The sequence below is a fragment of the Candidatus Pelagibacter sp. PS_11 genome, from assembly GCF_059417975.1.
In genome coordinates this window covers 1030823-1144510 of sequence record NZ_CM182075.1, presented here as the reverse complement: position 1 = coordinate 1144510, position 113688 = coordinate 1030823, and the positions used below count along the sequence as shown (strand labels likewise).

The window sequence follows — 113688 nt, the reverse complement described above, 5'->3', positions numbered from 1 at the left end:
CTGTAGTAGATGATTTTAATAATATTTATGAAGCAAAAAGAGGAATTAAAATAATGTTAAATGATCAAGATGATCAAGAAGAATATTTTATTAATGGAATAGAAAATAGAATTGAACAAATTATTGCAAATTTATTAGATAATTCAATTTCATTTAGTGATGATAACAAAAAAATCTTAGTTGAAATTTACAAAGGAGATAAAGATAAAATTATTTTTAAAGTTATTGATGAAGGTAAAGGATTTAAGGAAACAGATACAAAAAAAATATTTAATAGATTTTATAGTAATAGACCGGACACCTTTGGTGAGCATTCTGGTTTAGGCTTAAATATAGTAAAAAACCTTGTTGAACTCCATAGTGCTACCATTAATGCCTCAAACAATGTAACGCAAGAAGGTGCAAATGTTGAGATTGTCTTCCCTAAAGTTTAATCATAAGTTGATTAATTAAATTTTTATTATATAAAACTGAGCAATGGATGATTTTAAAGTAAAAGATATATCGTTAGCAGACTTTGGAAGAAAAGAAATTTCGATAGCTGAAAGTGAAATGCCTGGTCTAATGGCATTAAGAGAAGAATACTCAGGAAAAGCACCCTTAAAAGGAGCAAGAATATTGGGATGTCTTCATATGACAATTCAAACAGCAGTTTTAATTGAAACTTTAGTAGAGCTTGGAGCAGAAGTTAGATGGTCTTCTTGTAATATTTTTTCAACACAAGATCATGCTGCTGCAGCAATAGCTAAAGCAGGAATACCAGTTTTTGCTTGGAAAGGTGAAACTGAAGAGGAAGCTGTATGGTGCATCAGACAAACAATAGAAGGTAAAAAAGACTGGAAAGCAAATATGCTATTAGATGATGGTGGTGATTTAACTGCAATGATGCACAGCGATTACAAAGATTTGTTAAAGGAAGTAAAAGGTGTTTCAGAAGAAACAACAACTGGAATTAAAGCATTAAACAAAATGGAAAAAGATGGAACATTAATGATTCCAGCAATTAATGTTAATGACTCAGTTACAAAATCCAAATTTGATAACCTATATGGTTGTAGAGAAAGTTTAGTAGATGGAATTAGAAGAGCCACAGATGTAATGATGTCTGGTAAAGTTGCAATTGTAGCAGGCTTTGGGGATGTTGGAAAAGGTAGTGCTGCATCTTTAAGACAAAGTGGTGCTCGAGTGATGGTTACAGAAGCGGATCCAATTTGTGCACTCCAAGCAGCAATGGAAGGTTATGAAGTAGTTTTAATGGATGAAGCTATAAGTAAGGCAGATATTGTTGTTACTGCTACAGGTAATATAGATATTGTTACTGCAGATCATATGAGAAATATGAAAGATAGAGCAATCCTTTGTAATATTGGACACTTCGATAATGAGATTCAAGTAGAAGCCTTAAAAAATTATAAATGGACAGAAGTAAAACCAGAAGTTGATGAAATAGAATTAGTTGATGGAAAGAGAATTATTCTTTTAGCCAAAGGTAGATTGGTAAATTTAGGTTGTGCAACAGGGCATCCAAGTTTTGTAATGAGTGCATCATTTACAAATCAAGTAATGGCACAAATTGAACTTTGGCATAATCATAAAAATTATGAAAATAAAGTTTATGTATTACCAAAATCATTAGATGAAAAAGTGGCAATGCTTCACTTAAAAAAAGTAGGTGCTAAACTTACAAAACTATCAAAAGACCAAGCTGATTATATAAGTGTTGAAACAGAAGGACCATTCAAACCAGATGCTTATCGCTACTAATAGCGAAAAAATAGATATCTCCCTAGAAGATAAAACATCTGAGCTAGCTAAAAGTTTTTCAAGAGCATTACAAAAAGGAGATGTAGCTTATTTTCATGGAGAAATAGGTGTTGGCAAAACCACATTTATAAGACACCTTATTAATAATCTTCAACAATTAAATAAAATCAATTTAACCGAAGTTACTAGTCCTACCTTTAATTTGGTAAATGAATATGATGTTGGAAATTTTATAATACAGCATTATGATTTGTACAGGTTGACTGACTATAGTGAAATAAAAAACATTGGTTTATTTGAAAATAGAGAAGAAGTTGTGACATTAATTGAATGGCCTGAGAAAATAAAAGAAACTATTGACTCCAAAATTGATTTACATTTTGAATACAATGATGATTTGAATAAAAGATATTTAACAATTAAGGGAGTTAAAAATAAATAATAGATGTTACAAACTAATGATAAATTAAAAAAAATTAAAGGTGATGCATCATTTAGATCTTTTTATAGAAAGTCATCATCAAAAAAAAAATCAATCGTAGTTTTTGCCTCTAAGGAAAAAGAGAAAAATTTGCTAATATATGATGCAATAAATAGTCTTCTAATTAAAAATAAAGTTTTAGCACCTAAACTTTATAGCGAAAATTATAAAAAAAATTATATAGAAATTGAAGATTTTGGAGACGACTCAGTTTTTAGTTTATTAAAAAAAAATAAAAACCAAAAAGAAACTCTCTATAAAAAATCTATTGATTTACTTGGAGTGATTCAAAAAATTAAACAAAATCGATCTAAAAACTTTAAAGGTAAAACTTATAAAATTCCTATTTATGATAATGTTAAATTATTCAATGAGGCAAATTTATTTTGTGAATGGTATGCAAAAAAATTTGTAAAACAAAATAAACTACCCAAGTTTAAAATTGATATAAAAAAACAAATTAGGTTTTTACTAACGCACCTTCAATCAAAAGAAAAAGTTTTTGTTCATAGAGATTTTCATGTATCGAATTTAATGAAGTTCAAAAATAAAATAGGAGTTATCGACTCGCAAGATGCTTTAATTGGAAATAGGGCTTATGATTTAGCTTCCCTAATTGATGATGTTAGATTTAGGACAGATGAAATATTTAAAAATAAAATTTATCGTTATTATTTAAAACTAAATAAAAAAAGAGTTAACAAGGCTACTTTATTAAGTGATTTTGAAATATTGTCCATTTTAAGAAATATGAAAATCATTGGAATATTCACTAGATTGGCCATGAGAGATAAGAAAAAGCAATATTTGAAATTAATACCCTATGCTTGGAAGTTAATTGAATTAAGAATCTCCAACAATAAAAAATTTTCTGAGCTCAAAAGCTTATTAGAGCTTAATTTTTCCAAAAAAATAAGAAATCAGAAATGAAGATTAAAACTGCATTAATTTTATGTGCTGGATATGGTAAACGCTTAAACCCAATAACACTGACAACCCCGAAACCTCTACTAAAGATAAACGAAATAACTTTATTAGAAAATTGTATTAATTTAATACATTCTTTGGGAATTGATAAAATTTTAATTAACACATTTTACCTAAGTGAAAAAATTGAACAATTTCTTAAAGATAAGAAATTTAATTTAGAAATTAAAATAATAAATGATGGCTCAAATATTTTAGATACAGGAGGTGGAATTTTAAATTTAATAAATTCATCTAATGAAACAGATTTTATGATATTTAATCCAGACACTGTATGGAATGAGAATTATAAAAAATATATTAAAGATATGGAAAAATTTTATTTTTTAAATAAAGTTAAAAATATACTTTTATTAGCTAATGAAAAATTGAGTTTTGACAAAAATTTGAAGGGTGATTTCAATCTTAAAAAGAATATTATAAAAAAAGATGAACTTAATCACTTAATTTATACAGGATGCCAAATCTTAAATAAGAGTTTATTTGATTCTTATGAGGTAGGTAATTTTTCCATTTCAAATATTTGGAATAAATTAATTGATAAAGACGATTTATATGGTTTTGAGAGTTTTGAAGACTTTAGACATTTAACAGATCTGAATATTTACAAAAAATTATTAAAAAACTAACAAGTCCTTAGCTCTATCTTGATCTAGGTAAGAGCATTCTTTAATATTTTGCTTTGAATCTAAATTTATCAAAAGTGGATTGCCTGTTGGTATTTCGAGTAATGTTATCCTTTGATTGTCTAATTTAAATAAAAATTTGCATAACGCTCTTATAGAATTCCCGTGAGCTGAAATTAAAATATTTTTATCATTTTTTAGTTTCATTTGAATTTCATCAATATAAAATTTCATTACTCTATCGTAGGTATCTTTAAGGGACTCGGTATCAGGAATATTTTCTTTTGGAATGCTTTTATAAACTCCTATATTTAACGGGTGATATGGATTGTTTCTACTTAATGGATCTGGTTTAATATCCCAAGATCTTCTAAAAGCATGTATTTTATCTTCACCAAGCTTTTCTTTCATTTCATCTTTATTTAGCCCCGTTAAAGCTCCATAATGTCTTTCATTTAATTGCCAGGCTTTAACTGGTTCTCTTTTATCTCTTAATGTGTCCTGAATAAATTTTAGTGTGTTGATAGCCCTTAACTGAAATGATGAATAAAAATAATCAATATCAATTTTAGTTTCCTTAATATACTCTCCAGCCTTGCAGGCTTCTAATTTACCTTGCCCTGTAAGGTCTACATCTACCCAGCCTGTAAATCTTTTCTCAAGATTCCATTCACTTTGACCATGTCTTACTAAAATTAAACGAGCCATTTGATATATTCTGATAACTGATAAAAGAAATAAAATAAATAAGATTATTATGAATAAGTTAAAAAACTTTTTTAGAATTGGGTTTTATTCTTCAAATATCATATTGATAATATTTTATTTATACCCAGGCAGTATTCTTGGATGGTTTTTGTATAATGATCGTTATACACAACCTCAAATTACCAGAGATTTTATAATTTCATCAAACCATTTTTATGCTTTTGTTTTACTTACAAGCTTAGGAGTACTTTCTTTTCATAATACTAAAAAGATTAATTTTTTAAGTGTTTATTTATTTCTATTATCAATTTTTTTAGAACTATTTCATATTATTATTCCAAATCGGGGATTTGAGATGAGTGATTTATTTGGAAATATTGTGGGTGTAATATTAGTAATACTTATCTATAAGATTATAATTAGGAATGTCAAAACTTAGAAATCATTTTTCAATACTATTAATTATTTTTATTACTGGCTGTTCCTCAATACCTCAAAATACTTCAAATAGTTGTTCAATTTTTAATGAAAGATACCTTTGGTATAAACATGCCAAAAAAACTGAACAAAAATGGGGAACCCCAATTTATATTCAGTTAGCTATAATTAAGATGGAGTCAGACTTTGATTGGCTAGCAAAACCGCCAAGGCAAAAATTATTTAAGATTATACCATTTAAGAGGCCCTCTAGTTCATTTGGATATTCACAAGCGGTAAAAGGAACTTGGGAGCAGTATAAAAATGAAACTGGAAATAAATTAGCAACAAGAACAAGATTTAAAGATAGTGTAGATTTTATTGGTTGGTATACTGATAAAACTGAGTCTCTTTTAAAAATTTCTAAGAAAGATGCCTTTAGACAGTATCTTGCGTATCATGAAGGGTGGGGTGGTTATAAAGATTATAAGAATAATCAGAAAGTTATAGGCTTAGCTAAAAAAGTAGAAAAACAATCTAATAAATATAAATCTCAATTACAAGATTGTCAGAAAAGATTAAATAAAAATAAATATATTATTTTTTAACGAAGTTGTTTTTTTAGCTCAATATCAACAGCATCAATTCGTTTCGTATTCTTTGCTAATACCAAATACATGGTTGGCGTTACATATAATGTAAAGAATGTTGATATAATCATTCCTCCCAGAATAGTTGCACCCACAGCTAATCTTGAAGCTTCACCTGCGCCTGGTCCAATATTTCCTATGACCAAAGGCATCATTGCTATCATTGTGCTTATTGACGTCATCATTATGGGTCTAAATCTTAATTGACAAGCTTCCTTAACAGATGTTTCTATATTTTTTCCAGCTGTTCTTAACTGATTGGCATAATCAACAATTAGAATACTATTTTTAGTTGATATTCCAATTAGTATGACAAGTGCTATTTGTGAGAAGATATTAATAGAACTGTTCAAGAATAATATAAAGACCAAGCCTCCAAACAAAGCAAGTGGAACAGTTAACATAATAATAAATGGATGAATAAATGAATTAAAGGTTGCAGCCATTACTAGGTATGCAGTTAGAAATGCTAATCCAAAAATAATAAATAGTTCATTACTAGTTTCTTTTATTTCTTCTGATTTACCTTTCCATGCAATTTGATTAGAGGAGCCAATTTCTTCCATTGTTTCTTCTAAATATGCAATTGCTTCTGTAAGTGTATAAGACTCTGATATATTTGCTGATATTGTTACAGCTCTCTGCCTGTTATATCTTGCTAATTTTTTTGCAGATCCAATTTCACTGAACTCTACTAAATTTGATAAAGAGATAAGTTTACCAGAGCTTTCAGATCTAACAAATATTTTAGAAAGACCTTCTTGCGATCGTCTATCTGCCAAGTATTGTTGAAGTATAATTGGGTATTCTTTACCAAGTCTATTAAATTTTGTTACAGTTTTTCCACCATAAAGAGTTTCTAAGGTTTTGCCAATTGAGTCTGTAGACACACTTAAATCTTTAGCCTTATTTTTGTTAATTACTAATTTAACTTCTGGTTTATCTCTAGAATAGTCAGATTCTATTCTAGATAAATTTTTATTTTGTCTTAATTTATTGATAACTTTAGACTGTATTTCCTCTAACTCCTCATAAGTACTGCCCAATATAACCATTTGAACTGGTTTATTGTAACTAGAAACTCTGATAGATTGAGGTGATATTGGAAAAGCTACTGTTTCAGGAACAGTCACAATTTTTCCAATTGCTTCCCTCATTATTGTTTGTGAACTTTTATCTCGTTCAGCCCATTCATCTAATAATGCAATTATTATAAAGCTATTAAAAGAATTTTTATTGCTACCAAAGCCTGGCACTCTCATTATAAATCTTTTGTATGGACTATCCTCAGCTTGAAGAAGAGGAATTAACCTTTTTTCAACATCTTCTGCTCTTTTTTCAGTATATTCAAAAGAGCTTCCTTCATCTGTAAATCCTAGAACAAGATAAACCCCTCTATCTTCTAAGGGTAATAATTCTTTTTTTGTAATATTAAACAAAACACCAGAAATAATAATAGTGAAGACTATAAATGAAATTATGATTTTTTTCTTATTAAGCCAATACCCCAATGTTTCTTCATAAAATTTTAAGAATGATTTAAAAAACTTATCAAATTTAGTGACTATAAAATTTTGTTTTGGCTCTTTCTTTAAAAACTTACTTGCTAACATAGGTGATAGTGTAAGAGCAACAAAAGAAGACACCACAACAGAAACAGATAATGCTATGGCTGTTTCTCTAAATAATGTTCCTGCAATTCCATCAATAAAAATTAAAGGAATAAAAACTGCAACTAGAATTAAAGTTGTTGCAATGATTGCAAAGCTAATTTGTTTTGATCCTTTATAAGCTGCAACTAATGGGCTCTCTCCATTTTCAATTCTTCTATAAATTGCATCTGTCATTATGACCGAGTCGTCAGTAATTATTCCAATTGCTAAAATAAAACTTAATAAGACAAATATGTTTATTGATAAACCAAACAAATAAAGACCCAAAAACGATGCTATTAAGCTTACAGGTAGTGCAACTGCTGGTACAATTACAGCTTTTATATTACCTAAGAATAAATAAATAATTATAACCACAAGAATAAAAGCGATGATTAAAGTTTTGTATACTTCATCGATAGCAGTGCCCACATATGTTGCCCTGTTAAAAGCTACTTCTATATTTAAATCATCTGGTAATGTTTTTTTAACCTCATCTATTTTTTTATTTATTTCTTTAGAAAGCTCTACAGTTGAAGCGCCACTTTTTGCGTAAATACCAATTCCAACTGTCTTTAAATTCAAGGCATCTTTACTTTGGGCCTTAAAAAGATTTTTTTCTGAAACTGGACCAAACTCAATATTGGCAATATCCGAAAGTCTTACGACATTATTTATGTTTTTTTTAATAGGTAATGTCTTTAATTTTTCTATATCGTTATATGACTTATCTAAATTTAGTATCAAATCTATGTTGGTAGCTTCTAATGTTCCTGCTGGCAGACTTACATTTTCTTTTCTTAAAGCTCCCTCAACTTCTTGAATAGTTAAATTGTTTGCAGCAAGTTTAATAGGATCAATCCAAACTCTTACACTTAGATCTCTTAAACCACCGGTTCTAATAGTTCCTACGTTCTTAACACTTGAGAACTGATCTACTAAATATCTCTCGACATAATCTCCAAGCTCTAAATCACTCCAGGTTGCAGAAGATACAGCCAGCCACATAGTGGTTGAAAATCCTGCTGATTGTTTGAGAATTTGAGGTGCTGCTGCTTCACTTGGCAATCTATCGACAACTCTTGCAACTCTTTCTCTTATATCATTAGCAGCATTATCTAGGTCTATATCAGGATTAAATTCAACATTAATTGAACTGCTCCCATTTTCTGATGTTGAGTTAATATTTTTTATTCCTTCTACTCCACCTATTACATCTTCTATTACTTGTGTTACTTCCTGATCAATTATAGGAGCTGATGCAGATTTGTAGTCTACTTTAACTTGAACTACAGGTGGTTGTAAGCCCTCAGGCAGTTCTCTTACTGGCAATTGTGAAAAAACAAATATTCCAAAAACAATTAATATAAGAGACATTACCCAAGCAACAACTGGTCTTCTTATACTTACGTCAGTTATAAACATTATTTTTTAATTGGTTTAATTTTGCCTCTTGGTCTAACTTTTTTTAAACCCTCAGCTACAATATTATCTCCATTAGCTAAACCTGAAACTACTTCAATAAAACCAGAGTCTCTTATTCCAATAACAATTTCAGCTTTATTAGTCACATTATCTTCTGCAACTTTATAAACATAAGTTTTGTTACCTTCCATGATTAAACTTGTATCTGGAATACTCATGGAATTTCTCTCATTATATTTAACAATAATCTCCAAAAGAGAACCTGGTAAAATTTCAAAATTATCATTTTCTAATTTTATTCTTATAGCTAATGATCTTGTATCCACATCAATCCTGCCAGCTGTTGAGTCAACAACACCTGAATAAATTTTTTCACTATTACCTGAAAATTTAACATCAACATTTAAATTTTCTCTAATAAAACTTGCGTAAAGCTCAGGAATATCTACATCTACATAAATAGTCGAAGTATCTTCTAGTTGTATTAAAAGTGAACTTTCAGAAACTTTAATATCATTTGAAAAATCCCTTTTAGTCACCACTCCATCAAAAGATGCTATTAAATTTCTAGTTTTTAATTTTGTTATTAAATCACCTTTTTTCAATTTTCTATTGAATTCTATTGGGTTAACTATTTCATATTTTTCAATTTTGTATGATTTAGTTCTAAAAGGAATTGCTGTTCCATAAGTTGAAACTTTTTGAGAGAAATTTTTTGCTACAACTTCAGTTACTATTATTCCTGGAGGAGGTCTTTTGCTAAATTTTTTTTTAAAATGATTTCCTATCATTGTTCTTCCAACAATTACTATTATAATAATTAAAAAGAAGGCAAGAATTGCAGTTCCGATTTTTGTAGATCTTTTCATATTTTAATTTTTTCCATATTCACTCCATGATCCGTCGTAAATAGTAGGCATATATTTATTATCTATTAAGGAATAAGCAAGAGCCAAAACTGAAGCGGTAACACCAGAACCACATGTAAATACAATGTTTTTGCCCATCTCATATCCTGTTGATTTAAACTTTTCATGAATCTTTTCTTTACTAATAAATGTATGATCTTGATTTATAAGTTCAGAGAAGGGTAGACAAAAAGATTTTTTGATAGAGCCACTTCGCAATCCTTTTCTTGGCTCAGGAACTTTACCCTCAAATCTTTCTAAACTTCTTGCATCAATAATATTAAAATTGTTTTCTAAAATATTTTTGTTAATTTGGTTTATATCTTTTACTAACTCTTTTTTTTCATTTGCAATATAGTTAGAGGGAATAATCTTAATTACATCACTAGTGGTTGCTTTATCTTCCTTAATCCATTTTTTTAATCCACCATCTAATACATGGACTAATTCTGGATTGTGACCAAAATAGATAAAATTATACCAACATCTACACGAACTAATTACATCTGAATTATCATAGATAATTATTTGATCATCATTTTCAATTCCCATGCTTGACACTATATTTTCCCATGACTTAGCATCTGTTAACATATGAGGTAGATCGATATCTTTTTTAGAATTTTCATCTAAATCAAAAAAAATTGCATTTTTAATATGATTGTTTTTATATTCATCAAAACCATTACGTTCTGTCTGAGGCATGTGCCATGAGCAATCAATAATTTTTACTTTATCTAAATTTTCTTCTAACCAATTTGTTTCAACTAAAGACATATTATCTTTTTTCCAAATATCTCTGATGGTATTCTTCTGCTGGACAATAATTTTTTAATAAAGAAGATTTTGTTACAACATTTCCTGATAATTTTAAATTTACTCTTTTTATAACACTCTCAGCAATTTCTTTTTGTCTGTCACTTAGGTAAAATATTTCACTTCTATATTGCGTCCCAAAATCAGGTCCTTGTGAATTTAAGGTTGTAGGGTCATGAATTTCAAAGAAGAAATCTAAAATTTTTTCATAAGAGATAATTTTAGGATCAAAATCTAACTTAACAACTTCTGCATGATTTGTATTACCAGTACATACCTCTTTGTAAGTGACTGTTTTGCTGTCACCTCCACAATAGCCAACTTCAGTTTTAATAACTCCCTCAAGTTTACTAAATTTAATTTCTGGTCCCCAAAAACATCCCAATCCTAATACTGCTATTTCCATTGATTATACTTTAATTTGATTTACAAATTATTGCTATGCTAACTAAAAATCAATTAGGTTTTTTGTACATGTTTTTATCTGTTTGCACCTTTTCTGTTATGGATTTGCTGGTAAAATGGTCAAGCGACTACCCAACTGGGGAAGTTTTATTTTTTAGGGGCTTTTTTGGTTTGTTGCCCACATATTTTTTAATTCCAAAAGGTAAATTAAAAACTTTTTATACAACTGAAAGATCAAAAGAACATTTATTTAGATGCCTTATGGGTTTAATGGCATTGATAGCAATAGTTATTGCGTTAAGAGAGCTTCCTTTGGCAGTCGTTGTTAGCCTTTCATATGCGGCACCATTATTTATCACCGTATTATCAATTTTTTTATTAAGTGAAAAAGTGGGTATTTTTAGATGGCTAGCTGTCTTAATTGGATTTATAGGTGTTATTATAATTGCTGAGCCTGGCTTTAAGGGTATGAATTATCTTTATTTCCTTCCTCTAATATTTTGTATTGGAATGGCTTTTGTAACCATTACGATTAGAAAGTTATCCACAACAGAACCTATTTGGCTTATCTCAATTTTTTTTACAATTACTATTTCAATCGCTGGCTTGGCCACAATTCCAATGGGATGGAAAATGCCAAATTTTCAAGACTTTATTCTTTTAGCTTTAATTGGAGTAACAGGAGGTTCTGCAAATTTATTTTTAACTCAATCATATAAACTTTCTGAAGTATCTTTGGTGGCACCTTTAAAATACTTAGCTTTGGTATTTGCTATATTTTTTGGTTATTTTATTTGGAATGAGATACCAACTCTAAAAACACTAATTGGTGCATCACTTGTAGTTCTCGCCTCTCTTATAATTTTTAGAAGAGAAATTTATCATAAACAAAAAATACCATCAACAACTAGACATGAATAAAAAACCAAAATATTGGAATACTGCAAAAAAATATTTATCCAATAAAGATAAAGTAATGTCTTTATTAATTAGCAGGTACAAATCTCCTTCAGAGGCTGTGCTTACTTCTAGAAAAGATATATTTTTTTCATTATGTAAGAGTATCATTGGACAACAAATCAGTGTTGCTGCAGCTAACTCAGTTTTTTTGAAATTTAAAAAGAAATGTAAAAATAAGATTAATGCAAAAACAGTCTCTAAACTTTCTTCTGTTCAACTTAAAAGTTGTGGATTAAGTGGACAAAAGGTTAGGGGAATAAAAAGTTTAGCTAAACAAATATTAAATAAATCATTTAACCCTAGATTAATTCCTAAGATGTCAGATGAAGAAGCTATTATTTATTTATCTCAGTTAAGACAAATTGGAAGATGGTCAGCTGAAATGATTTTATTATTTACTTATAATCGGTCAAACATTTGGCCTATACAAGATATTGGTCTTTTAAGAGGAATTTCAAAAAATTATAAAAAAAAATATCTACCACCTGAATCTTATGTAAAATTATTAAACAAAAGATTTAGTCCATACTGTTCAGTTGCAACTTGGTATCTTTGGAGAAGTATAGATCCAGAACCTATTCAGTACTAAAACCTTCTACTATTTGTAGATTTCGCTCAGTAGTATCTCTAGCTATAGCCCAACCATCTTGATACTCTTTAGAATCGTGACATTTCATAGCTTGTTCATGATTTGGAAATTCCCAAATTACAGTTCTTGGGTAAGTTTCACCCTCTAAAGTTTCAAATTTTCCACCTCTCACAAGAGGCTTTCCTCCATAACTTTTTATTATTCCAGTAACTTTTGCCCCATAGTTTTTTAAATTTTCTTGGCTATCTATTCTTTTGTATAAAGCGATCCAGTAGGCTTTCATTAGTCTATCCAATCTAAAAATTTATTTTTATTTGTCACAATATATTCTGGTAGCCCGTTTAAATCAAAATTTTTAAGAATACTTCCATTACCAATTTTATTAACAGTTTTATCAACCTTTAAATCGTAGATGGCTTGTTTATTCCTTATAATTTTATCTATCTGCGTAACTGAAAGAGGGTTTAGATCAAACTCTCTATGATGCAAATAAGATCGTAATTTAAATTCTATTTCTTTTGGTGTTTTGATATTTGAAAAATGCCAACCACCATCATTTATAACTTTTATACTAGTATATTTGGTTTTTGAAAAAAAGGTATCTATTCTAAAAAAGGAATACTTTCTGTCTTTTATATTTCTTAGCCATTGAGGGTTAACTAAATTTTTTTTCTTACATGCTTTTGTTCCTGTCCAAATTAAATTAGGTAACCACAAATTAAATTTGTAGTAAAACATGTCTTGTTTAAACAAAATTATTTTTTCATTTATATTTTTAAAATTTAATTCTGAAAGCTTGGGTATTTCATCAACATCAGAAACCATTATTATATCCTCATCATTTGCTTTCTTAAGCCCTCTAGTTATAAGATTTCTTTGTCCATTTTCTCTATAAGCCGCATTAAAAATTGCTTTTCTAGATTTTTCGCCTTCACTATCTTCAGTATTTATCTCATCTGTTTGTGGATAAGTTTCTTCATCAACTATATAAATTATTTTATCCTTAAATTTTTCAAATTTTTTATGATTAAATTTTAGTTCTCTAGGGTCACCTTTATGAGTGTAAATACTTTCAACAATTACAAAATAATCAACAAATTCATTTAAAGTGTTAAGCCTTACGTCTAGAACTACTTCTTCGTCAAAGTACATAAAGCAATCATAAATTTTCATATTTTTTATTCTTTTTTATTTATATTTATATGATAAAAAATTTTATGGCAGATAAATTAATTATCACTTTTGATCAGTATACAAAAATTGTAGAAAAACTAGCAATAGAAATTTACAATAATTACAAACCAACAGTGCTAGTAGGTATTATGAGGGGAGCAGCTCCCATATTAGACATTCTTTCCAGAATTTTAAAATTACCTATAGCTTATATAGTGATCCAAAGTTATTCAGGAAAAGGAATGGAAGATAAACAGGGTCAATTAATGTTTGCAAGAGAAATTAGTTCTTTAGCTGAGAATAAAGATTTTAATAAAGTTTTATTAGTAGATGATTTATCTGACACAGGATTAACTTTAAACAAAAGTATTGAGTGGTTAAAGAATTATGAACCAACTAAAGATTATATAAATGAAGTTAAAACAGCCTGTTTATGGAAAAAAAAATCTTCCACATTTGAGCCAGATTTTTGTCCAGTTAAACTAGATTCAGACCCATGGATTGTTCAGCCTACTGAACATTATGAAGAGATGTCTATGGAAGAAATAATTAAGAAAAATAAATAGGGCTGGAGTAATTCCAGCCCTAAAAATTATATTTTAAGCAACCGCAAAACTAACGACACTCAAGATTGCAATAATCCATATCGCTGGTGAAGTTGAAGAAAACTTACCAGTAAATAATCTGATTAATGCGTATGATACAAATGCTAAAGCAATACCATTGCTAATACTATATGTTAACGGCATAGCAATCATTGCAAGAATAGCAGGAGCTGCTTCACCAATATCATCCCATTCAATATCAGTTATGTTTCTAACAAAAAGAACAGAAACGAATACTAAAGCTGCACCATCAATTTGCTTAGGTAAACTTGTTGCTAAAGGAGCAAAGAATATACAAGCCAAAAATAGAAGACCAATTACTAAAGAGGTCATTCCTGTTTTCCCACCAGCTTTTACACCAGCACCAGATTCAACATAACTTGTTACAGTTGTTGTTCCCATCATTGCACCTGCTACAGTTCCAACACTGTCAGCCATCATTGCTTTTTCAATGTCTTTAACTTTACCATTTTTATCAACCTTACCAGCAACGTTTGCTACTGAAGTTAATGTTCCTGCAGTATCAAAGAAATCAACAAATAATAAAGTAAACACTACAGTTGTCATACCAGCTGTTAATGCTGCTGATAAATCAAAATCAAATAGATAAGTCATTGGAGGTGGTGAGCTTGCAATTCCATTAAATTTAGCAAGTCCAGTAGCCCATGCAATAATACTGAATAGTAAAATACCAATAATGATATTTCCCTTAATTTTCATTTTTTCAAGAACAACCATCAAAATAAATGCTGCACAACCCAATAGAACAAGGGGATCACTCAAGTCACCTAATTGAACTAATGTTACTGGGTTATCAACAACAACTTCCATGATCTGAAGTCCAATTATTGCTAAGAATAATCCTATGCCAGCGCCAATTCCTAATTTTAAACTTCTTGGAATTGAATTAATTAACCAGGCTCTGATAGGTGTTAATGAAATAATTAAGAATAGAACCCCAGCAACTAGTACAGCTCCTAAAGCTTCTTGAGGCGTATAGCCCATTCCAGCACAAACACCAAATGCAACGAATGCATTAATTCCCATACCTGGCGCCAAACCTATCGGCCATGTTTTTCCATAAAATGCCATTATGAAACAAGCAAGCGCTGTTGCAACAATTGTTGCCGTGTATACCGCTCCAAATTCAAAGAACCCTTTTTCTGGTCCAGCAAATTCACCTGATAGTATAAATGGATTTAAAAACATAATATAAGCCATTGTCAAAAATGTTGTTACACCAGCTATTACTTCTGTTTTAAAATCAGTCTTGTGTTTTTTATAGTCGAAATATTTTTCTAACATTGATCCTCCTAAGATTAAGATGGACTAATATTAGATTAATTAAGAAAATACTCTTAAAAATCCAAGTTTATCAACATATTTCAACTTATAAGTTTATATTTATGCCATATTATGAGTGTTATCATTGAACCATGCATAAATTAAAATTTATTTTAATAAGCTTATTTCTTTTAACTTTTGTTGCCGGCTGTCAAACAATCAAAAATAAAACAGACGCAATTGTTGAAAAAGAAAATGCTAAGTTAAGTGAATACATTGGAAAAACTTCAAGCAATTTGCAAATGGAATTAGGTAAGCCAGATGAAGATTTTAAAAATGATAAAGGTAACTTAGAGCTTGTTTACAACACCAAAAAATATGGAATACTTTGTGAAAGAAGATTTGAAGTAGATTCTAATTCTATAGTGATTGGTTTTGTTTCAAACGGTTGTTTCTAAAAAACTTAATACTTGTGGGGAATGTACCCCACAAGCAAGGTTTTTACTTATTTTATTTCAATAAGTTTTTTCTTTTTATATTCAGGTACAATTCTTTCACAGGCAATTGTTAAAAGACCATCTTTTAATTCAGCACCATTAACTTTCACATCCTCAGCGATTGTAAATGATCTTGCAAATTGTCTTTGTGAGATACCTTTATGAATAATTTCACCATCATCAGATTTGTCCTCAGATTTATCAACTTGTTTTGTTCTTACAGTTAATAAATTGTCTTCAAACTCCACCTCTACATCATTTTTATTAAAACCAGCTAAAGCAACTTCAATAGCGTAGTTGTCTTTTCCAGTTTTTCTAATGTTGTACGGTGGATAATTGGACTGCATGGTTAACCCTCCATTTCCCAGCATATTTTCAAATTGGTCAAACATATCGTCAAATCCAATTGAAAAAGGTCTTAGAGTGTTAAATATAGATAGATCCCTACTTGTCATAGTTTCCTCCTTTGTTAGCAAGGTTAATTTAGTAAGCCCCATTAGGCGACTTACATATGATATTTAGGAATTATGCTTAAAATTTCAAGATAGGACGACTAAATTTTTTTAGAAATTTTTAATGCAAATGCATAATCTAGTGCAATTTCTTCTATAGCCCCATCTCTACCTGATTTACCACCATGACCTGCGTTCATTTCAGTTTTTAAAAGTAATAAATTATTATCAGTTTTATATTCTCTTAGTTTGGCGGTAAATTTTGCTGGTTCATCAAACAATACTCTGTTGTCGCTTAAACTTGTTGTGATCAACATATGAGGATAATCCATTTTCTTAATATTATTATAGGGAGCATAAGAATAAATATAATCAAAGTGATCTTTTTTATCTTTTGCATTTCCAAACTCATCGAATTCTCCAACTGTTAAAGGTAAAGAGTGATCTAGATTAGTTGTCAAAGAGTCTACAAATGGTACTGCCATTATAATTCCTAGAAATAATTCAGGGGCTTGATTAACTACAGCACCCATAAGAAGACCACCTGCAGAACCACCCATACCTATTATTTGATTTTTTGAAGTATATTTATTTTCAATTAAGTATTTTGCAGAAGCAATATAATCTTCAAAAGTATTTTTTTTATTAAGCAGCTTTCCTTCTTTCCACCACTTCATGCCTCTTTCCATGCCCCCTCTAATATGGGCCGTAACCCAGATGATATCTCTATTAATCAAACTTAATCTAGTAGCAGAAAAACTAGGGCTCATAGAGCTTCCGTAAGAGCCATAACCATAAAGCAGCAATTGAGCACTTCCATCCATTTTAGTATTTTTGTGTCTAGTAATTGTAAGAGGGACCAGTCTTCCATCGTGTGATTTACAATCTACTCTTTCTACAATGTAGTCATCAGGATTATGACCAGATGGGATCTCTTGTTCTTTAACTAATTTTTTTTCTTTTGTGCTTAAGTTATAAGAATAAACTCTAGACTGTGTCTTAGGTGAAGAATAACTTATATATATCTCATCTGTATTCTTATCTCTTTGCATTAAAGAGGCACCAGGAACATATACAGTTTCATCAGAAAAAATTAATTCTTCTTCTATTCCAGTTGTAATATTTTTTACAAATAATTTATCTAAAGCATCTGAAGTTTCAGATCTAATGATCCAATTTTTTAAAAATGTTAAACCTCCAATTAGAACCTCATCTTTTGCAGCAATAAAGGTTTTCCAGTCTGGTTTTTCTAAACTATTACTAATGTCTACTTTAAAATCTTCAGCATTTTCATTAGTATGATTGTAAAATTTACTATCCCAAGAATTAACAGAATAAAGAATTCCTCTTTGTCTTTTTTTTATTAATTTAGGTTTGGGATCTTTTTCATTAACATCAAAGTAATATTGTTCAGATGTATTATGGTCTGAAGAGCTGATAAAGAAATATTTATCATCTGCACTTAAACCAATTCCAACCGTAAAAGCTTCACTTTTTTCTTCAAAAATTAATTGATCCTCACTACCTTTAGTTCCTAATTTGTGTCTATAAATTTTTCTTGGTCTATGATTTTCATCGAGTTTTGAATAAAAAACATACTGATCATCTAAACTGAAAGTTATACTACCTGATGTTTCCTCAATCTTTTCAGTAACTAATTTTTTTGTACTTATATCTCTAATATATATTGTGTAATATTCAGAACCCTTTGTATCTAAAGAATATCCCAAATATTTGTCATTAAAACTAACCTCCAAATCACCAACACCAAAGTATTCTACTTTTAGTTTTTCTTTTTCTTCATCCCCATTCCAAATTTCTTCAATATTATTAGTTCCAATTTTTTTCCTTAATTTTATAGAATAATTTCCTTTGGTAGTTGTTTTTGACCAATACTCATAATCAAAATCTTTAAAAGGTAAAGACTCATCATCTAATTTTATTCTTCCTTTGATTTCATCAAATAATTTTTTTTGAATGGTCTTGGTATCTGATAAGTGAAAATCAGTATAAGAGTTTTCTTCTTCAAGATATTTTCTAACTTCAGGGTTTAATTTTTTGCTATCTTTTAAAACTTCCAGGATGTCATCTTGATGTATCCAACTATAATCATCTTCCCAACTAATATTATGACACGTTTTTATTTCTGATTTTTTTTTAAGATGTGGTATTTTCATGGATAGAAATTAAATATATGAATATTATTATTTATACACTAGTTTTTTTGGGAATTGCTTACTTTTTACTTAAATTAGTAGCCAACACTTCATCAAAAAAAATATCAAAACATTTAAGAAAATTAATTTTCTTAGGTTTAATAATGTTAGCAGTATTATTTGTAGTTGCTGGCAAGTTTTTATTAAGCATTCCTCTAACATTACTGAGCTTAGCTTTAGTTAAGTTAAAAGGGTTTTCAATATTTCAATTAATTGGCTTATTCAGACTTATACAAACACTTAGAAACTCTGGAAGATTTTCATTTAACCAAAATCAAAATGTTAAAAATTCTTCTAAAATATCTATTGAGGAAGCCTACAAAATTTTAAATTTAGATATAAAAAAAAATATTAGTAAAGATGATGTTAAAAATGCATACATAAAAATTCAGAAAAAGATACATCCAGATATTTCACCAGAGACCACAAGGTTATCGACGATTGTAAATGAAGCTAAAGAGATTGTATTAAAAGATATTTCTTAGTTAAGAATTTTTTTTAATTGATCAAAAATTTTGTCTGGATTAATTTTCTCTTTACCTAATGTATTATGTGTTACTGTATTTTCTCCATCAGGGATAATAGGATACATTCTTGAGGAATAATTCCCATATATTAATGGTGTGTCTGCCATTAAAACAATTGTTTTAATGGCAAGTCCTGACGATAGATGACTAAAACTAGAGTCATTACAAATAGAAATATCACAATTTTTAATTATTGGTAAAGTTTCTCTTATATTTAAGTCATCCAAAGGAATACATTTGTCTTTAAATTCTGTATTGAGTATTTCTTTTAAAATTTCTTGTTCTTCTTTATTTTTACCAGTAGCTAAAAAAAACCTACACTTATAAGTATTAGAGATTAAACGAATTAGTTTTATAAATATTTTAGCTGGAATTCTTTTAGTTGGTCCTGATCCACCTATGCCAAGTAAAATATTTTTTTGATCATTATTGATTTTAAATTTTAATTTTGCATCCTGAACAGATTGATCATTGATAATAATTTTTGGATCATCTTTTACAATTAAATTTAAGTTTTTATTTATAAATTCTTTTGCAGCATCTATTATATGCTGGTTTTTTTTTACAAGTAAGGGATATTGATAAATATTTTTAATGCCAGCAAATTTTGCAACTAAATAAAATCTAAGTGATGAATTAAAAATAAAAATTTTATCAAAGTCATGTTCTCTAAGTTCTTTTGCCAAGTTTATAAATCCACCAAAACCCTGGTGTCTAGCACCCTTGAGATTGTTACCTTGTTCAAGAATGATTATTTTTTCAATATTTTTATTATCTCTTAAGAATTGTTCAGTTTTTGAACTTTGTTTAACTAGAATACTTACAGGTGTATTAAATTTTTTTGAAATAGCATCTATAAAAGGTAAATAGATTACCATATCTCCAATTCCCATTTTATTTTGTACTACTAAAATTTTCATTTAATACTTTATCATCTTTACTAAAATTTTTATTTATATAAGTTTAGCATATGAGTAAAATTAGAGGTATTTACGCGGCTGGAATGTCAGTTTTTAATGATGATTTAAGTCTAAATATAGCAAAGACTATAGATCATGCAGAAAGAATAATAGATCAAGGTTGTCATGGTGTTGCTATTTTTGGAAGCACTGGGCAAGCACAACTTATATCTATAAGTGAAAAAATTAGCCTCTTAAATGAATTATCGAATAGCAAATATAGAGAAAAATACTTAATTGGAACTGGGCTAAATTCTTTAAATGAAACTATAAATTTAATGAAAGTAGCTAACTCTTTAAACTTTAGCGATTTTTTAATAATGCCACCAGCTTATTATAAGTATGGTGATAGTGAGGTAATAGAATTTTACTCAAAAGTAGTTGAAGCTGTGCCAGACAGTAAGATTATATTATATAATTTTGAAAAGTTATGTGGCTACAAGTTTAGCGTTGAGTGTGTTGAGGAGCTTGTTAAGAAATTTCCAAAACAAATAGTTGGTGTCAAAGATAGCTCCTATAACCTATATGAAAATTTAAGGATTGATAATTTTTCTGTTATGCCGGGATCAGAATTGAAACTCCTAAAGGGTCTTGAGCTTGGATGTGATGGAATTATTACGGCAACTTGCAATGTAACTGCTAATTTATCTAGAAAAGTTTACGATGATTTTAACGAAAAAAAACAACAAACTGTAAATGACATACTATGCAAGGTTAGGGGTACTTTTGACCAATACAATTTAATATCAGGATTACATTCTTTTATGTCAGATCAAGACGATTGTTACAAAAATGTTATACCACCGGTTAGTCTTTTAAACGAAAAAGATAAAAAACAACTTGTGGAAGATCTCGGTAAGCTTAATTTTACATTAGGATCACTTAAGGCAGCTTAAATATAGCTAGCAAATTTTTTAACAACATTTTGAAACAAGAGACTATATTTATCAGTAATTAATTGATAAATCTAATTTTCTTAAAGTATGAAAAAAATAAAAAAAAATTCAGCTAAAAAAAAACCTTTAGTAAAAAAGAAGGTCAAAAAAATTACAAATAAAAATCATAAAAAAGATTTAAAAGTAAAAAAAAATATTTATAAAAAAAAAAATAAGTAAAAATATAAAAACAAAAAAGAAAAAACAAAAAGTTAACACTAGAAAAAAAGTAACCTTAATATCAAGAGTAGTTACACTTCAGAATTCTTTAAAACCAGAATTTAACTTTAAAATTAATTTTAATTTAGAAAAATACATTCAAGCTTTTTTTGATAGTATCGCCAATAGAATATCTGAATATAAAACCTTAAAAGCTGAAGAAAAAAGAAGAAGACAACTTGAGGAAATTGAAAAAAAAGAACAAGAAAAATTAAAAATCCAAAAACAAAAAGTAAAAGAAGAAGAGGAGCAAACTAAACTTAAAGAAAAAGCATTAAAAGAAGAAATTAAACTTGAAAAGGAAAGAGCAAGAGACATAAAATTATTTTTACGTAAGGAGCAAGCATTACTTAGAATTGAACATGCTGAAAGGCAAAAACAATTTTTAAAACAATTACAATTAGAAAAACAGATAGAAAAATTTAGAATAAGGGAGATTAAAGAATTAGAAAAACTTGAAAAGATTTCATTAAAAGAAAAAAGAGATGATTATGCTGGTCTTCAAGCAAGAATAGAGAAACTAAAAGATAAATATAGAATCATAAGAGACCAAAAAATTAGAGAGAGAGTAGAAGCTTTAGGAGTAAAAATCCAAGGTGATGAGGATAGAGATACTTTACTTCAAAAAGAGAAAGATTATAAAGTTGCAAGACAGAAAATTGAACTTTCTCTTGAAAGCTTTTACAGAAGTGCCAGTAGTTTAGTTTTTCAACTAAATAAACGGCACATCACTAGACACATGTCTATTTTTAGATGCATTGATCAAAGATTTGAAACTGGTGAAATCTTTATCAAATGGGATGAAGCACCCGATGAAGAGTGGCTGCTATTAATTTATATAAAAAATAATTCTCCTGATGAAGGGATAGTCATTGAAGATAAATCAGATCCTGAAAAAAATTTATCTCATGAATTCAAATCAAATGAAATATTTAAAGCATCAGATTTAATGGTTGACTCGTTAACTCAGTTAATTTCAAGAAAAAGAGCTAAAAAAGATTGAATTAGATACTATCTTCTTTAATCAATCTTTCAATTTCAGGTATTAGTTCACGACTTTTAAATGATGGATAGAATTCTAATGCGCTTTCAATACTCTTAATTGCTTTTTCATATTCTTGAAGTTTTATGAAAATTCTTGCTTGTCCTGATAAAGCCCCAAAGTGTCTAGGCTCTATATCTAAAACTTTATCAATATCATTTAATGAATTTTTAAACTGACTCATTAAAAAATATACTGTTGCTCTTTTATTCCAGGCTTCAGACCATTTAGGGTCATTCTCCAAGATATTACTAAAAACTTTTAATGCATAATTATAATCACCGTATTGCATCAGCTCTGTTCCAAACTCTAACTTTTCAGTTAATTTAAAATCATTAGGATGTTCGTTCCAGACAGACCAAATTTTTTGCTCCAATAGAGCAGCACTTTTTGAATTATCAATAATTTGAAGTTGGTCAAAAAGATTATTTAAAATAACTTTCTGCGATGACTGAGCAGAAGAAACAAAACTAAATATAAATACGAATAGTATGAAAACTTTCATAATTAAAATATATTTTATTCAGTGCCTCATCTCAACATTAAAAACTTATTTCAAAAGTTGTTTCTTATTTTTTAAAAATAAAAAGAAAGCAATAATCTCATAAAAAAATGAAAATAAAGTAAAAATTATTGGAGTTTTAAAGAAACTATAAAGAAACTTATATTTAGGAATTTTTTTCCATACTAATAAAAAAGCTTCTGCCCCCCCAATTACTTTCTCCCCATCTTTAATATGAAGTCTACGCAAAAGGTTTTTAGCATTTCTTTGAGTTTCTATTTCTGCTGATTTATTATTTGTAATATCCACCCATTCTATGTCTTTAATATTTTGTTTTTTATACAAATTTATCTCAGCGCGGCAAATTTTACATGAATTATTAAAATAAACTTTCACAATCTATTTTTTATCTTTCCAGGCTGTCATTCCGCCAGTCATATTTTTCACATTTTTTATTCCCATTTCCTGCATAGTTTTAGTTGCAAGTGTGCTTTGACCTCCAAGACCACAAAAAACTATATATTCTTTGTCAGGATTTTTCTTAAACATTTCATTTTCTAAAGGACTACCATCAGCTAAATAAAACTCTAATAAGCCTCTTTCTAAATTTACAGCATTACCAATAGTCTCTGACTCAAAACTATTTTTATCTCTTACGTCTATAAATTGAACATTTGGGTCATTTAGTTTTTCTTTGGCTTCATCAACCGAAATATTTTTTATCTCGTTAGAAACGTTCATTAATTCATCAAATTTTTTCATTATATTGTCCTTTTTTTAAATTTATTCCTAAAATTATATAGAATCCGACAGATTGTATATGTGCGAAATACGACAATTGAAAAAATAATTATAACTATTACTTGTTATGTATGAATGATTTTTTTACTAAAACAGACTTATCAAGAAAAGATGCTGAGAGCATTATATCAGAAACATTAAATAGTTGTGATGATGGTGAGCTTTACTTAGAAAACTCTAAAAGTGAATCTATTGTACTTGATGATGATAAAATAAAGAGTTCTAGTTATAGTTCTGATCTAGGATATGGCTTAAGGGCGGTTACTGGTGAAGTAGTAGCTTATTCTCATTCAAATGAAATTTCAAAAAAATCATTAAAACAATCAGCTAGCAATCTAAGCTCAACATTGAAATCTCAAAAAGGTATTTACAATCATGAAATTCCACAAACTAATGAAAAATTTTATAAAGATGTGAATCCGATAGAGGAAAAATCACTACAATCTAAATTGGATCTTTTAAGAGAAGTTAATAACTATACGAGAGCTAAAGGTGGAATGGTAAAACAAGTCACTGCTAGTTTTGCAGGTGAGCATAAATCTATAGAAATTATAAGATCTGGAGGTGAAGTGTTAACAGATGTTAGGCCTTTAATTCGTTTTAATGTTTCAGTCATGCTTGAGAAAGATGGAAAAAAAGAAACAGGAGTTTATGGAATTGGTGGAAGACAATCTTATGATGAATATCTTAAAGATGATAATTGGAAAAAAGTATGTGATGAAGCATTTAGAATTGCTTCAGTAAATCTTGAAAGTAAACCTGCACCAGCAGGAGAAATGAAAGTTGTTTTAGGATCGGGCTGGCCAGCAATACTAATTCATGAAGCTATAGGGCATGGTCTTGAAGGTGACTTTAACAGAAAAAAAACATCTGCTTTTCATAATTTAATGGGTCAAAGAGTTGCTAGTGAGGGTGTTACTATTGTTGATGATGGAACTCTTCATAATAGAAGAGGAAGTTTAACAATAGATGATGAAGGGACACCTACTGAAAAAACTGTTTTAATAGAAAATGGTATATTAAAAAATTTTATGCAAGATCGACTAAATGCTAGATTGATGAACACAAGATCAACAGGTAGTGGAAGACGAGAAAGCTACAAGCATGTTGTTCTACCAAGAATGAGAAATACCATGATGTTAAATGGAAAATATTCTCAAGAAGAGATGATTAAATCGGTTGATAAAGGAATATTTGCAGTAAGTTTTGGTGGTGGGCAAGTAGATATTACTTCAGGAAAATTTGTATTTAACTGTACAGAAGCTTATGAAATTATTAATGGTAAAATTGGATCACCTATTAAAGGTGCAACGTTAATTGGTGATGGACCTTCAATTTTAAAAGAGGTTTCATTGGTTGGCAACAACATGATGCTTGATCCAGGTATTGGAACTTGTGGAAAAGCAGGGCAAGGTGTTCCAGTAGGTGTGGCACAACCATCGATCTTAATTGATAAAATGACTGTTGGTGGAACTCAATTATAAATCATATGGTTAAAGATCAAGATTATTTAAAAAAGACAGCTTCTTTTTGTATAGATTTAGCAAAAAAACTTGGAGCAACAGATTCGACTGCTGCTGTGATGCACTCCATCTCAGAAACAGTAAATTTTAGAAATAAAAAATTAGACGAATCTGATCGGTCAGATAGCCTAGGCGTTAGTCTTACAACTTATATTGGCAAAAAAAAATCAAGTATTTCTTCTTCAAATCTTACTGAAGAAAATATCAAGACATTGGTTGAAAGATGTATTGAGACAACAAAAATTACTCCAGAGGATGAATATAATTCATTACCAGATAAAGACTTATTGGCTAATAAAATTAATGATCTAAATTTATATGATGATGACCATATAGAGAATGATGAAAAAATTGAATATTTAAAAGAAGTAGAAGAGGCTGCATTTCAAAAAAAAGAAATTATTAATACAGAAACTGGTTTTTCTGAGTCAAAATCAAATTTTATATTAGCTAGCAGTGATGGTTTTTTAAATGGTTATAAATCTTCTTCTTTTTCAGCATCATGTGTTGCTGTAGCAAAAGATTCTAGTAATAAAATGGAAAGAGATTATGAATTTACCAGCACTTGTCATCTAAATGATATGTTAAGACCCAGTCAAATTGGTGAAATGGCAGCAAAAAAAACACTACAAAAATTAGATCCAAGAAAAATAGAAAGTGAAAAAATTAGTATTGTCTTTGATAGAAGAATTTCAAAAGGAATATTGAGTACTTTTGCAAATGCAATATCTGCTTCCTCAATTGCAAGAGGCACATCTTTTTTAAAAGATAAAATTAATGAAGAAATATTTACCTCTTCAATAAATATTTTTGATAAACCCAATATAGTTAAAGGATTAGGGTCAAGGTATTTTGATTCTGAAGGAGTGAAAACTGAAGAATTAAAGTTGGTAGATCAAGGTGTTTTAAAACATTACTTAGTAGATACCTATAATGGAAAAAAGCTAAACCTTAAGTCAAATGGTAGAAGTGGTGGAACAAGTAATTTATATTTTGAAAAAGGTTCCATTTCTTACAAGGACTTATTAAAATTAAATCAAAGAACTTTATATATTACAGAAACAATCGGTCATGGAAGTAATTTAGTTACGGGAGATTATTCAGTTGGTGCCACAGGGTTTATGGTTGAAAATGGAGTGTTTAAATATCCAGTAAGTGAAATAACTATTGCTGGAAATTTTAAAGATATATTCAAAAACATTACTTTGGCTGATGATCTTGAGTTTAAATATTCTACCAATGCTCCAACGATGTTAATAGAAGGCATGGTAGTTGCGGGTAAATGAAGGATTTCTGTATTATTGGCTCAGGTATTTCTGGTGCAACAATTGCAAATTCTCTCAGTAAAAAATATTCATTAGATGTTTATGACAAAGCGAGAGGAGTTGGAGGAAGATCATCTAATAAAAAGCTTAATAAGAATGAAAGCTTTGATCATGGTGTTCAATATATTTCACCAAAAAGTATTCAATTTAAAAAATTTATAAAAAGTTTAATTTCTAAAAAAATTGTTAAAAAATGGCCAGGAAAACATTTATTTTTAAATACTGATAAGAAAGAAGACAAAAAACATATTAAAATAATTGGAAAAAAAGGTAACAACGCAATCAGCAAATATCTATTAAAAGATATCAACTGCAATTTTAATAGTGAAGTAATTAAAATTTTTAATAAAAATAAAGTTTGGGAAATATATTTTTCTGATGGGTCAAAAAAATTATATAAATCATTGATATTAACCTGTCCATTTCCTCAATTAAAAAAACTTTCAAAAAAATATATTAAACATTCATTTATTAATCAAAAAATAAAAATGGATGCAAATATAACAGTCATGATGGCAACAAAAAAAAGTAAACTTAATGTTAGTAGTTATTTTTTTAATGATAAAATTTTAGGTTGGGCTGGAAATGAAAATAGTAAAATGCGATTTAAAAGTAAAAATGATCTTTGGACTTTGCAGAGCACTTACTCATGGGCAAATAAAAAAATTGATAAAAATCGAGAAAATAAAAAATTGAACACAAAAATTATGATTGAGCAGTTTTTTAAACTTACAGGTATCAAAAAAACCAAAGTTTTATTTTCATTAAATCATGGCTGGAAATATTCATCTAACTCAAAACCTTTGAGAATTAAAAGTTATTGGAATTCTTCCTTAAACCTAGGAGTTTGTGCGGATTGGTTTGTTGGACCTAGACTAGAGTCGGGATGGATAAGCGCTAAAGATCTTTTTAATAAAATAAATAAATAACTTTATTCAAACTTTTTAACCTTATATTCCCAATTTCCTAATCTAGAATAAGTAACCTTTAAAATTAATGAATTTTTTTTATCAAACCATATATCAAAATTAAGTCTTTTATCTTTTGGTAAAGACATGTCTTTTGAGGTTAATTTAAAATGATCCACGTCATAGGTTTTACCGTAGAGTTCGATTTTTTCTTTAGCAACAAAGGTTACTACTTGTTCTTTGATGCTACCTGATATTGGACTAATTTGACTATCAGTTTGTAAAATTTTATGGCTCCACCAGTTTCCAACTACGTTATTTATTGATGCTATACCACTATAGGAAGAGCCCTGAATATCAAATTTATTTGTTTGTTTATTAAATTCTAAATTTACATATTTTTTTTTATCATTTTGAAGTGTTTTGGAATTAAAAGAAATTAATTGATCTTTAATATACTTTTCTTCTCCATACCCTTCAATTTCAAAAATTGTTGCACCAAATAATTTCACTGTAAATTTAATTTGATTTGTAACTGTTGTCTTATCTCCATCCTTTTTAAAAAAATAATAATTATAACCAATAACTTCACCATCTTTTAAAATCTCCATTTCAATTTTATTAAATTTATTATAATGCGCCATATGAGCATTAGAGCTGAGTGAATATGCCAAGAAAAATATTAATATTAAAAATTTTTTCATAAAGGAGTAACAATAATAGACTTTAGTTTTAAAAGAAGTAATTTATTGAAAATATGTTCTTGAAAATTAAAAATATTCCTAAGGTATATTGGAGTTCTGAAAAACCATTAAATCTTAAACCAAAAATTTCAACTTTCTTTTTTTTGTGTCTTGGATTAGTTTTATTTGGTCTAGGTGAGGGATTATTAATAGTCTCTTTTGCGGGGGCTTCTCCTTGGTCTATCCTTGCACAAGGTATTGCATTGAATGTTGATCTTTCAATTGGAATAATAACAGTATTAATTAGTATTGGAGTTTTGTTTCTTTGGTTGCCACTTAAACAAAAACCTGGAATTGGAACAATTTTAAATGCAATAATTATTGGTTTAATGATCGATGTCTGCATAAAATTTATACCAACCCCTGAAAATTATTTAAATCAATTAATTTTAGCAACAATTGCTGTACTTACGGTTGGTCTTGGTGGGGGGATTTATCTTGTTGCAAACTTAGGTGCAGGACCAAGAGATGGACTAATGGTTGGTTTACAAAAAAAAACTAACTTACCCATTGCAACTGTAAGAGCTTTTCTTGAAATAACAGTGATGTCTATTGGGTGGTATTTAGGTGGAACAGTTGGAGTTGGAACTTTATTATTTGCTTTTGGAATAGGACCTTCGGTTGCTTTAGGATTATATCTTGTTGGAAAAACTTTTAATTAAAGAGGTGTTCCAGATTTCTCATTCTTTTTTCTGTCATTAGGATTTAGAATGGCTTTTCTTAATCTAAGAGATTTTGGAGTAATCTCCAAGGCTTCATCAGTATTTAGCATACTTAATTGTTCAGCAATTGACATTTGTCTTACTGGTGTAAGTACAACATTTTCATCAGTTCCTTGAGTTCTCATATTCGTTAACTGCTTACCTTTCATGACATTAATAATCATATCACCTGGTTTTGGGGCTAATCCGACAATCATTCCTTCATAAACAGGATCATTATGAGTTACAAACATTTCACCTCTTGCCTGCAAGTTAAATATTGCAAATGCAACAGCTTTTCCGTTTGCCATTGAAATTAAAGCACCATTTTTTCTGCCATCCATTTCACCTTCAAATTTTCCATAACCATGAAAGATTCTATTAATTACACCAGTACCCTTTGTTAAAGTTAAAAATCTACTTGTGTAACCCATCAAGCCTCTTGTTGGTGCATGAAAGATTAATCTTTTTTTATCTTTTCCTGTATCTTTAAGATCAAGTAATTTACCTTTTCTTCTATTCATTGAGTCAATAATCTTTGATGAAAACTCTTCATCTACATCAACAGTAATCTCTTCAATTGGTTCTAGTCTGTTACCATTATCATCTTTTTGGTATAAAACTTTTGGAGGACTTACAGTCATTTCAAAACCTTCACGTCTCATTTGTGTTAGTAGAATTTCAAGCATTAGCTCGCCACGACCACTAATTACAAAAGCGTCTACGTTTGCATTTTGAGAAAAAGAAATTCCAACATTATTTTGTGCTTCAGTAACCAGTCTATCTCTGATTTGAGTACTTGTTAATTTTTTACCTTCTGTCCCAGCTAAAGGTGAACTATTCACACTTATAGTAATAGACATTGTTGGAGGATCTATTGGAGTTGCTGGAAGTGGATCGTTTACTTCAAGATCACAAATTGTATCTGCTACATTAGCTTTTTCTAAACCTGCAATTACAACAATATCTCCTGCTTCACCAACTTCAATAGGTACTTTTTTTGTTCCCTCGTATCTAAAAATTTTAGTTAATCTACCTTCATCAACTTTCTCACCTTTAAGATTTATTGCTTTAATAGGCTGGTTAGCTTTTGCTGTTCCTTGAGATATTTTTCCAACTAAACTTCTACCTAAGAAACTATCTGCGTATAATAAAGTAGATAGCATTGCGAAAGGTTTAGTTTTATCAAGGTCTGCTGGCTTAACATGTTCTATGATTAAATCTAATAATGGGTGTAGATTTTCTCTTGGTCCATCTACCTCTTTATCTGCCCATCCAGATCTTCCACTTGCGTACATAACTGGAAAGTCTAACTGTTCTTCGTTTGCATCTAAACTTACAAATAAGTCAAATGTTTCATCTAAAACTTCATTAGCTCTTTGATCGGCTTTATCTAGTTTGTTGATTACAACAATGGGCTTTAAACCTTGCTTAAGAGCTTTTGCTAACACGAATTTTGTTTGTGGCATTACACCTTCAGCAGAATCAATTAATAATAAAGCACCATCAGCCATACTTAAAACACGTTCTACTTCAGCTGCAAAATCTCTGTGACCTGGTGTATCGATAATATTAACTCTAGTACCTTGCCAATCAATAGAAGCAGGTTTAGCTAGAATAGTAATTCCTCTTTCTTTTTCCAACTCCCCAGAGTCCATCAATCTTTCATCTACAACTTCATTTTCTCTAAATGAACCACTTTGTTTCATTAGATTATCAATCATAGTTGTTTTACCATGGTCAACGTGAGCGATAATTGTGATGTTTCGAATATTGTTACTCATAATTTGACGCTCTTATACATTAATTGAGTCATTTGAAAACTTAAAAAAAATCAATATTTACTCACTTAAATTAATTTTTCTAAAAATTCACTTCTTGTGATTGTTATAAAAACGTATAGATATCCCTATATAAATTAGACGTATTAAAGGATTAAGAGCATATCTCCTTAAATTTTAAAAAATCTAAATACCTAAATGGAAAACTTTAAATTACTAAAAATAGAAGATTCGTTAAAGAATTCATTGGAAAAAATGAAGTTTACGAAACCAACTCCAATTCAGGCAATGGCAATTCCTGTTGCTTTAGAGGGAAAAGATATTTTAGGAACAGCTCAAACAGGAACTGGAAAAACATTGGCATTCAGCATTCCTCTAATAAATAAATTAATATTAGATAAAAATGCATTTGCATTAGTTATGTGTCCAACTAGAGAGCTTGCAACTCAAGTAATGGCTGCAATTAAAAGCATTATTAGTGATAAAATTAACATTAAAACTGCCTTACTTATTGGTGGAGAGGCAATGCAAAAACAACTTAGACAACTTGGTAATAGATCAAGAATAATAGTTGGAACTCCTGGAAGAATTAATGACCACTTAAAAAGAAAAAGTTTAAATCTATCAGCCACTAAATACCTAGTACTAGATGAAACTGACAGAATGTTAGATATGGGTTTTACCCCTCAAATAGAATTAATTTTAAAATTTGTTCCAAAAGATCATCAAACTTTATTATTTTCTGCAACACTACCTCAGAATATTGTTAGAATTTCTGAGAGATATCTAAATAAGCCTCAAAGAATTTCAACAGGGTCAACATCAGTACCTATTGCAAAAATTAAACAAGAAACTCTTCAAGTTTTTAAAGAGAATAAATACGATCAACTAGTAGACCAATTTATAGCAAGAAAAGGATCAATATTAGTTTTTGTTAAAACTAAAAGAGGTGCTGATAAAATGGTTAAGCGTCTTAAAGAAGAGGGTCATTCAGCGGATGCTATTCATGGAGATCTTCGTCAAAGTAAAAGAGATCGTGTAATTACCTCATTTAGAAAAGGCCTTAAGAGAATATTAATTGCAACAGATGTTGCTGCAAGAGGTTTAGATATTCCTTTAATTCAACATGTAATTAATTTTGATCTTCCACAAGTACCAGAAGATTATGTTCATAGAATTGGAAGAACTGCTAGAGCAGGAACAGAAGGTTCTGCTTTAACTTTTCTTACCCCAGATGATAGATCGATGTGGAATGAAATTAGTAAATTAATTGATCCAAATTTTAAACCTGCACCTCGTGGCGCAAGAGGAGACTCAAGAGGAGGAAAAAGAGGAAAAGCTCCTTACAATAAAAAAAGAAAATTCAGAGATGAAAAAAAATCATTTGGCAAAGGAAGACCTGACCGATCATCAAGAGATGGAGAGAAAAAAAGTTTCGGTTACAAAGGAAAATCTAGTTTTGGAGATAAATCAAAACCCTCTAGTTACGGAAGATCTAGTTCATCATCAAGAGATGGAGAGAAAAAAAGTTTCGGTTACAAAGGAAAATCTAGTTTTACAAAAAAAGATAACTCGAAACCAACAGGATTTACAAATAATCCAAAATACTTTGGAAAAAAAACATCTGAAAGTTCATCTACTAGTGGAGAGAAAAAAAGCTCTAGTTTTGATGGAAAGAAGAAGTTTAAAAGTAGAAGTGATAGACCTAAAAGCTTTACCTTCAAAAAACATAGTCAAAAAAGAGCTAAAGTCTAGGATTTTTTAGATTTCTCTTTTTTCTTTTTTCTTTTTTCTTTCAGGCTTAATTTTGGTTTTTTAGCAGTACTTGAATCTTTAAATGATTTTCCACTGTATCTTTTTGACATATCTTAATCTTATAACAGCTTAATAAAAAAAAAGGCCACCTTAAAAAGATGGCCTTTGAATTTCTTTTTGAAAAGAGTGGGATTACATGCCCATTCCACCCATACCACCCATGCCGCCCATTCCACCAGGCATTCCACCAGGCATTCCACCAGCACCAGAATCTTTATCATCTGGTTTATCAGCAATCATGGCTTCAGTAGTTACAAGTAATCCAGCAATCGAAGCTGCATCTTGTAAAGCTGTTCTTACAACTTTAACAGGATCGATGATACCTTTTGCAAACATATCAACGTATTCTTCGTTCTGAGCATCGTAACCCATATTCTTTTTATTTTGTTCAAGTAGTTTTCCAACTACAACTGAACCATCAACTCCAGCATTTAAAGTTATTTGTCTAATAGGAGCCTGTAAAGCTTTAGCAACTAATGCAACACCAGCTTTTTGATCGTCTCCTTTAACTTTAAGTGTGTCAAGACTTTGTGAAGCGTATAAAAGAGCACAACCACCACCAACTACTATTCCTTCTTCAGCAGCAGCTCTAGTTGCATTAAGAGCATCTTCAACTCTATCTTTTCTTTCTTTAACCTCTACTTCAGTTGCACCACCAACTTTGATTACAGCAACTCCACCAGCAAGTTTTGCCAGTCTTTCTTGAAGTTTTTCTCTGTCATAATCAGAAGTTGTTTCACCTACTTGTTGTTTGATTTGAGCACATCTAGCTTCAATTTCAGATTTCTTGCCATTGCCGCTAATGATTGTGCTGTTATCTTTATCAACTTTAACTCTCTTACAAGATCCAAGATCAGTAAGTTTAACGTTTTCAAGCTTAACACCAATATCTTCTGAGATAACCTGACCGCCTGTTAAAATTGCAATATCATCAAGCATTGATTTTCTTCTATCACCAAAACCTGGAGCTTTAACTGCAACAACTTTTAAACCACCTCTAAGTTTATTTACAACAAGAGTTGCAAGAGCTTCGCCCTCAACATCTTCAGAAATAATCATTAGTGGTCTACCAGCTTGCACAACAGCTTCTAAAAGTGGAACCATTGGTTGTAAGTTAGTTAATTTCTTTTCATGCAATAAGATGAAAGGGTTTTCTAACTCTGTAGTCATTTTATCAGCGTTAGTAATAAAGTATGGTGATAAATAACCTCTATCAAACTGCATACCTTCAACAACGTCTAACTCAGTTTCTACTCCCTTAGCTTCTTCAACAGTGATAACACCTTCATTGCCAACTTTTTGCATAGCTTTTGCAATCATGTTACCAATTTCTTTATCACCATTAGCTGAAATAGTTCCAACCTGAGCAATTTCATCAGTATCTTTTACTTTTTTTGCTGAAGCAATTAAACTTGCTTTAACATGATCTACTGCTGAATCTATTCCTCTTTTAACATCCATAGGGTTCATGCCAGCTGTTACATATTTTACACCTTCTTTAACAATTGCTTGTGCTAAAATAGTTGCTGTAGTTGTTCCATCACCAGCTTCCTCATTTGTTTTGCTAGCAACTTCCTTAACCATTTGAGCACCCATGTTTTCAAATTTATCTTCAAGATCAATTTCTTTTGCAACAGAAACACCATCTTTAGTAATTCTTGGTGCACCATAAGATTTGTCGATAACAACATTTCTACCTTTTGGTCCAAGAGTAACTTTTACTGTGTTAGCAAGGATATCAACACCTCTTATCATTGCTGCTCTTGCTTCAGAGTCGAATTTTACAACTTTTGCCATTTTATTTTCTCCTTTAAATTAAATTATTTGCCAGAAATACCCATAATGTCAGACTCTTTCATTATGCTGTATTCTTTGCCATCTATTTTGATTTCAGTTCCTGACCATTTGCCAAAAAGAACTTTGTCTCCAACTTTCACATCCATTGGAATTAGTTTTCCATCTTCAGTTTTTGCACCACCACCAACAGCAATAACTTTACCTTCTTGAGGCTTTTCTTGAGCTGTATCGGGGATAATTATTCCTCCAGCAGTTTTTTCACTACTGTCTAAAACTTCTATTAAAACTCTATCGTGTAACGGTTTAAATTTCATAAATTCTCCTTTTATTATGCGACTCATATAGCTATTAGGTTTACTATTTCAAGAGATGTTAAAAAAAATATGTAAGGCAAAAAACCAGAGAAATTGTGTTTTTTATAAGTTATACCTCCCATAATGACTAAGAATTTAGATAAGGATGGATTAAGGTCGATTGTAGAGAATTATGATATTTTTTATATCGATTTATGGGGTGTTGTTCATAATGGGATAACTCTTCATAAAAACGCAATCGAAGCCTTAGAAGAAATCACCAAAGCAAACAAAGACTATGTTCTTTTAACCAATGCGCCAAGACCTAATAAAATAGTAAACAATTTTTTAGAAAAAATGGGGATGAATAAAGAAATTAGAGAAAAAGTTTATTCTTCAGGAGAAGCAGCGCTGAATTATTTAAAAAAAAATTCTCTAGAAGAAAAGTTTTATCATGTGGGACCACCAAGAGATTTTGATTTATTTTTAGATTTTAAAAAAAATAAGACTAATAACATTAAAGAAAGCTCATACTTACTCTGTACAGGATTATTTGAAGAGCAAAGTGAGGATTTAAAATATTACAAAGAGTTATTCAAAGATCATATGGATAAGAAAATGATATGCACTAATCCAGATTTAATTGTTGATAGAGGTGAAAAAAGAGAATTATGTGCAGGGTCTGTAGCTCTTGTTTTTGAAAAAATGGGTGGAGTGGTTACTTATTTTGGAAAACCATTTCCTGAAGTTTATAATCAAGCAATTAATAACGAAGGAAAAAGAGTTTTATCTATCGGTGATAATTTAAATACAGATATTAAGGGAGCCAATCTTTTAAATTTTAATTCATTAATTATATCAAATGGTGTTCATAAAGATGAAATTAAAAAAGAAGGAATCGATGTAATTTCAAAAAAATATGAAGTTGTTGTAAACTTTATTCAAACAGAATTAAAGTGGTAAAATATGAAACTGTATAAAGATTTTAAAATTTCAAATAATCATAAAAAATCAATTATCTTGATTGGAAATTTTGATGGCGTTCATTTAGGTCATCAAAAATTATTTAAATTAGCAAATACTTATAAAAAAAAATTTAATCTAAAAATTGGTGTTTTAACATTTGAGCCAATGCCTAAAATGTTTTTTAATAAAAGTTTTAAAAACTTTAGAATTTCAAATATAAATCAAAAAAAAATAATTTTAGATCATTTAGGGGTTGATTTTATAATTACTAAAAAATTTGATAAAAAATTTTCTGCAATTAAGTCTGATTTTTTTATTAAAGAAATTTTATCAAAAAAATTAGAAGCTCAATACATATTTGTTAGCAATAACTTTAGATTTGGTAATAAAAGAGAGGGAGATGTTAGGCAGTTAATAAAAAATGAAGGAAGATACCATTACAAAATAGTAAAACCACAACCATTAATTTTAAATAAAAAAGTTATCTCCTCAACATATATCCGCTCTCTTCTAGAAAAAGGGCAGTTAAAGAAAACTAATAAGTTATTAAGTCGAAATTGGTCAATTGAAGGAATTGTTCAAAAGGGAAGACAGCAAGGAAAAAAAATTGGTTTTCCAACCTGCAATATTGATATTAAGGATTATGTGATTGCGATGCCTGGAGTGTATGCTGTTAAAGTAAAACAAAAAAACTCCAATAAATCACTAAAAGCGATTGCCAATCTTGGTTATAGACCAACTTTTAATCAAAAAAAAATTTTATTAGAAGTGCATATTTTTAATTTTTCTGGAAATCTTTATAATAAGTATTTATCAGTAGAGTTCACAAAATTTATAAGAAAAGAGAAAAAATTCAAAAACGTTGATCAATTAAAAAAACAAATTCAAAGTGACTTAAAAGTCGCTAAAAAAAGTTAACATGAGCAAAGAAAATATAAATTTACCTAAAACAGCTTTCTCCATGAAAGCAAATTTACAGAACAAAGAACCTGAAATTTTAGAATATTGGAAAAAAATTGACCTTTATAAGGAGTTGAGAAAATCTAATAAGGGAAAAGAGAAGTTCATACTTCACGATGGTCCACCATATGCGAATGGTAATATTCACATGGGCACTGCTTTAAATAAAATTTTAAAAGATATTATTGTTAAATTCCATCAAATGGATGGTAAAGATTCTGTATATGTCCCAGGATGGGATTGTCATGGTTTACCCATTGAGTGGAAAATCGAAGAACAATATAAAAAAAACAAAAAAAATAAAAATGAAGTTCCAATAACAGAATTTAGAAAAGAGTGTAGAGAGTTTGCTGAAAAATGGATTGAAGTTCATAAAACACAATTTAAAAGACTAGGTGTTGTTGGAGATTGGGATAATCATTACGCAACAATGAGCTTTGAAGCAGAAGCCCAAATTGTAAGAGAATTAGGAAAATTTTTAAAAGAAGGAAGTCTTTATAGAGGTTTTAAACCTGTTCTTTGGTCAACTGTAGAAAAAACAGCTTTAGCAGATGCTGAAGTTGAGTATCAAGATCATAAATCAGATACAATTTATACAGCCTTCCCAGTTAAGAAAACAAATATAGAAGAATTAGAAAATACAGATGTTATTATATGGACTACCACTCCATGGACTATACCTGCAAACAAAGCTCTAGCTTATAATGAAGCCTTAGATTATTTAATAATTGAATTAGGTGATGAAGGAGATTTTAAGAATAAAAAAATAGTTGTTGCGGAAGCTCTACTAGAGTCTGTAATCAAAGATTGTGAAATCAAAAGTTACAAAGAAATAAAAAAATTTAAGGGTAAGGATTTTAAAGATACAATTTGTAGTCACCCTTTCTTAGATCTTGGTTATGATTATGATATACCAATGCTTGAAGCAAGATTTGTTACAACAGAACAGGGAACAGGTATTGTTCATTGTGCACCCAGTCATGGTCCTGATGATTTTAATCTTTGTTTAAAGCATGGGATAAAAGCCATAGAGACAGTAGATGGTGATGGTAAATATACTAAAAATCTTCCTTTATTTGAGGGAACTCATATTTTTAAAGCTAATCCAATTGTTATTGAAAAATTAAAAGAACAAAAAAAATTATTATCTAATGGGGAACTAGTTCATTCATATCCACATTCATGGAGATCAAAAGCACCTCTTGTTCATAGAGCAACTCCGCAATGGTTTATTTCTATGGAAAGTCATGGCTTGAGAAAAAAAGCATTAAAAGCTCTTGATGATACTAAATTTTATCCAGACAAAGGCAGAGAAAGAATAAAAGCAATGATTGAAACAAGGCCAGATTGGTGTGTTTCAAGACAAAGAGTTTGGGGAGTTCCACTTCCAATATTTGTTCATAAAACTACTAAAGAAATTTTAGTAGATGATAATGTAAATGAGAATATTGCGAGCATTTATGAAAAAGAAGGTTCTGATTGTTGGTTTTCTGATAGTCCTCAAAGATTTTTAGGAGATAAGTATAAAGCAGAAGATTACGAAAAAATAAGTGATATTGTTGAAGTTTGGTTTGATAGCGGTTGCACTCATGCATTTGTTTTAGAAAAAAGAGAAGATCTTCAATGGCCAGCATCAATGTATTTAGAGGGTTCTGACCAGCATAGAGGATGGTTCCATTCGTCACTTTTAGAATCTTGTGGAACAAGAGGGAGAGCGCCTTATGAGTCGATATTATCACACGGATTTGTTGTGGATGGCAAAGGTTTAAAAATGTCAAAATCTGTTGGAAACGTAATTGCACCTGAGGATATTCTAAAAAAATATGGTGCTGATATTTTAAGAATATGGGTTGCGTCATCCAATTATGAGGAGGATTTAAGAATAGATTATTCAATTTTAGAACAGCATGCGGATTCTTATAGGAAAATTAGGAATACCTTTAGATATTTATTAGGAAATTTAAATGATGATTTTAAAAAGATAGATTTAGAAAAATTAGATTTAAATCAATTACCTGAATTAGAGCAATATATGCTTCATAGAGTATATGAGCTAAATAAAAATTTTAAAAACTATTTTAGATCATATGATTTTCATAATCTTTATAAAGAACTATTGAATTTTTGTACTGTAGATTTATCTGCATTTTATTTTGATATCAGAAAAGATGCTTTATATTGTGATAGCAAAGACTCGGAAAGAAGAAAAAGTTGTATTATAGTTTTAAATATATTGCTTGAGTCTTTAAGCAAATGGTTTGCACCAATTTTATCATTTACAACTGAAGAAATTTTTACGTTGATTAATAAAGATAAAAAAAGCATTCATCTTGAAAAATTTATGGAGTTTCCAAAATCTTTTGAAAACAATCAATTAAATAACAAATGGATTGAATTAAAAAAAATAAGAGATATTTGCAATATTAGTATAGAAGCAAAACGAGCAACTAAAGAGATAGGCTCAAGCTTAGAGGCAAATATATTAATTAATTTAAATGATAAAATGATTGATAGTTTTAAAGATATAGATTTTTCAGAGTTATGTATCACTTCAAGTGCTATAGTTGAAAAAAGTTCATCAAGTGAAATAACAGTAATTACAAATAAAGCTGAAGGTGAAAAATGTACTGTCTGCTGGAAAATAAATAAAAATGGCTGTGAAAGACATCCAAACTAAAAAAATTAAATACCTAAAGTGAATTTAAAAAAAATATCAATCGACATTTTACTTATCTTTTTTATTTTTTTAGTCGATAGGGTTTCTAAAATTTACATTATTAAAATTAGCGAAATAGAAAGTAAAGTTGATATTTATTTGACCGAGTATCTGAATTTTTACGTTATTTGGAATAAAGGGATCGCCTTTGGATTATTTTCTTTTAATGAAAGTTTTATTTATAACTTGATCACTTTAATAATAGCACTGATAAGTATTATATTAGTGATAATGATCTATAATAGTAATGGCTTTAAAAAAATATCCTTAATATTTGTTCTTGGTGGAGCATTAGGAAATCTTTTTGATCGAATATATTATTCTGCAGTACCAGACTTTATTGATTTTCACTTTAAGGATTTTCATTGGTTTGTCTTTAATATCGCAGATATATTTATAACATTAGGTGTTATATGCCTTATTTTTGATGAAATATTTGCTAATAATAAAAAAAATGAAAAATCTATTTAAAAAAATATTTATTACATTAACAATTTTGTTTATGGTCAGCGCCTGTCAAAGTGTCAAAGATGGCTTGACTGGAAAAAAACAATCCAATTCAGACGAATTTTTAGTTAAGAAAAAAAATCCATTATCACTTCCACCAGATTTTGAAAATTTACCAGAACCAACAACTTTAAATAAAGATGATAATCAGGAAGAAAGTGAGATTAGTTTGAAAGAAATTTTAACTAAAGGCTCTAATACTGAGAGCACAGTTACTTTATCTGAGTCACCAGATAGTTCATTAGAAAAAAGTATATTAGAAAAAATTAAAAGCAATTAATGCTTACAAAAAATATTAAATTTAAAAATTTTAAGATTAAAAAAAATAGTAAGAAAATAAAAAAAGACCTAAAAAATATTTTACTTAATAGAAATGCAGTATTAGATTCTCTAAGTACAAATTATAAGAGTAGCTATAATAAAAAAACTATTCTTAAATTTAAAAAATTTAGCAATATAAGAATAATTGGTATGGGTGGCTCGATTCTAGGAACAGAATCTATTTTTTATTTCTTGAAGAGTAGAATAAAAAAAAATTTATTTTTTTTTAATAATCTTCAGTCAAAGATTGATACAGGTTCTAGTAAAAAAAAGTACCTAAATATTATTGTTTCAAAATCAGGAAACACTCTTGAGACAATATCAAATTCAAATATTATTATTAAAAATCAAGATAAAAATATTTTTATTACAGAAAATAAAAATAATTATTTACACTTATTGGCTCAAAAATTAAAAACTGAAATAGTACACCATAATAATTTTATTGGAGGCAGATATTCTGTTCTCTCTGAAGTGGGAATGTTACCTGCTGAACTTATGGGTTTAAATAGTACTAAATTTAAACAATTAAATAACCTGATTAAAAACAAAAAATTTATTGATGCTTTAGTTATAAATGTAAATAATTCTTTATATTTTTTAAAGAAAAAAAAATTTAACTCAATTATTCTTAATTATGACGAAAGTTCAGAAAGTTTATTCAGATGGTATCAGCAATTAATGGCTGAAAGTTTAGGAAAAAAGGGAAATGGAATTTTGCCTACAATATCATTAATGCCAAAAGATAATCACAGTGTGATGCAGCTTTACTTAGATGGCCCAAAAAATAATTTTTTTACTTTTTTTCATGTCAGCAATAAAAAATCAGATAAAATTATTAATAGCAAGATTCTTGATTCACACAGTCATTTAAAAAATAAAAGTCTCAGCGAAATAATTATTTCTCAAAAATTAGCAACGGAAAAAGTTTTTTTAAATAAAAAAATTCCCTTTAGAAGTTTCGAAATAATCAATCGAAATGAAAATGCTTTAGGAGAGTTATTTTGTTTTTTTATCTTAGAAACTATTTTAATTGGAAGAGCGTTAAAAATTAACCCATATGATCAACCTGCTGTAGAGCTCATCAAAAAAGAGACAAAAAAAATATTATTTTAATAAGTATACGAACCAAAAAATACCCTTGATATTCCGTAAGTTTTTTCTTCAATAATCCTAAATACTTTTGGAAATTCATCTTTATCTTTTTTGTGTCTATGAATAATTATTATTCCGTTATCTTTTATTATCTTTGCCTCAAATATATCTTTTATTATTTTACTCAGGTTTTTTTCTTTATAAGGAGGATCCATGAAAATAATATCAAACTTAGTATCAAAGTTTTTAAAATCTAATTGGTTTAAAATGTTTTTATCGATCACCGATGAATTATCTTTGTAACCAAGATTAAAAATATTCTTTTTTAAGATTGGCAAAACAATACTGTAGTTTTCTACAAAAGTTACACTTTTGGAACCTCTAGAAAGGCACTCAAGTCCAAAAGACCCTACTCCAGAAAATAAATCTAAAATATTTGATTTTTCAAGTGCAGTATTAAATTTATTTGAATGAGTAATTATATTGAATATAGATTCTTTTGTTAAATCTTTAAGTGGTCTCGTATTAATATCTATAGGATCAAATATTTTTTTACCTTTTGATTTTCCAGATATTATCCTCATTCATTAATAACCTTGTAACCAATATCTTTTCGGTAAAAGCCACCATTCCAATTAAGTGATTTAATCATATCTATTATCTTTATTCTAGAGGTAGAAAAATTTTCTGATAAAGAGACAAAATTTAAAACTCTCCCACCAATTGCATAGAATTTATCATCAATAAGTTTTGTTCCAGCATGGAAGCAATATTCATTTGTGCCTAATTTTATTTCATCCAAATGTTCAATCAAAATATTTTTTTCAAATTGGTCTGGATATCCATTTGAGCACATTACAATACATAAACTTTTTTTATTATGCCATTCTATCTGAGTGTTATTTAGTTTTTCATTACAACAGGATAAAAATATTTCTAATAAATTAGATTTTAGTTTTGGTAAAATAGTTTGACACTCAGGATCTCCCATACGTACGTTATATTCTATTAAATAGGGCTCACCTTCTACAATCATGAGGCCTGCATATAAAAAACCTTTATAGGTTGTGCCCATTTCTTTTAAACCTAAAATTGTCGGTTCAATAATTTTTGATAAAATTTTTTTATCTAATTCATCATTAATTAATCTTGAGGGAGAGTAGGCACCCATACCTCCAGTATTTTTACCCACATCTCCTTCTGAAACTCTTTTATGATCTTGAGCAGTGTCAAACTTTTTTATTGTTTTACCATCACTAATTATGAAATAACTCATTTCTTCACCATTTAAAAATTCTTCAACTAGCAAGTTATGAGCAATACCAAATTTACCATTAAAAATTTCATCTATTGCAATTTTAGCTTCATCTAGCTTATTACAAATATAAACACCTTTTCCAGAAGCCAATCCATCAGCCTTTATAACAATAGGATATTTAGTTTTATTTATAAATTGCTTAGCTTCAACAATATTTTGAAAAATTCCAAAGTTAGCAGTTGGAATATTATATTTTTTACATAAGTTTTTTGTAAAAATTTTTGAACCTTCTAATTGAGATGCAATTTTGTTAGGACCAAAAACTTGAATATTGTTTGCTTCTAAAAAATCTACAATTCCCTCTACGAGTGGCTTTTCAGGACCAACAATAATTAAATCAATCTTATTTAATTTTATAAAATCTTTTAATTCATTGAAATTTTCTAAGTTTATTGAAATATTTTTGGCAATTTTTGCTGTTCCAGCATTTCCTGGAAAACAATATAATTGCTCTATTTTTTTAATATTACTGAGTTTGTGACAAATAGCATGTTCACGACCACCACTTCCTATTATCCCAACTTTCATGTAATAATGTATAAACTAAAAATGAATAAAAAATTAGCAAAAATAAAATATTTACCAAATAATTTTGAAGTTATTGAGGAGGGTGATCATGTAATTTGTGCGGTATCTGGTAAGAAGATTGATCTAAATACTTTGAATTATTGGAATGTAGATTTGCAAGAACCATATTATTCGTACGTCGAGGCAGCAAAAAAAAGAGAAAGTGTATAACTTTAAAGAATTCTTATTTCCAACGATTATGAGACCAAATCCATTGTTCAGGATTTTTTAAAATCATTTTTTCTAACAAATTGTTTAAGTTTAAAGTTATCGACTCAATTGTTTCATCACCTGAAAAATTTATTGGCTCATGTATAGTAATTTGGAAATTTGTGCCCTGTATTCTTTCAATATAAACGGGGATTATTTTGCATTTAAATTTTTTAACAAATTGTGCAGGAATAGTAGTTGTAAAACACTCATCATTAAAAAATTTAGCCTTAATACCTTGAGAAACTCTTTGATCAATCATGAGTGCTATAGAAGTTTTCTGTTTGAAAAATCCAAGTAATTGTTTAGTACCTGAAATTCCTTTTTTGATTTGATTTTTACAAATGTATTTTTTTCTTACCCTCTCCATTATATAGTTAAGAAATTTATTATTAAGCGGCCTATAAATTGCTGCTAGGTTAATCCCTGATTTTTCAATATGTAGAGCCATTAATTCAAAGTTATTGAAATGTCCTGAAACAAATATAACAGGCTCATTATCTTTTTTAATTTTTTCAAGCACATCTTGACCTTTAACTTTTATATTATTATTAAATTTGGTCCCTCTAAAATTTTTTATAAAAACGTATTCAGCAAGTATTCTTCCATAATTTCCCCACATCTTTTTGGAAATTTTATCTAATTCCTCAGGACTTAAATGTGGAAGTGCTCTAAGAATATTTGATTTAATCAAATTTTTAGATCTAAAAAAGGGCCCAAAACTAGATGCAATTTTATTAGAAATAAATGAAGCAATTTTAAGCCCTAAAATTCTAAATAAAAGAAGAAGTGTTATTATAATTAAAAATTGAAAAAAATATTTTATTAATTTCATATATATTTTTTTAAATGATTTATTAGCCTATCTTCATTCTTGATATCCAGCTCAACTTTTAAATATCTAATATCATTGTTATTGATTGATTTAATCTTAATATAATCTTTTTCAGTAGTTAATATCTTTAAATTAAGTTTTTTTGCCTGATATTTTATTTGGTCAATATCCTTATGAGTATAGTTGTAATGATCGGGAAAAATTATTTCTTTAGTTATTTTAATATTATTATTGATCAATGTTTGTCTAAAACTTTCAGGATTACCTATGCCTGAAAAAACCATATATTCATCGTTAATATTAAATTCTTTGATATTTATAGCTTTATAGTTAGTCTCAAATATTTCAATATTAGCATTATAACTTTTTAATAGTAACTTTAGTTTAGAGTTATCTACCTCATTTCCATTAATAAAAGCCATGTCGTACTTTGAGATACTATTTATTTTTTCTCTTAGAGGTCCAGCAGGAATTAAAAAACCATTTCCAATTAATTTTAAATCATTGAAGCAAACAATTTTTAGATCATAATTGATTGATCTATCTTGTAGACCATCATCAAAAATTGCCACATCTTTATTGTCTAGAATTGCCTTATTAAGTCCATCAATTCTATTTTTTTCACAGTAAAGTTTAGTTTTTTCAGATAGCATTTTTTGCTCATCATAATGGCTTTTGTAAAACTTTTTAATAGTGCAAGCATTAATATCAAATTTATTTAAAATTTGATAAATTTTTATTGTCAATGGAGTTTTTGCTGTGCCACCTACATATATATTTCCTACACAAATTTTTTTAGGCTTATGATTTCTTTTTTTATCTTTTTTTTTATTTAAGAAAAAATTATTTAAAATTAGAGGAAAAGTTAGTGGTAATAAAATATATGACAATAAATTTGGACGTTGATAGTCCCAAAATTTTGGTTTTTTAAATTTCATTTTTCTTTATATGAAAGTTTATCTCATTTAACGTTGAGTTTAAAATTTTAGAACTAAGATTTTTTATTTTTAATTGAAGTTTTTTAGAGTTGCTTTTACTGTTCAGTATGTTGCTAACTTTAAGAGTTAATTGATTGGGTGTGGTAACTTTATGTGATGCTCCATTAGCTTTTAAAAGGTTATAAATTTCTTTAAAATTCCATATATTTGGACCATGTAATATTTGACACCCATACTTTGCTGCTTCCAAAGGATTTTGCCCTCCATGTTTAATAATTGAGCCTCCTAAAAAAACAGTTTTACTAATCTTAAAAAAGGATTGGGTTTGTCCAAAAGTATTTACTAGGTATATATCTGTTTTTTTATCAATCTTTTTTTTAGAGTCATGCAAGTGAATTTTTAAATTCATTTCCTTTATATCTTGGAGAATTTTTTTAACTCTATGAATATGTCTTGGTATTATAATTGTTAATAAGTTTTTATACTTAACTTTAAGTTTTTTATGTGTATTTGCACATATTTTTTCTTCAATTCCATGTGTGCTGGATGCACACCATATTTTTTTTGTTAAAAAAAATTTATTTAAATTACTACTTAATTCATTTGTAGTTTGTTTGCTTTGAGTAAATTTTAAATTACCAAAATATGAAATTTTTTTTGCCCCAAGTAATCTTAAATAATTCTTAGACGCCAAGCTTGATGATATGCATATGTCAAAATTTTGAAATATCGTTTTAGCTGAGGAAGAAAAAAACTTCCATTTCTTAAAAGATTTCTCAGTTATTCTTGCGTTAATTAACATTAATGATATTGATTTTTTTTTTATATTTGTGAGCATATTTGGCCATATCTCGGAATCTATAAAGATTGCAATGGATGGATCCCAATATCTTAAAAATTTATTTGTATTGTAATTTGTATCTATTGGAAAAAATTGATGGACAGTTTTTTTTAATTTTAATTTTGATAAAATTTTAGAAGAACTTAGTGTATTTGAAGTTATTAAAATTTGTTTGATTTCTTTATTTTTTTCTAACTTTTCTATTAATGGAATTACACTTAGTATTTCTCCAACACTTGCACCATGAAACCATATTAATTTTCCCTTTAGCTTCTTTTTAGAAAAAAAACCAAGTTTTTCTTTAAATCTTAGTGGATCCTCTTTTTTTTGCAATAATCTTATTAAAATAATTATAGGTAATAAAAGTAAAATTAAATTTATTAATATTCTATAAAAAAGAAACATTAAACTTTCTTAATTTGTTTTTCATAGAAGTTCTTGTAAACTTTTGAATTAGCTAATAATTGGTCATGCGTTCCTTCACCAACAACTGTGCCAGCATCTATTACATAAATTTTATCTGAGTTTAAAATTGTTGATAATCTATGAGCTATGACAATTGTTGTTCTATCTTTGATTAAAAAATTTATAGCATCTTGAATTTTATTTTCAGTTTCTGCATCTAGTGACGATGTTGCCTCATCTAACAGAATAATTTGACTTTTCTTTAGCATTGCTCTCGCTATAGATAGTCTTTGTTTTTCTCCACCAGACAATCTTGTTCCATTTTCACCAATAATAGTTTCATACTTATTTGGAAGTTTTTCTATAAATTCACTGGCATAAGAATATTTTGCTGCTTCTTCAATTTCTTTTTGACTTGCACCTAGGTTTGCATATGCAATATTATTTCTAATCGTATCATCAAATAAAGTAGTGTCTTGACTAACGAGTGAGATATTTTTTCTAAGAGAGCTTATTGTACAATTATAGATTGACTGATTATCTATTTGTATATCTCCTGAAATTGCATCATAAAACCTTGGAATTAAATTTAATATTGTTGATTTACCAGCACCACTATGACCAACAATTGAAGTCATTTTTCCACCTAACATTTTTATACTTACTGAATTTAAGGTTTTGATTTCTTTTTCTTTTTCATACTTGAAAGATACATTTTTAAATTCGATATTGCCTTTATCAACTTTTATTTTAGAGTCATCTTTGTTTTGAACAAGTTCAGATTTTTCGTCAATAACAGGCAAAATTCTTTTTGCAGCTGAAAGCCCTTGGCTAATTGTTATATTCAATGTAGCAAGTGATCTAACCGGTTGATATGCTAGCATCATAGCTGCTAGAAAAGAGAAAAAATTATTTATATCAATCTCATTCTTTAAAACTAACTTTCCAGAGTAAAAAATTAAAACTGCTATCATGATACCAGTTAAGGTTTCCATTATTGGTGATGATCTCACATAGACAGTTGCAATTTTTATAGTTTTTTCTTTAACATCATTTATGAACTTTTCTGCTCTTATTTTTTCATATTTTTCCTGTTGAAAAATTTTAATAAGTCTATGATTTTTAAAAAGTTCAATTAAATATGTATTAAGAATTCCAGCTCTTAACATTTGTTCTGTTGCAACCTTACCTATTCTTTTACCCAAGGTTCTTGCTGCAAAAGTTGCTAGAGGTATCATTATAAGTGCCACCAAAGAAAGCTTCCAATTTTGAAAAAACATTACAATCAATAATCCGATTAAAGTTAAACTATCTTTGAAAATATTTAAAACTGCAGTGCTGATTAAGTTGGTAATATGACTTACATCATTAGTTATATTGGATATAAATTTTCCAGTATGTTTTCCATCAATTAATTTTGTATCAGCCTCAACTAAATTATTTAACATGTCACATTGAAGGTCTTTTCTTACTTCTTCTGAAACACCTATCATAAGAACTCTTGCCACATATAGTGAAAAGCCTTTTACTGCAAAAGCAATAATAATAAAAATTGGAATAATAATTATTAGTGCTTGGTCTTTTTCAATAAATATTTTTTCAATTGCTGGATCTAAGAGATAAGCTATCCCCGAAGTACTTCCAGCAACTAGTAGTGCAAAAAAAACTGATAATAGTATTTTTTTTATATGTTTTTTTGTATAATCGAAAAAAAGTCTTTTTATAATGTCTATTTTATTCATTTAAAATTTTCCAATTAAAATATTACACAAAACAATTGCACCAAAAAAATTATTACTTTTAAAAATTCTTAGACAATTTTTAGGATCTTTGAAATTAAAATTATGGATTTGATAAAAAAATAAATGAGTAGTTGGGATGAGAATAAAAAAATAAAACATTGTATTAAGCTTCATATAAATACCTACTAGTATTAAAGAAATTATAAAGATTAAATAGCATGTTGTTAAAAATAATTTTGGTTTTTTTTTAAATTTTATTGAAGTAGATTTTACTCCTATAATTTCATCATCTTTAATATCTTGAAACCCGTATATTGTGTCGTATCCCAGTGTCCAAAATATGGCTCCTAAGTAAAAGATAATAGCTACAGCATTTATTTCACCCTGTATTGCAGTCCATCCTAAAATTAGACCATAATTGAATGTTATTCCTAAAAATAGTTGAGGCCAATAAGTAAATCTTTTCATTAATGGATAAGTAAATGCTAAAGGCATAGAGCCAAGGGCCAAGATAATTGTTAAATTATTAAAATTAATTAAAACTAAAAAAGCAATCGAACATAAAATAATAGCATAGAGCAATCCCAATTTAACAGAGACATTACCTGAAGCGATCGGTCTATTTTTTGTTCTTGAAACTTTTTTATCAAATTCTTTGTCAGAAATATCATTTACAATGCATCCTGCAGAACGCATTAGAACTGATCCTAAAAAAAATAATAATAAGTAAAAAAAATAATCATTTAAGTTTTTTGAGAAATCATAAGCAAGAGTTAGTCCCCATGCACAAGGCCAAAATAATAACATATAGCCAATAGGTCTTTTCAATCTTGTTAGTTCAATAAAGAGATTTAATTGTTTCATAATAATTTACTTGTAAATAACAAAGGCTAGTTTCATAATCAAACTGATTCGTATGAATATAGATTACACAGTTACAGCATTGATGTTTCCAGCCATTCCTTTATTGATGAGTGTATATAGCAACAGATTTCATTCTTTGAGTAAGCTTATTAGACAGCTTCATGATGAACATGTGTATGAAAATCATATTCCTCCTGAGTGGAAAAAACAGTTTATAAATTTAAGTGGAAGAATTGTTCTTTTAAAATGGACTATTATGTTTGCTGCATTTGGTTTCTTATTTAATATGTTGACTGTGTTTGCCCTTTATTTGAATGAAATTTTTGCTGCAAGATTAATCTTTGGATCTTGTTGTTTATCGATGATGATTTCAATCGTTGTTTTTATGAGAGAAATTCAAGTATCAACAAATGCATTAAAATTGCATATGTCTGATATGGATGTTGACTTAGATTAATTAGGAATAATAACTGCAGGACCGGTTAGTAGTCTTGCTTCTAATTCTTCATGAGCTTTTTTAGCATCATCAAGCGAATATTTTTTTGAAATTTCAACTTTAAATTTTCCAGATAAGATGGCATCAAAAACTTTTTTAGCAGATTCAACCAACTCTTCTCTTGTCATGGTGTAATGTGCAATTGAAGGACGAGTAAAAAATAATCCTTTTGCATTAATATGTTTTTTAACATCTATCGTATCAACGTAACCTGATGCGTTACCAAAAGCGACCATCATACCTCTAACCTTTAAGGTTTCAATTGATCCATCAAAAGTTTTAATACCAACACCATCATAGACAACATCAACTCCATTTTTACCTGCAATTTTTTCCACCTCTTCAACAAAGTTTGTATCAGTATAATTTATTACATGATGACAACCATTTTTTTTAGCAATAGTCTCTTTTTCTTTAGAGCCAACTGTTCCAATGACTTCAGCTCCTAATGCATTAGCCCACTGACATAAAATTTGACCCACACCACCAGCTGCTGCGTGGTATAATACTTTATCCCCTTTTTTAATTGGATAAGCTCTGTGTAATAAATATTCAGCAGTAATCCCTTTAAGCATAATACAAGATGCTATTTCATCTGAGATACCCTCTGGAACTAAAACTAATTTTTCTTGAGGAAACAATTGTTTTTCTGAATAACTTCCAATTGGCATTGAAGAGTGAGCCACTCTATCTCCAACTTTAAACAGATCAACTTCTGAACCAACTTCTTCTATTATTCCACATGCCTCTAGGCCAATTCCACTTGGAAGAGGAATAGGATACAAACCTGTTCGGTGATAAACATCAATATAGTTAAGTCCAATTGATAAATTTTTGATCAAAACTTCTTTTGGACCTGGTTTACCGATTTCAATATCTTTAACCTCTAATACTTCAGGACCACCAAATTTTCCTATTTTAATAGTTTTCATTATTTTACAAATGTATCATTATGATAATCTTGAACTGCTTGCAAGATCTCTGCTTTAGTATTCATTACAAATGGACCCCCTCTAGCAATAGGCTCACCAATTGGCTTTCCAGATATCAATAAAAACTTGGCTTTAGTTAAGCTAGAGACTTTTAACTTTTCTCCTCTAGTCAAAATAATTAAAGTAGAATCTTTAACGGCATCATGATCTTGATTGCCAACTTTAATTTCACCCTCAATTAAATATATTAATGAATTGTGAGTTGAGGGAAGATCAAAATTAAATTCTTTTCCTTTTTCAAGCTCTACATCAAAATAAACAGGTTCAACATTGTGACCTTTAACAGGTCCTTCTGCATCTTGAAATTTTCCAGCAATCACTTTGACAGTTTTATCATCATCTTTATGAGTGCTCATTTTATCTGCATCAATATAAATATATTCAGGTTTAGTCATTTTCAATTTAGCAGGCATGTTTACCCATAATTGAAATCCATGAAGCTTACCTTCTTTCATTGCAGGCATTTCTGAATGAATGATACCACTTCCAGTTTTCATCCACTGAACATCTCCAGCAGTCATTATTCCCTCGCCACCTGTACTGTCTTTATGTTCAAAGTCGCCAGCAAGCATATATGTTACTGTTTCAATTCCTCTATGAGGGTGAGGAGGAAAGCCTCCAATATAATCGTCTTTATTTTCAGAACCAAATTCATCCAACATTAAAAAGGGATCATGGTAATCAATAAGGTGAGTGCCAATACTTCTCTTTAATTTAACACCAGCACCATCTGATGCTGCAACTGGCTCTATTATTTTTTCTACTTCAATATTATTCATTTCTATCCTCTATTTATTGTTTTGCTTATTATTTATAACTCCACCAAATGACACACCAGATAGCTAGCTCATTTCCTTAATACCCTTACTCTAATAAATTAAATCTTAAAATAATATGTAATTTTTTATAAGTGTCTTAATTTAAAGCATCAAGACACTTATATATTTAGTTAATTAACGATTATTTAATTTTTTATCTAGACTGAAATCTTTTGTTTCATTAACAACTAAGAATAAAAAACCCCCAGCAAGAGCAATATTTTTCATAAAAGATATAAACTGCATTTGATCAGAAAGATTATTATGAAAAATAACCGCTGTGGCGATACAAAATATACTTAATAAAGCTGCTGAAACTTTTACTTTATATCCAATCATAATTAATATCGGTGCACCTATCTCAAGTATGATAGCTGGTATTAAAAAAATGCCAGGTACACCTAAAGACTCCATCCAACCAACTGTTCCTTCATAGTTTCCAATTTTATTAATTCCACTTAACAAAAAAATTAGAGAGATAAGTATTCTACCAGTCAGATCTAAGATATTGTTCATATTTTTAGTTCTTTTACTTGCTTTAATCATTACTTGCTGTGTGAACCATCGCAAAGAGGCTGGTTGTTAGTTTGTTTACAAGCACAAAAAAATACTTTTTTTGTTTCTTCTGCTTTGTAAGCTAGAGGAGTGAATTCTGAACCTTGATGAGATCCATCACAAAATGGTTGCTTTGAACTCTTTCCACATGAACACCAGTAGTAAGATTTATCTTTCTCTACATCTACTGCAATTGGTCCATTACCTGCGTTTTGTCCTTTAGTCATATTGATCCTTTCAATTTATTTGACTTCTATTTAGTGCTTTGGTATTAATAAAGCAATAACGCAAAGTAAACATACTAGTATACAAAAACATACCATGAAAAATTTAATAGATTGTCCAGCTGAAAGAGCCGTTTACTTTCTTGGAGGTAAATGGAAAATTAGAATTTTGTTTAGTTTGCTGCAAAGTAAAAAAATTAGATTTGGTGAGCTCAAAAAAGGATTAAAAACCATTACACAACAAATGTTATCCAAGCAGCTTAAGGAACTAGAAGGAGATGGAATAATTAATAGAAAAGTAATTCAAATAATGCCCCCAAAAGTTGAGTATTCACTTACAGAATTTGGGCTTTCGGTTATGCCTATCTTAAGATCCTTTTCAGAGTGGAATAAAAGAAATACTCGAACTATTTCAGTAAAACTAAATAAGAATTTTGAAGAAAATAGAATTAGATAATATCAAGCAATTGTTTTAAGTTTTTAACCTCATCTTTAGGTTTATAATCAAGATTATCAAAAATATTATTATTTCTGTTTACCCAAATAGAACTGTAACCATAATTTCCACCACCAGAAACATCCCAAGTATTAGCACTTAAAAATGCGACTTCTTCTTTTTGTATTTTGTATTTTTTAATTGGCATGTCATAAACTTTTGAGTCTGGTTTATAAATTCCAACTTCTTCAATTGAAAAAATATCATCAAATATATTATCTAAATTATTACTCTTAACTAATTCGTTAAGAAGAGAGGGTGTTCCATTTGAAAGAATACCTAATTTATAATTTTTTTCTTTTAATCTTTTTAAAATTTCAGGTACTTCAGGAAAAGGTGAGAGCACCTTATAAAGATTTAATAATTCATTTTTCATTGATAAATCTATTTCGTAAGCCTTCATAGATTTATCCAAACTATCTTCTGTCACCTGCCAAAAGTCTTTATGTCTATTCATTAGACTTCTAAGCCAAGTGTATTCTAATTGAGTAGTTCGCCAATAATTAGCAAAGCCTTCCCATTTATCACCAATTTTATCTTTACATTTTTCTGCTGCTGAATTGACATCAAATAAAGTTCCATATGCATCAAAAATTATTGCTTTAATATTTTTCATAAATTAACTTAACATTAATGAGTAATATTAGATTATTTTTTAAAGAAAGTTTATCACTTAATTTAACTGCTAAGCTTGATAAATCTCAATCTCACTATGTGAATAAAGTAATGAGAATCAAAGTGGGCGATGTTTTTTCTTTATTTAATAACAGTGGAGAGTGGGAAGCAAAAATTTTAACTATTTCAAAAAGTATAGTTGAATTTAATATTACAAAACAATTAAGACAAAAAGAAAGTGTAAAAGATTTGTGGTTAGCTTTTTCACCCATTAAATCAAATTATTTTAATTTTATGATTCAAAAAGCAACAGAGCTTGGTGTTACAAAATTTTTACCAATAATATTTGATAGAACAATTGTTAGAAAAATAAATAAAGAAAGATTAGAAAAAGTAATCATAGAAGCTGCTGAGCAATCTAATCGTATTAATGTTCCGCTTATTGAAGATCCCCAATCATTAAAAAGTTTTTTAAATCATGAAAAGATGGACTTAATATTCACAGATTTAAATTCTGAAAATAAAAAATTAGATTTTAATAAATTAGCTCATAATCCAACTTGTGTAATTATTGGTCCAGAGGGAGATTTTTCTGAAGAAGAAAGGGGGGAGATTCTTGCCTTTAAAGGGGTTCAGCCAATTAAAATAAACGAAAATATACTTAGATCAGAAACTGCTGTAATTTCAGCCTTATCAATTGTTAATTACCTAATTAATTGATATTTTGTCGCGAAAACTAAAGTGTAATTTTTTAAAAGACACTTTATATAGTGTGTAACAAATGAAAAAATTTTTAATAACAATTATAACTACAATGTTAATAACTAGCGCCTGGGCGGATCAGCCTAAAAACTGGCAGCTAGGCTTTCAAGATTCCGCCTCTCAAAGTATGACTGAGATTGTTAGTTTTCATAACAACATTCTCCTTCCTGTAATTATTGCTATTAGTGTTTTTGTTTTATTTCTTATGATTTATGTTTGTATAAGATTTAGAGCGTCAAAAAATCCTAACCCATCAAAAACTACTCACAATGTTGCTGTAGAGGTTTTGTGGACACTGATTCCATGTTTAATTTTGATAGTGATGGCAGTTCCATCTTTTAAAATTTTGTATAAACAAGATACTATTCCAAAAGCTGACCTAACAATTAAAGCTGTTGGTTACCAGTGGTACTGGGGCTACGAGTATCCTGATGAAAATATTATTTTTGAATCGTATATGATTAAAGAAGCTGAATTAAAAGAAAACCAACCTAGATTATTAACTGTTGATAATGAAGTTATTGTTCCAGTTAATAAAGTGGTTAAAGTTTTAATTACAGCCAACGATGTTTTGCATGCTTGGGCATTACCATCATTTGGAGTTAAGAGAGACGCAGTTCCTGGAAGAATAAACGAAACTTGGTTTAAAGCTGAAAAAGTTGGAACGTACTATGGTCAATGTTCTGAACTTTGTGGAATTGAGCATGCTTTTATGCCTATCACAGTAAAAGTTGTGACAGATGAAGAATATGCAATATGGTTAGCAGAGGCTAAAATGAAATTTGCAAAAGAGCCAATTGCAGTAAATGAATATAAAAAACTAGCGAGTAAATAAAAATGTACACAAAAAAAGCATCACACGACGATCATCACACACCAACAGGTTGGAAACGTTGGGCTTACTCAACTAACCACAAAGACATTGGTACAATGTATTTAATTTTTGCAATTGTTGCAGGAATTATTGGTACAGCTTTTTCAGTATTAATGAGAATTGAATTGATGCATCCTGGTGATGGAATTTTAGGTGGCAACTATCACTTATATAATGTGTTGGTTACAGGCCATGGATTAATAATGATTTTCTTTATGGTAATGCCTGCAATGATTGGTGGATTTGGTAATTGGTTTGTCCCAATAATGATCGGTGCACCTGATATGGCTTTTCCAAGAATGAATAATATTTCATTTTGGTTATTACCAGCTTCATTTATTTTACTATTACTTTCAATATTTGTAGATGGCCCTCCAGGTCAGCAAGGTGTTGGTGGAGGATGGACTTTATATCCACCTTTATCGTCAAAAGCTGGACAACCAGGACCTGCTATGGATTTTGCTATTTTAAGCTTACACTTAGCTGGAGCTTCTTCAATTTTAGGAGCAGTTAACTTTATTACAACAATTTTAAATATGAGAACGCCAGGCATGACTTTGCATAAAATGCCTTTATTTGCTTGGTCTGTTTTAGTTACAGCATTTTTATTATTACTATCACTACCTGTTTTAGCTGGTGCTATCACAATGCTTTTAACAGATAGAAATTTTGGAACAGCATTTTTTGATGCTCAAACTGGAGGAGATCCAGTTTTATACCAACACTTATTTTGGTTCTTTGGTCACCCTGAAGTTTATATTTTAATTTTACCTGGCTTTGGAATGATCAGTCATATCGTTTCAACATTTTCTAAGAAACCTGTATTTGGATATTTAGGAATGGCTTATGCGATGGTTTCAATTGGAGTTGTTGGGTTTGTTGTTTGGGCTCACCACATGTATACGGTAGGTTTAAGTACAGACACTAAAGCATATTTTTTAGCTGCAACAATGATTATTGCGGTCCCAACAGGGATTAAAATATTTTCATGGATTGCAACAATGTGGGGTGGATCAATTTCATTTAAAACTCCCATGATGTGGGCATTAGGTTTTATATTTTTATTTACAGTAGGTGGTGTAACAGGTGTTGTTCTTGCAAATGCAGGTGTTGATACTGCAATGCATGATACTTATTATGTAGTTGCTCACTTTCATTATGTATTATCTTTAGGTGCAGTATTTGCAATCTTTGCAGGATTTTATTATTGGTTTGGTAAAATGTCTGGGTATGAGTATTCAGAATGGATGGGACAATTACATTTTTGGTTAACATTCATTGGAGTGAACTTAGTATTTTTCCCTCAACATTTTTTAGGTTTAGCTGGAATGCCAAGAAGATATGCTGATTACCCTGATGCATTTGCTGGATGGAATTATGTTTCGTCAATCGGCTCATACATAGCGGTTGCTGGCTTACTAGTATTTTTTGCTAACTTAATTTATTCTTTTTCTAAGAAAAAAGCTGCAGCTCAGAACCCTTGGGGAGAAGGAGCTACAACTCTAGAATGGACTGTACCATCACCACCAAATTTTCATACTTTTGAGGAATTACCAAAATTTGAAGATCCAGATGGTGCTGAAAAAGTATCTAGTTAATAAAGTTACAGCTTTTTCTATATTAAATATTGATGATTAACTCTAAATTAAAAAATAGAAATTTAAACCAAGTGAATGTGTTTAATTTTTCTGAATTATTCAAGCTAATGAAACCAAGGGTAATGTCTTTGGTAATCTTCACGTGTGCTGTGGGTTTATTAATGGCGCCTTCTACAGTTTCTACAAAAGATGCAATGATTGCAATTCTTTTAGTATCAATTGGTGCAGGAGCCGCTGGTGCTCTAAATATGTGGTACGAATCTGATCTTGATGCATTAATGACAAGAACTTGCTTGAGACCAATTCCAATGGGAAAGGTTAATAAAAACCAAGCCTTAATTTTTGGAACATCACTTTCATTTTTTTCAGTAATCGCATTAGATTATTTTGCTAATACAATTTCAGCAGTATTACTGCTGTTTACAATTTTATTTTATGTTTTTGTTTATACAATCTGGTTAAAGAGAAAAACTCCACAAAACATTGTCATTGGAGGTGCTGCAGGAGCATTACCGCCAGTGATTGGATGGACTATAGCAACTAACTCATTATCTCTTGAGCCAATAACCTTTTTTCTGATTATATTTTTTTGGACACCATCGCATTTTTGGGCGTTAAGTCTTTATAAATCAGATGATTATAAAAAGGCAAAAATTCCAATGCTTCCATTAACTAATGGGATAGAGAGCACTAAAATAAATATTTTAGTTTATTCATTATTAATGTTGCCAATGGTTATTTTACCCTACGCAATAGATTTTGTTGGATTAGTATTTCTAGTACCAGCCCTAATGCTTACATTGTATTATAACATTTTATGTTTTGAGCTTTATAAGTTTAAAAAAAATAAATTTAACCCCAAGAAAGCAAAAACAATATTTGGATATTCAATTTTATATTTGTTTTTGATATTCGTTATTTTTTTGATAGATAAGATATTATGATGATACCAGACAAAAAAACTAAGCGAAAAAATATTTTAACAGCAGTAGCAATAATAGGATTTATGATATTTCTGTTTTTTTTTACACTTTATAATACGGGTGTTTTTGATAGATCAATATAGTGAAAAATAAAACCTTAACTCCAATTCTTTTAGCTGGAATATTTTTTTTAATGTTAGGACTCTCATTTGCTGCAGTACCCTTGTATGATTTATTTTGTAGAGTAACTGGGTTTGGTGGAACAACACAAATATCAAGAGAAGCGCCAGATATAATTTTAAACCAAAAAGTTAGCGTTCGTTTTGATACAAATGTAAATAAACTTCCTTGGAATTTTAAAGCAAAAACAAATGTTATGGATGTTAAAATTGGTCAAGTGAACCGAATCGAATTTGAAGTTGAAAACTATGGCAATGAAACGACTTATGGAGTTGCATCTTTCAATGTTTCTCCATCATCATTTGGTAAATATTATAGCAAATTGGGATGTTTTTGTTTTGAAAAACAGGCCTTAAAAGCAGGCGAAAAGGCCACTTATATTATGACTTTTTATTTGGATCCAGAAATGGTAAATGATCCCAATACTAAAAATATTAAAGATGTAACTATGTCCTATACTTTTTTTTCATCAGATTACTATAACCAATCAAAATTATAAAAATGTCCGCAGAAAAAAAACATGACTATCATTTAGTAGACCCAAGTCCATGGCCTATCTACGTTTCATTTTCATGCTTAATTTTAGCAATAGGTTCAGTTTATTATCTACATAGCGAAGTTTCTTGGGGAATGTATTTGGGATTAGCACTACTATTATATGGAACATACATGTGGTTTAGAGATGTTGTTATCGAAGCAGAGCACCAAGGTCATCACACACCAGTAGTACAAATTCACCACAGATATGGAATGACATTGTTCATTGCTTCAGAAGTTATGTTCTTTGTTGCATGGTTTTGGGCTTATTTTGATGCAAGTTTATTTCCATCTTTAGCAATAGGAGGAATATGGCCACCTAAAGATATTGTAACTTTTGATCCATGGGATATCCCATTAATCAATACATTAATTTTATTATTATCAGGAACGACAGTAACATGGTCACACCACGCATTGCTAGAAGGTGATAGAAAAAGCTTTATTCAAGGACTAGTTCTAACAGTGATACTTGGTTTTTCTTTTTCACTACTGCAAGTTTATGAATATCAGCATGCAACTTTTGATTTTGCAGGAAATATATATGGCTCAGTATTTTATATGGCAACAGGCTTTCATGGTTTTCACGTTATCATTGGTACTATATTTTTAGCGGTATGTTTAATGAGAGCAAGAAAAGGTCACTTTACTGAAGAGCATCACTTTGGATTTGAAGCAGCTGCTTGGTATTGGCACTTTGTAGATGTTGTGTGGCTATTTTTATTTGCTGCCATTTATATTTGGGGAAGTTAATTTTTAGCTCTTGAGATATAAATTTTTATTTTCTATTTTTGTATTTTTCTTCATTTCTGTCTTTCTAGCATTAGGGAGTTGGCAAATTATTAGACTTAATTGGAAATTAGAATTAATTAATCAAATAGAGACATCTCTGAAAGACATACCTGTCAATTTATCAAACAGTAAACATAAAAATTATCTTAGAGTTAAAACTAGAGGATCAATTGATTTTGAAAAACAAATTTATCTTTATAACTTAAATGAAAAAGGGAAACCGGGCTTTGAAGTTATTAACCCATTAAAAGTTGGCAATAATAACTATTTATTAAATAGAGGCTGGATACCATTTAATAAAAAAGAAGATGAAACTATAAACGTAATAGATGAAAACTATATTAATGGAGTTTTGAGAAAACAAATCAAACCCAATATATTTAAGCCTGAAAACGATCTATCTGAAAATTACTGGTTTACATTAGATAGAGATGATATTTTTAAATTCACAGGTAAAAATTTTTCTCCTTATGTAATTTATCTTTCTGGAAATAATGAATTTCCTAAACCAAAATCAATTACAGCAAATATTTCAAATAATCATAAAAAATATGCATTAACTTGGTTTTCGTTAGCGATTTCAATTCTTTTAATATATTTATATTTGAGAAAAAAAAATTATTAGATGAAATATATAAGCACTAGAGATAACTCAAATGAGTACAGTTTTGAGGAGGTATTTATCAAAGGACTAGCAGATGATGGTGGTCTATTTATCCCAAAAAAAATAAAAAAATACACTACTGAAGAATTGAACTCTTTAAGTAATTTAAGCTATCAAGACTTAGCAAAAAAAATAATTTTCCCATTTATTGGTGATTTCATGACAGAAGCAGAGCTGTCATTAATTGTAGACAAGTCATATTCTTCATTTCGAAAAGATAACGTCGTAGATTTGATAAAAATTGGTGATGCTAAGATTTTAGAATTATTTCATGGTCCAACACTTGCTTTTAAGGATATAGCAATGCAGTTACTTGGTAATTTTTATGAATATTATCTAAGTAAAAATAGTAAACAAATTAATATTATAGTTGCAACATCAGGAGATACTGGTGCTGCTGCTATAGATGCAATTAAGGGTAAAGAGAATATAAATATATTTGTTCTACACCCACACAATAAAGTTTCACAGGTTCAGAGAAAAATAATGTCTACAGTTAAAGAAAAAAATGTATTTAATATTGCTATAAATGGTAATTTTGATGATTGTCAAAATTTAGTTAAGGCAATGTTTGCAGATAAAGAATTCTCTAATTCAATAAACATGTCTGGTGTAAATTCAATAAATTGGGCAAGAATTATTGCACAAGCTGTTTATTATTTTTATACATATTTTCAAATACGGGATGACAGGCTTGTTAATTTTTCAGTTCCAACTGGTAATTTTGGCGATGTTTATGCTGGTTATCTTTCTAAAAAAATGGGTCTACCAATAAATAAACTTATAGTAGCGACAAATCAAAATGATATTTTGCATAGAGCAATCACAAATGGAAAATATGAAGCTGAAACAGTGATTGAAACAAATTCGCCAAGTATGGATATTCAAATTGCAAGTAATTTTGAAAGATTAATTTATGATTTAAATAATTTTAATGATGTTGAAACTGGCAATGTTATGAAAAAAATTAAAGAAGAGGGAAAATATATTATTCCAAAAGATAAATTACAAAAAATTAGTAAAGATTTTCTTTCAGAAAATATGAGTGAAACTGAAGTTTTAAATATTATTAAAGATGTTCATAATAGATATAATGTTATATTAGACCCCCACAGTGCAATAGGCTTTGGTGCATTAAAAAAAATTAACATAGAAGGTAACAATATTGTTTTAGCAACAGCACACCCCTGTAAGTTTCCAGACGCAATTGATAAATCAATTGGTATCAAGTCAAGTCTTCCAAATGAATTACAATATATAATGAATGAAAAAGAAAATTATGATATAATTTCAAATAATATAAATGAAACTCAAAAATATATTAAGGAAAAATTACAATGAAATTAAAAGAGAACGATAACATACCAAATTCAGAATTTTTTATTATGGAAGATGGTAATCCTACTAAAAAAAATACGCATGAATTTTATAAGGATAAAAAAATTGTTCTTTTTGGTCTACCAGGAGCATATACATCCGTTTGTTCAGCTAAACACTTGCCTGGATACGTAAATAACTATGAAAAATATAAAGAAAAAGGCATAGATCACATCGTCTGTATTTCTGTAAATGATCCGTTTGTAATGGACTCTTGGGGGAAAAGCCAAAATGTAGAAAATAAAATTATAATGATGGCAGATCCTTTCTTAGAATTTACAAAAGCAATAGGTGCAGATGTAGATAAAAGTGCCAGAGGATTGGGAATTAGATCTAATAGATACACAATGTTAATTGATAATCTTAAAGTTATTAAATTACAAGAAGAGGAAGACGCTGGTGCTTGTGAAATTTCAGCAGCACAAAATTTTCTATCATTAGTTTAATTCAGCAGCTTTTTTTGCGAGTAAATCTACTTCTTCATTTAGGGCATTACCTGCATGTGCTTTAACCCAAATCCATTTTATTTCAAATTGATTTGTTAGCTCGTATAGTTGTATCCAAAGTTCTTTATTCTTAACAGGTTCTTTCTTTGAAGTTTGCCAATTATTTTTTATCCATTTATGCACCCATTCAGTAATTCCTAATCTTACATATTGTGAGTCTGTATAGATTTCAATTTGATCATTTTGTTTAATTTGTTTTAGAGCCATAATAGGAGCCATCAATTCCATTTTATTATTAGTAGTGTCTTTTACGCTCCCACTAATTTCTTTGACTTCACCATTTTGGTTTATAATTGCAGCCCAACCACCATTACCGGGGTTATTTAAACATGATCCATCTGTATAAATTTTAATCATTACTTATAATAATCTTTATAGTGACCAAGATTATTGTGAATAATTAATTTTTGTAGATATTCCATAGGGTCTTTTATTTTAATCAAAGCAGTTTTTGGAGTGTTAAAATAATCATATATCCTTGTTAAAAGATATCGTAACGCAGCGCCTCTACACATTACATTTAGTGCATCTTTTTCTTTTTTAGATAAAGTTCTTATACTTTCATATCCATTAATTAAGTTTTTAATCTTACTACTATTCATTACAAACTTATTTTTTTTTTATCGAAACATAAAGCATTAATGCAGATTGCAATTTCATATATCAAATAGTCATTAGATGAAAAATAAAAATCAATAAAACCTGAAAATTTATTTTTATTAAAAAAAATATTATCTATAAAAAGATCCCCATGAATAATTCCTTGAGGTAGATTCTTGGGCCATTTATTTTTGATATCTTTTAGACACAGGTTGAGCGTGTTTTTAAGATTAGGTGTAATTTGATTAGATTTAAATTTTATAGTTTTCAACAAATCATTAAGTCTATGTATCGACATAGAATTTTGCCTATATAATTTTAATTTTGCAGTAACTTTATGAAATTTTGCAATATTTTTTCCCACATCAAAACAGTTTTTATTGTTAAGGATTGTTTTATCCTTGCCTTCTAAAAAAGTTACAATACAGGCTGATTTTGTTTTAATATTGGTTATATGTGTTCCTTTTTTAGTTCTTAAAGGTTTAGGACAAATAATTTTTTTATGATTTAACTTCTCCATTAAATTCATAAAAAAAGGTAGATCCTTTTTTTTAACCCGCTTTTCAAAAATTGTTAAAATAAATTTATTCTGTTTTGTTTTTAATAAATAATTTGTATTTTCAATTCCTTTTTTTATACCTTGGAATTTTTCTATTTTATTAATTTGATAATTGTTAATTAATGATGAAATATCTTTTTTAATTAACTTCGTGTATACAGCCATTTAATTCAATTTTCCTGGAACTTTAAATACAATGCTTTCTTTTATGATCTCAACTATTTCGATTTTTACTTTAAATTTACTTTTAATTTCGTTAATAAAGTTTTCAACTAAAATTTCTGGTGCAGAGGCTCCAGAGGAAATACCAATAACTTTGCAATTTTCTAATTTTTCAAATGGAATTTCACTATCGGAGTGTATCAATTCAGAATGAGGACACCCTGATTGTTCAGCTACCTCAACTAGGCGTACAGAATTTGAAGAATTTCTGCTTCCTAAAACAAAAAACATGTCACATTTTTTAGCTATATTTTTTACAGCAGATTGACGATTAGTAGTTGCGTAACAAATATCCTCTTTAAATGGTTCTTTAATTTTAGGAAATTTTTTTTTTAAAGCTTTAATAATATTTTTTGTGTCATCAACTGAGAGTGTTGTCTGGGTAACATAAGCAATTTTTTTATTATCATCTAGTTCATAAGTCTCAACATCATGTTCATCCTGAATTAAATCAATTGATCCTTCAGGCAATTGCCCCATAGTTCCTATAACTTCGGGATGATTAATATGTCCTATAAGGACAATATGGTATCCAGCTTTATAAAGATTTTCTGCTTCTCTATGCACCTTGGATACAAGTGGACAAGTAGCATCTATATATTCCATCTTATAGCCATTTGCTTGTTGTGGTACTGACTTTGGAACACCGTGAGCAGAAAATATTACAGGCCTACTTTTATCTTTAATCTCATCAAGTTCTTCTACAAATATTGCACCAATTGCCTTAAGACTATCCACAACATGTTTGTTATGAACTATTTCATGACGCACATAAACTGGAGCTCCATATTTTGTAATACTTTTTTTGACAATTTCAATAGCTCGCTCAACACCAGCGCAAAAGCCACGTGGTGCTGATAATAATATTTTAATTTCTTTATTTTTCATTTTTTTCTAGAAAGTATTCAAGCAATATATGTGGAAAGGTTAAGGACGCCAAACCAATAAATATAACTTTATATATTGCATCGTTTACCAGGTAATGATTTGAAAGATAATATAAGCTTAACAAATAGAAAATAGCAGTCAAAATTGTCAAGGGCGCAGCTTTTTTGATAAAAATTAATAGTCCATTATTAAAATTATATTTATCTAATTCAGTAATTAATGAGAGAGAGTGCCTAAAAGAATGCAAAAAGCAAAAATATAATGTGAAGGCGACCAAAGGCGCAAAGAAGTAATTTAAAATTAAAATTGAAGTGAAGTCAAAAAATATTAATAAGTTAACTGGTTTGAAATCTTTTAAAAAAAAATAAATATTTGTGAGTAAGGAGATTAAAAAAATTAAAGTAATTATATAATTATTTTCTATAAAATTTAAAAATAGATAAAAACTTTCATTTTGTATTAATAGTAATTTAAAAATATTGATTGTTTCAACAAAATGAAACATTAAGGGTGCAATAATAATTAATATTCCTTTTAGAAAATAAAGAATTATATTTATGTTAGATTTTTTAGTTATTAGAAATTCTGTATCTTCTTTACCAAAATGATAGGCAGCAACAATTAAAAAAATGATCAGTGATAAAGTTGGTGCAAGCAACCAAATAGTAATTATAGTAGCAGCAATTATTAAATAAATTAAGTAAAAATAATAAATATTATTAATATTATATAATTTTATCAGTCTTTTACCTTTTTGATTGTCCAATGCACCATGTGAGATTCCAATTGATAGGATTAGTAATAGACAAATAATTGGAGATATAGACAGACTTTTAAATTGATCAAAAATAAGAGCAAGTGAAGCAGAAAAAAATAAAAAAATAATAGAATGAAAGAAATTAATTTTTTTAATTTGATTATTTATCATTTTTAAAAAATATTTTGATAAAAAGCCATTTAGGCATTTTGAGTATTATAAATAAATCTTGTAATAAACTACTTTTATTAGACAAAAATTTAATAATTGTCTCAGGCGAATTGCTAAACATATCAAAAAATATATTTGCCATTTTTTCAGGATGGTAATTAAGAACTTTTAAAAATATTTCGTCCAAAAATTTATATTTTTTATTAATTTCATATCTTTTACTCTCTTTGATAGTGTGAATATTTTTTCTTATGTATTTGCTGTGCTCTTGTATATTTAAAAAGGTATAACCAGTACTTAATCGAGTCATTCCTCCAGCAGTACCTATATTCATTTTATTTCTTTCATTAGAAAATGTGGGATGAAATAATGGGATTGCACCTACTTCGCTATAGTTAACCTTATAATCTCTGATATTAAGATGATTTCTTATATAATTTTTTAATTGTTCATCATAATCTTTTAAAGAATCATTTTTTATCTTAGATAACCAAGTAGTTTCAATTAAAGCTTTATTTTTTGTATAAGGTAATGTGTAAAAAAAATGAACACTATCACGTTGATCACAATCAAAATCCATCAAATTAAAAATTTCATCATCAAATACATTTTTTTTAGTTTCGATCTCAATACCTTTAAAATGTTGCCAGAGCTTATCCTCTTTAGAATCCAGTAGGGGAACGCTATTAAAGATAAAAGCACTATTTAGGTCTATTTCATTAGTATTTTTGTAAAAGCTAATATTTTTATTTTTTTTTAATCGTGTATTTATTTTTTCATAAAATAAACCACTATCTATAGCTTCATAAGGTAATCCGTTGCACTCTAAAAATTTTGTTTTTCCAGGTATATTTATTGAAAAATTATTCCAACTTTTCTGAACACAATCTTGAAAGTTATGATCTACGGTCTTCCAATAAGACCAAGTCTTATCTCTTTTGTATTCTAATCGTGGCTCTATGATTGCTAAAGTTGCATCTTTTAGTTTGTTATGAAGGTCTAGCTCATACGCAAGTGACAATCCTGCACATCCACCTCCAATTATGATATAATCAAATTCTTTCATTTAAATCTATTTCTTCATTGATTAAAAGATGCTCTTTATTTCTAAGGTGGTTTTTTTCATTTATAAATATGAGTTTTATCAAGTCTAATATAGATAGAAATGTTTGGTACAACTTACCTAAATTAGCTACATAGATTTTTCCGCTTCTATTGTAATTGTATATATTTTCTTTTTGTAAAATTTTAGCACCAATTTTTCTATAAATTCTTCTAGCAACAAGTATTGCAAACCTAAACCTAAAAGGAATTTCTTTTATAGAGGCAAAGGAGCTTTCGTAGAACAAATCAGCCATACTTAATGTATTCTTTATAGTCTCGAAGTCATGATTAATATAAAATCTATTATTATTCATATCCTCAATTACATCTCTTGAAATATTTGTTAATTGCATTGCAATACCAAGATCTATTGCTGATTTCATGGAGTTTTTATTTTGTACACCTAAAACTTTTGCCATCATTAAGCCTACAGTACCAGCAACCCTATAAGAGTATATTAACAATTCTTTTTTTTTGTTAAATTTAACTACCTCATTTAAATCAGACTCAATACCATCAAATAAATCTTCAACAATCTTGATTGAAATTTTATTTTCCTCCATGAGGATCCACATATTTTTTATTATCAAATTATCAAAATTTTTATTTATAAAATTATTCTTAAAAATTAATAAATTTTTCTTTTTAATACTTAGTTCATTTTTATCATCAGCAATATTATCTATTGTTCGACAAAAATCATAAAGAGATGAGCATTTTTCATAAATATTTTTTGGTAAAAAAAAACCTGCCCAGTTAAACGACTTGGCATAAATAGATAAATAATTATTTTTTGACATTATAATATTTTATCTAAAACCTTTGCTGAAGAGAGTACACCTGGAACCCCTGCACCGGGGTGCGTTCCTGCTCCAACAAAGTATAATCCATCATAAATTTCTGATTTATTATGAAATCTAAAATATGCAGATTGAGTAAATTTTGGCTGAATCGAAAAACCTGATCCAAATTTGGTATTCAATTCATTTTCAAAATAATCTGGCGTTAAGTAGAAATCTTCAATAATATTTTTTCTAAGATTCGGTAGTAATGCTTTTTCCATTTTATCTATTACTAAATTCTTCATTTTTTCACCTTCAATTTTCCAATCAATTTTGGATTGATTGTTTGGGACGGGTACAAGAACATAAAAGCAATCATTTCCTTCAGGCGCCATTGATTTGTCTGTAGCTGATGGTCTATGAAGGTAATAGCTTATGTCATCATTTAATTTTTTATTATCAAAAATATCACACAGGTGTTCTTTATATTTATCACCAAATTTGATTGTGTGATGCTCAACATCTGGGTATGTTTTTTTTGTTCCAAAATAGTAAACAAATAGACCCATAGAATACTGCATTCGATTTTGTTTCCATTTAAATAGAGGGCTTGTTTTATTTAGACTTAGAAGTTTTTCATATACAGCAGGAGGATCAGCATTACATATTACATTATTTGAAAGTATTTCTTTTTGATTGTCTAATTTTACTCCACTAATTTTTCCATTACTTGAAATTATTTCTGTTACTTCATGTCCCTTGATTAATTCAATTTCTTGTTCAATCATTAATTTTTCTAAGCCACTGATTATGTTCCCAGTTCCACCCATTGAGTAATGTATGCCCCATTTTTTTTCGAGATATAGAATTAATCCGTATATTGATGTTGTAGTAAAGGGGTTTCCGCCAACTAATAGAGGATGCATACTTAGCATACGTCTTAATTTTTCATTTTTTATATATGAAGAAACTAATGAATAAACTGATTTATAGCTTTTAAGTTTTAGTAAAGAAGGCAATTGTTTCATCATCACAAGAGGTTTATCAAATGGAACATCAGCTAGTTCTGTGAAGCCTTTATCAAATATTTTTTTTGTAAATTTTACAAGTTGTTCATATCCTTTGACATCATCTTTGTTTATTTCTTCAATTTGTTTTTTCATTTGATCTTCATCACCAGAATAATCAAATACACCTCCATCTTCATAAATAAATCTATACCAAATTTTTAAGGGAGTGAGTTTTATGTAATCTTGAGACTTCTTATTAAATAAAGTGAAAAGCTCTTCAATTAGATATGGCGCAGTAATTACTGTTGGACCAGCGTCAAAAGTAAAACCATTTTTTTTAAACACTCTAGCTCTTCCACCCAAGTCAGGGTGTTTTTCTATTAAAGTTACTTTATGATTTTTGGCTCTTAATCTTAATGCTGCAGCTATACCACCAAATCCAGAACCAATGACAATAGATTTCATTGGGTTAATTTATAGTTTTTTTAAAAAATTGTAAGGTAATTATGAGCTTATTTTTTTAAAGCTATTTTTGTTTCTTCAAGGTTTTTTTCAAAAAGACCATCAAGTTTTGATTTATCAACAGATGTGTTAATAATTTTTTTAACAGAATCAACAGCAATTTTAATTGAAACATCTTTTATTTCTTTAAGTGCAGCTTCTTTCATTTGTGAAATTTTATTTTCTGCTAAACTTTTTTTAATTTCTGAAGATTTATGAAATTTATCATTCATTTCGATTATAAGATGATCGCTATCTTTTTTGGCTTGTTGTAAAATATCATTGCTCACAGTTTGTGCGGTATCAAGTTTATTTTGAGCGTTATCTAATAAAACCTTTGCCTCTTGCCTTAGTTTTTCACTTTCATCTATTTCATTTTTAATATCAAGGATAAGCTTATTTAAAAGTTCATTAATCTTTTGAGGTATTTTTAAATAAACTAAAGCTCCAACAAATATTAAAAAGGATATAGCTACCCAAAAAGTTGCATCAATTACCATAATATTCATCCATTTTTTTTCTTGAAAGATCTTCTACTATTGCAGAAATACTACTACTGTTAACTTCAGCTCCTATTAGTTCCTGCAGTAAGTCCGAAGAGGTCTCTACAGCAATTTTTTTGATTTTTTCTGGTGCATTATCTCTAAAAGTTTTTATCTCAATCTCAGCTTTATTAACTTCTTCATCAAGCTCTTTTTCCAGTATTTCCTTCTTTACACCAATATCTTTCAGTACTTTTTCTCTAGCTTGTTTAAAGTAGTTTTTTGCTTCATTCTTGCTAGATTGTACTATCTTTTCGTATTCTTCAATTTTTTGTTCACTTTCTTCTCTTTGCTTTTCCGCAGCCTCAATATTTTCTAAAATTTGAGATTTTCTAGTTTCTAGATTGGCACTTATTTTTGGAAGTATAAGTTTAGATAAAACAACATATAAAATTCCAAAAGTAATAATTAACCAAAAAATTTGAGAAACCCAAAACTCTGGATTTAATTGAGGCATTCCACCGCTTTCAGCTGCAAAAGCTTCCATAAAAAACAGGAAGCTTAAAAATATCGACTGAAAAAATATTTTTTTAATCATTAAATTTAAAATGCAAATAAAATAATTAACGCTACAACTAATCCAAATAGGCCAGTTGCTTCAGCTAAAGCAAAACCTAATAAAAGATTAGGAAATTGTTTTTGAGCTGCAGATGGGTTTCTCATTGCGCCAGAAAGGTAATTACCAAAGATAATTCCAATCCCAACACCGGCACCCGCTAGAGCTATTGCTGCTAGTCCTGCTCCGATCATTTTTGCTGCTTCTAATTCCATCATATCCTCCTTATGTTAGTTAATGGTGTAAATTTAATGCATCGTTTAAGTAGATGCAGGTTAAGATTGCGAAAACATATGCTTGAAGAAAAGCAACTAGTATTTCCAAGCCAGTTAATGCAACCGAAAAACTCAGTGGAAGCCATCCACCAACTATTCCAAGGCTTATTACAAAGCCTCCGAAAACTTTCATCATTGTATGACCAGCCATCATGTTTGCAAATAAACGAACTGAAAGACTAACTGGTCTACTTAAGTAAGAAATTATTTCTATAACAACTATTAGTGGTAATAGTACTGCCGGTACTCCGCTAGGTACAAATAGTTTTAAATATCCTAATCCATGCTTCATAAATCCAATAATTGTTACACCCACAAAAATAAATGAAGCCAAGATAAAAGTAACAATGATATGACTAGTTACTGTAAAAGCATAAGGGATCATCCCAAACATATTGCAAAATAGCACAAACATAAATATTGAAAAGATAAACGCAAAGTAGGGTTTTGCTTTTGATCCTGCGGTATCACTAATCATTTTGGAAACAAAAGTATAACTTAATTCAGAAAGAAGTTGCATCTTGCTTGGTAGTAAAGAATTTTTTTTTGACCCTAAATTAAAAATTAGTAAGATTGCAAGAGAACTAATCACCATAAACAAACTTGCATTTGTGAAAGAAATATCTATTGCGCCTAATTTAATTTCTGGTCCAATTCTATAGACTTCGAATTGGTTCATCGGGTTTGTAGCCATAATTTTTTAAATCTATTTTTGCATATTTTTTGCAGATCTGAATACGTTTATAATTCCAGCAACAACACCTACAAAAAAAAATATTAATATTAACCAGGGCTTAGTACCAAAGGTCTTGTCTAAAATAAACCCTATAATTGTCCCAACTGCCACTGCGGACACTAATTCTGTACTTAATTTAAAGGCAGTTCCAATAGAAGAGGGTGCCTCTTCATTTTTATACAGATTTTTCTTAGAAAGCTTATTTTTTGCAATCTCCAAGCGAGTTTTAAGGCTATCTTTTGGCATTCAAATTATTAAGCAACCATGCTCTCTGCTTTTTGTAAATCAACAGCAACAAGTTGGCTAATACCTTTTTCAGGCATTGTAACTCCATAAAGTCTATTCATTTTTGACATAGTTAGAGCATGGTGAGTTACGATAATAAATTTAGTGTCAGTTATTTTAGTTAAATCATCAAGAAGTCCACAAAATCTTGTTACGTTAGCATCATCTAGTGGAGCATCAACCTCATCTAAAACACAGATTGGAGATGGGTTAGTAAGGAACACTGCAAAAATAAGAGACAAGGCTGTTAAAGCTTGTTCACCACCAGATAATAAAGTTATAGACTGAAGTCTTTTACCAGGAGGACTTACCAGCATTTCTAAACCAGCTTCAAGAGGGTCATCAGAGTCTACTAACTCTAGTTTTGCATTTCCACCGTTAAATAGTTTTGTATAAACCTCATTAAATTTTCTATTAACTTTTTCAAAAGCTTCTAATAGTCTTTCTCTTCCTTTTTGATTTAATTCATTAATACTTTCTTTTAATTTTATAATAGCAGATACAAGATCTTCTCTATCTTGTTCCATTTTTTTAATTTCTATTTCATATTTACTGGTTTCTTCATCGGCTCTAAGGTTAACAGATCCTAATTTTTCTCTTTCTCTTTTTTTCTCATCAAGAGCATCTTCTTGTGCAACAGAGTCAGGTAGCTCTTCAACACCATTTAAATTAGAATTTTCTAGAATATCATTTTCTTCAAGATTAAGTTCAGAACTAACTCTTTCTAACAGATCTTCTTTCCTTTTTTTTAAACCTTCGATAGTTGCTCCTGAGCTTGCTTTTCTTTCTCTTATTTGAATAGATCTTTCTTGAACGTCATTTAACTCAAGTCTTAAAGAGTTTATCTTTTTATCTGTTTCTTCAATTATTTTTTCATTTTCAATTTTTTCATTTTGTGAAATTCTTAGACCCTCAGTAATTTGTCCTTTTCTTTCTGCTTGGGCTTTGGGTTGTTGATCACGCTCATTTAACTGTGATAGTAATTTATTTTTTCTTTCAGTTAGCTCAGAAACCATTTTTTCAGAATTAGAGAGTAAGTTTTTCCAACTTTCAACTTCTGATTCTATAGCTTTAATTCTTTCATTTCTTTTTACAGACTCTTTTTTTATTGATTGATTTTTACTAAAACTATCAGCATATTTTTCTTGCAATAATTTTATATTTTCATTTTTTTCATTAATATTGGAAAGCTTTTTTTTACTCTCCTCATCTTCAAGATTATCTAAAAAACCGTCTATTTCAATCTGACATCTATCAAGTAAAGTAAGTGCTTGATTAATTTCATTGTTATTAATCAATTCTTTAGCTCTGGTGATTGTATTTTTAACATTTTTAATTGGCCCAATAGCAATATTTATATTTCCATCAGCAAAAATATTAATAATTTCATCAACAGATTTTTGTTCATCTTTTAATAGGTTTTTTGCCTTCTCAAGATCTTCGTTTGATAATTTTTCTGTTTCAAAATATTTAGAATCTATTTCTATTAATTCAGCTTTCTCTTCTTTTAGGCGTCTTTCATTTGAGTTAGCATCAATTACAATCCCTTTTTCTCTATCTATATCTTCCTCGATAGTTTTTAGGGATTTTTTAATATTTTCAATTTCATCTTGAGTTCTAACATTTTCTTCATCTAAATTTTGTAGCTCTAAATTTAATCTTTGAATTTTGGATAGATTTTCTATATTTTTTTCTCTTAAGGGAGAAACTTTATCTGTTTCAGTTTTAATTAAATTTTCAAATTGAGCAATCTGTTGATTGAAGTTACTTACCTCTTCTTCAGCTTCATTGTTAATTTCATTTTCTATTCTAATCTCATTATCAATGTCTAATAATTTTAAATAATATAGCCCTGCTTCAATTTTTTTTATTTCTTCAGATATAAGTTTATATTTCGTTGCTTCTTCAGCTTGTTTCTGAAGGTTTGCTAATTGTTTTTCTTGTTGTCTTCTTAATTCATCAGCTCTTTTTAAGTTTGTCTCTGCAGCATTTAATCTAAGTTCAGCCTCATGTCTTCTCACATGTAACCCTGAAATATTAGCTGCTTCCTCCAAGATTGCACGCCTGTCAGTAGGCTTAGCAGTTACTAAAGCTCCAATTCGTCCCTGACTAATCATTGATGGTGAATGAGCACCCGTAGATAAATCTGCAAAAAACATTTGAGCGTCTCTAGCTCTAACTTCTTTGTCATTTATATAAAATTTTGAACCCTTATCTTTTTCAATCTTTCTTCTAACTTCAATATGATCTAAATCTTTATATTGCATTGGACCATCATGACTTGCATTATCTACACTAATAGAAACCTCTGCTATATTTTTAGAAGATTTATTAGATGTGCCATTAAAGATAACATCTTCCATACCTGAACCACGCATACTCTTAGCTGAGGTTTCACCCATAACCCATCTTAAGGATTCCACAATATTAGATTTCCCACAACCGTTTGGACCAACGATGCCGGTTAAGCCGTGCTCTATAAGAAAATTTGTTTTTTCAGCAAATGATTTAAATCCGTTTAATTGGATTTTTTTAAACTCCATGGACTAACTTATATCAGTTTTTCCAGATATTTTTTTAAATTCTTATAATTTAGGGCTTTATCAAACTTTTTATCATTAATTATTATCGTAGGAGTAGCATTAACTTCAAATTTTTTTACCCCATCGATTCGATCATTTAAAACGTAATCTTCTATAGCTTTATCACTTAAGCATTTTTCAAAATCTAAGTTTACACTTTCACTTTCTAAGAATTTTTTTAAATAACCCGTTACTTCTTCTGGAGTTTTTCCTCTAGCCCATTTTTTTTGCCCAGAGTATAAAATATTCAAAATATTTGAATTACCATCGTTATTACACTGAGCAATTTTTGATGCATTAAAAGCTGCTAAATCTAATGGAAAATGTCTAAATTCTATTTTTACTAATCCTTTATCAATGAAGTCTTTTTTAAGTTCAGGATATACATCTTTATGAAAATTTGCACAGTGACCACAAGTCAATGACTCGTATGCAATTATTGTTATTTTAGCACTTTCTTCTCCTTCAGAAATTCTTTTGACCATTTCATTATCTGCAGCAAGCGCTTTAGCGGAGAAGATTAAAAATATTATAAATAATGTTGAGGTGAATTTTTTCATCGTTGTTTAAATAGTTTTGTTAATTCAAGTAATGATTTTTTAATTTTATCATTCTTAATACTATTTATCCTATCTGCATATTTAATATTTGTCACATGATTTTCATTAGTGTCTAATTTTTTGAACTTTGTTTGGGCGTCATCAAAGCTTATGAATTTCAATTTCTCAACAACGGCATAGCCAAAAAAACTATTCATTTTATCCATTATTACTTTTTTAGAATACTCTAAATCAATCTCATGACCTCTCTTTACCATTATTTGAAGAGTGCTTACTCCAAATTTATTCGAATTTTTAAAGGATTTGGGATAGCATATTTGAAAAAGATCATCCCCAACTATGTACTTCCAGTTATTAAGTGTTTCAGAAAATATATGACCCTTTTTTTTGATTATTTTTTTAATGTTTTTTGGCAAAGTGTCTTTAAAAGACCTTAAGCCTTGAATAGTTTTAAACCTCTGCTTAGTATTATTTTTAAATTGCATATGACCAAATCCATACTAACAAAAAAAATTCTTTATTGGTACGATAATAATAAAAGATCACTCCCATGGAGAAAAGAGTTATCACAAGTTAAGCGAGAATATTTCACCTTAGTAAGTGAATTTATGTTACAGCAAACGCAGGTTGCAACTGTAATTCCATACTTTAATAATTTTATAAAAGATATTCCAGATATTAAATCTCTATCAAAAATTAAGGAACATAAGCTTTTAAAATATTGGGAGGGCCTTGGTTATTATTCAAGAGTAAAAAACTTAAAAAAGACTGCACAAATATTAGAAAAAAATTTTAATAGAAGGTTACCAAACACGATTGATGAATTAAAATTATTACCTGGAATAGGTGACTACACTTCTAATGCAATAATGGCAATTGCCTTTAACAAGCCATTTATTCCCTTAGATGGAAATATTGAAAGAGTAATTAAAAGATTATTAAATTTAAAATTACCCAAAGAAATTACAAAAGATAATCTTGTTAAGAATAAAAAAATATTAGGTAATTCAACTAGAGCAAGCGATTATGCTCAAGCGCTAATGGAGCTAGGTGCATTGATTTGTCGACCTAAAAATCCCTTATGTCACCAATGTCCTTTAATTAAAAATTGTAAGTCTTTTAAAAAAAAAGATTTTGAAATAATAAAAGAAAGAAAAAAGAAGATTGATAAATTTTATTTATTAGAAGTTTATAAAAAGAATAATAAATTTTTGTTAATCAAAAATACTAAATTTAATTTTTTAAAGAATTTGCAAATATTTCCCATGAAGCAAATATCCAAACCTGATAATTTAGCAAAAGCTTTAAACTTCAAGATATCCAATATGAATATGAATGTAATAATCAAGTTTTCCAAGTTAAAAGGTGAAATTTCTAACTCTTCTTGGATTGATAGCTCTAAGCTTGAAGATTATACTTTGCCCACATTTACTAAAAAAATTTTTAATTATTTAAAAAAGATTTAATGAAAAATATAGCAATAATAGGAGCTGGTATTTCAGGCCTGTATATTGCAAATCTTTTAAGTCAAAACTCTAATTACCAAGTGACAATTTATGAGAAAAATGCTTCTGTTAATTTGGAAAAAGGATATGGAATTCAACTTTCAGTTAATAGCATCAAACTGTTAAATCAAATAAATTTTCAAAAAATCAGGATAGAAGATAAATTTCACCCCAATAAACTAGATTTTTATTCTTTAAAAAATAATAAAAAAATATGTGATTTAGATATATCCATGTTTAACAGCACTGATACAAAATATACTACCTTACAACGCTCTACTTTAATTAATTTCTTAAAAGATGGGCTTCATGAAAATATTATTCATTATAATAAAAAAGTTATAAAAATTAATGAAGAAGCAGAAAGTAAAGAAGTTTCTTTTGAGGATGGTTTATCTGTTAAATGTGATTACTTAATTATCTCCGATGGAACTTTTTCAAAGACAAAATCATTAATTGCCAATAAAGAAACTAAGCCAAAGTATTTTAACTCTATTGCCTTAAGAGCAACAATTGACCAGGATGCCCTTAAGGGCATTAACCCAGAGAATATATCTTTGTTTTTAGGGTCTAATTTACACTCAGTTCTTTATCCAGTTAATAGCAAAGGACAGTTTAACTTTATTACCATTTTTAGAAAAAAGCTTAGCACTAAAGAGTTATCTGATTATTCTTTATTTGAGAACAAAGATTTTGCTGCATCTATTATATCTGAAATATCAAAGCAAGTACCCCCCGAAACAATGAACAATCTAAAAAGTATTAAATGTTTTCCAATATTTGTGAGTTCTGATGTCAATGAACCAAAAAATAAAGATACTTTTATCATTGGAGATGCCTTTTTTGCTTTACCCCCAACCTTTGCTCAAGGCGCCTCTCAATCAATAGAGGTTGCCAATGAACTTTATAAAAATTTAGAAAATGAAAACACTCAATTTAACTCTGAAAGAGTTAAAAGAGTAAGGATGATTGATATGAAATCAAAACTTAATTATTTTGCTTTTCATTTATCTAATCCATTAATAATTTGGATTAGAAACTTAGTAATAAAAAAATTAGTTAAAAATGAAAAATTTATTAACAGTTATCTTGGTAAAATTTATAAAGACTAATTTTTAGAAATTAATCTTTGTCTTAAATTATCAATTGGCACAGAAACGCCATTCACTGTACAATGCCAGAAAGTCCATCCATTACAGCTTTCAGAACCAAGTATTGTTGCTGCAACTTTATGAATTGATCCTTCAGCTTGATTATGCTTGATACTTCCATCTGCCATAATCTTAGCAACTATTTTTTTCTTTTGATCAAAAATACTTGTTCCAGGCTTTATTATTCCAAGCTCTACTAGTGATCCAAAAGGTATTCTAGGCTTAGATCGATTATTTTTTAAAGTGTCTAAGAAATTATCCTCTAAAGGTTTTGTATTTTTTAACCTTTCTTCTGCTGCTTTAAAATAAGTCTTCTCTTTCTCTATACCATAATATTTTCTACCTAATTTTTTTGCAACCGTTGCAGTTGTTCCAGATCCTAAGAATGGGTCTAGAATTAAATCGTCCTTGTTTGATGATGCCAATAAAACTCTATGTAATAAAGATTCTGGTTTTTGAGTAGAGTGAACTTTTTTACCATTTTTTTTAAGTCTTTCTGCACCATTACAAATAGGTAAATTCCAATTAGATCTCATTTGAAGATCGTCATTTAAACATTTCAAAGATTGATAGTTAAAAGTATATTTTGACTTCTCACTTTTAGAAGCCCAAATTAAAGTTTCATGAGCGTTTGTAAACCTTGTTCCTCTGAAATTAGGCATTGGGTTATTTTTATTCCAGATAACATCATTTAAAATCCAAAAACCTAAATTTTGTATTGCAGTGCCTACTCTAAAAATATTATGATAACTTCCTATGACCCAGATGGCTCCATCTTTTTTTAATATTCTTCTACATTCAGAAAGCCAAGCAACCGTAAAGTCATCATATTTTTTAAAGCTTTCAAACTGATCCCATTTATCGTTAACAGCACTGACTTTGCTTCTGTCTGGTCTAGTAAGTGAATTTTTTAATTGTAAATTGTATGGTGGATCAGCGAAAACAAGATCAAAGGTTTCGCTTGGAATTTTTTTTAATTCCTCAAGACTGTCACCATTAATAATCTTATTTTTAAAATTGTTTTCCATTTTGTATAAAACAATTAGACTCCATACGGATTCTTGCGTCAACCTGAGATTGAAATAACTAGATTCAAATTGTGTCTGAATTTTTAAGAGAACTAGATGTTGTGCTGTTACACGTGAAAATTATAAAAGATCACAAATAGGTGAGAAAGTTTTTCGATGATATTTAGTAATACCAAATTTCTTAATTGCGTTTAAATGTTCTTTGGTTCCATAACCAGAGTTTGTATCCCATCCATAATTATTAAACTCTTTTGAAAGTTTTGTAATAAATTTATCTCTACTGACTTTTGCAACAATTGATGCAGCAGAAATGCTTGGGATTTTTTGATCTCCTTTAATTACATATTTTAATTTATAGTTTTTAAGATCAGGCAGTTTGTTGCCATCAATTAAAACAAGTGAAGGTTTTGTTTTCAATTTAAGAATAGCTCTTTTCATTGCAAGTAAACTTGCCTGCAATATATTAATTTTTTCAATTTCTTTAGTCGATGCCTGGCCTATAGCCCATATAGAATTTTTTTTAATATATTTTTCAAGCTCTTCTCTTTTGTCCTTTGTTAGAGTTTTTGAATCTTTCAATAATTTTTTATCAATAGAATTATTTAATATGATAGCTACTGCATAAACAGGCCCGATTAAACTTCCTCTGCCAACTTCATCAACACCTGCTAAAATTTTCATTAAATGGATAGTTTTAGATCTAAGATTTTTTGTTTAATCTTTTTTAAGTCATCCCATGAATGTTTTTTATTTTCAGGAGCTCTTAAAAGATAAGAGGGATTAAAAGTTATGATAACGTTGTAACTTGTATTTTTGATAATTACTTCCTTCCATTTTCCTCGCTCAATAGAAATTTTACTATTTAAACCTGTTAAAGATTCCATAGCAGTACTACCCATAAGAATTATTATTTTAGGATTTATTATTGAAATATGTTTTTGTAAAAATTGGGAATATCTCTTAATTTCTGTAGAATTTGGTTTTCGATCCTCAGGAGGTCTAAAGTTTACAGCATAAGTTGCGTAAATATTTTGTTTTTTAATGTTTATTGCAATCAGCATTTTTTTTAAAAGATCTCCTACTTCACCCATAAAAGTTAATCCGGCGTTATCTTCTTCAATGCCTGGGGCTTCACCAATTATCATTATTGAGCTATTAATATTCCCATCTCCTAAAATTATTTTTTTTGAATTATTCTTTAAGTTACAATCACTAATTGAGTTTATTTGTTCTTTAAGATTCTCAAGTTCTTTAACTTTATCTATTTTTTGAATACTCAGATCTTTTTTTAAGTCATTACTAGTATTTTTTAGTCTATTGATTGGTTTTTCATCAAAAATAAAGTCAGATCCAGTAGTGTTTAAGAACTCAGAGTCAAAATTCGTTTTTTGATTTATTACTTTTTTAGACATAGAATGGCCAAATGTTGGTAAAGTTTTTTAAATTCTTTTTAATATTAATACTTTATCAGAGTCCATTATACTCAAAAAATACCAGTTTAAATGATTTTAATGCAAGGTATTTGTCTAATTATTTTTCAGGAATTGTAGCTTATGAAAATCTAGATAATATAGAAGCTTTAAAATTTTTTAATTCATCAAAAATATTAATAAAACAGCATGATGCCTATCTTGAGAGGTATGTATTTTCCTTAGTACTTGATGGCAAAGTTAAGAAAGCAATTAATCAAGTTAAACAGAACTCAACAAAAAACAACTCTGACTTTTTTCAGGCTAATTTGTTGCTGGCGGTTGATAGTTTAAAGAAAAAAAACTTTAAAAAAAGTAAAGTTTATATTGATAGATCATATGAATTTATTAACAATGATAGACTTTCATTAATCATTGCAGAAACCTTCAAGCAATATTTATCAGTTTTTGAAGAAAAAAAATTAGTGAAACAAACAAATACGTTTGGAAATTTTTCATTTATTAACGAAGTTTTTCAAAGATGTTATTTAAATGATAAAGATACAGAGAGATATTTTAATACATTAATTAATTCACAAAACGATGCTGATTATTCAAGGTATGTATTTTTTTTGATCAGTTATTTAATCAAGAAAGATAATTACGATAAGGCAAAAAAAGTTACTAATAATTTTGATTATTTAAATTCATCAGTATTAATTTCTCAAGGTAAAAAATGGATAGAAGATAAAAACCTAGATAATTTCCAAGAAATTTTTTCATGTACAAATTCGAATGACATTGTTAGTGAACTATTTTTTCTAATAGCAAATCTCTATTCCTCTCAGAATGATTATGAGAAATCAAATTTTTATTTAAATATAGCAAACTATTTAAATCCTAAATTTATTTTCAATTTGTCTTTATTAGCTGAAAATTATTATTTGAGTGATGATTATTCCAATACATTAAAAACTCTTGAAGCATTTGATAAAAAGCATGAATTTTATTATTGGTTTAAGTTAAAAAAAGAGTCTCAAATTATTTTAAAAAAAAATAATAAAGAAGCATCTCTAAAATTTATCAATGAAAAATTTAAAGAAATTAAAAACCCAAATAAAAAAATTATATTTGATATTGCAAATATGCATAAAAATGCTTCAAAATATATTGAAGCAATAAATTTTTATGATCAAATACTTTTAAAAATGAACGCTAATTCTGACTTATACGCTGAAATATTATATAGGCGTGGAGGAAGTTACGAGAGATCTGGAGATTATGTAAAAGCAGATAAAGATTTATTAAAGTCTCTAGAAGCCAACCCAGATGATGCTTATGTATTAAATTATTTAGCTTACTCATGGTTGGAAAGAGAGCATAAAATTGATACTGCTCTTAAAATGCTTGAAAAAGCTTATGAAGCCAGAAGTAACGATCCATACATTATTGATTCAATCGGTTGGGCATATTACTTAGTTGACGAATATGAAAAAGCAGAAAATTTTCTTAAAAGAGCAGTTGAATTAATGCCTCAGGATCCAGTAGTTAATGATCATTACGGTGATATTCTTTGGCAGCTTGATAGAAAAATTCAAGCAAGATATTTTTGGCAAGCTGTTTTAAATTTAGATGAGACTGAAGATGCCATGAAAAAAACTATTAAAAATAAATTATTAGAGGGATTAAAAAATTCCTAAATTATGAATAGTTTTAAGATAAAGTCTTATGCAAAGATAAATTTAGCTCTAAACGTTACAGGAAAAAAATCAAAGCTTCATAATATCGAAAGTTTAATTTCTTTTATCGATTTACATGATTCAATTACAATAACAGAAAGCAATACAAAACAGCATAAAATCAATTTTATTGGAAGATTTTCTAAAAACATCAGTAAAATTAATACTATTTCAAAATTGTTAAAAATTTTAGATAACAAAAAACTTTTGAATAATAAAAAATTTGAAATTAAAGTTATAAAACATATACCTCAAAAAGCCGGAATGGGAGGTGGGTCTATGAATGCTGCCAGTCTATTAAATTTTTTTATTGAAAAAAAATTAATTAAAATAAAAAAAAATGACTCAAAAAAAATAAGTAATGAAATAGGATCAGATGTGATTTTAGGTATAAAGCCATCACTTGCTATTCTTTTATCTAATGGAGATATTAAAAAATTCAAAAATAAAATTAAATTTCATATATTGGTTGCGAAACCTAACTTTGGATGTTCTACAAAATATATTTATTCTAAAGTTGATTCATTCTCTAAACCTCAATTTAACCCTCCTAAACAGAAACTATTTGAAGCAAAATATTTAAAAAATTTGGACAATGATCTTGAAAAGGTTGCCTTAAATAAATATCCAGAACTTAAAAGAATTAAATCCTACCTCAATGGTTTACCCAACACCCTATTTGTTAGAATGTCCGGATCAGGATCCTCAATAGTGGCTTATTTTCATTCCAAAAAGGCCTGCAAAAAAGCATGCAGCCAATATAAACGAAAATTTAATAACCACTGGTGTATTGAATCAAAAACTATATAATTTTTTTTTTTTGTGATATATGCAACTAATATTGGCCCATGGTGAAGTGGTATCACATCTGTTTTTGGTACAGAGATCCGAGGTTCGAATCCTTGTGGGCCAGCCATATATGAATAGCTTATTAGATAAAATTTTTTTTAGATCTCAAAACCTTAATCACATAAATTTAGGCTTCAAAAATATTAAAAAGGAAACAGAGGTTTCAAAAATATTTGAAGCAATTCATTCATACTCTAGCAATAGTGAAATCCGGTATGTAGGTGGATGTGTAAGAAAGATTATTAATAAAGAAGCATATGATGACATAGATTTAGCAGTTAATTTAAATCCAAAAGAGGTTTGTGAGGCTCTTACTAAAAAGGACATAAAATATTACGAGAGTGGAATAGAACATGGAACAATTACAGCGTTAATTAATGATATAAAGTTTGAAATTACATCATTGAGAAAAGACATTGATACAGATGGACGACATGCAAAAGTAGAGTTCTCTGATAGCTGGAAAGAAGATGCTTCTAGAAGAGATTTTACTATCAATTCTATTTACGCGGATATTGAAGGAAGTTTATTTGACCCATTTGATGGAAAAAAAGATTTAGAAAGAGGAAAAATTAATTTTATTGGAAATGTAGAAACCAGAATTAAAGAGGATTATTTAAGGGTATTAAGATATGTCAGATTTTTTCTTAGTTATTCTAAGCATAGTCATGACCCACAAGTTATTAAAGCAATTAAAAAAAACCTAAGTGGTGTTTCAAGTATTTCCTCAGAAAGATTAATAGATGAATTTCAAAAATTATTAAAATCAAATGGTTTTCTAAAGTTAACTAAGGATAAGGATTGTTTAGAGATTATAAATCTTATTTTTCCACAAATAAAAAATATTTCTCTATTCAATAAAATGAATAGTTTTGCAAAAAAAAACTTTCTTGAAATGGACTTTATTTTCTTATTGTCTTTAATGATTATTGATGGAACTGACAATGTAGATTACTTTATTTATAAATTTAATTTATCCAAAAAAGATCAAAAAAGACTTATATTTTTAAATAAGTTTAATTTAGAAAAAAATACAAACCAAACCTTTTCAGAAAAAAATCTAAATAAAATTTTTTATTTTAATGGTAGGGAGGCATTATTAGATGTTCTTTATTTTAAAATTTTTAAATCCAAAAAAGTAGACAATAAGTTAATTAAAATGATTGAAATTTTTAAAAAAAAAGAAATGCCTGTTATGCCATTTAAAGCTAGTACTTTGATGGAAAAATATCAAATTCCTGAGGGAAGGGAGCTGGGACAGAAGTTAAAAGTAATAGAAGAAGTCTGGACTAGTAATGATTTTAAAATTTCAGATAAAGAAGTTCAAAAAATAGTAAGTAATTAAACGTACTTTACATCTTTAATTTCAAAGTTTTTTACACCTGCAGGAGTTTTAATTTCAACTAAATCATTTTTGTTTTTTCCAATTAAACCTCTACCTATAGGTGATTGAAAAAATATCAGTTTTTTTTGAAGGTCAGCCTCATCTTTTCCAACTATTTTATAGGTAATTTTTTCTCCAGTATCCAAATTTTCTAAATCTACAGTTGAGCCAAAGATGACTTTGCCATCATTACTCATTTTGGTTACATCAATAACATTTGCTCTTGCAATAATATCATTTATTTCTGTAATCCTTCCTTCGTTATGAGATTGCTCTTCTTTTGCAGCATGATATTCAGCATTCTCTTTCAGATCCCCATGAGATCTTGCTTCAGATATTGCAGCAACTATTTGAGGTCTTTTTTTTTCTTTTAAAAAAATTAACTCTTCCTTTAAACTTTCAAGACCATCTGCTGTTATTGGTTCTTTATCCATTTTAATTCCATTTTGCTATTGGAGGTAAAGACATTAATATTGCCTCAACATTACCACCTGTTTGTAGGCCAAATTTTGTTCCTCTATCATATAGTAAGTTAAACTCAGCATATCTACCTCTTTTAATATATTGTATCTCCTTTTGTTTTACAGTCCATTTCTTTTTGTGTTTTAATTGTATTATCGAGTTAAATAACATTTGAAAGGTAACTCCAAGATCTGTTACAAATTTAAAGTCTTTCTCCCAATCTTTTTTTTTGTAATCAAAAAAAATACCACCAATTCCCCTTGTTTCTTTTCTATGGGGTAAATAAAAATATTCATCACACCACTTTTTATATTTTTTATAAAATTTTTTATCATGTCGATTACACATTTTTTTTAATTCAGTATGAAGGAAGCTTTTTTCTTTAAGATCTTGGATACAAGGGGTTACGTCCATACCGCCACCAAACCATCCATGTGTTGTGTAGATAAATCTAGTGTTAAAATGAATTGCTGGAACATGAGGATTTTTCATATGCATTACAATAGAAATTCCTGATGCCCAAAAATTTGGATTTTTAGAGGCACCTGGAATTTTTTTACTCATTTCTTTTGAAAACTTTCCATGCACTTCTGAAAAATTTACACCAACTTTTTCAAAAATCTTACCATCTTTTAAAATTCTAAACTCTCCACCACCTTCATCCTTAATTTCACTTCTATTCCAAGTTTTATATTTAAACTTTAATTTCTTACCCTCTAGTTTTTCAATGTCATTACAAATTGTGTTTTGCAGCAACTTAAACCAATTAGAAGCAAGTTTTTTTTTAATTTCTTTGTCCATTATTTATTAAAGTTAGTTTGCCTTAAATTTTCTGAAAGAATTATAGCAACTGAAGAGGCTATATTTAAAGATCTTTTATTGTCCATCATGGGTATTTTTAACCTATACTTAATTAAATTATGAACATGGTCTGGTACACCAGCACTTTCTCTTCCAAATAATAGTGTATCATTACTCTCAAATTTGAAGGCAGTATAAGAATCTGCTGATTTAGTTGTTAATAATATTACTCTCTCATTCTTTTTTGATTTAAAAAATTCATCTGAACTTTGATAAAATTTTATCATTTTTTCATCCATATAATCCATCACAACTCTTTTAAATCTTTTATCACTGAATAAAAAACCACATGGTTCAATTATTTCTAAATCAGCTCCTAGACATGCACATGTTCTGATAATAGCAGCTGTATTTTGAGGAATATCAGGTTCATATAAGGCTATTTTAGGTCTCAAATTCATGTTTTATGTGTCATTGTTTCAGTGGAAAAAAAACTTTTTTCTTATATGAAATCATATATTAGATAACAATATACAAAAAATTAAAGATGTCTGAAAAAAAACCTGAAAGAAGAGAATTTTTATTTACAGCCTCATATGCGGTAGGAGCTGTTGGGGTAGGAGCTGTTGTTTGGCCACTTGTTGATCAAATGAACCCAGATGCATCTGTTAAAGCATTAGCTAGCACAGAAGTTGATGTAAGTTCAGTTCAACCTGGAAAAACAATCACTGTACTCTGGAGAGGAAAACCAGTTTTTATTAAAAGAAGAACACCCGAGGAAGTAGCTGAAGCAAGAGCTGTTAAAATGGAAGATTTAAAAGACCCTGAAAAAGATGAGGATAGAGCAAAAGATCCAGAATGGTTAGTTATGTTAGGTGTTTGTACGCATTTAGGATGTGTCCCTTTAAATGATAAAGGAGACTACAATGGCTGGTTTTGTCCTTGTCATGGTTCACATTACGATATTTCTGGAAGAATTAGAAAAGGTCCTGCTCCAACAAACATGGAAGTTCCAAAATATGAATTTGTCAACAGCAACACTATTAAAATTGGATAATAAATAATTATGAGTGATCACGAGTACGTTCCTAGTTCAAAATTTGGAAAATGGTTTAATGACAGGCTTCCACTTTTATCACTCGCTAGTCATTTAACTGATTATCCAACACCTAAGAATTTAAATTATTGGTGGACATTTGGTGGGATTTTAACTTTTTGTTTAATTACACAAATCGTTACTGGTTTAACTTTGGCTATGCACTACATTGCTCATGCTGACATGGCTTTTGAAAGTGTTGAACATATCATGCGGGACGTTAACTATGGTTGGTTAATAAGATATATTCATGCAAACGGTGCTTCAATGTTTTTCTTAGCAGTTTATATTCACATATTTAGATCTTTGTTTTATGGATCATATAAATCTCCAAGAGAAATTATTTGGATTATTGGAATAATAATTTACCTTTTAATGATGGCAGCAGCATTTATGGGATATGTTTTGCCATGGGGTCAGATGAGTTTTTGGGGAGCAACAGTTATTACAAATCTCTTTAGTGCCATACCTTTAGTGGGTGAGGGAATAGTTAATTGGTTGTGGGGAGGTTATTCTGTAGATAACCCAACTTTAACAAGGTTTTTCACATTACATTACTTAATACCATTTTTAATCTTGGGCTTAGTCGTTCTTCATATTTGGGCGCTTCATGTTCCTGGAAACAATAACCCAGTGGGGATTGATGTTAAAAAACCTTCTAAGGATACAGTACCATTCCATCCATATATTGTGATCAAGGATGGCTTTGCATTATTAATGTTTATGATTGTATTTGCATTTTTTGTTTTTTATTCACCAAATATTTTAGGGCATGCAGACAATTATATAGAAGCAAACCCAATGGTAACACCAGCCCATATCGTTCCAGAGTGGTATCTATTACCATTTTATGCAATCCTAAGATCAGTTCCTGATAAATTAATGGGAGTAGTTGCAATGTTATCAGCAATTTTAATTTTAGCTGCACTGCCTTGGTTGGATACTTCAAAAATTAGATCAGCAGTATTTAGACCTCTTTACAAACAATTTTATTGGATACTAGTAGTGGATGTATTAGTTTTAGGTTACGTAGGAGCGATGCCAGCTGAGGGGCTTTACTTATTGATTGCCAGGGTTGCCACAGCTTACTACTTTATTCACTTTTTAATAATCTTACCGGTATTAGGATTTAAAGAAAAAACCATACCTTTACCCTTAAGTATTACAGAACCAGTACTTGGAGGGATGCCAATTGCATCAACTGTTAAAAAAAAAGAAAGTTTAAATTAATTAAGTGAAAAATATTTTAAAAATTAGTTATTCAATTATTTTTTTATTAGTAGGAACTCTTACAGTTAATGCTGCAGAAAAAGTAGATCTTTTAAAAACAGATTGGAGTTTTAAAGGATTATTTGGAAAATTTGACAGAGGTTCACTTCAAAGAGGATATCAAGTTTATACTGAGGTTTGTGCGTCGTGCCATTCAATGAAATATGTAAGTTATAGAAACTTATTTGAGCCAGGTGGACCAGAGTTTACAGAAGAGCAGGCTAAAGCAATAGCTGCAAGTTTTGAAGTTACAGATGGACCCAATAATGATGGAGAAATGTTTGTAAGACCCGCTAAGCTATCTGATAAATTTGTCATGCCTTATGAAAATGTTAAAGCAGCTCAAGCAGCAAATGGAGGAGCTTATCCTCCTGATATGTCTGTGCTAGCAAAAGCTAGAACTGGTGGTGTTGATTATATTTACTCATTGCTACTTGGTTACGAAGATCCACCGAGTGGTGTAACGCTTGATGATGGAGTTTACTATAACAAGTTTATGTACGGAAATAATATTAAGATGGCAGAACCATTATCAGATGGTTTGGTAGAATATAGTGATGGAACTACAGCATCTAAAGAACAAATGGCAAAAGATGTTACAACATTTTTAATGTGGGCAGCTGAACCTCATTTAGAAAGCAGACATAAGATGGGCTTTAAGGCTATCTTGTATTTAATTATTTTAACTATTCTAGTTTACTTTAGTATGAAGAAAATTTGGTCACGTATTGAATCTGAAGTTTAATATATCACCATCTTTGACAATATAATCTTTTCCTTCAAGTCTCATTTTTCCATTTATTTTTGAATTGACCCAACCATCATTAGCTATGAAGTCTTCATAAGCAATTGTTTCGGCTCTTATAAAACCTTTTTCAAAATCAGTGTGTATTTCACCAGCTGCTTTTGGTGCAGTACAATTTTTTTGGATAGTCCAAGCTCTAGTTTCTTCAGGCCCAGATGTAAAATAAGTATCCAACTCTAAAATATTGTAACCTTTTTGAATTAACATATTTAAACCAGTTCTTTTTAGTCCAATCATCTCCATATAATTTTCTTTTTCTTCATTTTCTAATTGATTTATTTGGTTCTCAATATCAGCTGAAACTATTAAGGTATTTTTTTCACCATATTTATCAATAAATGCTTGAGTGTATTTATTTCCATTTTGAACACTTGCCTCATCAACATTACATACAAAGATTTTAGGCTTTAAAGACAATAAACCACTTTGGCTTATTAATTTTTTATCAAATTGTTCATAAAGTATTTGAATATCTTTAGAATTATTTATGCAGTCAGAAGCAATTTCTAATATTTTTAATTGTTCCTCATCTACATTTTTTTTATTATTTTTTTCCAATCTTTTTTGTATTGATTCAAGGTCAGCCAACATCATTTCTGTTTCAATAATTTCCAAATCTCTAATTGGATCAACTGTTGGGTTCACATTTTGAATATCATCAGAGTCAAAACATCTGATCATATGAATGACTGCATCGACTTCTCTTATATGAGATAAGAATTTATTTCCTAAGCCTTCACCTTTAGAGGCACCCGCTACTAGTCCAGCTATATCTACAAACTCAATAGTAGTGTTAATTTTTTTTTTTGATTTTGATATTTCTACCAATTTGTCTAGTCTTTCATCTGGCACAGGAACCACACCAACATTTGGCTCTATCGTACAAAAAGGGAAGTTAGCTGCTTGTGCCTTACTAGAATTTGTAAGTGCATTAAATAGTGTAGATTTACCAACATTAGGTAAGCCAACAATTCCACACTTAAAACTCATTATTTATTATTTACAGTGCTTGAGAATAAATCTAATTTTTTATCAATTAATATAGCCATTGAATCAATAATATTTTTAGTAATTTTTTCTAGTTGTATCATTTCATCTTCATCAAAATCTTTTAATACATGATCTGCAACATCAGCCTTAGTTTTGGGTTTTCCAATTCCTATTCTAACTCTTGAATAATCTTTACCAATAAATTTATCTATAGATTCAATTCCATTATGTCCTGCACTTGATCCTGCAAATTTTGCTTTCACTTTTCCAAATTCAAGGTCAAGGTCATCATGGAAGACAATCACATCTTCAGCATCAATTTTGAAGTATTCAATTAATTCCCTTATACAAATTCCAGAATTATTCATAAAGGTTAATGGTTTTATTGCATAAACCTTTTTATCTTCAATATTACCTGTAGTTAATAATCCTTTAAATTTTGGTTTTTGTTTAGACAAACCAAACTTTTGATTAAGAGCATCAATTAATTTGAAACCAATATTGTGTCTGTTGTTTTCGCTATCGGGTGTTGGATTTCCTAAGCCTACAAATAAAAGCATATTTTTTTTAAATCGTATCTAGGAGTCTTCACTATGATAAGTTGATTATTTTTTTTCTTCAGTGGCTTTTTTTTCGCCGTCATCTTTTTTATCACCCTCAGCTGCTGGTGCTGCTTCTTTACCATCTTCTGCTGCTTCTGCTTCAGCTTCAGCTGGTTTTTCTGGCTCTTTCATCACTGTAGGTGCTGCTAAAGTTGCAATTACAAAATCTCTTCCAATAATAGTTGGTGTAACACCTTCTTCTAATTTTACTGAAGATATTTTGAAACTTTCCCCAATATCCACCCCATCTAAATCAATAGTTATTGCAGATGGAATTTTTTCACTTGGACATTTTAATTCTATTTTTCTTCTCACAATGTTTAGTACTCCACCTCTTTTTAGGCCTGGTGAAGTTTCATGATTAATAAATACCACAGGCACTTCTATTCTAATTTTTACACCTGGTACAACTCTTAGAAAATCAATATGAGTTGGCTCGTCAGATATTACGTTATAAGTAATTTCTCTTGGTAAAACATTTTGAGGTTTGCCATCTAAATTAAGATTTATTATGTTTGATAAGAAACTTCCTTTATCTATTAAAGATTTTAATGTTTTTTTTAATACAGTAACTTTTTGATTTTGATCTGGTCCCCCATAGATTATGCCAGGGATATTTCCAGCCGATCTAAGAGAACGGACATCTCCTTTTGACTTAGTATTTCTAGTATTTGCATCAAGTGAATTCATAAAAAGATGGCTTTTAGCCCAAGTTTCTTAATAACTCAAGATAATTATTTAAATAAATCGGATACAGATGTTGAGTTAGAGATCCTTTTAATTGCCTCACCCATAAGTGCTGAAATAGGCAAAACTTCTATATTTTTAACATTTTTAATTTTATCGTGATTATCAATTGTATCCGTTATTACTAATTTTCTAATAACTGATTTTTTAATTTTATCTACTGCTTCTCCACTTAAAACTCCGTGAGTAATATAAACATAAACCTCTTTAGCACCTCTATCCTTTAAAGCTTTCGCAGCGTTTACTATAGTTCCACCTGAATCAATTATATCATCAACTATAATACAGGTTTTCCCTTTAACATTTCCTATAACATTCATAACTTTGGATTGTCCTGGTTTAGGTCTTCTTTTATCCACAATAGCAAGTTCCACATTTAAAATTTTACCAAGTGCTCTCGCTCTTTCAGTTCCACCAACGTCTGGTGCAACACAAATAATATTTTTACTTTTAATATTTTTTTTAGCATGTCTTGCAAAAATTGGTGTAGCAAATAAATTATCTACAGGAATGTCAAAAAAGCCCTGAATTTGTCCTGCATGAAGGTCTACAGTAACAACTCTGTCAGCACCTGCTTTAGTAATTAAATTAGAAACCAATTTTGCAGAAATAGAAGTTCTAGGCACTACTTTTCGATCTTGTCGTGCATATCCAAAATAAGGAATAACAGCAGTAATATTTTTTGCTGAAGATCTTTTTAAAGCATCAATGCAAAGTAGTAATTCCATTAGGTTGTCGTTTGCAGGTGATGAAATAGACTGAATTATAAAGATACTATTACCTCTAATATTTTCATTAATTTCTATATAAATTTCTCCATCAGAAAACTTTTTTATACTTGAGTTTACAAGCTTAGTTTTTAAATATTTTGCAATATTTTTACTTAGAGGTTTATTGCTGTTTCCAGTTAATAATTTCATGAGATATTATGAATTAATCATAATTACAGAAATATTTCTACCATAATCATTCTCATTGCGGCTAATAGATCTTCGTGCACTAAAAAAATTATTTTTTGGATTAAATGTATTCTTATTAATTATATCAATTTTCTTTATATTTAAGGCTTTTAATTGAGAAAGGACATATTTCTTTAAATCAAAGAAATCTTTATTTTGAATCTTTTTAAAAAATTTTTTATTTTTTCCATCTTTTTTGATGAGTTTTTTAATAAAATCTTTTTTTACCTCATAATTTTTTACCGAAATACATGGCCCAATAACAGCAGTAATGTTTTTAGGGGTGCAGCCTTTTTTTATCATAAAATTTAAGGTTCTTTTAATTATCCCTTTGAAAGCACCCTTCCAGCCAGCATGGATTGCAGCAATCATCTTTTCTTTCTCATCATAAACAAGTATTGGAGCACAATCTGCTGTTAATATAGCTATAGGAAATTCCTTTTTATTTGTGACTAGCGCATCTCCTTCAAAATTATAATTTTTAAGTTTTAGATTTTTATCTATAAAATGAAATTTATTGCTGTGAATTTGCTTTAGTAAAATAATTTTTTTAAGCTTAGTTTTAATTTTCCTTTGAACGATTTGAAGATTTTTTAAAACATTTTTTTTATTGTCTGAGGACCCAGGGCCACAATTTAAGCTCTTAAAAATACCTAGAGATTTTCCACCCTTTCTATTAAAGAAAGCATGCTGTAAGTTTTTAAATTTACTGAGTTTCTTTGACTTAATCAGTTTAAAACCCCAATTTAAATTTATTTTTATTTGTTGTTATTAGCATTACTTTAAACAATTCACCCATTTGATTTTTATCTATAAGTCTTTTTATTCTAAAATAAATATCAGCTTTTTCACTAAATAACATTTTCTTGGACAATATTTCTGCTCTTTCAAGAATACCAAGTTTTGTTAAAAATTCACCTTGAGTAGTATTCATTGAGGTAAGTGAGCTTAATTCTTTAACTATTCTATTTAATAAACTAAAACTTAAATTGTAGGTAATATCAGAATTACCAAACCCTTTTAGTACATCACAATATTTATGTTTCGATACAGCTTGCAGGGTATTTTTCATTTTTTTATCAGTATACGCATAATCTATTATTAAAATTCCACCATTATTACGTTTAATCTTATTGAAGATAATTTCTAGGTATTCGGTTGATTGTGGTGAATACTCAATTAAGTTCTGTTGTTTTGTAATTTTAAATTTAATTTTATTTTCAAATTTTTGCATATCAAAAGGAACATCAAAATACTCAAATTTATTGTTAAAAAATCTGACATGTCTTTCAAACCATTTTCTTTCTTTCTTTATGAATTGTTTAATAGGTAAGGCGTCAAAAAATTCGTTTGCCAAAAAAATACATGGCGAATTATCTAATTCGCTTAAATCATTTAACCATTGAATATTTTTTTTATTGATATTAATTTTTTGTTTTTTTCGAAGCAATTTACTTCTTTCTAAAATCTTAATGTGACAAGAATTTTTAAATATTTGAAATTTTTCAAAGGTATTGACTAAAACTTTCATCATTTCACCATTACCGGCCCCTAATTCGATTAAATTAAATTTTTTAGGGCAACCTAGATTTTGCCAAAATGAAACCACCCAAATTGCAATCATTTCTGAAAATAATACAGATATGTTGGGTGAAGTTATGAAATCACCCTTTTTGCCAAAGGGATTTTTTTTCATGTAGTAGCCTGATGTTTTATTATAAAGAGACTCCTCTATAAATTTATCTAGGGTAAACGACTGATTATTCTTAATTTTCATTTTTTGAAGATAAAAGGTAAACCCCAGTCAGAAAAAAAATAACACTTATCAATTGACCTAATGTTAGATTTAAAACTAAGTAACCGATTTGTGGATCCGGAGATCTGAAAAACTCTATAAAAAATCTAAATAGAGAATAAAAGACCAGGAATAAAGCAGAGATTTTTCCAGGTACTTTTAAATAATCTTTTTTAAAAAAATACCCAAGTACAAAGAAAAGAATTATTCCCTCAAAAAAAGCCTCATATAATTGTGAAGGGTGCCTTTTGATATTATCTATTAGGACAAATTGAACTGACCAAGGAAGGTCTGTAGCTCTTCCATAAAGCTCTGAGTTTATAAAATTGGCAATTCTACCAAAAAAGATTCCAATTGGAGCAGATAGGGCAACCAAGTCTAAAAATATAAACGAATTTGTATTGTGTTTTTTTGAGAACAATATTGATGCAATTATAATTCCAATTAAAGCACCATGAAATGACATTCCTCCATTCCAAACCATCAATATTTCTATAGGGTTATCTAAATAATATTTTAGATTATAAAATAAAGTATAACCAAGCCGACCTCCCAAAATCATACCTATAATGAGATAGGTTATAAAGTCATCAAATAGCTGAAGAATATGAGAGTCTTTTATTAATTTTTTTTTACAATACAGCCAACCAAGTGCAATACCTACAATATAAGCCAAAGAATACCATCTGATTTCTAATGAAAATATTTGAAACGCAACTGGGTCAAAATTATTAATAAACATTTTTAAAAAACTACGTATAAAGTATATTAATTTTATAAGCGAATATATGACAAAATCAAAATTTGTAATTGATAAATTAACAAAGCTATTTGAACAAGGGCTAATTTCTTATAAAGATTTAAGTTCTGAAATAATAAATGTTTTAAGATCTAAAAGAGAAGAGATCATTTTTAAAATGAAATTAACTAGCAAAGAAGAAATGGATATATTAATTAAAAGAGTTGAAAATTTAGAAAAAAAAATCAACAAATTTGAAAAAAAAAGTCCAAATAAAAAATCTACAAAGGTAAAAAAATCTTAACTCTAAGGCCGTTTAAAGGAGATTTATCTAATAAAATATTTCCTCCATGGGATTTGATTATGTCAGATGTAATTGACAATCCAAGACCAACACTAGATTTAGAATCCCCTCTACTTTTATCTACTTTATAAAATGGTTTGAAAACATTCTCGAACTCTTCTTTAGGAATACCGACTCCATCATCATCAATAGTAATTATTATGTTACTATCTTTTTTTGATAGATGAAAATTTATATTTTCAGCATATTTAATTGAATTATCAATTAAATTATTTATAGATCTTTGTATTAAATTTTTTCTTCCATTCAGGTAAATTCTTGGAATTATTTCTTTGGTTATTTTATCATTATTATAATTTTTTATTGTAGTTTCGATTAATTCTGAAATATCAAAGGTTTCATCTTTTTCTAAATATGATGAACTTGTAAACTGCAGATATTCATTAAGCATTTTTTCCATTTCATCTATATCTAAAGACATTTTTTTTGATAAATCTTTATCTTTCATAAAAGATAGCTGAAGTTTTAGTCTTGTTAAGGGTGTTCTTAAATCATGGCTTATACCAGATAACATTTCAGACCTTTGATTGAGGTGTCTCATTATTCTTTTTCTCATCTTATCAAATTCCAAACCTGCTTGTCTTATTTCTAACGCTCCTGATGGTCTGTACTCGTCAATATTTTCTCCTCTGCCAAATCTTTCTGCAGCTTTTGCAAGATTCGTAATTGGCCTTGTTTGATTTTTTAGAAATATTATAGCTATAGTTATCATTAGTAGAGCTGGTAGGGTGATCCATAAAGCAAACACTCTAGCAGATGAGCTTGTCACCCTATCTTTTGGAATAAAAAATTCAAAGTAACCCTCGTTATGTTTAATATTAATATGAATAAGCTCTTTATAACTTGTTGTATCGAACCAGTAATTTTGAGTACCCATATTAGATTTCAGTTCTCTTCTAAGCGTTCTATCTATTGGACTAAACCATCTTTCTTTTTGGGGTTTTTCAAATAAATCATCTTTTTTAAATACAACATTGAGATCCAAATAAATTGAAAATAACCCTGACAGATCGTTATTATTATATTTTCCGTTATCGTAAGCTGTTATGAATGTTTTCATCTCACCAATTAATGCTCTTGTCATACCTTTATTTGTTTTAATCCAAAGACTATCAAAAAAAACAATTGATATGATTACTTGAAGAACAATTATTGGTACTGCTACGATTAATAAAGCTCTATAAAATAATCTTTTTGGTAGTAAATTTTTTATAAAATTATTCAATCCATAAAACATAACCAGCACCTCTTAAAGTTTGTAAATATTTTGGATTTTTTGGGTCTATTTCTATTTTTTTTCTAAGTCTTGTAATTATTACATCTATTGATCTTTCTTTATCAAGATCGGTTAGTTTACCAATATCTTCTCTTGAAAAAGTTTTGCCAGGATTGTTAATCATTTTTTCTAATATAATTTTTTCAGTACTATTTATTTTATATTCAGTATCATTTTTAATAATTAAAAGTTTGTTAAGATCAATTTTAATATTATCAAAGGTTATAATTCTTTTTTCATCATTTCTTTTTGTTTTATTCAAAATATTTTTTATTCTTAAAGTAAGTTCTTTTGGCTCAAAAGGTTTTGGTAAATAATCATCAGCACCTATCTCTAACCCTTCAACTCTATTTTCAGCTTCTCCTTTAGCCGTTAATAAAATTATAGGGGTATCAATTTTAGATTTATTTTGTTTGATAAAATCAAGACCACTTTTTCCTGTCATCATTACATCCAAAACAATTAAATCAAATTTGATTATTGAAATTTTTTCTTCAGCATTTTCTGCACTATCCGATGTGGTAACTAGAAAGTTATTTTCATTTAAATACTGTTTAATTAGAGATCTAATTCCTTCATCATCATCTACAACTAAAATGTGGGCTACAAAATCATTCATTAATTATTTTCTTTAAAACATTGTCAAAGTTTAGAACTTGATCTGAACTTGAATTTAAAAGAGCGTTATAAATTCTTTTTTTTTGTGTCGAAAATATTTCATCAAAAATTTCTTCTCCTTTTTCATTTAAAAAAATGTGCTTTACTCTTGTGTCTTGTTGATCTTTTTCAAAAAAAACAACATCAAGTTTAATCAAATCTTTTAAAACTCTGTTCAAACTCTGCTTGGTAACCTTTAACTTCTTTAGTAGATCAGAAATTGTAATTCCCTTATACATTGATAATAGATGTAAAACTTTGTGGTGAGCTATACCTATAGAGTATTTATCTAATGTTTTCTTGGCATCCGAAAAAGATTCACGATAACTTGTAAATAACTTTTCAATCAACTGCTTTAATTGAGTGTCCTTTAAATATAAAAGTTCTTTCATTATGGGTAAGTTATATTGACATATTATAGATACAAAGATAATTTTAGGAAAAAATTTAAATTATTTCATACATGATACCCTACGATAAAAGATCTGGTAAAATCTGGTATAATAACGAGCTTGTTGATTGGGCTGATGCAAAAATTCATATTTTAAATCATGGATTACATTACGCTAGCTGTGTATTTGAGGGAGAAAGAGTTTATGACGGATCAATATTCAAATTAGAAGAACATACTTCAAGACTTTTTTATTCAGCTAAAAGAATGGGAATTACAATGCCATATTCAGAAGTGGAAATAAATGGTGCATGTAATAAAATTATTTCAGTTCAAAATATAAAAGATGGTTATGTAAGACCAATGGCCTGGAGAGGTAGTGAAATGATGGCAATCTCTGCACAACAAACAAAAATTCATGTTGCCGTAGCAACCTGGGATTGGGGCTCATATTTTGATCCAAAATTAAAAATTAATGGGATTAGATTAAATATTTCGAACTGGAGAAAGCCTGCACCAAATACAATACCGTGGGATACGAAAGCATCTGGTTTATATATGATCAATACCTTGTCAAAACATGAAGCAGAACAACAAGGTTATACGGATTCTTTAATGCTGGATCATGAAGGAAATGTTGCAGAAGCAACTGGAGCAAATGTTTTTTTTAAAGATAAAAATGGAGAAATACACACTCCAATTCCAGATTGTTTTTTAGATGGAATAACAAGAAGAACAGTTATTGAGATTGCAAAATCTAAAGGAATTAAAATTAATGAGAGAAAAATTAAACCTGAAGAACTAAAAAATTTTGTTGGATGTTTTTTAACTGGCTCAGCTGCAGAAGTAACTCCTGTATCTTGTATCGCAGACAATCAATTTAAAGTTTGTGAAACTATAATTGATTTAAATGAAAGTTATCAAGCTTTAGTTAGAAAAAAATAGATTACTTATTTTTTATTATCTTCAGACATTGCATGGTCAATGCCTTTTCTTAAATACTCATAACCAGTATAAAGAGTTAAAAATGCTGAAAGCCAAAGCAAGATTATACCAATAGTTTGAGCATTATAATCTTGAAAGTTTAAAATTTTATTACCAGTTTCACCTGTTAGTAAAAGAGCTATGGCAACCATTTGTAAAAAAGTTTTTAATTTTGCTAAATTAGTTACGGGTAATTTAATTTGCCCTCTAGCCAGAAACTCTCTTAAACCTGAAATTAGTATTTCCCTTGTAAGTATTATAATTGCAGCAATAACTTCGTAATGTCTAATTGTTCCACTCATAACAAGCAATATAAGTGCAGTAGCAACAATGATTTTATCTGCTATAGGATCAAGTAATTCACCTAACTTAGATTCTTCACCCATCATTCTTGCTAACATTCCATCTAAAAAATCAGTAAATGAAGCAATTACAAATAATACGCATGCAGTTAAATCACCATAAAAACCTGGCAAATAAAATGCTAGAACAAAAAAGGGTACAATTATTATTCTACCAATTGTTAAGATATTTGGAATTTTTTTAAGCATAATTATTCGTGAAAAAAGTTATATATCTTTTTCGCAACTTTTTCCTCAACACCTTCAACTGATTTAATCTCATCAAAACTTGCAGATTCTACTGCTCTTGCAGAGCCAAAATGGTTCAATAGCGCTCTTTTTCTAATCGATCCAATACCATCAATTTGATCTAATAAGGATTTTGTAATTCCTTTTGCTCTTTTTGCTCTATGAGAGGTGATTGCAAATCTATGTGCTTCATCACGCAGTCTCTGCATAAAGAAGAGGGTAGGGTCATTCTTATCAAATTTAAATGAATTTCCTTTATAGAAAAAAGTTTCATCGCCACTATTTCTTAATTTACCCTTAGCAATAGCAATCATGGGAAGATCGTGTAAACCAAATTCATCCAATACTTCTTTGGCAGATGAATATTGACCTTTACCACCATCAATTAAAATTAGATCAGGAAGAGTTAAATAATTTCCTTTTTCTAACATTGCTCTTTTAAATCTTCTTGTAAGGACCTCTTTTAACATCGCAAAATCGTCTTGTTCAGCACCTTTTGTCTTAATATCAAATTTTCTATATCTTTTTTTAACAAATCCTTCATTTCCAAAAGTAATCATGGCGCCCACACTATTGGTTCCTGAGATATGACTATTATCATAAACCTCAACTAAGTTTAAACCATTTTTAAGATCAAATTTTTTAGCCACACCTTCAAATAAATTTTTATTATTATTTGTTTCATAAATTTTTCTATTAAGTGACTCTTTGGCATTTTTTTCTGCCATAGCGATCACTTTAGCTTTAGTGCCTTTTTTTGCTACATTAATAGAAATAGTATTATTTTCTTTTTTACTTAAAGTTTCTTCAATTAATTTCTTGTCATTAATTTCAGTATTAATAATTATTAATTTTGGAACATTTTTATTTTCATAAAATTGCATCAAGAAGGAAGACATTATTTCAGATACGTCTTGATCAGGATCATGTTTTGGAAAATATGCTTGGTTACCCCAATTTTGTTTGGACCTGTAAAAAAATACCTGAATACAGGTTTTACCAGATTCTTTGTATGCTGCGATCACATCAGCATCAACTAGATTGGCCTCATTAATTCTTTGCGATGATTGAATTATATTTAAGGATTTAATTCTATCTCTAAAAATAGAGGCTCTTTCAAAATCAAGTTTTTCGCTAGCTTCCTCCATCTGTTTAGATAAATTTTTTTGTATATCTCTTGATTTACCAGAGACAAACTGAATTGCTTGATCTACTGATTTTTTATAATCTTCTTTATCAATATAATCGACACAAGGACCAGAACATCTTTTTATCTGATAAAGTATACAGGGTCTTTTTCTATTCTTGAAGGTGCTATCATCACAAACTCGAATTTGAAATATTTTTTGAAGCATCTTAATAGTCCAATTTGCAGTTCCAGCTGAAGCAAACGGTCCAAAATAAAATCCTTCTTTATCTTTTTTTCCCCTATGTTTTGTAACTTGTGCCCATTGGTCTTTATTGCTGATGAAAATAAAGGGAAAAGATTTGTCATCTTTAAGCAATATATTGAATTTAGGTTTATGTTTTTTGATTAAGTTAGCCTCTAAAAGAAGGGCTTCACTTTCATTGGCGGTAGTCGTTATCTCTAACTTAAAAGTTTGAGAAAGCATTCTTGCTGTTCTAATAATGTGGTTTTTTTCAGCAACATAGCTTTTCAATCTATTGGGTAAGTTTTTTGCTTTACCTACGTACAAAATTACATCTTTATGATCAAGCATTCGATAAACTCCAGGGCTTTTAGGAATTAATGGGAGCTCTTTTCTAATTACGTCTTTACCTAATTCAGAGCTCTTCATGACTTCTTTTTTTGGTAATTTGGATACCAACAGAGGCACACTCTTTTATAATTTCTAATTTTTCAATCTGAAGCATAATTTTTCCAATTCGTTTGTCTTTAAATAATACATCAAAGACATCTTCAGCAAGTGTTTCTAAAAAATTATAATGTTTATTTTTTGCAAGTTTTGTAATTAATTTCACAACCTGACCATAATTAACAATTGATTTAATATCTTTGTCATTGGTTGGTTTTCTATCTTCATAATCAATCTCTAAGCTAAATTTTACTTTTTGAGTTTTTTCTTTTTCAAAATCATAATAACCAAGCTTTAAATCTAGAGTTAACTCTTTAATAAGAATTTTTTTTTCATAATTAAATAAACTTTTATTTTTATCTATTTTGACAATATTTAAATTATTTTTTTTCATTCTTTTCCAATTACATCTGGTGTTTGCCAGTTTAAACTTTGTCCACTATCTATTGCTATTACTTGACCTGTAATTGAACTGTTTTTGATAAAAAAGTCAACAGCAGAACATATATCTTGTACATTTACCTGCTGTTTTAAAGGGGTTGCCAAGTACTGCTTTTTAAAATGTTTATCACTCTGTCTTTTATTTTTAATAGTAGGACCAGGGGCTATTCCATTAACTCTTATATTTGGAGCTAATTCCATAGCGCTAGTTTTTGTTAGAGTATAAAGCCCTGTTTTACTTAAAGTATAAGAAAAGAAAAAGGGAGTTAACTTAAAAACTCTTTGATCAATTATATTTATAATATTGTTATTTTTACCTTTAACATTTTTTGAAAATTCTTTTGTAAGATATGCGGGTGCTTTTAAATTTACATCAATATGTTGGTTCCAGCTTTTAGAAGAAAAATTTTTAAGATTATCATTTTCAAATAATGAAGCATTATTAATTAAACAATCAAAATATTTTAATTTTAACTTTGAGAATTTTATAATTTTTTTTAAATCTTGTTCTTTTGCAAGATTACCTTTTACCAAGTAAACTTTTGTTTTATTTTTTGACAATTCTTTTTGTAATTTTTCAGCTTCAGATTTAGAGTTATTGTAATGAATAACCATTTCAACTCCTGGACCTGAGAGTTTCTTTGCAATAGCAGCGCCCATTCTTGTTGCGGCTCCTGTGATAATTATTTTGTTTGCTTCCATTTTTTCTTACCTTTTTGTGCTCTTGTACCAGGTAAGCCCATCTTTGATCTACCTTTTGGATACACTCTATTTTCTTGATTATAGTGTTTTACTTTTGGATTTAATACAATTTCTAACTCTGACGCTTCAAGGTTTCTTATTTCGTCTCTAATTTTTGCAGCTTCTTCAAATTCAAGGTTTGTTGCAGCATCTTTCATTCTTTTATTTAATTGTTTTAAATGTTTCTTTAAATTGCCACCAATATTGTCACCTGTTCCAACTTTTAGGTAATCTTTTTCATAAACACTTTCTAAAACATCGCTAATTTCTTTTTTAATTGAGGTTGCATCAATGTTGTGCTTTTTATTATAGGCAACCTGAATTGCTCTTCTTCTGTCTGTTTCTTGAATTGCTTTTTTTATACTTTTTGTTTCTTTGTCAGCATAAAGAATAACCCTTCCTTCAAGATTTCTTGCAGCTCTTCCAATAGTTTGAACTAAAGAAGTTTCAGATCTTAAAAAGCCCTCTTTATCTGCATCTAAAATTCCAACTAATGCACACTCAGGAATATCAAGTCCTTCCCTTAAAAGGTTTATTCCAACTAATACATCAAATACTCCAAGTCTTAGATCTCTCATGATTTCTATTCTTTCAAGTGTATCGATATCCGAGTGTAGATATCTGACCCTAATACCATTTTCATGAAAGTATTCAGTTAAGTCTTCAGCCATTTTCTTAGTTAAAGTTGTAACCAATACTCTAAAATTTTTATCAATTGTTTTTTTACATTCATGCATCAAGTCATCAACTTGATTTTTTGCAGGTTTTATCTCAACTGGCGGATCAATTAAGCCAGTAGGTCTTATTATTTGCTCTACAAATTTACCTTTAGTTTGCTCTAACTCCCAAGGACCAGGTGTTGCTGATACGAAAACAGTTTGTGTTCTCATTGCATCCCACTCTTCAAATTTAAGAGGCCTGTTATCCATACAAGAGGGCAGTCTAAAACCATATTCTGCAAGATTGCTTTTTCTAGATCTGTCCCCTTTATACATTCCATTTAATTGTGGAACAGTTACGTGGCATTCATCTACAAATATAAGAGTGTTGTCTGGAAAATATTCAAAAAGAGTAGGAGGTGGTTCCCCAGGTTTTCGTCCTGATAAAAATCTAGAATAATTTTCAATACCAGCACAAGAACCAGTAGCCTCAATCATCTCTAAATCAAATTTTGTTCTCTCTTCTAAACGTTGAGCCTCAAGAAGTTTATTTTGTTCTTTAAATTTCTTAAGAGTAACCTCAAGCTCTCTTTTAATTTTTATTACAGCTTGTTCAATTGTTGGTTTTGGAGTGATGTAGTGACTGTTTGCATAAACTTTTATAACATCTAAATCTTTTAATAGATCTCCTGTTAAAGGATCAAATTCTTCGATCTTTTCTAATTTATCTCCAAATAAACTTAACCTCCACGCTCTGTCTTCAAGGTGTGAGGGAAATATTTCAATATATTCACCTCGTGCTCTAAAAGTGCCTCTATAAAAACTTTGATCATTTCTTTTATATTGTAGGTGTACTAAGGTTTTTATTAACTGTTCTCTATTGTAGTCATAATCCTTCTTTAAACTTAAAGTCATTTTACTGTAAGCTTCAACTGAACCTAATCCATAAATACAAGAAACACTGGATACAATAATCACATCATCTCTCTCCAGTAGCGACCTCGTTGCTGAGTGACGCATTCGATCTATTTGTTCATTAATAGAGGCCTCTTTTTCTATATAAGTGTCTGATCTTGGAACGTATGCTTCTGGTGTGTAGTAATCATAGTAAGAGACAAAATATTCAACAGCATTTTCTGGAAAAAATGATTTCATCTCTCCATAAAGTTGAGCAGCCAATGTTTTATTGGGAGCAAGTATAAGAGCAGGTCTATTAGTTCGTTCAATAACTTGAGCCATTGTAAAAGTTTTTCCAGAACCAGTTACACCAAGTAAAACCTGACTTAACTCTTCTTTATTTGCACCTTTAACTAATTTTTTAATTGCCTCAGGTTGATCACCTGCCGGTTTAAAATCTGTTACAAGTTTAAACTTTTGCCCACCTTCCAGTTTTTGGTGAATTTCTGGGTTTTTACTTTGGATTTCAGTAATTAAATCTTGATAAGTATTTTGCATTATCTATAAAACTATTAGAATAAAATTATATTTCAATGAGCATTATATCAGACAGTCTAAAAAAAATTAAACCATCACCAACTATTGCTGTAACTCAAAAGGCAAGGGAGTTAAAGGCTGCTGGAAAAGACGTTATAGGTCTTGGAGCAGGAGAGCCTGACTTTGATACACCAGATAATATCAAACAAGCGGCTATAAAAGCCATTAATGATGGTGATACTAAATATACAGCAGTTGATGGAACTGCTGCTTTAAAAGATGCCATTGTTAAAAAATTTAAAAGAGAAAACAATCTAGATTATACAACTGATCAAATTACAGTTGGTGCTGGCGGAAAACATGTAATTTATAATGCCATGATGGCAACTCTAAATGAAGGAGACGAAGTTATAGTTCCTGCGCCTTATTGGGTTTCGTATCCTGACATGGTTTTATTAGCCGGTGGAACTCCAATTATTTTAGAGTGTAATGAAAAACAAGGATTTAAAATTAATCCAGCTAAATTAGAAAAATCTATAACACCAAAAACAAAGTGGATAATATTAAATTCACCATCAAATCCAACGGGTGCTTGTTATACTGAAAGTGACATTAAAGAAATTGCATATGTTTTAGCAAATCATCCTCATGTTCATATTTTAAGTGATGATATTTATGAACACGTAACATACGAAGGATTTAAATTTTTTACTATTGCACAAATTGATGGCTTGAAAGAGAGAGTTCTTACAATGAATGGGGTTAGTAAAGCTTACTCAATGACAGGCTGGAGAATAGGGTATGCGGCTGGTCCTAAAGATATTATTAAAGCAATTGCTAAAATACAATCGCAATCAACAACAAATCCATCTTCAATTAGTCAAGCTGCAGCTGTTGAAGCATTAAATGGAACTCAAGATTTTATTAAAGAGAGAGCAACTTCATTTCAAGAGAGAAGAAATTTTGTTGTTAAAGCATTAAATGGAATTGATGGGATTGAATGTTTAAATCCAGATGGAGCATTTTATGTTTTTCCAAGCTGCAAAGGATTGATGGGAAAAAAAGATACAAGTGGTAAAGAGCTTAAGACAGATACTGATTTTGTTCAGTCTTTATTAGAAAATAGTGGTGTAGCAGTTGTTCAGGGCTCTGCATTTGGGTTAGAAGGTTTTTTTAGAATTTCATATGCAACTTCAATGGACAATCTTAAAAAAGCTTTAGAAAAAATATCTACTTTTTGTAAAAGCTTAAACTAATGTTAAACGTATATTTAGCAGGTGAAATTCACAGTAATTGGAGAGAAGAAATTATTCAACTTTGTGAAAAAGAGAAATTAGATGTTAAATTTACCTCTCCTGTCACTGACCATGAAGCCTCTGACAATTGTGGTGTAGAAATTCTAGGAGCTGAAGAAAAAAATTTTTGGAAAGATAGAAAAGGCGCTAATATTAATTCAATTAGAACCAAAAAATCTATTCAAGATTGTGATGTAATTATTGTTAAGTTTGGTGAAAAATTTAAACAATGGAATGCAGCTTTTGATGCAGGTTATGCTACTGCACTTAATAAATCTATGATTGTTATTCATAACGATGATCACCAACATGCCCTTAAAGAAGTGGATAGCTCTGCTGTTGCTGTTGCGTCAGATCAAAAACAAGCTTTTCGTATATTAAAATATATTTTAGAAGGATCTTTAAAATAGATCCAACTATCTAGTGGGATAAAAATTTTTCAGCTTCAAGTGCAGCCATACAACCCATTCCTGCAGCTGTTACAGCTTGTCTAAACGTTTTGTCTTTAACATCACCCGCAGCATAAACTCCAGGGATATTCGTCTCTGTTGAATCTGGTTTGGTCAATAAATAACCTTCTTTATCCATTTCTAACTGTTCTTTAAATAAAGCTGTTGCTGGGTCGTGACCAATTGCAATAAATAAGCCATCTATTTTCATTTCTTCAATTTTATTAGTTTTTAAATTTTTAATCTTAATAGCTTTAACATTTTTAGGTTCGCTATCCCCAATAACCTCTTCAACAGCACTATCCCAAATTATTTCAATTTTTTTATTTTCCATTAATTTTTTCTGAAGTAATTTTTCTGCTCTTAAAGTATCTCTTCTATGAATTAATTTTACTTTTGATGCAAATTTTGTAAGAAACATTGCCTCTTCAACTGCAGCGTTTCCACCACCAACAACTGCTACAACTTTTTCTTTAAAGAAAAAACCATCACATGTTGCGCATGCTGAAACTCCAAAGCCTCTATAAGCTTGTTCTGATTCTAAGTTTAACCATCTTGCTTGAGCACCAGTTGAAATAATTATGCTGTCAGCTGTATATTTTTGTCCACTATCTCCAATAGCTTCAAAGGGTGTAGATTTTAAATTAACTGAAGAAATATGATCTTCAATTAGATCTGTTCCAACTGCTTTTGCTTGATCTCTCATTTGATCCATTAACCATGGACCCTGAATTACATCTGAAAACCCAGGATAATTTTCTACATCGGTTGTTGTCGTTAATTGCCCACCAGGCTGAACTCCATAAACTAGAATAGGATTTAGCATTGCTCGGGCAGCATATACAGCGGCTGTATAGCCAGCTGGACCTGACCCTATTATTAACACTTTTGTGTGTTTAATTGGATTTTCACTCATGCAGAAGTTATATAAGGATAAATGACAAAATTAAAAGGGATATTATTGACTGAGGGTATGCACGGCATGATCAGCCAAGTAGAAGGTTTAGCAAAGGCCCTAGATTTAGATTTTATACACGAGAAGATTGAACTTAATAATTTTTGGAAATTATTTCCCCCAAAGCTAACACCAGTTTCAAGTAATGTTTATAAAAAAGTAGAATCTTCTGATTTTGATGTAATCATTTCATGTGGAAGAAAAAGTGTAATTCCATCTATTCATTTAAAAAAGAATTCTAATAAAAGAGTTATTAATATTCATATTCAAAATCCAAAAGTTAATTTTAAAAATTTTGATTTCATTGTGGCACCAGAACATGATGGAATTGAAGGCCAAAATGTTATCAGTACAAAAGGTGCAATTCATTACCTTACTGAAAGTGAAATAAATGAAAATAAAGATTATTTAAATTCATTTATTAAAAAAGATGAAAGAAAAATTTGGACTTTAATAATAGGTGGTCCTACAAAGTATTATGAATATTCAAGAGAAAATATTAAAGCTATTTTTGAAAATTTAAACAACTTAAATAAACAGAACAACTTTCAATTAGTTGTGATCCCTTCAATGAGAACACCAAAAAATATAATTCAATATGCAAAAGATTATTTTGGTGAAAATCATATAGTTATTGAAACTATTGATAAGAAAGCTTATCTATCAGCTTTAGCAATTTCAGAAAAAATTGTAGTAACATGTGACTCTAGCTCCATGATATCAGAAGCTGCTTTAACTGGAAAACCAATCTACGTAGCTAATATTTCACCTAAAAAAAATGACAAAAGATTTCAAAGATTTAGAAATTTATTTAGAGAACTAAATATCATTAGAAATTTAGGTGAAGAAGTAGAAATATGGAGCTATGAAAAATTAGACGAAACTAATAGAGTGGCAAATATTATTAAACAAAAAATAAATTTATAATGTTATTTTTAAACTCTATTCAAAATCAATCTAAAAAACACGAAACTCCCTTTATACACTGGGAATATAATGATGCATTAACCGATGAAGCAATTCAAGAAATTATAACTGCAGATATACCCGATGTTAGCAAACATGATTTAAATTATGATGGTACCCGAGCAATAGATGGAGGTGCTGCTGAATTTAGGGAAGGAATAGCATCAGGTGGAGAAGCTATAAAATTTAGATGTTTTGTTACCAAAGAAAATGAAAAACAATTTCCAAATTTAGTTAAATTTATTAACGAACTTCAATCAAAAGAAACCCATGAAGCTATTTCAAAAATGATCAATAGAGATTTATCAAACTCATATGTTAGAGTTGAAGTTATTTGCGATAGGGAAGGGTTCTGGTTAAAGCCTCACTGCGATATCAAAGAAAAACTATTATCAGGCTTAATTTTTATAAACAATGCCAATGAATCAGAAGACCTTGGAACTGATTTTTATAATGAAAAATTAGAAAAGGTTAAAACAGTTCCTTACAAAAATAATTACGGATATATGTTTGCTAGTGGTCCGAATACTTGGCATGGTATGGAAAAAAAGAAAATAGTTAAAGAAAGACGATGTCTTCAGGTTAACTATGTTACTTTTGAAACAGATTGGAAAGTTCTGTAATTAAATTAAAACTCTTTCATTATTAACAATAACATCTATTAGTCCCCATTCTGATTGCTTCATTATCTCCAAATAAAAGAAAAAACTTATTTTGAACACAGATAACTAAGTAAACATTGTTTTTGTTAATATTTGTATGTAGAAATTCATCATGTTTGAAAAATTAGAAGAATTAGCAAAAAATAATAAAAAAATTTCAGATTTTCATATTAGAACTGGTTGGCCATTAGCGTTTAGGCAAACTGGAGAAATACACAAAATTCAAGAAATTGTTGTTAAAGAACAAGATCTTCAAGATCTAATATCTACTAATTGTAACGAAACTGAAATGAAAAAGTTTAGTGAAACTCATGAACTAGATTCGTCAGTTACATTAAGTGGATTAAGATTTAGAGCTAATTTTTATAAAACTATTCAAGGACCAGCTGCTGTATTAAGAAGAGTAGAGAGCGTTATTCCTGAAATGGATCAATTTGATTTACCACAAGTTCTTTATGATATTGTCGATATGCATAAAGGATTAGTTTTAGTAACTGGACCAACAGGGTCTGGTAAGTCCACAACACTTGCAGCAATTGTAAATGAGATTAATAAAACTAGAACTTCAAATATTATTACAGTTGAAGATCCGGTTGAATTTATTCATAAAGATTTAAAAAGTATTGTGTCTCATCGAGAAGTAGGAAAACAAACCAAAACATTTTCTAGTGCATTAAAAGCTGCACTCAGAGAAGACCCAGATGTAATTCTAGTTGGGGAGATGAGAGATTTAGAAACAGTTTCACTTGCATTAACTGCTGCTGAAACAGGACACCTAGTTTTTGGAACACTTCACACTAGTGGTGCTCCTAATACCATCAATAGAATTATTGACGTTTTTCCACCTGAGCAACAAGCTCAAATAAGAGCACAGATATCTTCTTCTTTAAAGATGGTGGTTACTCAAAGACTTCTTAAAACAAAAGATGGTCAAGGCCGTTGTGCAGCGTTTGAAGTGATGAAGTGTACGCCTCCAATTCAAAACTTAATTAGAGAGGCTAAAATTCATCAAATACCTAGCATCATGCAAACTTCTGTGAGAGATGGTATGATTACTATGACTAAATCATTAGAAGAATTAGTTAAGGCAGGTAAGATAGATGCGAGTGCAGGACGAGAAGATTAAAGGATTTAACGTCCTTGAATTAATTGTTGTCGTTGTACTTATTGGCGTCATCTCAGCCATAGGTTATCCCAATTTTTCTGAATGGCGAAAAGATAGAGAGACTAGAAGCGCAGTACTTAGTATAAAATCTTTAATCGAAGGAATAAATTCACAAGTTCAAAGAGGTCAATATGCATTTGTTCAAGTACATATATTAGAAGAAGTGAATGGCGCAGAAAGAAATTTAATTGTTACATCAAAAGGAATGAAACCAGAAAAACTAGCAAGTTTGTTAAATGATGGAACTAGTGACTGGTGGGCAAAAATTGGTGATCGATGTAATATAACAGACGATGCATATTGGGATGATGATCCAGATCAAGGTGCTGATAATGTTGAAGTAAGACAAATTACTTATGATAATATGGCAACTTCTTGGGAAGGGGATGACGGAGCTATTTGTTTTAGTAAAAATGAGAAATGGTACAGTGGCGCAGGTAAATTACAATCATCCTTGCCTGAAGAGGGGGATGTAGCAAGATCTGTAGATAATACTTTATTTATTTGCAGAAGAACAAATGATCGATCAAGTTGCGATGTTGATAGCGATGGAACACCTGCTTCAGAGCATGATCATTTATATGTTATTGAATGGTCAAGATTTGGCAATGTGATACTTGAAAAATGGGATACAAGAAATTCTGATTGGGTTAAACAATAACAAGATGAAAAAACAAAAACATAATATTTCTGGACTTTCTTTAATAGAAGCACTTGTCTCAGTTGTGATTATTGGAATTGGATTTGTTTCAATTTTACAAATGACAAATTTTTCCGTTCAATCAATAGATAATTCAGGAGATAGAACTAAGGCAAATTTTTTAACTGAGATGATAGTAGAAGACGTCATTGGAAGTAAAAATTCTTTCTATGGAGTAAATTCTGATAATGAAAATATAATCTATAGTACTGATGGGACCGCATCACTAGATGGAGACACATTAAATACATTTTCAAAGCATCTAAGTGACAATAGTTGGAGTGCAGATCTGAGCTGTGGTGGAAGTAGTTCTGATACCACTACACCAGTTGAGAATAAACAAAACATCTATGAAACTCAACAAGTGGATGCTCCTCGAAATAAACAAGCTAAGTGGAATACTATATTTGAAGAAAATAGATTTTTAAAATGTAAAAGCACAACTGAAGAAAAAAAATTGCAAGTATTTGAAATATGTAAGTGGGATGCTTGTGATTATAAATTAGATTCTATAACAGATGAGCCTTTGTACATTGGTAGAGTGGAGATGAAATTAAATGAAGGTAAAAAAAGAAAATTTATATATTTTCAGTCAGACTATAAACTTAAACAATGAATAAAAAAAATTTAAAATCTATTGCTGGTCTTACATTAATTGAGATTTTAATTAGTGTGGTGGTGTCATCGATAATGATGGCTGCAATTTATACAACTTATTCAATTGTAAATTCAACTTATACTCAAGTGTTAGAAAAAGCTAAAGTAAGCAGATCTTCTAGAGATTTAATCGAGTTATTAATTCGTGATACACGAATGGCAGGATTTAAATATTATTTAGGTGATAATGATTTGGGTTTTCCAGTAGAAAGTTATTTAGAATTTGTTGGTGGTGCTACTACGGTAAAAGATAGCCATGATCCAATTGTGATAATTCCAAATGAACTTGGACATTCACTAAGTGATGCTATTGCTACTCCAACTCCAAAACATAACTTAGATGATACTTGCTGTGATAAAATTCATATTGTTTATGATGATTTTAATCAAAATGATGCTACTCAACCTTACAAAAGATATAAGCTAACTTATTTTGCAAATCCATTATCAGATGGTTCTAATGCTGATGGCCCTATAAATCCAAGATACGGCATATACAAATCCAAAATTAGTTGGCAACAAAATATTGGTCAAGAAACTGGAAGTTGGGTTTCAGATTGTTCCGAGTGTTATCACAATGAATTAGTAAGAGATTATGTTGAAGATATGGAATTTATTGCATTAGATCAAAATGGAAAAGTTTTAAGTCCTTACCCAAATACAAATTCTGAAGCTTCGAGGGGAAATTTATATAAAATTAGAGCAGTAGATATTAGGATCGCATTTATTTCTGAAAAGCCTTTCTTTAGATTTGAAAGTAGGACAGGAAATGAAAGACAATTAAGTGGATTTTCTAGAGCGATAAGATCTTTTTCAGATAGAAACTTAAGGGATAATGTAGTGGTGACCGTATACACAAGAAATATTGTTGGACAGGATATATTTTAATGAAAAAAAATAATCAAAATGGATTTACACTAATTTTATCACTTGTGATGTTATTAGTAATGTCGTTGATGGGAGGCGCTTTAATTGTAATTTCTTCAGGGGATCATCAAAGCAATAATACTAGTGATCAATATCAACAAACTTTTTATGTTGCTGAACATGCCTTAATTGAAGCAGAGAAAAGAATAATTAACAGAATGATTGGACCTTGGACAGAAGTGAGTACGATTACCACACCACCAGTTGGATCTACACCTACAGAGATTACTGCTCACAATAATTATATTGAGCAACTTACAGCCACAGCAATTGATGGCTTTGCAAGAAACACAGATGGAAGAGATACTCCTAGAAATACTCTTACTCCTGTAGAAACTCCTTGTTTTAAAAGTTTTAGAAATTTAATCAGAAATGATGCTGGGGGAAATTTATCTTTAGTTACAGATCATTTTACTAATCAAAATTTTGGAAGTTTAATTGAGCCAATTTTAAATACCCCAAGTGATGTAGGATTAGAGGCAGATGATGCGGAAAAAGAAAAAGAATATTTAAAAAGGTATAGATATGAGTTTTTTTCAATTAATGTTGGTTCCTCTACCTTTAAAGGAGCAGGGGCTAGTCTTAAAAAAACCTCTACTAACGCTCAAAGACAAGGAACAGCTTATAGAATATATGGTTGTGGATATTTAATGCCTAAGGGCGCAGAATTAGGCGAATTTGAGGATCCTGAAATTTTAATTCCTTTAGAAACTTTAATTATTTTATCTAGTTAAACACAAAATGAGCACCATAATCATTACTTTAATTACAATCTTTTAAAATACGGGCTATTATTAATGATAATGAAAAATATCTTTATTGGATTGTTATCACTTTTTTTATATTTCAGTTCATTAACCATGAGTGGGGCGTGTGAATTTTTAAAAGAACAAATTGGTACCCCAGTTTCAAGCATCATTGAAAAATATGATAATTTAGACGAGCCTCCGGGTGGTGGTGATCCAACTGCTACCTACGTTAAAGAATATGACAGTTTAAATTTATGTGAAAATTCTCAATTAGAAAATAGTGTTTTAAAAGTATTTATTAAAGAAGGAAAACTCATTGGAACTGAAATTGAAGGTGCTTTGGGTGAAGCAAAAAATAACAAAATCATAGACTTTGCAAAAACACATTTAGGGTACAAAAGTGAAGTAGATTTTGATGAAGAGTGGACAGGGGCTATATCTTTGTCATCTTTTGGTGATGACGTCATTTATGGTAGAGTTAGTGATTCAAGTGGAATTTATGAAATGTTAATTATTACAAAGCCAGAGTTTGATTCATTTTTGTTCGGACCTAATGTCATAAAGTTTTTTTAATTTATGAAAATATTATTTAAATTATTTAGTTTATTAATTTTAATTATTAATTTTAATCAAACATCTTATGCAAAACCATTGCCACCTGGATCAGGTGAAGGGGATGTACCAGCTAATATTTTAATTTTATTAGATAGCTCCGCTAGTATGAGACGTACATTAGGAGATGGTATTCCTGTTATAAGCTCTGCTGCAATCGATGGAAATGGAAATAGGGTTTTAACAAGTGCCGATAAATCGCTGGGAGGATTATATCTTTTTAATTCTGCCGGTGAGAGAATTAACTTTACTGGAACCAATCAATCAGGCGGATCTTATACAAGAGATACTTGGTGGGCAGGAAGTAATACTGATCAACGATGTGATTACCGTTTAAGGGATGGATCCAGAACAACTAATCATCTTATTTCTACAACTAGAAAATATCATGAAGCTCGCTATGTAACAGGAGTAACTGTTCCAGGAACTAATATCAGTAACGAAAATCTTTTATTTGCTGTTCAATTTGATGATAGGTCCTCTTCTGTTGCAGTTATTGCCCTTGATACACAATATAGATGTAGACTTGCACTAACGGTAAATAGTGTAAAACATATTCGCGGTATGGACATTAGTGCTAATGCAGCAGGACATATTATTGTAGGAGTTTTTGGTAGATCGGGTAGAAAAAATGCTTTTCAAATGACCTGTAATCTAAATCAAGCTGATTGCGAAGAAATTACAGGTAGAGGTAAAGGTCAAACGGATGTGTTTGGCAGAATATATGACGGAAACCGTTATAGATTAAATAGCGACTCTACAAGAATGTATATTTCTGATGATGGGAATCTTTATGAATATGCAACAAGAAATGTTGGAGGACAAAATGTAATTTCATATGCCTGGGGTGAAAAAAAGGAGTGTCGTGCTAGCCGTAACTCAACTATAAACCAAATTACACAATTTGAGTTATCTAGCAATGACGATGATATTTTTTTTGTAGGAGGTAGCGGAAGAGAACTTGTAAGAGTACAATGGACTGCTGGGTACAACATTTGTACACGTATTACCGGTCTAGGAACCGCTAGTTCACTTTCAAACGCTGGTCAAGCTGCTGGAAATTTAGCTGCTGATAGCGTTAGAGTTACAAATGCACTAACTGCTATAAGTAAATCTGGTGGGAGAATTTTATTTAGTCATAATAGTTATGTTGATGAATTAACAGAAGCTAATTTTACATCTTCAAATAGAAATACAGCTTGGCAAATTCAATATGGTGGGCCAAAAATAACAAGACTAGACGGAGCAAAAGCAGCAATTATTGCCGTTTTGACAGATAGTACTTTAACTAGTGGTGCTAATTTTGGTTTTGGTCACTGGAACGCTGGCGAAGGTAGTCAGGGAAAAACTGGTATAAGAGGTGGCAAATATTGCCATGGTAGTGGTACTTCTTGCAATTATTATGGAGGTTGGTCCGGCAATCATCCTGCTGGTCGAAGCAGAATATGTACTGGTAATTCTTGTTTAAATGTTGGAATTGGTCCAGAGGGTGCTGGTAACGCTATTCCTGTTGTTGAGAGATTAGGAGTGGAGTGGGGCACAGACTCTGAAGCATTTTCTCAGATTGCTCATGATTATTTTTTTGGTCCAGTTTCTCCTCATGACCCAAACTCTGACTGTCAGTTAAATTATGTAATTGTTATTGGTGATGGTGAGATGTCTGGTACAGGAACTGCTTCAACTAGTTTTCAAGGGCGGACGGCAGGCAGACTTACGAGAATGAGAGAGGAATTAGGAATTAAAACTTTGATGGTTGCTTATGGAGATGGAATAAAAGCTAGTGGTATGAATAGATTTAATGAATTAGCTTTAGTTGGTTCATGTGATGCAGCAGGTGGTGAAGATTGTGAACAAACTATTGTAGCCACTACACCTCTGGAACTTCAGACTGAGCTTCAGCAGAAAATTAGACAAATTTTAGCTGAGCGATTAGCATTTACCGCACCATCCATTACAGCAACCATTCAACAAGGGGGTTCATTATACCAAGCGCAATTTGCTTATGAACAATTTGGAGAGTGGAAAGGAACCATATTGAGGAAAACTTTAAATGCAGATGGAACAGTTGAACATGATCCTAACGCACCAGGAAACTGGGATGCAGCAGCTCGAGTAAGAACGCAAGCAGCTGGCGGGCCTACAGATCCTGGTACAGCTGATAGCAGAAATATATGGACACCCATTGCAGATCAAAGTTTAGATTATTTAGGAAATTGGGATAACGTTAATGAGGCTACTGCACCAACTTTAGAACCTGAGATGGAAAGACTAGGATATGTTCTTAGAAATTATCATTCCTCAACATCAAAATGTGGTGGAGATGATACCACAGATGATGAGCGAGATGGAATTCTACGTTTTTTAGCTGGTCAAGATTTTTTTGATTATGATGGAGATTGTGACACTACAGAATTAAGAAGCCATGTTCTTGGAGATATATATCATTCTCAATTAATTGAAATTGGCGCACCAGATGGAAATACCCAATTTACTGATAATAACCAAGAAGCTTACTTTAGAACTATAAATAATTATCAAGCCTTTAAAGCTTCACAAC

At 29.3% G+C, this 113688-nt stretch carries 125 protein-coding genes, 1 tRNA gene and 1 pseudogene (2 of these 127 only partly in view); 60 read left to right on the top strand and 67 right to left on the bottom strand.

The window, feature by feature from the left end; translation table 11 throughout:
• The 5 genes in view from AC5SLT_RS06035 to AC5SLT_RS06015 are tightly spaced (at most 43 nt apart) and all read left to right on the top strand, a layout consistent with a single transcriptional unit that may run on beyond the window.
• On the top strand, positions 1–434 hold the final stretch of the coding sequence (locus tag AC5SLT_RS06035) for a sensor histidine kinase (protein WP_006997712.1). It extends 1105 nt beyond the left edge of the window; 434 of the gene's 1539 nt are visible here — the last part of the coding sequence; its start codon lies off the left edge, out of view; it ends in the stop codon at positions 432–434.
• Positions 435–477: 43 nt separating this feature from the next.
• A complete protein-coding gene (gene ahcY, locus AC5SLT_RS06030) occupies positions 478–1764 on the top strand; it encodes an adenosylhomocysteinase (RefSeq protein ID WP_006997713.1) in 1287 nt (428 codons plus the stop codon).
• Positions 1748–2206, top strand: coding sequence for a tRNA (adenosine(37)-N6)-threonylcarbamoyltransferase complex ATPase subunit type 1 TsaE (gene tsaE, locus AC5SLT_RS06025; RefSeq protein ID WP_494591698.1), 459 nt, complete (start codon positions 1748–1750; stop codon positions 2204–2206). Before ahcY ends, tsaE begins: the two co-directional genes overlap by 17 nt.
• Before the next feature lie 3 nt (positions 2207–2209).
• A complete protein-coding gene (locus AC5SLT_RS06020) occupies positions 2210–3175 on the top strand; it encodes an aminoglycoside phosphotransferase family protein (RefSeq protein WP_494591696.1) in 966 nt (321 codons plus the stop codon).
• Complete coding sequence (locus tag AC5SLT_RS06015) at positions 3172–3861, top strand: sugar phosphate nucleotidyltransferase (protein WP_494591694.1); 690 nt, start codon at positions 3172–3174, stop codon at positions 3859–3861. The genes AC5SLT_RS06020 and AC5SLT_RS06015 overlap by 4 nt, the downstream gene beginning before the upstream one ends.
• Here AC5SLT_RS06015 and AC5SLT_RS06010 read toward each other — a convergent pair.
• Positions 3850–4566, bottom strand: coding sequence for a 2,3-bisphosphoglycerate-dependent phosphoglycerate mutase (locus tag AC5SLT_RS06010; protein WP_494591692.1), 717 nt, complete (start codon positions 4564–4566; stop codon positions 3850–3852). The genes AC5SLT_RS06015 and AC5SLT_RS06010 overlap by 12 nt on opposite strands.
• Positions 4567–4615: 49 nt before the next feature.
• Here AC5SLT_RS06010 and AC5SLT_RS06005 point away from each other — a divergent pair, with 49 nt between their 5' ends.
• Together AC5SLT_RS06005 and AC5SLT_RS06000 are read left to right on the top strand one after the other, a co-directional pair.
• Positions 4616–5005 carry a VanZ family protein gene (locus AC5SLT_RS06005; RefSeq protein WP_494591691.1) on the top strand — a complete coding sequence of 130 codons (390 nt, stop codon included), beginning with the start codon at positions 4616–4618 and terminating at the stop codon, positions 5003–5005.
• On the top strand, positions 4992–5591 hold the full coding sequence (locus AC5SLT_RS06000; protein WP_278386718.1) for a transglycosylase SLT domain-containing protein: 600 nt from the start codon (positions 4992–4994) through the stop codon (positions 5589–5591). The genes AC5SLT_RS06005 and AC5SLT_RS06000 overlap by 14 nt, the downstream gene beginning before the upstream one ends.
• Here AC5SLT_RS06000 and AC5SLT_RS05995 read toward each other — a convergent pair.
• The 4 genes from AC5SLT_RS05995 to msrA are packed head-to-tail and all read right to left on the bottom strand — an operon-like array spanning position 5588 to position 10840.
• A complete protein-coding gene (locus AC5SLT_RS05995) occupies positions 5588–8710 on the bottom strand; it encodes an efflux RND transporter permease subunit (RefSeq protein WP_271499645.1) in 3123 nt (1040 codons plus the stop codon). The two genes, AC5SLT_RS06000 and AC5SLT_RS05995, sit on opposite strands and share 4 nt — an antisense overlap.
• Positions 8710–9579 carry an efflux RND transporter periplasmic adaptor subunit gene (locus AC5SLT_RS05990; RefSeq protein ID WP_494591689.1) on the bottom strand — a complete coding sequence of 290 codons (870 nt, stop codon included), beginning with the start codon at positions 9577–9579 and terminating at the stop codon, positions 8710–8712. The genes AC5SLT_RS05995 and AC5SLT_RS05990 overlap by 1 nt, the downstream gene beginning before the upstream one ends.
• 3 nt (positions 9580–9582) lie before the next feature.
• A complete protein-coding gene (locus AC5SLT_RS05985) occupies positions 9583–10395 on the bottom strand; it encodes a sulfurtransferase (RefSeq protein WP_494591687.1) in 813 nt (270 codons plus the stop codon).
• 1 nt (position 10396) lies between these two features.
• Positions 10397–10840 carry a peptide-methionine (S)-S-oxide reductase MsrA gene (gene msrA / locus AC5SLT_RS05980; RefSeq protein ID WP_271487127.1) on the bottom strand — a complete coding sequence of 148 codons (444 nt, stop codon included), beginning with the start codon at positions 10838–10840 and terminating at the stop codon, positions 10397–10399.
• A gap of 35 nt (positions 10841–10875) precedes the next feature.
• Here msrA and AC5SLT_RS05975 point away from each other — a divergent pair, with 35 nt between their 5' ends.
• Entirely contained in the window at positions 10876–11760 is an 885-nt protein-coding gene (locus AC5SLT_RS05975; RefSeq protein ID WP_494591685.1) for a DMT family transporter, read from the top strand.
• Complete coding sequence (locus AC5SLT_RS05970; RefSeq protein ID WP_494591683.1) at positions 11753–12388, top strand: DNA-3-methyladenine glycosylase family protein; 636 nt, start codon at positions 11753–11755, stop codon at positions 12386–12388. The genes AC5SLT_RS05975 and AC5SLT_RS05970 overlap by 8 nt, the downstream gene beginning before the upstream one ends.
• On the opposite strand, the gene AC5SLT_RS05965 is transcribed toward AC5SLT_RS05970, so the two are convergent.
• Positions 12375–12671 (bottom strand): DUF1330 domain-containing protein, encoded by a 297-nt coding sequence (locus AC5SLT_RS05965; RefSeq protein ID WP_018413583.1) that lies wholly within the window; start codon positions 12669–12671, stop codon positions 12375–12377. The two genes, AC5SLT_RS05970 and AC5SLT_RS05965, sit on opposite strands and share 14 nt — an antisense overlap.
• Entirely contained in the window at positions 12671–13561 is an 891-nt protein-coding gene (locus AC5SLT_RS05960; RefSeq protein ID WP_494591681.1) for a glycosyltransferase family 17 protein, read from the bottom strand. Before AC5SLT_RS05960 ends, AC5SLT_RS05965 begins: the two co-directional genes overlap by 1 nt.
• Before the next feature lie 29 nt (positions 13562–13590).
• On the opposite strand from AC5SLT_RS05960, the gene AC5SLT_RS05955 reads away from it, so the two are divergent.
• The gene (locus tag AC5SLT_RS05955) at positions 13591–14127 is read left to right on the top strand and encodes a phosphoribosyltransferase (RefSeq protein ID WP_271487501.1); all 537 of its coding nucleotides are present in this window, start codon (positions 13591–13593) and stop codon (positions 14125–14127) included.
• Positions 14128–14160: 33 nt separating this feature from the next.
• On the opposite strand, the gene AC5SLT_RS05950 is transcribed toward AC5SLT_RS05955, so the two are convergent.
• Complete coding sequence (locus AC5SLT_RS05950) at positions 14161–15471, bottom strand: NCS2 family permease (RefSeq protein WP_006997728.1); 1311 nt, start codon at positions 15469–15471, stop codon at positions 14161–14163.
• A gap of 131 nt (positions 15472–15602) precedes the next feature.
• Here AC5SLT_RS05950 and AC5SLT_RS05945 point away from each other — a divergent pair, with 131 nt between their 5' ends.
• Positions 15603–15908, top strand: a complete 306-nt coding sequence (locus AC5SLT_RS05945) for a hypothetical protein (RefSeq protein ID WP_494577879.1) — start codon at positions 15603–15605, stop codon at positions 15906–15908.
• Positions 15909–15955: 47 nt separating this feature from the next.
• On the opposite strand, the gene AC5SLT_RS05940 is transcribed toward AC5SLT_RS05945, so the two are convergent.
• Together AC5SLT_RS05940 and AC5SLT_RS05935 are read right to left on the bottom strand one after the other, a co-directional pair.
• The gene (locus AC5SLT_RS05940) at positions 15956–16402 is read right to left on the bottom strand and encodes an Hsp20 family protein (RefSeq protein WP_006997730.1); all 447 of its coding nucleotides are present in this window, start codon (positions 16400–16402) and stop codon (positions 15956–15958) included.
• Positions 16403–16500: 98 nt separating this feature from the next.
• Positions 16501–18576, bottom strand: coding sequence for a S9 family peptidase (locus AC5SLT_RS05935; RefSeq protein WP_494591679.1), 2076 nt, complete (start codon positions 18574–18576; stop codon positions 16501–16503).
• A 17-nt stretch (positions 18577–18593) separates the two neighbouring features.
• Between AC5SLT_RS05935 and AC5SLT_RS05930 the strand changes: the two genes are divergently transcribed.
• Entirely contained in the window at positions 18594–19100 is a 507-nt protein-coding gene (locus AC5SLT_RS05930; RefSeq protein ID WP_494591678.1) for a J domain-containing protein, read from the top strand.
• On the opposite strand, the gene AC5SLT_RS05925 is transcribed toward AC5SLT_RS05930, so the two are convergent.
• On the bottom strand, positions 19097–20062 hold the full coding sequence (locus AC5SLT_RS05925) for a glycosyltransferase family 9 protein (RefSeq protein ID WP_494591676.1): 966 nt from the start codon (positions 20060–20062) through the stop codon (positions 19097–19099). The two genes, AC5SLT_RS05930 and AC5SLT_RS05925, sit on opposite strands and share 4 nt — an antisense overlap.
• Before the next feature lie 50 nt (positions 20063–20112).
• Here AC5SLT_RS05925 and AC5SLT_RS05920 point away from each other — a divergent pair, with 50 nt between their 5' ends.
• The 3 genes from AC5SLT_RS05920 to AC5SLT_RS05910 all read left to right on the top strand — a co-directional run bounded on the left by AC5SLT_RS05920 (position 20113) and on the right by AC5SLT_RS05910 (position 22258).
• Positions 20113–20997 (top strand): dihydrodipicolinate synthase family protein, encoded by an 885-nt coding sequence (locus AC5SLT_RS05920; protein ID WP_494591675.1) that lies wholly within the window; start codon positions 20113–20115, stop codon positions 20995–20997.
• Between the two features lie 87 nt (positions 20998–21084).
• Positions 21085–21216, top strand: a complete 132-nt coding sequence (locus AC5SLT_RS05915; RefSeq protein WP_494591673.1) for a hypothetical protein — start codon at positions 21085–21087, stop codon at positions 21214–21216.
• A 778-nt stretch (positions 21217–21994) separates the two neighbouring features.
• A complete protein-coding gene (locus tag AC5SLT_RS05910; RefSeq protein ID WP_494573954.1) occupies positions 21995–22258 on the top strand; it encodes a hypothetical protein in 264 nt (87 codons plus the stop codon).
• A gap of 1 nt (position 22259) precedes the next feature.
• On the opposite strand, the gene AC5SLT_RS05905 is transcribed toward AC5SLT_RS05910, so the two are convergent.
• Genes AC5SLT_RS05905 through AC5SLT_RS05895 form a run of 3 tightly spaced genes read right to left on the bottom strand, consistent with a single transcriptional unit; the run spans position 22260 to position 23561 of the window.
• Positions 22260–22802, bottom strand: coding sequence for a tetratricopeptide repeat protein (locus AC5SLT_RS05905; protein ID WP_271616243.1), 543 nt, complete (start codon positions 22800–22802; stop codon positions 22260–22262).
• Between the two features lie 45 nt (positions 22803–22847).
• Positions 22848–23195: a thiol-disulfide oxidoreductase DCC family protein gene (locus tag AC5SLT_RS05900; RefSeq protein ID WP_006997738.1), complete on the bottom strand. Its 348-nt coding sequence runs from the start codon at positions 23193–23195 to the stop codon at positions 22848–22850.
• 3 nt (positions 23196–23198) lie between these two features.
• Entirely contained in the window at positions 23199–23561 is a 363-nt protein-coding gene (locus AC5SLT_RS05895) for a rhodanese-like domain-containing protein (RefSeq protein WP_271564001.1), read from the bottom strand.
• 110 nt (positions 23562–23671) lie between these two features.
• Here AC5SLT_RS05895 and tldD point away from each other — a divergent pair, with 110 nt between their 5' ends.
• From tldD to AC5SLT_RS05880, 3 genes are read left to right on the top strand one after another with little or no spacing between them, the layout of a single operon-like run.
• Positions 23672–25084 carry a metalloprotease TldD gene (gene tldD / locus AC5SLT_RS05890; RefSeq protein ID WP_494591671.1) on the top strand — a complete coding sequence of 471 codons (1413 nt, stop codon included), beginning with the start codon at positions 23672–23674 and terminating at the stop codon, positions 25082–25084.
• Positions 25085–25089: 5 nt separating this feature from the next.
• Entirely contained in the window at positions 25090–26409 is a 1320-nt protein-coding gene (locus AC5SLT_RS05885; protein ID WP_271499785.1) for a metallopeptidase TldD-related protein, read from the top strand.
• Positions 26406–27377 (top strand): NAD(P)-binding protein, encoded by a 972-nt coding sequence (locus AC5SLT_RS05880; RefSeq protein WP_494591669.1) that lies wholly within the window; start codon positions 26406–26408, stop codon positions 27375–27377. Before AC5SLT_RS05885 ends, AC5SLT_RS05880 begins: the two co-directional genes overlap by 4 nt.
• Before the next feature lie 2 nt (positions 27378–27379).
• On the opposite strand, the gene AC5SLT_RS05875 is transcribed toward AC5SLT_RS05880, so the two are convergent.
• The gene (locus AC5SLT_RS05875) at positions 27380–28060 is read right to left on the bottom strand and encodes a DUF6134 family protein (protein ID WP_271616237.1); all 681 of its coding nucleotides are present in this window, start codon (positions 28058–28060) and stop codon (positions 27380–27382) included.
• A gap of 53 nt (positions 28061–28113) precedes the next feature.
• Between AC5SLT_RS05875 and yczE the strand changes: the two genes are divergently transcribed.
• Entirely contained in the window at positions 28114–28761 is a 648-nt protein-coding gene (gene yczE, locus AC5SLT_RS05870; RefSeq protein WP_027306921.1) for a membrane protein YczE, read from the top strand.
• Here yczE and typA read toward each other — a convergent pair.
• Entirely contained in the window at positions 28758–30584 is a 1827-nt protein-coding gene (gene typA / locus AC5SLT_RS05865) for a translational GTPase TypA (protein ID WP_006997745.1), read from the bottom strand. The genes yczE and typA overlap by 4 nt on opposite strands.
• Positions 30585–30779: 195 nt before the next feature.
• Here typA and AC5SLT_RS05860 point away from each other — a divergent pair, with 195 nt between their 5' ends.
• A complete protein-coding gene (locus AC5SLT_RS05860; protein WP_494591667.1) occupies positions 30780–32336 on the top strand; it encodes a DEAD/DEAH box helicase in 1557 nt (518 codons plus the stop codon).
• 192 nt (positions 32337–32528) lie between these two features.
• Here the strand turns inward: AC5SLT_RS05860 and groL are convergent, their stop codons facing one another.
• The gene (groL, locus tag AC5SLT_RS05855; protein ID WP_006997748.1) at positions 32529–34193 is read right to left on the bottom strand and encodes a chaperonin GroEL; all 1665 of its coding nucleotides are present in this window, start codon (positions 34191–34193) and stop codon (positions 32529–32531) included.
• Positions 34194–34216: 23 nt separating this feature from the next.
• The gene (groES, locus tag AC5SLT_RS05850) at positions 34217–34507 is read right to left on the bottom strand and encodes a co-chaperone GroES (RefSeq protein WP_006997749.1); all 291 of its coding nucleotides are present in this window, start codon (positions 34505–34507) and stop codon (positions 34217–34219) included.
• A gap of 123 nt (positions 34508–34630) precedes the next feature.
• Here groES and AC5SLT_RS05845 point away from each other — a divergent pair, with 123 nt between their 5' ends.
• The 6 genes from AC5SLT_RS05845 to AC5SLT_RS05820 are packed head-to-tail and all read left to right on the top strand — an operon-like array spanning position 34631 to position 41072.
• Positions 34631–35449 carry a TIGR01459 family HAD-type hydrolase gene (locus tag AC5SLT_RS05845; RefSeq protein ID WP_494591665.1) on the top strand — a complete coding sequence of 273 codons (819 nt, stop codon included), beginning with the start codon at positions 34631–34633 and terminating at the stop codon, positions 35447–35449.
• Positions 35450–35452: 3 nt separating this feature from the next.
• Positions 35453–36370: a riboflavin biosynthesis protein RibF gene (gene ribF, locus AC5SLT_RS05840; protein ID WP_027307185.1), complete on the top strand. Its 918-nt coding sequence runs from the start codon at positions 35453–35455 to the stop codon at positions 36368–36370.
• A gap of 1 nt (position 36371) precedes the next feature.
• Positions 36372–39089 carry an isoleucine--tRNA ligase gene (gene ileS / locus AC5SLT_RS05835; protein WP_494591663.1) on the top strand — a complete coding sequence of 906 codons (2718 nt, stop codon included), beginning with the start codon at positions 36372–36374 and terminating at the stop codon, positions 39087–39089.
• 9 nt (positions 39090–39098) lie between these two features.
• Positions 39099–39599 (top strand): signal peptidase II, encoded by a 501-nt coding sequence (lspA, locus tag AC5SLT_RS05830; protein WP_494592582.1) that lies wholly within the window; start codon positions 39099–39101, stop codon positions 39597–39599.
• The gene (locus tag AC5SLT_RS05825; protein WP_494591661.1) at positions 39583–39915 is read left to right on the top strand and encodes a DUF3035 domain-containing protein; all 333 of its coding nucleotides are present in this window, start codon (positions 39583–39585) and stop codon (positions 39913–39915) included. Before lspA ends, AC5SLT_RS05825 begins: the two co-directional genes overlap by 17 nt.
• Positions 39915–41072: a phosphoglucose isomerase-related protein gene (locus tag AC5SLT_RS05820; RefSeq protein ID WP_494577854.1), complete on the top strand. Its 1158-nt coding sequence runs from the start codon at positions 39915–39917 to the stop codon at positions 41070–41072. The genes AC5SLT_RS05825 and AC5SLT_RS05820 overlap by 1 nt, the downstream gene beginning before the upstream one ends.
• On the opposite strand, the gene rsmD is transcribed toward AC5SLT_RS05820, so the two are convergent.
• Together rsmD and purD are read right to left on the bottom strand one after the other, a co-directional pair.
• Positions 41069–41635, bottom strand: coding sequence for a 16S rRNA (guanine(966)-N(2))-methyltransferase RsmD (gene rsmD, locus AC5SLT_RS05815; protein WP_494591660.1), 567 nt, complete (start codon positions 41633–41635; stop codon positions 41069–41071). The genes AC5SLT_RS05820 and rsmD overlap by 4 nt on opposite strands.
• On the bottom strand, positions 41632–42897 hold the full coding sequence (gene purD / locus AC5SLT_RS05810) for a phosphoribosylamine--glycine ligase (RefSeq protein ID WP_494591658.1): 1266 nt from the start codon (positions 42895–42897) through the stop codon (positions 41632–41634). Before purD ends, rsmD begins: the two co-directional genes overlap by 4 nt.
• 21 nt (positions 42898–42918) lie before the next feature.
• Between purD and AC5SLT_RS05805 the strand changes: the two genes are divergently transcribed.
• Complete coding sequence (locus AC5SLT_RS05805) at positions 42919–43107, top strand: DUF2093 domain-containing protein (RefSeq protein ID WP_494591657.1); 189 nt, start codon at positions 42919–42921, stop codon at positions 43105–43107.
• Positions 43108–43120: 13 nt separating this feature from the next.
• On the opposite strand, the gene AC5SLT_RS05800 is transcribed toward AC5SLT_RS05805, so the two are convergent.
• Genes AC5SLT_RS05800 through ubiA form a run of 5 tightly spaced genes read right to left on the bottom strand, consistent with a single transcriptional unit; the run spans position 43121 to position 48771 of the window.
• Complete coding sequence (locus tag AC5SLT_RS05800; protein ID WP_494591655.1) at positions 43121–43981, bottom strand: lysophospholipid acyltransferase family protein; 861 nt, start codon at positions 43979–43981, stop codon at positions 43121–43123.
• Positions 43978–44919, bottom strand: coding sequence for a tetraacyldisaccharide 4'-kinase (gene lpxK / locus AC5SLT_RS05795; RefSeq protein ID WP_494591653.1), 942 nt, complete (start codon positions 44917–44919; stop codon positions 43978–43980). The genes AC5SLT_RS05800 and lpxK overlap by 4 nt, the downstream gene beginning before the upstream one ends.
• Positions 44909–46165, bottom strand: coding sequence for a 3-deoxy-D-manno-octulosonic acid transferase (locus AC5SLT_RS05790; RefSeq protein WP_494591651.1), 1257 nt, complete (start codon positions 46163–46165; stop codon positions 44909–44911). The genes lpxK and AC5SLT_RS05790 overlap by 11 nt, the downstream gene beginning before the upstream one ends.
• A complete protein-coding gene (locus AC5SLT_RS05785; RefSeq protein ID WP_494591649.1) occupies positions 46165–47907 on the bottom strand; it encodes an ABC transporter ATP-binding protein in 1743 nt (580 codons plus the stop codon). Before AC5SLT_RS05785 ends, AC5SLT_RS05790 begins: the two co-directional genes overlap by 1 nt.
• A complete protein-coding gene (ubiA, locus tag AC5SLT_RS05780; protein ID WP_271766916.1) occupies positions 47908–48771 on the bottom strand; it encodes a 4-hydroxybenzoate octaprenyltransferase in 864 nt (287 codons plus the stop codon).
• A gap of 52 nt (positions 48772–48823) precedes the next feature.
• Here ubiA and AC5SLT_RS05775 point away from each other — a divergent pair, with 52 nt between their 5' ends.
• Positions 48824–49228 carry a DUF2721 domain-containing protein gene (locus AC5SLT_RS05775; protein WP_271486171.1) on the top strand — a complete coding sequence of 135 codons (405 nt, stop codon included), beginning with the start codon at positions 48824–48826 and terminating at the stop codon, positions 49226–49228.
• Here AC5SLT_RS05775 and AC5SLT_RS05770 read toward each other — a convergent pair.
• The 4 genes from AC5SLT_RS05770 to AC5SLT_RS05755 form a co-directional block, all read right to left on the bottom strand.
• Complete coding sequence (locus AC5SLT_RS05770) at positions 49225–50199, bottom strand: quinone oxidoreductase family protein (protein WP_494591647.1); 975 nt, start codon at positions 50197–50199, stop codon at positions 49225–49227. The genes AC5SLT_RS05775 and AC5SLT_RS05770 overlap by 4 nt on opposite strands.
• Positions 50199–51038 (bottom strand): pirin family protein, encoded by an 840-nt coding sequence (locus tag AC5SLT_RS05765; protein ID WP_494591645.1) that lies wholly within the window; start codon positions 51036–51038, stop codon positions 50199–50201. The genes AC5SLT_RS05770 and AC5SLT_RS05765 overlap by 1 nt, the downstream gene beginning before the upstream one ends.
• Positions 51039–51212: 174 nt before the next feature.
• On the bottom strand, positions 51213–51623 hold the full coding sequence (locus tag AC5SLT_RS05760) for a DoxX family protein (RefSeq protein WP_018413556.1): 411 nt from the start codon (positions 51621–51623) through the stop codon (positions 51213–51215).
• Entirely contained in the window at positions 51623–51859 is a 237-nt protein-coding gene (locus tag AC5SLT_RS05755; RefSeq protein WP_006997769.1) for a CDGSH iron-sulfur domain-containing protein, read from the bottom strand. The genes AC5SLT_RS05760 and AC5SLT_RS05755 overlap by 1 nt, the downstream gene beginning before the upstream one ends.
• Before the next feature lie 94 nt (positions 51860–51953).
• On the opposite strand from AC5SLT_RS05755, the gene AC5SLT_RS05750 reads away from it, so the two are divergent.
• Complete coding sequence (locus AC5SLT_RS05750; RefSeq protein WP_415320644.1) at positions 51954–52313, top strand: winged helix-turn-helix transcriptional regulator; 360 nt, start codon at positions 51954–51956, stop codon at positions 52311–52313.
• Here the strand turns inward: AC5SLT_RS05750 and AC5SLT_RS05745 are convergent.
• Positions 52306–52968, bottom strand: coding sequence for a haloacid dehalogenase type II (locus tag AC5SLT_RS05745; RefSeq protein ID WP_006997771.1), 663 nt, complete (start codon positions 52966–52968; stop codon positions 52306–52308). The two genes, AC5SLT_RS05750 and AC5SLT_RS05745, sit on opposite strands and share 8 nt — an antisense overlap.
• A gap of 17 nt (positions 52969–52985) precedes the next feature.
• On the opposite strand from AC5SLT_RS05745, the gene AC5SLT_RS05740 reads away from it, so the two are divergent.
• The 9 genes from AC5SLT_RS05740 to AC5SLT_RS05700 all read left to right on the top strand — a co-directional run bounded on the left by AC5SLT_RS05740 (position 52986) and on the right by AC5SLT_RS05700 (position 61120).
• A complete protein-coding gene (locus AC5SLT_RS05740; RefSeq protein WP_494591643.1) occupies positions 52986–53687 on the top strand; it encodes an RsmE family RNA methyltransferase in 702 nt (233 codons plus the stop codon).
• Between the two features lie 61 nt (positions 53688–53748).
• On the top strand, positions 53749–54564 hold the full coding sequence (gene coxB / locus AC5SLT_RS05735; protein ID WP_271623272.1) for a cytochrome c oxidase subunit II: 816 nt from the start codon (positions 53749–53751) through the stop codon (positions 54562–54564).
• 2 nt (positions 54565–54566) lie between these two features.
• On the top strand, positions 54567–56201 hold the full coding sequence (gene ctaD, locus AC5SLT_RS05730; protein WP_494591641.1) for a cytochrome c oxidase subunit I: 1635 nt from the start codon (positions 54567–54569) through the stop codon (positions 56199–56201).
• A gap of 32 nt (positions 56202–56233) precedes the next feature.
• On the top strand, positions 56234–57145 hold the full coding sequence (cyoE, locus tag AC5SLT_RS05725; protein ID WP_006997775.1) for a heme o synthase: 912 nt from the start codon (positions 56234–56236) through the stop codon (positions 57143–57145).
• 121 nt (positions 57146–57266) lie between these two features.
• Positions 57267–57803, top strand: a complete 537-nt coding sequence (locus AC5SLT_RS05720) for a cytochrome c oxidase assembly protein (RefSeq protein ID WP_011281494.1) — start codon at positions 57267–57269, stop codon at positions 57801–57803.
• Positions 57804–57805: 2 nt separating this feature from the next.
• Positions 57806–58594, top strand: a complete 789-nt coding sequence (locus tag AC5SLT_RS05715; protein ID WP_006997778.1) for a cytochrome c oxidase subunit 3 — start codon at positions 57806–57808, stop codon at positions 58592–58594.
• Positions 58595–58604: 10 nt separating this feature from the next.
• Positions 58605–59258 carry an SURF1 family protein gene (locus AC5SLT_RS05710; RefSeq protein WP_011281492.1) on the top strand — a complete coding sequence of 218 codons (654 nt, stop codon included), beginning with the start codon at positions 58605–58607 and terminating at the stop codon, positions 59256–59258.
• Entirely contained in the window at positions 59259–60638 is a 1380-nt protein-coding gene (thrC, locus tag AC5SLT_RS05705) for a threonine synthase (RefSeq protein ID WP_494591639.1), read from the top strand.
• Positions 60635–61120 carry a peroxiredoxin gene (locus AC5SLT_RS05700; RefSeq protein WP_006997781.1) on the top strand — a complete coding sequence of 162 codons (486 nt, stop codon included), beginning with the start codon at positions 60635–60637 and terminating at the stop codon, positions 61118–61120. Before thrC ends, AC5SLT_RS05700 begins: the two co-directional genes overlap by 4 nt.
• Here AC5SLT_RS05700 and rnhA read toward each other — a convergent pair.
• The 15 genes and pseudogenes from rnhA to AC5SLT_RS05625 all read right to left on the bottom strand — a co-directional run bounded on the left by rnhA (position 61112) and on the right by AC5SLT_RS05625 (position 73795).
• Complete coding sequence (gene rnhA / locus AC5SLT_RS05695; RefSeq protein WP_011281491.1) at positions 61112–61537, bottom strand: ribonuclease HI; 426 nt, start codon at positions 61535–61537, stop codon at positions 61112–61114. The two genes, AC5SLT_RS05700 and rnhA, sit on opposite strands and share 9 nt — an antisense overlap.
• Positions 61537–62504, bottom strand: a pseudogene (locus AC5SLT_RS05690) (homoserine kinase). Before AC5SLT_RS05690 ends, rnhA begins: the two are co-directional and overlap by 1 nt.
• Positions 62505–63449 (bottom strand): 4-hydroxy-3-methylbut-2-enyl diphosphate reductase, encoded by a 945-nt coding sequence (gene ispH / locus AC5SLT_RS05685; RefSeq protein ID WP_494591637.1) that lies wholly within the window; start codon positions 63447–63449, stop codon positions 62505–62507. It abuts the pseudogene before it with no gap.
• The gene (locus AC5SLT_RS05680) at positions 63439–64377 is read right to left on the bottom strand and encodes a Brp/Blh family beta-carotene 15,15'-dioxygenase (protein ID WP_494591635.1); all 939 of its coding nucleotides are present in this window, start codon (positions 64375–64377) and stop codon (positions 63439–63441) included. Before AC5SLT_RS05680 ends, ispH begins: the two co-directional genes overlap by 11 nt.
• A complete protein-coding gene (locus tag AC5SLT_RS05675; RefSeq protein ID WP_494591633.1) occupies positions 64367–65443 on the bottom strand; it encodes a lycopene cyclase family protein in 1077 nt (358 codons plus the stop codon). Before AC5SLT_RS05675 ends, AC5SLT_RS05680 begins: the two co-directional genes overlap by 11 nt.
• Complete coding sequence (locus AC5SLT_RS05670) at positions 65430–66281, bottom strand: phytoene/squalene synthase family protein (RefSeq protein WP_494591632.1); 852 nt, start codon at positions 66279–66281, stop codon at positions 65430–65432. The genes AC5SLT_RS05675 and AC5SLT_RS05670 overlap by 14 nt, the downstream gene beginning before the upstream one ends.
• Complete coding sequence (gene crtI, locus AC5SLT_RS05665) at positions 66281–67738, bottom strand: phytoene desaturase family protein (protein ID WP_006997788.1); 1458 nt, start codon at positions 67736–67738, stop codon at positions 66281–66283. Before crtI ends, AC5SLT_RS05670 begins: the two co-directional genes overlap by 1 nt.
• Before the next feature lie 47 nt (positions 67739–67785).
• Positions 67786–68283 carry a F0F1 ATP synthase subunit B family protein gene (locus AC5SLT_RS05660; protein ID WP_494591630.1) on the bottom strand — a complete coding sequence of 166 codons (498 nt, stop codon included), beginning with the start codon at positions 68281–68283 and terminating at the stop codon, positions 67786–67788.
• Positions 68264–68854 (bottom strand): F0F1 ATP synthase subunit B family protein, encoded by a 591-nt coding sequence (locus AC5SLT_RS05655; protein ID WP_230454319.1) that lies wholly within the window; start codon positions 68852–68854, stop codon positions 68264–68266. The genes AC5SLT_RS05660 and AC5SLT_RS05655 overlap by 20 nt, the downstream gene beginning before the upstream one ends.
• 5 nt (positions 68855–68859) lie before the next feature.
• Positions 68860–69087 carry a F0F1 ATP synthase subunit C gene (locus tag AC5SLT_RS05650; RefSeq protein WP_006997791.1) on the bottom strand — a complete coding sequence of 76 codons (228 nt, stop codon included), beginning with the start codon at positions 69085–69087 and terminating at the stop codon, positions 68860–68862.
• A 19-nt stretch (positions 69088–69106) separates the two neighbouring features.
• Positions 69107–69841 carry a F0F1 ATP synthase subunit A gene (locus AC5SLT_RS05645; RefSeq protein ID WP_006997792.1) on the bottom strand — a complete coding sequence of 245 codons (735 nt, stop codon included), beginning with the start codon at positions 69839–69841 and terminating at the stop codon, positions 69107–69109.
• A gap of 12 nt (positions 69842–69853) precedes the next feature.
• Positions 69854–70129, bottom strand: coding sequence for an AtpZ/AtpI family protein (locus AC5SLT_RS05640; protein ID WP_006997793.1), 276 nt, complete (start codon positions 70127–70129; stop codon positions 69854–69856).
• Positions 70130–70137: 8 nt separating this feature from the next.
• A complete protein-coding gene (locus AC5SLT_RS05635; protein ID WP_494591628.1) occupies positions 70138–72711 on the bottom strand; it encodes a chromosome segregation SMC family protein in 2574 nt (857 codons plus the stop codon).
• A gap of 8 nt (positions 72712–72719) precedes the next feature.
• Positions 72720–73310, bottom strand: a complete 591-nt coding sequence (locus AC5SLT_RS05630; RefSeq protein WP_494591626.1) for a thioredoxin domain-containing protein — start codon at positions 73308–73310, stop codon at positions 72720–72722.
• Complete coding sequence (locus tag AC5SLT_RS05625) at positions 73307–73795, bottom strand: DciA family protein (RefSeq protein ID WP_018413539.1); 489 nt, start codon at positions 73793–73795, stop codon at positions 73307–73309. The genes AC5SLT_RS05630 and AC5SLT_RS05625 overlap by 4 nt, the downstream gene beginning before the upstream one ends.
• Here AC5SLT_RS05625 and AC5SLT_RS05620 point away from each other — a divergent pair, their 5' ends adjacent.
• Positions 73796–74776: an A/G-specific adenine glycosylase gene (locus AC5SLT_RS05620; protein ID WP_006997797.1), complete on the top strand. Its 981-nt coding sequence runs from the start codon at positions 73796–73798 to the stop codon at positions 74774–74776.
• Positions 74776–75927 carry an FAD-dependent monooxygenase gene (locus AC5SLT_RS05615; protein WP_006997798.1) on the top strand — a complete coding sequence of 384 codons (1152 nt, stop codon included), beginning with the start codon at positions 74776–74778 and terminating at the stop codon, positions 75925–75927. Before AC5SLT_RS05620 ends, AC5SLT_RS05615 begins: the two co-directional genes overlap by 1 nt.
• On the opposite strand, the gene AC5SLT_RS05610 is transcribed toward AC5SLT_RS05615, so the two are convergent.
• From AC5SLT_RS05610 to AC5SLT_RS05600, 3 genes are all read right to left on the bottom strand, one after another.
• Positions 75924–76994, bottom strand: coding sequence for a site-specific DNA-methyltransferase (locus AC5SLT_RS05610; RefSeq protein ID WP_494591624.1), 1071 nt, complete (start codon positions 76992–76994; stop codon positions 75924–75926). The genes AC5SLT_RS05615 and AC5SLT_RS05610 overlap by 4 nt on opposite strands.
• 120 nt (positions 76995–77114) lie before the next feature.
• Complete coding sequence (rnhB, locus tag AC5SLT_RS05605; RefSeq protein ID WP_494591623.1) at positions 77115–77675, bottom strand: ribonuclease HII; 561 nt, start codon at positions 77673–77675, stop codon at positions 77115–77117.
• Positions 77675–78406, bottom strand: coding sequence for a uracil-DNA glycosylase (locus AC5SLT_RS05600; protein ID WP_494591621.1), 732 nt, complete (start codon positions 78404–78406; stop codon positions 77675–77677). Before AC5SLT_RS05600 ends, rnhB begins: the two co-directional genes overlap by 1 nt.
• Positions 78407–78516: 110 nt before the next feature.
• Here AC5SLT_RS05600 and AC5SLT_RS05595 point away from each other — a divergent pair, with 110 nt between their 5' ends.
• The 4 genes from AC5SLT_RS05595 to AC5SLT_RS05580 all read left to right on the top strand — a co-directional run bounded on the left by AC5SLT_RS05595 (position 78517) and on the right by AC5SLT_RS05580 (position 82336).
• On the top strand, positions 78517–80103 hold the full coding sequence (locus tag AC5SLT_RS05595; RefSeq protein ID WP_494591619.1) for a tetratricopeptide repeat protein: 1587 nt from the start codon (positions 78517–78519) through the stop codon (positions 80101–80103).
• 3 nt (positions 80104–80106) lie between these two features.
• On the top strand, positions 80107–80952 hold the full coding sequence (locus AC5SLT_RS05590; RefSeq protein WP_011281473.1) for a 4-(cytidine 5'-diphospho)-2-C-methyl-D-erythritol kinase: 846 nt from the start codon (positions 80107–80109) through the stop codon (positions 80950–80952).
• 32 nt (positions 80953–80984) lie between these two features.
• Positions 80985–81058: transfer RNA gene (locus tag AC5SLT_RS05585), tRNA-Gln, on the top strand.
• A 3-nt stretch (positions 81059–81061) separates the two neighbouring features.
• The gene (locus AC5SLT_RS05580; protein WP_271487170.1) at positions 81062–82336 is read left to right on the top strand and encodes a CCA tRNA nucleotidyltransferase; all 1275 of its coding nucleotides are present in this window, start codon (positions 81062–81064) and stop codon (positions 82334–82336) included.
• Here the strand turns inward: AC5SLT_RS05580 and greA are convergent.
• From greA to AC5SLT_RS05565, 3 genes are read right to left on the bottom strand one after another with little or no spacing between them, the layout of a single operon-like run.
• Positions 82333–82809 (bottom strand): transcription elongation factor GreA, encoded by a 477-nt coding sequence (gene greA / locus AC5SLT_RS05575; protein WP_006997805.1) that lies wholly within the window; start codon positions 82807–82809, stop codon positions 82333–82335. The genes AC5SLT_RS05580 and greA overlap by 4 nt on opposite strands.
• 1 nt (position 82810) lies before the next feature.
• A complete protein-coding gene (gene hemF / locus AC5SLT_RS05570; protein ID WP_494591617.1) occupies positions 82811–83638 on the bottom strand; it encodes an oxygen-dependent coproporphyrinogen oxidase in 828 nt (275 codons plus the stop codon).
• On the bottom strand, positions 83638–84099 hold the full coding sequence (locus AC5SLT_RS05565) for a tRNA (cytidine(34)-2'-O)-methyltransferase (protein ID WP_027307160.1): 462 nt from the start codon (positions 84097–84099) through the stop codon (positions 83638–83640). Before AC5SLT_RS05565 ends, hemF begins: the two co-directional genes overlap by 1 nt.
• An 86-nt stretch (positions 84100–84185) precedes the next feature.
• Between AC5SLT_RS05565 and petA the strand changes: the two genes are divergently transcribed.
• Genes petA through AC5SLT_RS05550 form a run of 3 tightly spaced genes read left to right on the top strand, consistent with a single transcriptional unit; the run spans position 84186 to position 86748 of the window.
• On the top strand, positions 84186–84695 hold the full coding sequence (gene petA / locus AC5SLT_RS05560; protein ID WP_271486926.1) for a ubiquinol-cytochrome c reductase iron-sulfur subunit: 510 nt from the start codon (positions 84186–84188) through the stop codon (positions 84693–84695).
• Positions 84696–84704: 9 nt separating this feature from the next.
• On the top strand, positions 84705–85964 hold the full coding sequence (locus tag AC5SLT_RS05555) for a cytochrome b (protein WP_020169710.1): 1260 nt from the start codon (positions 84705–84707) through the stop codon (positions 85962–85964).
• Between the two features lie 4 nt (positions 85965–85968).
• Positions 85969–86748 (top strand): cytochrome c1, encoded by a 780-nt coding sequence (locus tag AC5SLT_RS05550; protein ID WP_011281469.1) that lies wholly within the window; start codon positions 85969–85971, stop codon positions 86746–86748.
• Here the strand turns inward: AC5SLT_RS05550 and ychF are convergent.
• The 7 genes from ychF to lgt form a co-directional block, all read right to left on the bottom strand.
• Positions 86725–87798, bottom strand: coding sequence for a redox-regulated ATPase YchF (gene ychF / locus AC5SLT_RS05545; RefSeq protein ID WP_020169709.1), 1074 nt, complete (start codon positions 87796–87798; stop codon positions 86725–86727). The genes AC5SLT_RS05550 and ychF overlap by 24 nt on opposite strands.
• The gene (gene pth, locus AC5SLT_RS05540; RefSeq protein ID WP_006997812.1) at positions 87798–88358 is read right to left on the bottom strand and encodes an aminoacyl-tRNA hydrolase; all 561 of its coding nucleotides are present in this window, start codon (positions 88356–88358) and stop codon (positions 87798–87800) included. Before pth ends, ychF begins: the two co-directional genes overlap by 1 nt.
• A 45-nt stretch (positions 88359–88403) precedes the next feature.
• The gene (locus AC5SLT_RS05535; RefSeq protein WP_494591615.1) at positions 88404–89090 is read right to left on the bottom strand and encodes a 50S ribosomal protein L25/general stress protein Ctc; all 687 of its coding nucleotides are present in this window, start codon (positions 89088–89090) and stop codon (positions 88404–88406) included.
• Positions 89091–89134: 44 nt separating this feature from the next.
• Entirely contained in the window at positions 89135–90067 is a 933-nt protein-coding gene (locus AC5SLT_RS05530) for a ribose-phosphate pyrophosphokinase (protein ID WP_006997814.1), read from the bottom strand.
• 6 nt (positions 90068–90073) lie between these two features.
• Positions 90074–90835 (bottom strand): peptidoglycan editing factor PgeF, encoded by a 762-nt coding sequence (pgeF, locus tag AC5SLT_RS05525; RefSeq protein WP_494592580.1) that lies wholly within the window; start codon positions 90833–90835, stop codon positions 90074–90076.
• A gap of 4 nt (positions 90836–90839) precedes the next feature.
• Entirely contained in the window at positions 90840–91802 is a 963-nt protein-coding gene (locus AC5SLT_RS05520; protein WP_494591613.1) for an SAM-dependent methyltransferase, read from the bottom strand.
• Positions 91803–91872: 70 nt separating this feature from the next.
• Entirely contained in the window at positions 91873–92643 is a 771-nt protein-coding gene (gene lgt, locus AC5SLT_RS05515) for a prolipoprotein diacylglyceryl transferase (protein WP_494591611.1), read from the bottom strand.
• 46 nt (positions 92644–92689) lie between these two features.
• Here lgt and AC5SLT_RS05510 point away from each other — a divergent pair, with 46 nt between their 5' ends.
• Entirely contained in the window at positions 92690–92944 is a 255-nt protein-coding gene (locus tag AC5SLT_RS05510; RefSeq protein ID WP_006997818.1) for a hypothetical protein, read from the top strand.
• Here AC5SLT_RS05510 and AC5SLT_RS05505 read toward each other — a convergent pair.
• Genes AC5SLT_RS05505 through AC5SLT_RS05495 form a run of 3 tightly spaced genes read right to left on the bottom strand, consistent with a single transcriptional unit; the run spans position 92922 to position 95329 of the window.
• Positions 92922–94241, bottom strand: coding sequence for an ATP-binding protein (locus AC5SLT_RS05505; RefSeq protein ID WP_494591609.1), 1320 nt, complete (start codon positions 94239–94241; stop codon positions 92922–92924). The two genes, AC5SLT_RS05510 and AC5SLT_RS05505, sit on opposite strands and share 23 nt — an antisense overlap.
• On the bottom strand, positions 94222–94899 hold the full coding sequence (locus AC5SLT_RS05500) for a response regulator (protein ID WP_494591607.1): 678 nt from the start codon (positions 94897–94899) through the stop codon (positions 94222–94224). The genes AC5SLT_RS05505 and AC5SLT_RS05500 overlap by 20 nt, the downstream gene beginning before the upstream one ends.
• A complete protein-coding gene (locus tag AC5SLT_RS05495; RefSeq protein ID WP_494591605.1) occupies positions 94892–95329 on the bottom strand; it encodes a MarR family winged helix-turn-helix transcriptional regulator in 438 nt (145 codons plus the stop codon). The genes AC5SLT_RS05500 and AC5SLT_RS05495 overlap by 8 nt, the downstream gene beginning before the upstream one ends.
• A gap of 71 nt (positions 95330–95400) precedes the next feature.
• On the opposite strand from AC5SLT_RS05495, the gene AC5SLT_RS05490 reads away from it, so the two are divergent.
• Positions 95401–96273 (top strand): branched-chain amino acid aminotransferase, encoded by an 873-nt coding sequence (locus tag AC5SLT_RS05490; protein WP_494591603.1) that lies wholly within the window; start codon positions 95401–95403, stop codon positions 96271–96273.
• 5 nt (positions 96274–96278) lie between these two features.
• Here AC5SLT_RS05490 and pgsA read toward each other — a convergent pair whose 3' ends face one another.
• From pgsA to uvrB, 5 genes are read right to left on the bottom strand one after another with little or no spacing between them, the layout of a single operon-like run.
• A complete protein-coding gene (gene pgsA, locus AC5SLT_RS05485; RefSeq protein WP_271523192.1) occupies positions 96279–96863 on the bottom strand; it encodes a CDP-diacylglycerol--glycerol-3-phosphate 3-phosphatidyltransferase in 585 nt (194 codons plus the stop codon).
• Between the two features lie 2 nt (positions 96864–96865).
• Complete coding sequence (gene uvrC, locus AC5SLT_RS05480; protein ID WP_494591601.1) at positions 96866–98701, bottom strand: excinuclease ABC subunit UvrC; 1836 nt, start codon at positions 98699–98701, stop codon at positions 96866–96868.
• Entirely contained in the window at positions 98688–99113 is a 426-nt protein-coding gene (locus tag AC5SLT_RS05475; protein ID WP_006997825.1) for a dihydroneopterin aldolase, read from the bottom strand. The genes uvrC and AC5SLT_RS05475 overlap by 14 nt, the downstream gene beginning before the upstream one ends.
• Positions 99110–99862 carry an SDR family oxidoreductase gene (locus tag AC5SLT_RS05470; RefSeq protein WP_494591599.1) on the bottom strand — a complete coding sequence of 251 codons (753 nt, stop codon included), beginning with the start codon at positions 99860–99862 and terminating at the stop codon, positions 99110–99112. Before AC5SLT_RS05470 ends, AC5SLT_RS05475 begins: the two co-directional genes overlap by 4 nt.
• On the bottom strand, positions 99844–102015 hold the full coding sequence (gene uvrB, locus AC5SLT_RS05465) for an excinuclease ABC subunit UvrB (protein ID WP_494591597.1): 2172 nt from the start codon (positions 102013–102015) through the stop codon (positions 99844–99846). The genes AC5SLT_RS05470 and uvrB overlap by 19 nt, the downstream gene beginning before the upstream one ends.
• Positions 102016–102050: 35 nt before the next feature.
• On the opposite strand from uvrB, the gene AC5SLT_RS05460 reads away from it, so the two are divergent.
• Positions 102051–103250 carry a pyridoxal phosphate-dependent aminotransferase gene (locus tag AC5SLT_RS05460; RefSeq protein WP_006997828.1) on the top strand — a complete coding sequence of 400 codons (1200 nt, stop codon included), beginning with the start codon at positions 102051–102053 and terminating at the stop codon, positions 103248–103250.
• Positions 103250–103699 (top strand): YtoQ family protein, encoded by a 450-nt coding sequence (locus AC5SLT_RS05455; protein ID WP_494591595.1) that lies wholly within the window; start codon positions 103250–103252, stop codon positions 103697–103699. Before AC5SLT_RS05460 ends, AC5SLT_RS05455 begins: the two co-directional genes overlap by 1 nt.
• 10 nt (positions 103700–103709) lie before the next feature.
• Here the strand turns inward: AC5SLT_RS05455 and trxB are convergent, their stop codons facing one another.
• Positions 103710–104654, bottom strand: coding sequence for a thioredoxin-disulfide reductase (trxB, locus tag AC5SLT_RS05450; protein ID WP_011281457.1), 945 nt, complete (start codon positions 104652–104654; stop codon positions 103710–103712).
• A 21-nt stretch (positions 104655–104675) separates the two neighbouring features.
• On the opposite strand from trxB, the gene AC5SLT_RS05445 reads away from it, so the two are divergent.
• The 9 genes from AC5SLT_RS05445 to AC5SLT_RS05405 form a co-directional block, all read left to right on the top strand.
• Positions 104676–105620: a mitochondrial fission ELM1 family protein gene (locus AC5SLT_RS05445; protein ID WP_494591593.1), complete on the top strand. Its 945-nt coding sequence runs from the start codon at positions 104676–104678 to the stop codon at positions 105618–105620.
• Complete coding sequence (locus tag AC5SLT_RS05440; RefSeq protein ID WP_494591592.1) at positions 105620–106282, top strand: hypothetical protein; 663 nt, start codon at positions 105620–105622, stop codon at positions 106280–106282. Before AC5SLT_RS05445 ends, AC5SLT_RS05440 begins: the two co-directional genes overlap by 1 nt.
• 151 nt (positions 106283–106433) lie before the next feature.
• Complete coding sequence (locus AC5SLT_RS05435) at positions 106434–107447, top strand: type IV pilus twitching motility protein PilT (RefSeq protein WP_006997834.1); 1014 nt, start codon at positions 106434–106436, stop codon at positions 107445–107447.
• On the top strand, positions 107422–108147 hold the full coding sequence (locus AC5SLT_RS05430) for a prepilin-type N-terminal cleavage/methylation domain-containing protein (RefSeq protein WP_018413520.1): 726 nt from the start codon (positions 107422–107424) through the stop codon (positions 108145–108147). Before AC5SLT_RS05435 ends, AC5SLT_RS05430 begins: the two co-directional genes overlap by 26 nt.
• A gap of 4 nt (positions 108148–108151) precedes the next feature.
• Positions 108152–108802 carry a prepilin-type N-terminal cleavage/methylation domain-containing protein gene (locus AC5SLT_RS05425; RefSeq protein ID WP_006997836.1) on the top strand — a complete coding sequence of 217 codons (651 nt, stop codon included), beginning with the start codon at positions 108152–108154 and terminating at the stop codon, positions 108800–108802.
• A complete protein-coding gene (locus AC5SLT_RS05420; protein ID WP_006997837.1) occupies positions 108799–109731 on the top strand; it encodes a PilW family protein in 933 nt (310 codons plus the stop codon). Before AC5SLT_RS05425 ends, AC5SLT_RS05420 begins: the two co-directional genes overlap by 4 nt.
• The gene (locus AC5SLT_RS05415) at positions 109731–110504 is read left to right on the top strand and encodes a pilus assembly PilX family protein (protein WP_006997838.1); all 774 of its coding nucleotides are present in this window, start codon (positions 109731–109733) and stop codon (positions 110502–110504) included. The genes AC5SLT_RS05420 and AC5SLT_RS05415 overlap by 1 nt, the downstream gene beginning before the upstream one ends.
• A gap of 69 nt (positions 110505–110573) precedes the next feature.
• Complete coding sequence (locus tag AC5SLT_RS05410; RefSeq protein ID WP_494573926.1) at positions 110574–111092, top strand: pilus assembly protein; 519 nt, start codon at positions 110574–110576, stop codon at positions 111090–111092.
• A gap of 3 nt (positions 111093–111095) precedes the next feature.
• Positions 111096–113688, top strand: partial view of a PilC/PilY family type IV pilus protein gene (locus AC5SLT_RS05405; protein ID WP_494591589.1) — the 5' portion only. 2123 nt of this gene lie beyond the right edge of the window; the window shows 2593 of its 4716 coding nt (coding positions 1–2593); the start codon lies at positions 111096–111098; its stop codon lies off the right edge, out of view.

What these genes read in the sequence shown, in the direction of transcription:
- ahcY (WP_006997713.1), top strand. Translation starts at nt 478, where the DNA reads ATGGATGATTTTAAAGTAAAAGATATATCGTTAGCAGACTTTGGAAGA.
- tsaE (WP_494591698.1), top strand. Translation starts at nt 1,748, where the DNA reads ATGCTTATCGCTACTAATAGCGAAAAAATAGATATCTCCCTAGAAGAT.
- AC5SLT_RS06020 (WP_494591696.1), top strand. Translation starts at nt 2,210, where the DNA reads ATGTTACAAACTAATGATAAATTAAAAAAAATTAAAGGTGATGCATCA.
- AC5SLT_RS06015 (WP_494591694.1), top strand. Translation starts at nt 3,172, where the DNA reads ATGAAGATTAAAACTGCATTAATTTTATGTGCTGGATATGGTAAACGC.
- AC5SLT_RS06010 (WP_494591692.1), bottom strand. Translation starts at nt 4,566, where the DNA reads ATGGCTCGTTTAATTTTAGTAAGACATGGTCAAAGTGAATGGAATCTT.
- AC5SLT_RS06005 (WP_494591691.1), top strand. Translation starts at nt 4,616, where the DNA reads ATGAATAAGTTAAAAAACTTTTTTAGAATTGGGTTTTATTCTTCAAAT.
- AC5SLT_RS06000 (WP_278386718.1), top strand. Translation starts at nt 4,992, where the DNA reads ATGTCAAAACTTAGAAATCATTTTTCAATACTATTAATTATTTTTATT.
- AC5SLT_RS05995 (WP_271499645.1), bottom strand. Translation starts at nt 8,710, where the DNA reads ATGTTTATAACTGACGTAAGTATAAGAAGACCAGTTGTTGCTTGGGTA.
- AC5SLT_RS05990 (WP_494591689.1), bottom strand. Translation starts at nt 9,579, where the DNA reads ATGAAAAGATCTACAAAAATCGGAACTGCAATTCTTGCCTTCTTTTTA.
- AC5SLT_RS05985 (WP_494591687.1), bottom strand. Translation starts at nt 10,395, where the DNA reads ATGTCTTTAGTTGAAACAAATTGGTTAGAAGAAAATTTAGATAAAGTA.
- msrA (WP_271487127.1), bottom strand. Translation starts at nt 10,840, where the DNA reads ATGGAAATAGCAGTATTAGGATTGGGATGTTTTTGGGGACCAGAAATT.
- AC5SLT_RS05975 (WP_494591685.1), top strand. Translation starts at nt 10,876, where the DNA reads ATGCTAACTAAAAATCAATTAGGTTTTTTGTACATGTTTTTATCTGTT.
- AC5SLT_RS05970 (WP_494591683.1), top strand. Translation starts at nt 11,753, where the DNA reads ATGAATAAAAAACCAAAATATTGGAATACTGCAAAAAAATATTTATCC.
- AC5SLT_RS05965 (WP_018413583.1), bottom strand. Translation starts at nt 12,671, where the DNA reads ATGAAAGCCTACTGGATCGCTTTATACAAAAGAATAGATAGCCAAGAA.
- AC5SLT_RS05960 (WP_494591681.1), bottom strand. Translation starts at nt 13,561, where the DNA reads ATGAAAATTTATGATTGCTTTATGTACTTTGACGAAGAAGTAGTTCTA.
- AC5SLT_RS05955 (WP_271487501.1), top strand. Translation starts at nt 13,591, where the DNA reads ATGATAAAAAATTTTATGGCAGATAAATTAATTATCACTTTTGATCAG.
- AC5SLT_RS05950 (WP_006997728.1), bottom strand. Translation starts at nt 15,471, where the DNA reads ATGTTAGAAAAATATTTCGACTATAAAAAACACAAGACTGATTTTAAA.
- AC5SLT_RS05945 (WP_494577879.1), top strand. Translation starts at nt 15,603, where the DNA reads ATGCATAAATTAAAATTTATTTTAATAAGCTTATTTCTTTTAACTTTT.
- AC5SLT_RS05940 (WP_006997730.1), bottom strand. Translation starts at nt 16,402, where the DNA reads ATGACAAGTAGGGATCTATCTATATTTAACACTCTAAGACCTTTTTCA.
- AC5SLT_RS05935 (WP_494591679.1), bottom strand. Translation starts at nt 18,576, where the DNA reads ATGAAAATACCACATCTTAAAAAAAAATCAGAAATAAAAACGTGTCAT.
- AC5SLT_RS05930 (WP_494591678.1), top strand. Translation starts at nt 18,594, where the DNA reads ATGAATATTATTATTTATACACTAGTTTTTTTGGGAATTGCTTACTTT.
- AC5SLT_RS05925 (WP_494591676.1), bottom strand. Translation starts at nt 20,062, where the DNA reads ATGAAAATTTTAGTAGTACAAAATAAAATGGGAATTGGAGATATGGTA.
- AC5SLT_RS05920 (WP_494591675.1), top strand. Translation starts at nt 20,113, where the DNA reads ATGAGTAAAATTAGAGGTATTTACGCGGCTGGAATGTCAGTTTTTAAT.
- AC5SLT_RS05915 (WP_494591673.1), top strand. Translation starts at nt 21,085, where the DNA reads ATGAAAAAAATAAAAAAAAATTCAGCTAAAAAAAAACCTTTAGTAAAA.
- AC5SLT_RS05910 (WP_494573954.1), top strand. Translation starts at nt 21,995, where the DNA reads ATGTCTATTTTTAGATGCATTGATCAAAGATTTGAAACTGGTGAAATC.
- AC5SLT_RS05905 (WP_271616243.1), bottom strand. Translation starts at nt 22,802, where the DNA reads ATGAAAGTTTTCATACTATTCGTATTTATATTTAGTTTTGTTTCTTCT.
- AC5SLT_RS05895 (WP_271564001.1), bottom strand. Translation starts at nt 23,561, where the DNA reads ATGAAAAAATTTGATGAATTAATGAACGTTTCTAACGAGATAAAAAAT.
- tldD (WP_494591671.1), top strand. Translation starts at nt 23,672, where the DNA reads ATGAATGATTTTTTTACTAAAACAGACTTATCAAGAAAAGATGCTGAG.
- AC5SLT_RS05885 (WP_271499785.1), top strand. Translation starts at nt 25,090, where the DNA reads ATGGTTAAAGATCAAGATTATTTAAAAAAGACAGCTTCTTTTTGTATA.
- AC5SLT_RS05880 (WP_494591669.1), top strand. Translation starts at nt 26,406, where the DNA reads ATGAAGGATTTCTGTATTATTGGCTCAGGTATTTCTGGTGCAACAATT.
- AC5SLT_RS05875 (WP_271616237.1), bottom strand. Translation starts at nt 28,060, where the DNA reads ATGAAAAAATTTTTAATATTAATATTTTTCTTGGCATATTCACTCAGC.
- yczE (WP_027306921.1), top strand. Translation starts at nt 28,114, where the DNA reads ATGTTCTTGAAAATTAAAAATATTCCTAAGGTATATTGGAGTTCTGAA.
- typA (WP_006997745.1), bottom strand. Translation starts at nt 30,584, where the DNA reads ATGAGTAACAATATTCGAAACATCACAATTATCGCTCACGTTGACCAT.
- AC5SLT_RS05860 (WP_494591667.1), top strand. Translation starts at nt 30,780, where the DNA reads ATGGAAAACTTTAAATTACTAAAAATAGAAGATTCGTTAAAGAATTCA.
- groL (WP_006997748.1), bottom strand. Translation starts at nt 34,193, where the DNA reads ATGGCAAAAGTTGTAAAATTCGACTCTGAAGCAAGAGCAGCAATGATA.
- groES (WP_006997749.1), bottom strand. Translation starts at nt 34,507, where the DNA reads ATGAAATTTAAACCGTTACACGATAGAGTTTTAATAGAAGTTTTAGAC.
- AC5SLT_RS05845 (WP_494591665.1), top strand. Translation starts at nt 34,631, where the DNA reads ATGACTAAGAATTTAGATAAGGATGGATTAAGGTCGATTGTAGAGAAT.
- ribF (WP_027307185.1), top strand. Translation starts at nt 35,453, where the DNA reads ATGAAACTGTATAAAGATTTTAAAATTTCAAATAATCATAAAAAATCA.
- ileS (WP_494591663.1), top strand. Translation starts at nt 36,372, where the DNA reads ATGAGCAAAGAAAATATAAATTTACCTAAAACAGCTTTCTCCATGAAA.
- AC5SLT_RS05825 (WP_494591661.1), top strand. Translation starts at nt 39,583, where the DNA reads ATGAAAAATCTATTTAAAAAAATATTTATTACATTAACAATTTTGTTT.
- AC5SLT_RS05820 (WP_494577854.1), top strand. Translation starts at nt 39,915, where the DNA reads ATGCTTACAAAAAATATTAAATTTAAAAATTTTAAGATTAAAAAAAAT.
- rsmD (WP_494591660.1), bottom strand. Translation starts at nt 41,635, where the DNA reads ATGAGGATAATATCTGGAAAATCAAAAGGTAAAAAAATATTTGATCCT.
- purD (WP_494591658.1), bottom strand. Translation starts at nt 42,897, where the DNA reads ATGAAAGTTGGGATAATAGGAAGTGGTGGTCGTGAACATGCTATTTGT.
- AC5SLT_RS05805 (WP_494591657.1), top strand. Translation starts at nt 42,919, where the DNA reads ATGAATAAAAAATTAGCAAAAATAAAATATTTACCAAATAATTTTGAA.
- AC5SLT_RS05800 (WP_494591655.1), bottom strand. Translation starts at nt 43,981, where the DNA reads ATGAAATTAATAAAATATTTTTTTCAATTTTTAATTATAATAACACTT.
- lpxK (WP_494591653.1), bottom strand. Translation starts at nt 44,919, where the DNA reads ATGAAATTTAAAAAACCAAAATTTTGGGACTATCAACGTCCAAATTTA.
- AC5SLT_RS05790 (WP_494591651.1), bottom strand. Translation starts at nt 46,165, where the DNA reads ATGTTTCTTTTTTATAGAATATTAATAAATTTAATTTTACTTTTATTA.
- AC5SLT_RS05785 (WP_494591649.1), bottom strand. Translation starts at nt 47,907, where the DNA reads ATGAATAAAATAGACATTATAAAAAGACTTTTTTTCGATTATACAAAA.
- ubiA (WP_271766916.1), bottom strand. Translation starts at nt 48,771, where the DNA reads ATGAAACAATTAAATCTCTTTATTGAACTAACAAGATTGAAAAGACCT.
- AC5SLT_RS05775 (WP_271486171.1), top strand. Translation starts at nt 48,824, where the DNA reads ATGAATATAGATTACACAGTTACAGCATTGATGTTTCCAGCCATTCCT.
- AC5SLT_RS05770 (WP_494591647.1), bottom strand. Translation starts at nt 50,199, where the DNA reads ATGAAAACTATTAAAATAGGAAAATTTGGTGGTCCTGAAGTATTAGAG.
- AC5SLT_RS05765 (WP_494591645.1), bottom strand. Translation starts at nt 51,038, where the DNA reads ATGAATAATATTGAAGTAGAAAAAATAATAGAGCCAGTTGCAGCATCA.
- AC5SLT_RS05760 (WP_018413556.1), bottom strand. Translation starts at nt 51,623, where the DNA reads ATGATTAAAGCAAGTAAAAGAACTAAAAATATGAACAATATCTTAGAT.
- AC5SLT_RS05755 (WP_006997769.1), bottom strand. Translation starts at nt 51,859, where the DNA reads ATGACTAAAGGACAAAACGCAGGTAATGGACCAATTGCAGTAGATGTA.
- AC5SLT_RS05750 (WP_415320644.1), top strand. Translation starts at nt 51,954, where the DNA reads ATGAAAAATTTAATAGATTGTCCAGCTGAAAGAGCCGTTTACTTTCTT.
- AC5SLT_RS05745 (WP_006997771.1), bottom strand. Translation starts at nt 52,968, where the DNA reads ATGAAAAATATTAAAGCAATAATTTTTGATGCATATGGAACTTTATTT.
- AC5SLT_RS05740 (WP_494591643.1), top strand. Translation starts at nt 52,986, where the DNA reads ATGAGTAATATTAGATTATTTTTTAAAGAAAGTTTATCACTTAATTTA.
- coxB (WP_271623272.1), top strand. Translation starts at nt 53,749, where the DNA reads ATGAAAAAATTTTTAATAACAATTATAACTACAATGTTAATAACTAGC.
- ctaD (WP_494591641.1), top strand. Translation starts at nt 54,567, where the DNA reads ATGTACACAAAAAAAGCATCACACGACGATCATCACACACCAACAGGT.
- cyoE (WP_006997775.1), top strand. Translation starts at nt 56,234, where the DNA reads ATGATTAACTCTAAATTAAAAAATAGAAATTTAAACCAAGTGAATGTG.
- AC5SLT_RS05715 (WP_006997778.1), top strand. Translation starts at nt 57,806, where the DNA reads ATGTCCGCAGAAAAAAAACATGACTATCATTTAGTAGACCCAAGTCCA.
- thrC (WP_494591639.1), top strand. Translation starts at nt 59,259, where the DNA reads ATGAAATATATAAGCACTAGAGATAACTCAAATGAGTACAGTTTTGAG.
- AC5SLT_RS05700 (WP_006997781.1), top strand. Translation starts at nt 60,635, where the DNA reads ATGAAATTAAAAGAGAACGATAACATACCAAATTCAGAATTTTTTATT.
- rnhA (WP_011281491.1), bottom strand. Translation starts at nt 61,537, where the DNA reads ATGATTAAAATTTATACAGATGGATCATGTTTAAATAACCCCGGTAAT.
- ispH (WP_494591637.1), bottom strand. Translation starts at nt 63,449, where the DNA reads ATGAAAAATAAAGAAATTAAAATATTATTATCAGCACCACGTGGCTTT.
- AC5SLT_RS05680 (WP_494591635.1), bottom strand. Translation starts at nt 64,377, where the DNA reads ATGATAAATAATCAAATTAAAAAAATTAATTTCTTTCATTCTATTATT.
- AC5SLT_RS05675 (WP_494591633.1), bottom strand. Translation starts at nt 65,443, where the DNA reads ATGAAAGAATTTGATTATATCATAATTGGAGGTGGATGTGCAGGATTG.
- AC5SLT_RS05670 (WP_494591632.1), bottom strand. Translation starts at nt 66,281, where the DNA reads ATGTCAAAAAATAATTATTTATCTATTTATGCCAAGTCGTTTAACTGG.
- crtI (WP_006997788.1), bottom strand. Translation starts at nt 67,738, where the DNA reads ATGAAATCTATTGTCATTGGTTCTGGATTTGGTGGTATAGCTGCAGCA.
- AC5SLT_RS05660 (WP_494591630.1), bottom strand. Translation starts at nt 68,283, where the DNA reads ATGAATATTATGGTAATTGATGCAACTTTTTGGGTAGCTATATCCTTT.
- AC5SLT_RS05655 (WP_230454319.1), bottom strand. Translation starts at nt 68,854, where the DNA reads ATGATTAAAAAAATATTTTTTCAGTCGATATTTTTAAGCTTCCTGTTT.
- AC5SLT_RS05650 (WP_006997791.1), bottom strand. Translation starts at nt 69,087, where the DNA reads ATGGAATTAGAAGCAGCAAAAATGATCGGAGCAGGACTAGCAGCAATA.
- AC5SLT_RS05645 (WP_006997792.1), bottom strand. Translation starts at nt 69,841, where the DNA reads ATGGCTACAAACCCGATGAACCAATTCGAAGTCTATAGAATTGGACCA.
- AC5SLT_RS05640 (WP_006997793.1), bottom strand. Translation starts at nt 70,129, where the DNA reads ATGCCAAAAGATAGCCTTAAAACTCGCTTGGAGATTGCAAAAAATAAG.
- AC5SLT_RS05635 (WP_494591628.1), bottom strand. Translation starts at nt 72,711, where the DNA reads ATGGAGTTTAAAAAAATCCAATTAAACGGATTTAAATCATTTGCTGAA.
- AC5SLT_RS05630 (WP_494591626.1), bottom strand. Translation starts at nt 73,310, where the DNA reads ATGAAAAAATTCACCTCAACATTATTTATAATATTTTTAATCTTCTCC.
- AC5SLT_RS05625 (WP_018413539.1), bottom strand. Translation starts at nt 73,795, where the DNA reads ATGCAATTTAAAAATAATACTAAGCAGAGGTTTAAAACTATTCAAGGC.
- AC5SLT_RS05620 (WP_006997797.1), top strand. Translation starts at nt 73,796, where the DNA reads ATGACCAAATCCATACTAACAAAAAAAATTCTTTATTGGTACGATAAT.
- AC5SLT_RS05615 (WP_006997798.1), top strand. Translation starts at nt 74,776, where the DNA reads ATGAAAAATATAGCAATAATAGGAGCTGGTATTTCAGGCCTGTATATT.
- AC5SLT_RS05610 (WP_494591624.1), bottom strand. Translation starts at nt 76,994, where the DNA reads ATGGAAAACAATTTTAAAAATAAGATTATTAATGGTGACAGTCTTGAG.
- rnhB (WP_494591623.1), bottom strand. Translation starts at nt 77,675, where the DNA reads ATGAAAATTTTAGCAGGTGTTGATGAAGTTGGCAGAGGAAGTTTAATC.
- AC5SLT_RS05600 (WP_494591621.1), bottom strand. Translation starts at nt 78,406, where the DNA reads ATGTCTAAAAAAGTAATAAATCAAAAAACGAATTTTGACTCTGAGTTC.
- AC5SLT_RS05590 (WP_011281473.1), top strand. Translation starts at nt 80,107, where the DNA reads ATGAATAGTTTTAAGATAAAGTCTTATGCAAAGATAAATTTAGCTCTA.
- AC5SLT_RS05580 (WP_271487170.1), top strand. Translation starts at nt 81,062, where the DNA reads ATGAATAGCTTATTAGATAAAATTTTTTTTAGATCTCAAAACCTTAAT.
- greA (WP_006997805.1), bottom strand. Translation starts at nt 82,809, where the DNA reads ATGGATAAAGAACCAATAACAGCAGATGGTCTTGAAAGTTTAAAGGAA.
- hemF (WP_494591617.1), bottom strand. Translation starts at nt 83,638, where the DNA reads ATGGACAAAGAAATTAAAAAAAAACTTGCTTCTAATTGGTTTAAGTTG.
- AC5SLT_RS05565 (WP_027307160.1), bottom strand. Translation starts at nt 84,099, where the DNA reads ATGAATTTGAGACCTAAAATAGCCTTATATGAACCTGATATTCCTCAA.
- petA (WP_271486926.1), top strand. Translation starts at nt 84,186, where the DNA reads ATGTCTGAAAAAAAACCTGAAAGAAGAGAATTTTTATTTACAGCCTCA.
- AC5SLT_RS05555 (WP_020169710.1), top strand. Translation starts at nt 84,705, where the DNA reads ATGAGTGATCACGAGTACGTTCCTAGTTCAAAATTTGGAAAATGGTTT.
- ychF (WP_020169709.1), bottom strand. Translation starts at nt 87,798, where the DNA reads ATGAGTTTTAAGTGTGGAATTGTTGGCTTACCTAATGTTGGTAAATCT.
- pth (WP_006997812.1), bottom strand. Translation starts at nt 88,358, where the DNA reads ATGCTTTTATTTGTAGGCTTAGGAAATCCAACACCCGATAGCGAAAAC.
- AC5SLT_RS05535 (WP_494591615.1), bottom strand. Translation starts at nt 89,090, where the DNA reads ATGAATTCACTTGATGCAAATACTAGAAATACTAAGTCAAAAGGAGAT.
- AC5SLT_RS05530 (WP_006997814.1), bottom strand. Translation starts at nt 90,067, where the DNA reads ATGAAATTATTAACTGGAAACAGCAATAAACCTCTAAGTAAAAATATT.
- AC5SLT_RS05520 (WP_494591613.1), bottom strand. Translation starts at nt 91,802, where the DNA reads ATGAAAAAAAATCCCTTTGGCAAAAAGGGTGATTTCATAACTTCACCC.
- lgt (WP_494591611.1), bottom strand. Translation starts at nt 92,643, where the DNA reads ATGTTTATTAATAATTTTGACCCAGTTGCGTTTCAAATATTTTCATTA.
- AC5SLT_RS05510 (WP_006997818.1), top strand. Translation starts at nt 92,690, where the DNA reads ATGACAAAATCAAAATTTGTAATTGATAAATTAACAAAGCTATTTGAA.
- AC5SLT_RS05505 (WP_494591609.1), bottom strand. Translation starts at nt 94,241, where the DNA reads ATGTTTTATGGATTGAATAATTTTATAAAAAATTTACTACCAAAAAGA.
- AC5SLT_RS05500 (WP_494591607.1), bottom strand. Translation starts at nt 94,899, where the DNA reads ATGAATGATTTTGTAGCCCACATTTTAGTTGTAGATGATGATGAAGGA.
- AC5SLT_RS05495 (WP_494591605.1), bottom strand. Translation starts at nt 95,329, where the DNA reads ATGAAAGAACTTTTATATTTAAAGGACACTCAATTAAAGCAGTTGATT.
- AC5SLT_RS05490 (WP_494591603.1), top strand. Translation starts at nt 95,401, where the DNA reads ATGATACCCTACGATAAAAGATCTGGTAAAATCTGGTATAATAACGAG.
- pgsA (WP_271523192.1), bottom strand. Translation starts at nt 96,863, where the DNA reads ATGCTTAAAAAAATTCCAAATATCTTAACAATTGGTAGAATAATAATT.
- uvrC (WP_494591601.1), bottom strand. Translation starts at nt 98,701, where the DNA reads ATGAAGAGCTCTGAATTAGGTAAAGACGTAATTAGAAAAGAGCTCCCA.
- AC5SLT_RS05475 (WP_006997825.1), bottom strand. Translation starts at nt 99,113, where the DNA reads ATGAAAAAAAATAATTTAAATATTGTCAAAATAGATAAAAATAAAAGT.
- AC5SLT_RS05470 (WP_494591599.1), bottom strand. Translation starts at nt 99,862, where the DNA reads ATGGAAGCAAACAAAATAATTATCACAGGAGCCGCAACAAGAATGGGC.
- uvrB (WP_494591597.1), bottom strand. Translation starts at nt 102,015, where the DNA reads ATGCAAAATACTTATCAAGATTTAATTACTGAAATCCAAAGTAAAAAC.
- AC5SLT_RS05460 (WP_006997828.1), top strand. Translation starts at nt 102,051, where the DNA reads ATGAGCATTATATCAGACAGTCTAAAAAAAATTAAACCATCACCAACT.
- AC5SLT_RS05455 (WP_494591595.1), top strand. Translation starts at nt 103,250, where the DNA reads ATGTTAAACGTATATTTAGCAGGTGAAATTCACAGTAATTGGAGAGAA.
- trxB (WP_011281457.1), bottom strand. Translation starts at nt 104,654, where the DNA reads ATGAGTGAAAATCCAATTAAACACACAAAAGTGTTAATAATAGGGTCA.
- AC5SLT_RS05445 (WP_494591593.1), top strand. Translation starts at nt 104,676, where the DNA reads ATGACAAAATTAAAAGGGATATTATTGACTGAGGGTATGCACGGCATG.
- AC5SLT_RS05440 (WP_494591592.1), top strand. Translation starts at nt 105,620, where the DNA reads ATGTTATTTTTAAACTCTATTCAAAATCAATCTAAAAAACACGAAACT.
- AC5SLT_RS05435 (WP_006997834.1), top strand. Translation starts at nt 106,434, where the DNA reads ATGTTTGAAAAATTAGAAGAATTAGCAAAAAATAATAAAAAAATTTCA.
- AC5SLT_RS05430 (WP_018413520.1), top strand. Translation starts at nt 107,422, where the DNA reads ATGCGAGTGCAGGACGAGAAGATTAAAGGATTTAACGTCCTTGAATTA.
- AC5SLT_RS05425 (WP_006997836.1), top strand. Translation starts at nt 108,152, where the DNA reads ATGAAAAAACAAAAACATAATATTTCTGGACTTTCTTTAATAGAAGCA.
- AC5SLT_RS05420 (WP_006997837.1), top strand. Translation starts at nt 108,799, where the DNA reads ATGAATAAAAAAAATTTAAAATCTATTGCTGGTCTTACATTAATTGAG.
- AC5SLT_RS05415 (WP_006997838.1), top strand. Translation starts at nt 109,731, where the DNA reads ATGAAAAAAAATAATCAAAATGGATTTACACTAATTTTATCACTTGTG.
- AC5SLT_RS05410 (WP_494573926.1), top strand. Translation starts at nt 110,574, where the DNA reads ATGAAAAATATCTTTATTGGATTGTTATCACTTTTTTTATATTTCAGT.